The sequence below is a fragment of the Sphingobium psychrophilum genome, assembly GCF_012927105.1.
Classification (GTDB): Bacteria; Pseudomonadota; Alphaproteobacteria; order Sphingomonadales; family Sphingomonadaceae; genus Sphingobium; species Sphingobium psychrophilum.
The window spans coordinates 1-87,471 of record NZ_JABBFV010000018.1; the positions used below are offsets into that span (position 1 = coordinate 1).

The 87,471-nt window shown below is 63.9% G+C and carries 75 protein-coding genes and 1 pseudogene; 23 read left to right on the forward strand and 53 right to left on the reverse strand.

The window, feature by feature from the left end; translation table 11 throughout:
* Positions 1–342: 342 nt before the first annotated feature.
* The 6 genes from HHL08_RS19165 to HHL08_RS19190 form a co-directional block, all read right to left on the reverse strand.
* The gene (locus HHL08_RS19165; protein WP_169574627.1) at positions 343–498 is read right to left on the reverse strand and encodes a hypothetical protein; all 156 of its coding nucleotides are present in this window, start codon (positions 496–498) and stop codon (positions 343–345) included.
* Positions 499–580: 82 nt separating this feature from the next.
* Positions 581–1,465, reverse strand: a complete 885-nt coding sequence (locus HHL08_RS19170; RefSeq protein WP_235955159.1) for a helix-turn-helix domain-containing protein — start codon at positions 1,463–1,465, stop codon at positions 581–583.
* Positions 1,440–2,360, reverse strand: a complete 921-nt coding sequence (locus HHL08_RS19175) for a polysaccharide deacetylase family protein (protein ID WP_169574628.1) — start codon at positions 2,358–2,360, stop codon at positions 1,440–1,442. The genes HHL08_RS19170 and HHL08_RS19175 overlap by 26 nt, the downstream gene beginning before the upstream one ends.
* Positions 2,360–3,286, reverse strand: coding sequence for a polysaccharide deacetylase family protein (locus HHL08_RS19180; protein ID WP_169574629.1), 927 nt, complete (start codon positions 3,284–3,286; stop codon positions 2,360–2,362). Before HHL08_RS19180 ends, HHL08_RS19175 begins: the two co-directional genes overlap by 1 nt.
* Positions 3,286–3,966 carry an isochorismatase family protein gene (locus HHL08_RS19185; RefSeq protein WP_169574630.1) on the reverse strand — a complete coding sequence of 227 codons (681 nt, stop codon included), beginning with the start codon at positions 3,964–3,966 and terminating at the stop codon, positions 3,286–3,288. Before HHL08_RS19185 ends, HHL08_RS19180 begins: the two co-directional genes overlap by 1 nt.
* Positions 3,963–4,913, reverse strand: coding sequence for a hydroxymethylglutaryl-CoA lyase (locus tag HHL08_RS19190; RefSeq protein ID WP_169574631.1), 951 nt, complete (start codon positions 4,911–4,913; stop codon positions 3,963–3,965). The genes HHL08_RS19185 and HHL08_RS19190 overlap by 4 nt, the downstream gene beginning before the upstream one ends.
* Before the next feature lie 93 nt (positions 4,914–5,006).
* Between HHL08_RS19190 and HHL08_RS19195 the strand changes: the two genes are divergently transcribed.
* The gene (locus HHL08_RS19195) at positions 5,007–6,188 is read left to right on the forward strand and encodes a CaiB/BaiF CoA transferase family protein (RefSeq protein ID WP_169574632.1); all 1,182 of its coding nucleotides are present in this window, start codon (positions 5,007–5,009) and stop codon (positions 6,186–6,188) included.
* Here HHL08_RS19195 and HHL08_RS19200 read toward each other — a convergent pair.
* A complete protein-coding gene (locus tag HHL08_RS19200) occupies positions 6,185–6,940 on the reverse strand; it encodes a GntR family transcriptional regulator (RefSeq protein WP_169574633.1) in 756 nt (251 codons plus the stop codon). The genes HHL08_RS19195 and HHL08_RS19200 overlap by 4 nt on opposite strands.
* A gap of 132 nt (positions 6,941–7,072) precedes the next feature.
* On the opposite strand from HHL08_RS19200, the gene HHL08_RS19205 reads away from it, so the two are divergent.
* The 4 genes from HHL08_RS19205 (at position 7,073) to HHL08_RS19220 (ending at position 11,925) form a co-directional block, all read left to right on the forward strand.
* A complete protein-coding gene (locus tag HHL08_RS19205; protein ID WP_169574634.1) occupies positions 7,073–8,482 on the forward strand; it encodes a 3-isopropylmalate dehydratase large subunit in 1,410 nt (469 codons plus the stop codon).
* Positions 8,479–9,084: a 3-isopropylmalate dehydratase small subunit gene (gene leuD, locus HHL08_RS19210; RefSeq protein WP_169574635.1), complete on the forward strand. Its 606-nt coding sequence runs from the start codon at positions 8,479–8,481 to the stop codon at positions 9,082–9,084. Before HHL08_RS19205 ends, leuD begins: the two co-directional genes overlap by 4 nt.
* A 100-nt stretch (positions 9,085–9,184) precedes the next feature.
* Positions 9,185–10,573 carry an MFS transporter gene (locus tag HHL08_RS19215; RefSeq protein WP_169574636.1) on the forward strand — a complete coding sequence of 463 codons (1,389 nt, stop codon included), beginning with the start codon at positions 9,185–9,187 and terminating at the stop codon, positions 10,571–10,573.
* Positions 10,570–11,925 carry an MFS transporter gene (locus tag HHL08_RS19220; RefSeq protein WP_169574637.1) on the forward strand — a complete coding sequence of 452 codons (1,356 nt, stop codon included), beginning with the start codon at positions 10,570–10,572 and terminating at the stop codon, positions 11,923–11,925. The genes HHL08_RS19215 and HHL08_RS19220 overlap by 4 nt, the downstream gene beginning before the upstream one ends.
* Positions 11,926–12,194: 269 nt before the next feature.
* Here HHL08_RS19220 and HHL08_RS19225 read toward each other — a convergent pair whose 3' ends face one another.
* Together HHL08_RS19225 and HHL08_RS19230 are read right to left on the reverse strand one after the other, a co-directional pair.
* Entirely contained in the window at positions 12,195–13,601 is a 1,407-nt protein-coding gene (locus HHL08_RS19225) for an MFS transporter (RefSeq protein WP_169574638.1), read from the reverse strand.
* Positions 13,602–13,638: 37 nt separating this feature from the next.
* Positions 13,639–15,381, reverse strand: a complete 1,743-nt coding sequence (locus tag HHL08_RS19230) for an N-acyl-D-amino-acid deacylase family protein (RefSeq protein WP_169574639.1) — start codon at positions 15,379–15,381, stop codon at positions 13,639–13,641.
* A gap of 201 nt (positions 15,382–15,582) precedes the next feature.
* Between HHL08_RS19230 and HHL08_RS19235 the strand changes: the two genes are divergently transcribed.
* A complete protein-coding gene (locus HHL08_RS19235; protein WP_169574640.1) occupies positions 15,583–16,980 on the forward strand; it encodes an FAD-dependent oxidoreductase in 1,398 nt (465 codons plus the stop codon).
* Here HHL08_RS19235 and HHL08_RS19240 read toward each other — a convergent pair.
* From HHL08_RS19240 to HHL08_RS19255, 4 genes are read right to left on the reverse strand one after another with little or no spacing between them, the layout of a single operon-like run.
* The gene (locus HHL08_RS19240) at positions 16,977–17,834 is read right to left on the reverse strand and encodes an alpha/beta fold hydrolase (protein ID WP_169574641.1); all 858 of its coding nucleotides are present in this window, start codon (positions 17,832–17,834) and stop codon (positions 16,977–16,979) included. The genes HHL08_RS19235 and HHL08_RS19240 overlap by 4 nt on opposite strands.
* Positions 17,831–19,282 (reverse strand): MFS transporter, encoded by a 1,452-nt coding sequence (locus tag HHL08_RS19245; RefSeq protein ID WP_169574642.1) that lies wholly within the window; start codon positions 19,280–19,282, stop codon positions 17,831–17,833. Before HHL08_RS19245 ends, HHL08_RS19240 begins: the two co-directional genes overlap by 4 nt.
* 9 nt (positions 19,283–19,291) lie before the next feature.
* Positions 19,292–20,407, reverse strand: a complete 1,116-nt coding sequence (locus HHL08_RS19250; RefSeq protein ID WP_169574643.1) for a class I SAM-dependent methyltransferase — start codon at positions 20,405–20,407, stop codon at positions 19,292–19,294.
* Positions 20,404–20,718, reverse strand: coding sequence for a hypothetical protein (locus HHL08_RS19255; protein ID WP_169574644.1), 315 nt, complete (start codon positions 20,716–20,718; stop codon positions 20,404–20,406). Before HHL08_RS19255 ends, HHL08_RS19250 begins: the two co-directional genes overlap by 4 nt.
* Positions 20,719–20,790: 72 nt before the next feature.
* Here HHL08_RS19255 and HHL08_RS19260 point away from each other — a divergent pair, with 72 nt between their 5' ends.
* Positions 20,791–21,717 carry a LysR family transcriptional regulator gene (locus tag HHL08_RS19260; RefSeq protein ID WP_169574645.1) on the forward strand — a complete coding sequence of 309 codons (927 nt, stop codon included), beginning with the start codon at positions 20,791–20,793 and terminating at the stop codon, positions 21,715–21,717.
* On the opposite strand, the gene HHL08_RS19265 is transcribed toward HHL08_RS19260, so the two are convergent.
* Positions 21,709–22,743, reverse strand: coding sequence for an LLM class flavin-dependent oxidoreductase (locus HHL08_RS19265; RefSeq protein ID WP_169574646.1), 1,035 nt, complete (start codon positions 22,741–22,743; stop codon positions 21,709–21,711). The two genes, HHL08_RS19260 and HHL08_RS19265, sit on opposite strands and share 9 nt — an antisense overlap.
* Positions 22,740–24,122 (reverse strand): LLM class flavin-dependent oxidoreductase, encoded by a 1,383-nt coding sequence (locus tag HHL08_RS19270; protein WP_169574647.1) that lies wholly within the window; start codon positions 24,120–24,122, stop codon positions 22,740–22,742. The genes HHL08_RS19265 and HHL08_RS19270 overlap by 4 nt, the downstream gene beginning before the upstream one ends.
* A gap of 267 nt (positions 24,123–24,389) precedes the next feature.
* Here HHL08_RS19270 and HHL08_RS19275 point away from each other — a divergent pair, with 267 nt between their 5' ends.
* From HHL08_RS19275 to HHL08_RS19285, 3 genes are all read left to right on the forward strand, one after another.
* The gene (locus tag HHL08_RS19275) at positions 24,390–26,789 is read left to right on the forward strand and encodes a TonB-dependent receptor (RefSeq protein WP_169574648.1); all 2,400 of its coding nucleotides are present in this window, start codon (positions 24,390–24,392) and stop codon (positions 26,787–26,789) included.
* Positions 26,790–26,859: 70 nt separating this feature from the next.
* Positions 26,860–28,128: a M24 family metallopeptidase gene (locus HHL08_RS19280; RefSeq protein WP_169574649.1), complete on the forward strand. Its 1,269-nt coding sequence runs from the start codon at positions 26,860–26,862 to the stop codon at positions 28,126–28,128.
* A 4-nt stretch (positions 28,129–28,132) separates the two neighbouring features.
* The gene (locus tag HHL08_RS19285) at positions 28,133–28,936 is read left to right on the forward strand and encodes an alpha/beta fold hydrolase (RefSeq protein ID WP_169574650.1); all 804 of its coding nucleotides are present in this window, start codon (positions 28,133–28,135) and stop codon (positions 28,934–28,936) included.
* A gap of 4 nt (positions 28,937–28,940) precedes the next feature.
* On the opposite strand, the gene HHL08_RS19290 is transcribed toward HHL08_RS19285, so the two are convergent.
* A complete protein-coding gene (locus HHL08_RS19290; protein ID WP_169574651.1) occupies positions 28,941–29,240 on the reverse strand; it encodes a hypothetical protein in 300 nt (99 codons plus the stop codon).
* Entirely contained in the window at positions 29,237–30,286 is a 1,050-nt protein-coding gene (locus tag HHL08_RS19295; protein WP_169574652.1) for a class I SAM-dependent methyltransferase, read from the reverse strand. The genes HHL08_RS19290 and HHL08_RS19295 overlap by 4 nt, the downstream gene beginning before the upstream one ends.
* A gap of 165 nt (positions 30,287–30,451) precedes the next feature.
* Between HHL08_RS19295 and HHL08_RS19300 the strand changes: the two genes are divergently transcribed.
* On the forward strand, positions 30,452–31,753 hold the full coding sequence (locus HHL08_RS19300) for a M24 family metallopeptidase (RefSeq protein ID WP_169574653.1): 1,302 nt from the start codon (positions 30,452–30,454) through the stop codon (positions 31,751–31,753).
* Positions 31,754–31,756: 3 nt separating this feature from the next.
* On the opposite strand, the gene HHL08_RS19305 is transcribed toward HHL08_RS19300, so the two are convergent.
* The 5 genes from HHL08_RS19305 to HHL08_RS19325 form a co-directional block, all read right to left on the reverse strand.
* Positions 31,757–32,572: an alpha/beta hydrolase gene (locus HHL08_RS19305; protein ID WP_169574654.1), complete on the reverse strand. Its 816-nt coding sequence runs from the start codon at positions 32,570–32,572 to the stop codon at positions 31,757–31,759.
* Positions 32,569–33,201 carry an isochorismatase family protein gene (locus tag HHL08_RS19310; protein WP_169574655.1) on the reverse strand — a complete coding sequence of 211 codons (633 nt, stop codon included), beginning with the start codon at positions 33,199–33,201 and terminating at the stop codon, positions 32,569–32,571. Before HHL08_RS19310 ends, HHL08_RS19305 begins: the two co-directional genes overlap by 4 nt.
* Positions 33,191–34,075 (reverse strand): isocitrate lyase/PEP mutase family protein, encoded by an 885-nt coding sequence (locus HHL08_RS19315; RefSeq protein WP_169574656.1) that lies wholly within the window; start codon positions 34,073–34,075, stop codon positions 33,191–33,193. The genes HHL08_RS19310 and HHL08_RS19315 overlap by 11 nt, the downstream gene beginning before the upstream one ends.
* The gene (locus tag HHL08_RS19320; protein ID WP_169574657.1) at positions 34,072–34,986 is read right to left on the reverse strand and encodes a polysaccharide deacetylase family protein; all 915 of its coding nucleotides are present in this window, start codon (positions 34,984–34,986) and stop codon (positions 34,072–34,074) included. Before HHL08_RS19320 ends, HHL08_RS19315 begins: the two co-directional genes overlap by 4 nt.
* Before the next feature lie 121 nt (positions 34,987–35,107).
* Positions 35,108–35,866 carry a maleate cis-trans isomerase family protein gene (locus HHL08_RS19325; protein ID WP_169574658.1) on the reverse strand — a complete coding sequence of 253 codons (759 nt, stop codon included), beginning with the start codon at positions 35,864–35,866 and terminating at the stop codon, positions 35,108–35,110.
* Between the two features lie 173 nt (positions 35,867–36,039).
* Between HHL08_RS19325 and HHL08_RS19330 the strand changes: the two genes are divergently transcribed.
* Positions 36,040–36,333 carry a DUF1330 domain-containing protein gene (locus tag HHL08_RS19330; protein WP_169574659.1) on the forward strand — a complete coding sequence of 98 codons (294 nt, stop codon included), beginning with the start codon at positions 36,040–36,042 and terminating at the stop codon, positions 36,331–36,333.
* A 49-nt stretch (positions 36,334–36,382) separates the two neighbouring features.
* Positions 36,383–37,585: an FAD-dependent oxidoreductase gene (locus HHL08_RS19335; RefSeq protein WP_169574660.1), complete on the forward strand. Its 1,203-nt coding sequence runs from the start codon at positions 36,383–36,385 to the stop codon at positions 37,583–37,585.
* Positions 37,586–37,606: 21 nt separating this feature from the next.
* On the opposite strand, the gene HHL08_RS19340 is transcribed toward HHL08_RS19335, so the two are convergent.
* The 7 genes and pseudogenes from HHL08_RS19340 to HHL08_RS19365 all read right to left on the reverse strand — a co-directional run bounded on the left by HHL08_RS19340 (position 37,607) and on the right by HHL08_RS19365 (position 46,938).
* Positions 37,607–38,362, reverse strand: a complete 756-nt coding sequence (locus tag HHL08_RS19340; protein WP_169574661.1) for a ThuA domain-containing protein — start codon at positions 38,360–38,362, stop codon at positions 37,607–37,609.
* Positions 38,363–38,375: 13 nt separating this feature from the next.
* Positions 38,376–39,103 (reverse strand): annotated as a pseudogene (locus tag HHL08_RS19345) (SDR family NAD(P)-dependent oxidoreductase).
* Positions 39,104–39,437: 334 nt separating this feature from the next.
* Positions 39,438–41,351, reverse strand: a complete 1,914-nt coding sequence (locus HHL08_RS19350; RefSeq protein ID WP_169574662.1) for an NPCBM/NEW2 domain-containing protein — start codon at positions 41,349–41,351, stop codon at positions 39,438–39,440.
* Positions 41,348–41,605, reverse strand: coding sequence for a glycoside hydrolase family 95-like protein (locus HHL08_RS26170; protein WP_328804701.1), 258 nt, complete (start codon positions 41,603–41,605; stop codon positions 41,348–41,350). The genes HHL08_RS19350 and HHL08_RS26170 overlap by 4 nt, the downstream gene beginning before the upstream one ends.
* Complete coding sequence (locus tag HHL08_RS19355) at positions 41,502–43,688, reverse strand: glycoside hydrolase family 95 protein (protein ID WP_235955160.1); 2,187 nt, start codon at positions 43,686–43,688, stop codon at positions 41,502–41,504. Before HHL08_RS19355 ends, HHL08_RS26170 begins: the two co-directional genes overlap by 104 nt.
* Positions 43,685–45,253, reverse strand: a complete 1,569-nt coding sequence (locus tag HHL08_RS19360; protein ID WP_169574663.1) for a glycoside hydrolase family 43 protein — start codon at positions 45,251–45,253, stop codon at positions 43,685–43,687. Before HHL08_RS19360 ends, HHL08_RS19355 begins: the two co-directional genes overlap by 4 nt.
* Before the next feature lie 11 nt (positions 45,254–45,264).
* Entirely contained in the window at positions 45,265–46,938 is a 1,674-nt protein-coding gene (locus HHL08_RS19365; RefSeq protein WP_235955161.1) for a glycoside hydrolase family 43 protein, read from the reverse strand.
* Between the two features lie 250 nt (positions 46,939–47,188).
* Here HHL08_RS19365 and HHL08_RS19370 point away from each other — a divergent pair, with 250 nt between their 5' ends.
* A complete protein-coding gene (locus HHL08_RS19370) occupies positions 47,189–48,235 on the forward strand; it encodes a LacI family DNA-binding transcriptional regulator (RefSeq protein ID WP_169574664.1) in 1,047 nt (348 codons plus the stop codon).
* Here the strand turns inward: HHL08_RS19370 and HHL08_RS19375 are convergent.
* The 6 genes from HHL08_RS19375 to HHL08_RS19400 all read right to left on the reverse strand — a co-directional run bounded on the left by HHL08_RS19375 (position 48,196) and on the right by HHL08_RS19400 (position 55,584).
* Positions 48,196–49,830: a glycoside hydrolase family 43 protein gene (locus HHL08_RS19375; protein WP_169574665.1), complete on the reverse strand. Its 1,635-nt coding sequence runs from the start codon at positions 49,828–49,830 to the stop codon at positions 48,196–48,198. The genes HHL08_RS19370 and HHL08_RS19375 overlap by 40 nt on opposite strands.
* Positions 49,827–51,059, reverse strand: coding sequence for an MFS transporter (locus tag HHL08_RS19380; RefSeq protein ID WP_235955162.1), 1,233 nt, complete (start codon positions 51,057–51,059; stop codon positions 49,827–49,829). The genes HHL08_RS19375 and HHL08_RS19380 overlap by 4 nt, the downstream gene beginning before the upstream one ends.
* A 589-nt stretch (positions 51,060–51,648) precedes the next feature.
* Entirely contained in the window at positions 51,649–52,560 is a 912-nt protein-coding gene (locus HHL08_RS19385) for a CmcJ/NvfI family oxidoreductase (RefSeq protein WP_169574667.1), read from the reverse strand.
* The gene (locus HHL08_RS19390; RefSeq protein WP_169574668.1) at positions 52,560–53,996 is read right to left on the reverse strand and encodes an aldehyde dehydrogenase family protein; all 1,437 of its coding nucleotides are present in this window, start codon (positions 53,994–53,996) and stop codon (positions 52,560–52,562) included. Before HHL08_RS19390 ends, HHL08_RS19385 begins: the two co-directional genes overlap by 1 nt.
* Before the next feature lie 10 nt (positions 53,997–54,006).
* Positions 54,007–54,828 (reverse strand): glutathione S-transferase family protein, encoded by an 822-nt coding sequence (locus HHL08_RS19395; protein ID WP_235955163.1) that lies wholly within the window; start codon positions 54,826–54,828, stop codon positions 54,007–54,009.
* A gap of 3 nt (positions 54,829–54,831) precedes the next feature.
* Complete coding sequence (locus tag HHL08_RS19400; RefSeq protein ID WP_169574669.1) at positions 54,832–55,584, reverse strand: glutathione S-transferase family protein; 753 nt, start codon at positions 55,582–55,584, stop codon at positions 54,832–54,834.
* 215 nt (positions 55,585–55,799) lie between these two features.
* Between HHL08_RS19400 and HHL08_RS19405 the strand changes: the two genes are divergently transcribed.
* The 4 genes from HHL08_RS19405 (at position 55,800) to HHL08_RS19420 (ending at position 58,022) form a co-directional block, all read left to right on the forward strand.
* The gene (locus tag HHL08_RS19405; RefSeq protein ID WP_235955164.1) at positions 55,800–56,471 is read left to right on the forward strand and encodes a glutathione S-transferase family protein; all 672 of its coding nucleotides are present in this window, start codon (positions 55,800–55,802) and stop codon (positions 56,469–56,471) included.
* A complete protein-coding gene (locus HHL08_RS19410) occupies positions 56,468–56,887 on the forward strand; it encodes an acyl-CoA thioesterase (RefSeq protein ID WP_169574670.1) in 420 nt (139 codons plus the stop codon). Before HHL08_RS19405 ends, HHL08_RS19410 begins: the two co-directional genes overlap by 4 nt.
* 149 nt (positions 56,888–57,036) lie before the next feature.
* The gene (locus tag HHL08_RS19415) at positions 57,037–57,708 is read left to right on the forward strand and encodes a DUF4197 domain-containing protein (protein WP_169574671.1); all 672 of its coding nucleotides are present in this window, start codon (positions 57,037–57,039) and stop codon (positions 57,706–57,708) included.
* Between the two features lie 32 nt (positions 57,709–57,740).
* A complete protein-coding gene (locus HHL08_RS19420; RefSeq protein ID WP_235955165.1) occupies positions 57,741–58,022 on the forward strand; it encodes a hypothetical protein in 282 nt (93 codons plus the stop codon).
* Between the two features lie 10 nt (positions 58,023–58,032).
* On the opposite strand, the gene HHL08_RS19425 is transcribed toward HHL08_RS19420, so the two are convergent.
* Positions 58,033–58,866 carry a helix-turn-helix transcriptional regulator gene (locus HHL08_RS19425; protein WP_169574672.1) on the reverse strand — a complete coding sequence of 278 codons (834 nt, stop codon included), beginning with the start codon at positions 58,864–58,866 and terminating at the stop codon, positions 58,033–58,035.
* A 119-nt stretch (positions 58,867–58,985) separates the two neighbouring features.
* On the opposite strand from HHL08_RS19425, the gene HHL08_RS19430 reads away from it, so the two are divergent.
* From HHL08_RS19430 to HHL08_RS19440, 3 genes are read left to right on the forward strand one after another with little or no spacing between them, the layout of a single operon-like run.
* Positions 58,986–59,861 carry a BKACE family enzyme gene (locus HHL08_RS19430; protein ID WP_169574673.1) on the forward strand — a complete coding sequence of 292 codons (876 nt, stop codon included), beginning with the start codon at positions 58,986–58,988 and terminating at the stop codon, positions 59,859–59,861.
* Positions 59,862–59,874: 13 nt separating this feature from the next.
* The gene (locus HHL08_RS19435) at positions 59,875–60,810 is read left to right on the forward strand and encodes an SDR family NAD(P)-dependent oxidoreductase (protein WP_169574674.1); all 936 of its coding nucleotides are present in this window, start codon (positions 59,875–59,877) and stop codon (positions 60,808–60,810) included.
* Positions 60,807–61,700, forward strand: a complete 894-nt coding sequence (locus HHL08_RS19440; RefSeq protein ID WP_169574675.1) for an SDR family NAD(P)-dependent oxidoreductase — start codon at positions 60,807–60,809, stop codon at positions 61,698–61,700. Before HHL08_RS19435 ends, HHL08_RS19440 begins: the two co-directional genes overlap by 4 nt.
* Positions 61,701–61,766: 66 nt before the next feature.
* On the opposite strand, the gene HHL08_RS19445 is transcribed toward HHL08_RS19440, so the two are convergent.
* The 7 genes from HHL08_RS19445 to HHL08_RS19475 form a co-directional block, all read right to left on the reverse strand.
* Positions 61,767–62,639, reverse strand: a complete 873-nt coding sequence (locus HHL08_RS19445; RefSeq protein WP_169574676.1) for an amidohydrolase family protein — start codon at positions 62,637–62,639, stop codon at positions 61,767–61,769.
* The gene (locus HHL08_RS19450; protein ID WP_235955167.1) at positions 62,629–64,758 is read right to left on the reverse strand and encodes a PQQ-dependent dehydrogenase, methanol/ethanol family; all 2,130 of its coding nucleotides are present in this window, start codon (positions 64,756–64,758) and stop codon (positions 62,629–62,631) included. Before HHL08_RS19450 ends, HHL08_RS19445 begins: the two co-directional genes overlap by 11 nt.
* Before the next feature lie 43 nt (positions 64,759–64,801).
* A complete protein-coding gene (locus HHL08_RS19455) occupies positions 64,802–66,364 on the reverse strand; it encodes an AMP-binding protein (protein ID WP_169574677.1) in 1,563 nt (520 codons plus the stop codon).
* A 4-nt stretch (positions 66,365–66,368) separates the two neighbouring features.
* On the reverse strand, positions 66,369–67,118 hold the full coding sequence (locus HHL08_RS19460) for a glutathione S-transferase family protein (protein ID WP_169574678.1): 750 nt from the start codon (positions 67,116–67,118) through the stop codon (positions 66,369–66,371).
* Positions 67,115–67,882, reverse strand: a complete 768-nt coding sequence (locus HHL08_RS19465; RefSeq protein ID WP_169574679.1) for a glutathione S-transferase family protein — start codon at positions 67,880–67,882, stop codon at positions 67,115–67,117. The genes HHL08_RS19460 and HHL08_RS19465 overlap by 4 nt, the downstream gene beginning before the upstream one ends.
* Before the next feature lie 64 nt (positions 67,883–67,946).
* A complete protein-coding gene (locus HHL08_RS19470; RefSeq protein ID WP_235955168.1) occupies positions 67,947–70,469 on the reverse strand; it encodes a TonB-dependent receptor in 2,523 nt (840 codons plus the stop codon).
* Positions 70,470–70,741: 272 nt separating this feature from the next.
* Entirely contained in the window at positions 70,742–71,206 is a 465-nt protein-coding gene (locus tag HHL08_RS19475) for a MarR family winged helix-turn-helix transcriptional regulator (RefSeq protein ID WP_169574680.1), read from the reverse strand.
* 103 nt (positions 71,207–71,309) lie between these two features.
* Here HHL08_RS19475 and HHL08_RS19480 point away from each other — a divergent pair, with 103 nt between their 5' ends.
* Entirely contained in the window at positions 71,310–72,779 is a 1,470-nt protein-coding gene (locus HHL08_RS19480) for a carotenoid oxygenase family protein (protein WP_169574681.1), read from the forward strand.
* Positions 72,780–72,782: 3 nt separating this feature from the next.
* Here HHL08_RS19480 and HHL08_RS19485 read toward each other — a convergent pair whose 3' ends face one another.
* From HHL08_RS19485 to HHL08_RS19505, 5 genes are read right to left on the reverse strand one after another with little or no spacing between them, the layout of a single operon-like run.
* Positions 72,783–74,387, reverse strand: coding sequence for an MFS transporter (locus HHL08_RS19485; RefSeq protein ID WP_169574682.1), 1,605 nt, complete (start codon positions 74,385–74,387; stop codon positions 72,783–72,785).
* On the reverse strand, positions 74,384–75,439 hold the full coding sequence (locus tag HHL08_RS19490) for an amidohydrolase family protein (RefSeq protein WP_169574683.1): 1,056 nt from the start codon (positions 75,437–75,439) through the stop codon (positions 74,384–74,386). Before HHL08_RS19490 ends, HHL08_RS19485 begins: the two co-directional genes overlap by 4 nt.
* A gap of 3 nt (positions 75,440–75,442) precedes the next feature.
* A complete protein-coding gene (locus HHL08_RS19495; protein ID WP_169574684.1) occupies positions 75,443–76,870 on the reverse strand; it encodes an NAD-dependent succinate-semialdehyde dehydrogenase in 1,428 nt (475 codons plus the stop codon).
* A gap of 4 nt (positions 76,871–76,874) precedes the next feature.
* Positions 76,875–77,633: a nuclear transport factor 2 family protein gene (locus HHL08_RS19500; protein ID WP_169574685.1), complete on the reverse strand. Its 759-nt coding sequence runs from the start codon at positions 77,631–77,633 to the stop codon at positions 76,875–76,877.
* A gap of 37 nt (positions 77,634–77,670) precedes the next feature.
* Entirely contained in the window at positions 77,671–79,095 is a 1,425-nt protein-coding gene (locus HHL08_RS19505) for an MFS transporter (RefSeq protein ID WP_169574686.1), read from the reverse strand.
* Between the two features lie 133 nt (positions 79,096–79,228).
* Here HHL08_RS19505 and HHL08_RS19510 point away from each other — a divergent pair, with 133 nt between their 5' ends.
* Complete coding sequence (locus HHL08_RS19510) at positions 79,229–80,131, forward strand: SDR family NAD(P)-dependent oxidoreductase (RefSeq protein WP_169574687.1); 903 nt, start codon at positions 79,229–79,231, stop codon at positions 80,129–80,131.
* On the opposite strand, the gene HHL08_RS19515 is transcribed toward HHL08_RS19510, so the two are convergent.
* The 5 genes from HHL08_RS19515 to HHL08_RS19535 form a co-directional block, all read right to left on the reverse strand.
* Entirely contained in the window at positions 80,128–80,703 is a 576-nt protein-coding gene (locus tag HHL08_RS19515; protein ID WP_169574688.1) for a hypothetical protein, read from the reverse strand. The two genes, HHL08_RS19510 and HHL08_RS19515, sit on opposite strands and share 4 nt — an antisense overlap.
* 160 nt (positions 80,704–80,863) lie before the next feature.
* The gene (locus HHL08_RS19520) at positions 80,864–82,231 is read right to left on the reverse strand and encodes a sensor histidine kinase (RefSeq protein ID WP_235955169.1); all 1,368 of its coding nucleotides are present in this window, start codon (positions 82,229–82,231) and stop codon (positions 80,864–80,866) included.
* Positions 82,232–82,233: 2 nt separating this feature from the next.
* On the reverse strand, positions 82,234–82,917 hold the full coding sequence (locus HHL08_RS19525; RefSeq protein WP_169574689.1) for a winged helix-turn-helix domain-containing protein: 684 nt from the start codon (positions 82,915–82,917) through the stop codon (positions 82,234–82,236).
* 8 nt (positions 82,918–82,925) lie between these two features.
* Positions 82,926–83,714: a virulence factor gene (locus tag HHL08_RS19530; RefSeq protein WP_235955170.1), complete on the reverse strand. Its 789-nt coding sequence runs from the start codon at positions 83,712–83,714 to the stop codon at positions 82,926–82,928.
* The gene (locus HHL08_RS19535; protein ID WP_169574691.1) at positions 83,711–87,091 is read right to left on the reverse strand and encodes a glycosyltransferase; all 3,381 of its coding nucleotides are present in this window, start codon (positions 87,089–87,091) and stop codon (positions 83,711–83,713) included. The genes HHL08_RS19530 and HHL08_RS19535 overlap by 4 nt, the downstream gene beginning before the upstream one ends.
* Between the last annotated feature and the right edge of the window lie 380 nt (positions 87,092–87,471).

The window sequence follows — 87,471 nt, forward strand, 5'->3', positions numbered from 1 at the left end:
ACCTACGACATGCTGTTCCCCGGCGAAGGCCGGGGTCCAGTCCGCAGCGTGGAACTGGACCCCGGCCTTCGCCGGGGAACGCTATGACCGTTCCCATGAGTCGCGATCATCGCAATCTGGTATCAGCAACCTACACCACCGGATTCAAACAGGGAATCCCTGGGCAACATTATGCAGCAAAGCCCCTAACAACTGTCCTAGGTTTGGGACGACGGATGCGGCCCTGCTCAGGAACGGCCTTTGTCGATCAGCCTCACATATGCCGCCTGAGCGAAGTGGCCATCTCGCTCAGGCATCCCGTGAATACACCATTTCAAACAGACAAGCCTGTCGAGACGCGCTTCATCCGCTGGGGCCGACCCGGCGAGTTTCAACAGTTTTTGCATGCGCCCCCGTATATGCAGGCGAGCGATCCGAAAGCACGGCTTTCTGATCTACTGTCAGCCAGAACCAAAGCTCTGCTTGGAAAGCGATGGCCAGAATATCTGTTGTCTCCATGCCGCTTTGGCAAACAAAAGATCATTGACACCTTTTTCGCCAGAACTGATCCGTCAGTGTTCTGCCTGCAGCGCCATTGCCATCAGGTCGGTGTCGGATTGCCCCTATGTAAGTCGTTAGCAATCACTTCTGCTGTTGTCTGCATCGGCTGCAGGAACTGATGTACCGCATCGTGCATTTTAATTGCGTTGACGAAAAAGGCCAGCGTTAGCGTGCCAATGACAAGATTATTTTGGTCAATCACAGGAACTGCGAGCGAGGATGTCTTACCCGGATTGCGAGTGAATGTATTGAAAGCCCGTGTCGTATGGCCCTTTGCGCGAACTTCCTGCGCCAGATTGTTATTCTCGAACAAATCAATAATGTGGTTCGTGGTTGCTCCCGGCATTAGCTTAAGCGCGGCGATCAGGTCGTGTCGTTCGTCTTCGGGCAGATAGGACAGATAGGCGATGCCCGCCGCGCACTCCAATATCGGCAGGGCGTAGCCGGGATAATAATTGCTGAAGGTCAGCGTGGTCAGCGAATGGGTGGAATCGCGGATGATCATCGAATGGCCGACATGGCTGGCCAGCGATATCGGCCAGCCGACCTTGCGCGTCAGTTCCACGATATGCGGCCGCGCCGCCTGCACCAAGCGGGCATGGCCTTGAAAGCCATGCGCAAGCGTCTGCACCAGCGCGGTGGGGCGATAATGTTTGCGCGACGGTTCCCGCTCGATCAGCCCTTCGTGCATCAATGTCTGCACGATCCGGCATGCGGTGGGATAGGGCACGTTGGACGTGCGCGCTATTTCCATCATGGAGATGGTGCCGCCGCGGTTGACCGCCTGCAAGACGGCAATGCCCCGGCTCAGGGATCGGATCGGAACGCCTTTTTCCATGACAGGATCATGACATAAGGCTGGCGGCACGCAACTATTTTTTATCCGCCTGACGGATAAATCAGGGAATGGCTGCGGCGTCGACAATCTGGTCGCCGCGCGCGAACCAGTTGCCACTGCGCCCCGCCAGATCGGCCAGCAATCCCTCAAAAGCGTCGATGCGGTAGGGCAGGCCCATGATATAGGGCGTCAGGTGCAGGGGCAGCACCCGTCCGCCGAACCGCGCCGCCTCCGCCGTCAGCCAGTCATGGGCGTCGCCGATCTGCTGCGCATAGCTGTCGACCGAATGCTGCTGCGCCACCAATATCTGGCGATCGGCCAGTTCGTGGTTGAGCGGCAGGTTGATGAGGCTCCCGGCATCCGTATCGAACCGATAGGGGAGTTCGTCATTCACCCAGTCGCACATATAATCGACCCCTGCCTCCACCAGCAGGCGCGGCGTGTTGAACGATTGCGACCGTGCGATCGAATGCCAGCCGCGCGGGCGGACGCCAGCAATCCGTTCCAGCGTATCGAGCGAGCGCAGGATCAGGTCGCGTTCGACGCCTTCGTCCAGGCCGCTGGCGATGGTGCCGTTCATGTCTGTGCTGTGGGCGATGATCTCATGCCCCTCCGCCACAATGTCGGCGACGATGGACGGATAGCGTTCGGCGATGGCGGCGTTGACCGCGACCGACACCTTGACGCCGACCTTGGCAAAGGCGTCGAGCAGACGATAGAAGCCGACGCGCGTACCGTAATCGCGCGCGGTGTAGTGGCGAAAGTCGGGATAGGCGGTCTGCATATGACCTGGTGCGCGGAACGGCGTGTCGCTGGGCGTGATCGGGAACCATTCCAGGCTGACCATCATCCATGTGGCGACGCTCTTGCCGTCCGGCCAGGCGACGGGTGGCCGGTCGAACAGGCTGCTCCACGAATACAAAGCGTGGTCCATGCCCTTGGTGCGCTTCGGGTAGGTCAGATAAGCAGGATCGAGCGCCATCAGCGTGCCTCCCCAATGTAGCGCGCAGCGTCCTGCACGGCGGCGTCATAATCATGGGCCAGGAAATGATCGGCGATATCGCCGCTCCGCGTAATCCACGCGCGGCCGTCTGCCGCGATGTGGCGCAACACCTCTTCGAACGGGCCGATGCGGTGCGGCTGGCCGATCAGATAAGCGTGGAGCGGAATGCACATCACCGTTCCAGACGCCGCGCCCTCGGCCGCCAGCCGATCATATTGACGGATCAGCGTATCGGCATAGTCGCGCGGGCTCATATTATAGACGGAGAAGCCATAATGGTCGTTCACTTCCAGGCTGTAGGGCATGGAGATGAGCTTGCCGTTCGCGACATGCACCGGGCCGGGCTGATCGTCATGATAGAGATCGCAGGTATAGGTCAGCCCATATTCCGCAATCAGGTCCAGCGTGCGCGGCGTGTGGGTTAGGGCAGGGGCCAGCCAGCCCTTGATCGTCTGGCCCGTCGCGTCCCGCACGGTCTTGATCGCATCCTCGATCAGCGCGCGTTCCTGCGCTTCGTCCATGCCGTAGCTGTAGCGGGTATTGTACACGCCATGGCTGAAAAATTCCCAGCCTAGGGCGTTCACCTGGTCGATGATCTCCGGGCAATGCTGGCACATGGCAACCGACAGCGACACCGATCCCCTGAAGCCATAGCGTTCCATGACTTCGGCCAGCCGATAATGGCCGACGCGGTTGCCATAATCGCGATGGGCGTAGCCGACGACGTCGGGATGCGGCTTTGCCCAGCTCTTGCGATGGGGATTGGCGGGCGGGTCCAGTTCATAAAATTCGATATTGGGCGACACCCAGACCGCGACGGATTTGCCGCCCGGCCACTGGATTTTCGCCCGGTCGCGATAGGGCCGGAAGTCGTACAGCCCCGGATCGGCTTGCCCCTCGCGCATCAGCGGGCCTCCAGCCAGTCGATCACCGCCTGCACCGGCTCGACATCGGCATATTTGATCAGCAGGTCGGTCAGGTTGGCGAAATGATAGCTTTCATGCTTGTCGGCGCAGGTTTCGATCGGGACGATCGCACGAAAGCCATAGGACAGCGCATCTACGGCGGTCGCGCGCACGCAGCCCGACGTGCTGCCGCCGGTGACGACGACCGTGTCGACCTTGTGCCAGCGCAGATAGCTGTTGAGCTGCGTCTCAAAGAAGGCCGATGGCATCCGCTTGGTATATTGCAGGTCGTCGGGATCGATCTGACAGCGCGGGTCGAAGGCATGCCGGTCGCTGCCGTAACGGATATTCTGCAGGGAATCCGGCGTGTCGGTGCGCGTGCCCCACACGCCTGCGTCACCCGCATCATCCTTATACCCCACGCGCGACCAAATGACCGGCATCCCGCGGGTCCGGGCCAGGCGAGAGATGGTGTTGGTGTATTCTATCTGGCGCGGATCGGTTTCATAGGCCGTCTTGAACATGTCGATCCGGGTATAGGCCTGCTGAAAATCGACGTTCACGATGGCCAGTTTCTCGCCGAAGCCGAACTTCTTGCGCGCGGGGTTGGCCAGCACATCCTCGAACAACTGGCGTGCGCTCTTGTCCTCGCACAGCATTTTCGTGCCGATGATCGTCATGCAACCTCCTTGTGACGCGCCGCGGGGCTGAACCCCAGCGGCAGACCTGCGTCGGGAATGAAACCGTAAAGCGGCTCGCCGACCAGCGTCTCCGCCAATATTGACCGCACAGCGATCAGCGCGTCGATGTTGATGCCTGTACGCAAACCCATCGCCTCAAGCATGAATACCAGGTCTTCGGTCACGATATTGCCCGAAGCACCGGGCGCGAACGGACAGCCGCCCAGGCCGCCCAGCGAACTGTCGAGCGTCGTCAATCCGCAGTCGAGCGCCGCGAGCGCGTTGGCAAGGCCAAGGCCGCGGGTGTTGTGCAGGTGGATGCCGGTCAGCGCAGCGTCACCCACGGTGCCCCGTATCAATGCGATCATCCGCTTAACCGCCGCCGGATCGGCATAGCCGGTCGTGTCGGACAGCCCGACTTCGTTACAGCCCGCTGCCATCAATCCTTCGGCCAGGCGCGCGATCTGCGAGTCGGGGATGGCCCCTTCCAGCGTGCAGCCGAAGGCGGTCGACAGGCTGCCCTCGAAATGGGGGCGTTCGGCCACCGGCAGCGCGGCGATCATCGCGCCGATTGCGGCGGCTTCCTCCAGCACCTGTACATGGGTGCGGCGCAGGTTGCGCAGCGAATGGGTTTCGGACACGGACAGGGGCAGGGTGATCTTGTGTGCGCCCGCCGCGATCGCCGCCGCCGCGCCGCGCGCATTGGGCACCAGCACCGCTACGGTCAGGCCGGGGATGGTGCGGGCGTGGGCAACGACCTCGGCGGTGTCCGCCAGTTGCGGCAGCAGCTTTGCCGGGACGAAGCTGCCCACCTCGATCTCGCGCACGCCGGCCGCCGCCTCGGCAGTGATCCACGCCTTTTTGGCGTCCAGCGGCATGATCGCGTCGATGCTCTGCAACCCGTCGCGCGGCCCCACTTCGCTGACCAGTATATCGATGTCCGCCATGCTGCCGCCTTCCGACTCTCTTGCACTATTTGTCATATATCTATATCAAATGGAAAGCGCGATCCGGCGCAAGCAAAATATGCAGGATGATCGATGGACGCGAACGCATTGCCCCTTGCCGGACTCAAGGTCGTGGAGTTTACCCACATGGTGATGGGGCCATCGATCGGCGTCATCCTGGGCGATCTGGGCTCCGAAGTGGTCAAGGTGGAGCCGATCGGCGGCGACCAGACCCGCCGATTGCTGGGATCGGGCGCGGGCTATTTCCCGATGTTCAACCGCAACAAGCGCAGCCTCTGCCTCGACCTGAAAAGCGGTGAAGGCGTCAAGATCGCCCGCCAACTGGCCGATGAGGCTGACATATTGATCGAGAATTTCCGCCCCGGCACGCTCGCCAAACTGGGGTTGGCGCCGGACAGTTTCGCCGATAGCAATCCGGGCCTCATCTATTGTTCGGCCAAGGGGTTCTTGGCCGGCCCCTACGAACATCGCACCGCGCTGGACGAAGTCACGCAGATGATGGGCGGCCTTGCCTATATGACAGGCCCGCCCGGACGCCCCCTGCGCGCCGGATCGTCGGTGATCGACATTGCCGGCGGCATGTTCGGCGTGATCGGCATTCTTGCCGCACTCGAACGCCGCCATCGGACCGGCAAAGGCGGCGAGGTGCGCTGTTCGCTTTACGAAACCACCGCCTTCCTGGTCGGCCAGCATATGGCGCAGCAGGCGGTGACCGGCAAGGCGCCGGGGCCGATGCCGGTCCGCATTTCCGCCTGGGCGATTTACGATGTGTTCGATACCGCGACCCCGGACGAGCAATTGTTCGTGGGCGTGGTCAGCGATTCGCAGTGGGTGACGTTCTGCGAGGCGTTCGACCTCGGCGCTTTGGGCGCTGATCCGGCCTATCGCGCCAATAACCAGCGGGTCATGGCCCGCGACGTCATCCTGCCACAGGTCCGGGCGCTGTTCGCGGCGATGGACCGCGCCGTGCTGGTGGAAAAGCTGGAGAGGATCGGGCTTCCCTTCGCCCCGATCATGCGGCCGGACGAATTGTTCGACGATCCGCACCTGAATGCTGGCGGATTGCTCGACGTGACCCTGCCGGACGGCACGGCCACGCGCCTGCCCGGATTGCCGATGGAACTGGACGGCAAACGCTTCGGCCTGCAACGCGACATCCCCGGCATCGGCGCCGATGCGCAGGATGTTCTGGCGGAACTGGGCTATACGCCCGAAGCCATTGCCGCGATGCGGGAAGCCGGGCGGATCGCCTAACCCGCGCCAATCTCGATCCGGTTGGTTTCGTGCAGGTCCAGGCTGATCCTGTAACGGTCGGCCCGATAATGGGCTATCGTCAGCAGCACGGGTTGGTCGCTCGTATCCGTCACTAGCCGCTCGACTCGCAGCAGCGGCGCGCGCGCCTCGATTGCCAGCGCTTGCGCCAGAACCGGGGTCGCGAGCACCGCTTCGATCGTCTGTCGCGCGGCACCGATCGTGACACCTGCATCGCGCAGCAGGCTCAACATCGGCTGGGCGGTCAGATTGTCGCGCGTCGCCAGCCGCCCCAGCGTTTCGGGAATATAGCTGACGATCTCCCCCAGCGGCATGTCGTCCAGCCAGCGGATGCGCACCGCACGGACCAGCGCTGCCCCAGAGGGCAGGCGCATCCGCCCGGCCAGCGCAATATCCGCCGTTTCCGAAGTGATTTCGACCACTTCGACCCGCGTATTGCGCCCGAACGCGACCAGCGATTCGACCGCCTGATCGATATTTGCCTCGATCGGCTTGGCGGACGTCTGAAAGCAGACCCGCGTACCGGTGCGCCTGCGCCGTTCGACAAAGCCTTCCAAGGCGAGTTCATCCAATGCACGCCGTGCGGTGATCCGCGACACGGCGAACCGTTCACCCAGTTCATGCTCGGTCGGCAGGATAGCGCCGAACGGCTGTTGCCCGGACAATATCTCGTCGCGCAATGCCAGATAGATCTGGTGATAGAGGGGAACGGCATTGTGCCGGTCGATCGCCATGCCGTCCTGTCTCCGCTTGCTGTCCGCGTTCCGCTATAGCGCCTCCCACCTTCAGGGGAAGCGTTCCAATTGTTATAATGCTATACCAAATAAAATTTCTGGTTTATGCCCTTTGGCAGGAGGTGCCGCACGATGGGCAAAACATTGTTCGAGAAATTGTGGGACAGCCATGTCATCGCCGATCTGGGCGGCGGCGTCGGCCTGCTGCTGATCGACCGGATATTGCTGCACGAGCGCACCGGCGGGGTTGCGCTCGAAAGCCTGCGCGATGCGGGGCGGGACGTGCTGGCCTCGCGCCAGACCTTCGTGACGATGGACCATATCGTCGATACGCTGCCCGGTCGCACCGACCGCACCATCATGCCGACAGGCACCCAGTTCATCACCGCCACGCGCCGCGCTGCGAACGAAGCGGGACTGACGCTGTTCGACATCGGCGATCCGGGGCAGGGCATCGTCCATGTCATTTCGCCCGAACAGGCGATCGTCCTGCCCGGCGCCACGCTGGTCTGCCCGGACAGCCACACCTGTACCCAGGGCGCGATGGGGGCGCTGGCATGGGGGATCGGATCGACCGAGGCTGAACATGCGCTGGCGACCGCGACCCTGCGCGTGCGCAAGCCGAAGACGATGCGGATTACGGTCAATGGTCGGCTGGGTATCGGCGTGACGCCCAAGGACCTGGCGCTGCATATATTGGCGCGTTTCGGGTCGGCCGGGGCGAATGGGCATATCGTCGAATATGCAGGCGAAGCGGTGCGCGCGCTCGATATCGAGGGACGGTTGACGCTTTGCAATATGGCGACCGAATTGTCCGCCTTTTCCGGCATCATCGCCGCCGACGAAACGACCTTCGATTATCTTCAAGGGCGCGCCTATGCCCCGACGGGTGCGGACTGGGACCGGGCGCTGGCGGCCTGGCGGGATTTGCACTCCGATGACGATGCGACCTTCGATGTCGATCATGTCGTCGACGCCGCCGCCGTCGCGCCGATGGTGACGTGGGGCACCAGCCCCCAGCATAGCGTAGCGCTGGACCAACCCGTCCCGGCGTTCGACGCTGCATCGGGCCGCGACACCCGCGAGGCGCATGATCGCGCGCTCGCTTATATGGACCTGAAGCCGGGCCAGTCGCTCACCGGTCTGCCGATCGACGCGGCCTTCATCGGATCGTGCACCAACGCCCGCCTGTCAGACCTGCGCCGCGCCGCCGCCATCCTTCGCGGGCATCGGGTCGCCCCGCATGTGAAGGCGATCTGCGTTCCCGGCTCTACTTCCGTAAAGGCGCAGGCCGAAGCGGAGGGGCTGGACCGCATCTTCATCGACGCCGGTTTCGAATGGCGGGAAGCGGGCTGTTCCATGTGCTTCTTTGCAGGGGGCGAAAGTTTCGGGCAGCGCCAGCGGGTCGTCACCTCCACCAATCGCAATTTCGAAAGTCGGCAGGGGCCGGAGACGCGCTCCCATCTCGCCTCCCCCGAAACCGTCGCCGCGTCGGCCATCGCCGGCATCCTCACTGACCCGCGCAACAGGGATGCCGCATGACCGTCCAGCCCTTCGACCGCCTGACCGCGACTGCCATGCCGCTGATCCGCGACAATATCGACACCGATGCTATCATCCCGTCGCGTGAAATGACGTCCGTGTCCAAGAAGGGACTGGCGGGCGGCCTGTTTGCTGGATGGCGCTATACCGCCATTGGCGGGCGCGATCCCGATCCGGCCTTTGTGATGAACGACCCCCATTATGCCCACGCGCGCATCTTGCTGGCGGGGCGTAATTTCGGCTGTGGGTCAAGCCGCGAACATGCCGCCTGGGCGCTGGCCGAATATGGCTTCCGCGCGATTCTGGCCCCCAGCTTCAACCCGATCTTTCGCGGCAACTGCATCCGCAATGGCATCGTGCCGGTGGAACTGGATGCCCAAATCATAACGCAGATCGCCGCCGCGAACCCTGTCACGGTCGACCTGATCGCGGGCACCGTGTCGTTGCCCGACGGCAGCGCCTGGCCTTTCGCGCTGGAAGCGGAAGCGCGCGAAATGCTGGTCGAGGGGCTGGACGCCATCGAATTGACGGCCAAGCGGTCGGCAGATATCGCCGCCTTCCGCGCGGCCGATGCCCGGCAACGACCGTGGATTTATCTGTGACGTCCGTTCCGACAGGTGGATAGACGGATTTGACCATAGTGTCGCGGCGCGCAGCCGTGCTTTTCTGCCCGTTGGTTCGACAGGAGTTTTGCCGGTGAGCATGGCCGATACACAGACCGCCTATCCGGCGCGGGCGGAAACGGGCGAGCCATTGTCGCTCAAACTCTATATCGGCTGGAGCATCGGCACGCTCGGCATCACCGCCTTCATGGTCGGCAGCTATTTGCTGCTGCGCTTCATGACCGATTATATGGCGGTGCCGCCTGCCGTGGCCGGACTGATCTTCGCGCTCGCCAAAATCTATGACGGGATTGCCGACCCGATCTTCGGTTCGCTCAGCGACCGCACCCAGTCGCGCTGGGGCCGCCGTCGCCCCTTTCTGCTGGCGGGCGCTTTCGCTTGCGGCCTGACATTCATGCTGGCCTTCAATGCGCCGATCGCCTCCAGCCGGGAAGGCGCGGTGGCCATGCTGGCGGTGCTGCTGATCATGCACGCCACATCCTATGGGATCTTCGCGGTGCCCTATATGGCGATGCCGGCGGAGATGACCGACCGGCCGCATGAACGATCGAAACTCATGTCCTTCCGGGTGGTCAACGGGTCGCTGGGCAATCTGGTCGGCGGCTGGGCCACCGCCTCGCTGATCGCCTTTTTCGGCGGCGGGCTGGCCGGGCATCGGGCCATGGGGATCGTCGTCGGCCTCATCATCTTTGCGGTCCTCATCAGTTGTTTCCTGCTGACCAAGGACGCGCGTCTGCGCGTCGTCGATCCGCGCGGGCACATCCCCTATCGCCAGCAAATGCGCAGCGCGCTGCGCAACCGGCCCTTCGTCATCCTGCAATCGGCCAAGCTGATGCTGCTGAGCGCCGCAGCGCTGCACACCGCGTCCGCCGCCTTCTTCGTCCAGCGCCGGCTGGAAATGTCCGACGCCTGGCTCGGCACCATCTATGCGACGCTGACCGTGGGCACCATCGTTGCCCAGCCCTTCTGGCTGGCGATGGCCAAGCGGTTCGGCAAGCGCAAAACCTACATGTTCGGCGGCCTGTTCACCGCCGCGACCTGGCTGTGCTGGCTGCCGTTCGGGGCGGGAACGCCCGGCTGGATCATCATCGCCATCGGCTTTACCGCAGGGCTGGGCAATGGCGGCATCGTCATGATCAGCCAGTCGATGCTGCCCGACACGATCGAATATCAGTACCGCACGACGGGCCAGCAGATCGAGGGCAGCTTTGCGGGCTTGTACATCATGGTCGAGAAACTGGGCCAGGCGATCGGCGCGTCGATGGTCGGGCTGTTTCTCGGGCTGTTCGGTTATATCGAGGGGAAGGCGGGCGCCCAGATCGTCCAGCCGCCCAGCGCCATCCTGGGCATAACGCTTTGCTATTGCGTCATTTCCACCGGATTTTTGCTGACCAGCATCGCCATCATGCGCTTTTATCCGCTGGATGAACGCACCATGCGCCTGCGCACGAAGGGACACGCCGCATGAATGTAGCCCAGCCATTAACAACGCGCCTGTGCATCGGCTATGGCATCGGCACGATCGGCATATCGATCCTGCTGAACACCATCACCACCTTTTTCCCCACGCTGATGGCAACCGTGCTGGGCCAGTCGACCGCGCTGGCCGGGCTGTTGCTTACGGGATCGAAACTGTACGATATGGCCGCCGACATGGTCATCGGGACGATGAGCGACCGCACCAAAAGCCGTTGGGGACGGCGCAAGCCCTATATGTTTGCGGGTCTGCTGATCTCCGTCATTTCCCTTCTGATGATCTTCATGCCGCCCGCCGTCGTCGGCGCCACGCTGGTCCTCTATATGGCGATGGCGCTGGTCATTTATTCGACCGGCTATTCGCTGTTCGCCATCCCCTATATCGCGATGGCGGGCGAGATGACCGACGATTATCATGAGCGCACCCGGCTCTTTTCCTTTCGCGTGTTCTGCATGAGCATCGGCCAGATCCTGTCGGTCGCCGGTGTCGCCGCACTGATCGACATGGGCGGCGGTGGCCGGTCGGGCTATGCGCTGATGGGGTCGGCGATGGCGGCGCTGGTCGGCCTGTCGATGGCGCTGTGCCTGATCGGCGTGCGCACTGCCCGCGCGGTCGAGCGGGTCAAGCCGCCGATCGACATGCCGCTGCGCCGCCGGGTCGCGCTGCTCACCTCGAACCGTCCCTTGCTGGACCTGATGGGCGCCAAATTCCTGCAATATATCTCGATCGCGGTGTTCAGCGGCGTGAAGGTATTGTTCCTGCTCAACGTGCTGGGCGTGGGCTATGCCGGGGTCATCCACCTGGCGCTGGCGCAGAATATCGCGGGCGCGCTGTCCACCCCGCTTTGGGCGATGGTCGGCAAGCGGATTGGCAAGCGGCCCACATATCTGATTGGCGTCACCATATTGACGCTGACCTATTTGAGCTGGGGCCTGGCCGAAACCGGCATTTCCAATCCCGAAATCTGGCTGCGCGGTGCGCTGGCGGGGATCGGCGGCAATTGCATGGTGCTCATGAGCATATCGATGCTGCCCGACGTCATGGAATATGACCGCATCCGGTCGGGCGGATTGCGGCGCGAGGGCATATTTTCCGGCTTCTACGCCATCGTCGAAAAATTCGGCTATGCGATCGGCCCGGCCATTTCGGGGATCGTGCTGGCGGTGGCGGGCTATGTGCCCACCACCAACGGCGCGCTGATCCAGCAATCCGCGGAGGTGCTGCGCGGCCTGTATATTGCGGCGGCGGGTATTCCGGCCGCTTTGCTGGTGTTCAGCGCCATTCTGATCTGGCGCTATCAGTTGACCGAAGAGACGCTGCGGGCGACGCGGGCGGTTGAGTGATGTTGATCTGCACTGGCCGAAGTTCACACCGTCGTCGGGTGATTTCAGGCCAATCGTATCGTTAAAGTAACGGCAAAGCCACGTATGAGTAACGCTGACGTCACCCCCCCCTGCGCGACAGGGGCGCAGCGGAAGCAGTCGGTAAAACAGGGGCGACGGGGTCTTCCATCCGGCAGGATAGATCAGAAGAAATCCTACATTGGAAGGGTTTTGCGCGGACGTAAGCCCCTCACCCAGCCTTCAAAAGCCGGGGGAAGGCTATCAAGATATCAGTCCACCCGGACGGTTTCGCCCAACATCTTATCATCCAGCCGGTAGAAAAGCATGATGACGAAGCTGACCAACGCCAGGATCGCGGGGATACCGCTGGCCCCGGCATAAAGGGCGGCGATGGTTGCGGGCGACTGGGCGACCAGCGCGCCCTTGGTCGTGGCGACATAACCCGCCAGCGACAGCATCAGGCCCACCAGCCCCGGCCCGATGGCGAAGCTGAGCTTTTCCAGCATGGCGTAGATGCTGGAGAAAACGCCCTCCCGCGCATTGCCGGTGAGGCGCCGGTCATATTCCATGACGTCGGGCAGCATCGATATGCTGATGAGCGTGGTGCCCGCCGCCGCGATCCCCTGAAGCGCGCCACGAATCCAGATTTCGACCATCGACACGCCCGGCGTGGCAAAGATCCAGCTGCCATAGGCTGCACCCAGCATCAGGATAGCGATGAGATACGCCGGTTTCTTGCCGATCCGCCGGGATATGATCGCCCAGACAGGCACGGATGCCGCCTGCACCACATATTGCGCGAAGGTCGCGTTGATCAGGCCGACATAGCCGATGTTGAGGACGTTGAGGAAGAACAGCAATTTGGTCGTCGCGACGGTCGAGATGGCGACATATTGCGTGATCTTCGCCCCCATCAATATGGTGAAGGGGCGGTTGGACAGGAGCGAGCGGATCTGCCCCGCCTTTGGCAGATGGGTGCGCGGAGGGACGTCGCGGCGGCGGGCACCGCCGGTTCCTGCAAAGGTCAGGACCATGGTCGTGAAGATGATCGCCGCCGCCGCCGCGCCCATGGCCGCATAGCCATGCGATCCGCCACCCATATATTCGATGAGGCCCGCCGTGCCCGCCGCGCCGATCAACTGGCCGATCGCCGCGAAGAAGGAGCGGAAGGAGAGCAGCCGGGTGCGTTCATGATAGCCGTCGGTCATTTCGCCGGCCATCGCAATATAGGGCACCGCGAACAGCGAATAGCCGGTCGAGTAGATGACCAGCGCCACGCCCATATAGACGGTCAGCCAGCCGTCGGTCAGCGGCGGCGGCATGAAGATCATCAGGAAGGAGAAGGAGGCGATCACAGCGCCCGCCAGCAGATAGGGCCGCCGCCGTCCCCAGCGCGACTGTGTACGGTCGCTGGCCATCCCGATCAGCAGGTCGGCCAGCACATCGTATAATTTGGAGACGGTGAGCAGCAGGCCCGCGAGCGCCGCCGATTGCCCCAGCACGGTCGTCATCAGCACCGGGAAGAAGGTGGTGATTGTGTTGAGCAGGATGGCCACTCCGATCGACCCCACGCCAAAGCCCAGGCAGACCTTGAGCGGCAGGCGGTCTTCCCCGCCTGGCGCGGGCGCGCCGCCGGCGATGGAAGGGCTGGTTGCAGTCGAAATACTGGCCATCATGCAGTCTCTTGGGTTCGAGGAGGCGGTAGTCTTGCGGTTATGCCGCTGAGGCAAGTGCAGGGCTGGTTTGCGCGCCACGGATCAGGCGACCAGGCAGTTGCCCGGTGCTTTCGCCGTCGCGGAAAGTGACGATGCCCGACAGGATCGTTGCCTTGTAGCCCGCCGCGCGCTGCGCCAGGCGACGGCCGCCCGCAGGTAGATCGAAGGTGGCATGGGGTGCGAACAGGGTCAGATTGTCATAGTCGATGACGTTGAGGTCCGCCTTATACCCCGGCTGGATGACGCCGCGATCGTTCAGCCCCGCGACGGTCGCGGTATCATGGGTCATCGCCTTGATCATCCAGGCCAGGTCGATGCGGCCATGGGTGCGGTCGCGCGTCCAGTAAGTGAGCATGAAGGTGGGCATCGACGCATCGCAGATGCGGCCCAGATGCGCGCCGCCATCGGCCAGGCCCATGATCGTTTCGGGCCGCAGCACCATATCGCGCACGGTGTCCAGGTTGGTGCGGGCGAAGTTGCGGGCGGGATGATAGATGATGCCGTGGCCGTCATCCTCCAGCATCATGTCATAGGCGACCTCTTCGGGCGTGACGCCCAGCCGCTGCGCTATCTGGTCCACCCGGTCTTCCATGGCCGGGGAATAGTTGGGTACGCTGCCCATCTTGAACATCTCGTCGAAGCTGCGCGCTAGTTTGAGCACGCGGGCATCGTCCATCTGCGGGACTTCGCTGAGGATGCGGGCGCGCACATCAGGATCGCGCAGCACGGCGACCTGATCGGCCAGCGGCAGGTCGCGGATCGGCTGGTAGCTGGCGCAACCGGAGAAGGGATGCGACGAACATTCCAGGCCATAGAGCAGCCCGACCGGACGGCCCACGACCTGGCCCAGCATGTCCAACCCGTCCGCGCGGGCGGCGGCGGTGGCGTCGGTGATCTTCATCCAACGATCGGGTTCTTCATTATGCTGGAGCAGCGGGAACATGACCGGGCGGCGCGCGGTGTCGGCGATGCGGCGCAGCAGTTCGAATTCCTCCGACACGCCGTCCACCAGTTCGAAATCGGTGGCGACGCAGAAAACGCCCTGGTCGAGATCGTTCAGCACTTTGGCGATCGCCTGCAATTCATCCTCGCCCGCATGGGTGGACGGGGCGACTTCGCCCGACGCGGTGCGATGCCCGGCGGCGCGCGAACTGGTGAAGCCCAGCGCGCCGGCCTCCATCCCTTCGCGCACGATCGCGGCCATCTGGTCGATATCGTCCGGGGTCGCCATCTCCAGGTTCACGGCCCGGTCGCCCATCACATAGACGCGCACCGGGATGTGGGGCACCTGCACAGCGAAATCGACGTCGATCGTGCGGGTGTCGAGGAAGTCCATGAATTGCGGGAAGGTTTCCCAGCCCCAAGGGATGCCTTCGGCCATGACGATGCCGGGGATATCCTCTATCCCCTCCATCACATCGATCATCACATCATGCTGGTCCGGGCGGCAGGGGGCAAAGCCCACGCCGCAATTGCCCATCAATACCGTCGTCACGCCATGCCCGGACGAGGGCGTCAGATGATTGTCCCAGGTGACCTGGCCGTCGAAATGCGAATGGATATCGACGAAACCCGGCGTGACGAGCAGGCCCGCTGCATCCATCTCTTCCGTGCCGCTGCCCTCCACCGTGCCGACGGCGGCGATCACGCCGTCCTTGATGGCGATGTCGCCAGTGAAGAGGGGTGCGCCGGTGCCGTCGGCAATGGTGCCGCCGCGCAGGACGATGTCATAATGGGCCATGGAAACCTCCAACGATGGATATGCCACCGACCCTAGGACGAATACCGGGCGGTCCGAGTCCTCAGCGCGATTCCTCCATCAGGCGAATAGATTATCGGTTGCGATGCGCGTCATCCGACAGGCGAACATTGCGGGGATGGCGGCTCTGCCCCGGCTGCGTCGATGCTAAGGCTGCGCCCTCTTTTCAGAACGGGATCGTCCATGGCCATCGACACGCGCGCATCGTCCGACTTTGCATTCACCGTCCCCCTGATCGTCATCGGGGCGGGCGGGTGCGGGCTGACGGCGGCGCTGGCGGCGCGGGACGGGGGCGCGGACGTGCTGGTGCTGGAGCGCGACCCCAAGCCGTGGGGGACGACATCCATGTCCACCGGCCTGATCCCGGCCGCCGGCACGCCCGAGCAGCAGGCCGGGGGGATAGACGACAGCGCTGCCCTGTTTGCCACCGACATCCAGAAGAAGGCGGAGGATGGGGCGGAGCCGGGCGTCGTTGCGATGCTGACGCGCGAGTCGGCAGACACGATCGCCTGGCTGAAGGACGCGCATGGCCTGCCGCTGACGTTGGTGGACGGCTTCGTCTATCCCGGCCACAGCGTGCGGCGCATGTACGGGATGCCCAACCGGTCGGGCGCGGAATTGATGGCGGCGCTGGAGGGCGCGGCGGTGACGGCGGGGGTCGACATATTGACCGATGCGACCGTCACCAGCCTGTATGTCGATGGCGATCGGATCACCGGGGTACGGATCGAGCGGCCCGACGGCGCGGTCGAGGATATCGGCTGCGAGGCGCTGATTCTGGCCTGTTGCGGCTTTGCCGGGAATATGGACATGGTGCTGCATTACATCCCCGAACTGGAAGGCGCGGTGTTCAACGGCCATCCGGGCAACAAAGGCGATGCGATCCGCTGGGGCGTGGCGCTGGGCGCGGCGATCGGCGACATTGCGGCCTATCAGGGGCATGGCGGGCTGGCGGTCGGCCATAATGTCACGATCAACTGGCCCGCGATCATCGAGGGCGGGTTTCAGGTGAACGTCAATGGCGATCGCTTTTCCGACGAATCGCTGGGCTATTCGGACCAGGCGGTCAAGATCATCGCCCAGCCCGATCGGGTCGCCTGGACGGTGTTCGATGCGCGATGCCATGGCGTTATGATGCAGTTCGACGATTTCCAGCAGGCGATCGCGGCGGGCGCGGTGTTGCGCGCCGATACGGTGGCGCAGCTGGCGGGGCTGTGCCGTTTGCCGGTCGACGCGCTGGCGGCGAGCTTTGCGGAGGCCGAGGCGTCGCGCGCCAGCGGTGAGGCCGATCGCTTCGGCCGGTCGTTCCTGGCCGATCGTCCTGCGCTTGCCGCGCCCTTTTATGCGGTGAAGGTGGGCGGCGCGCTCTATCATACGCAAGGCGGGCTGGAGATCGACAAGCAGGCGCGGGTGCTGAAGGCCGACGGCACGCCGTTCCCCAACCTGTTTGCAGGCGGCGGGGCGGCGCGGGGCGTGTCCGGCGCGGGCGCTTCGGGCTATATTGCGGGCAATGGGCTGCTGACGGCGACGACGTTGGGCAAGGTCGCCGGGCGGACCGCTGCGGCGCAGGTAGCGGGCTAAGCCGTCCAGCGCAGGAAGGTGGCGAGCGCCCCCGCCTTGCCGGGCATATCGCGACCCACAATGTCGACCCGGCCGTCCTTCAGCGCTGCGGCGAATGCGGTATTGGCGGCGCGCAGGGTCGGCAGTTCATTCTCTGCGCTCAGCAGCATGGCGGGGGCGTGGATCGCGCGCATCCGGTCGGCGGCGCGATAGGCGAAGGCGGCGCGGTAGGCCTTGTGATAGGAGGTCAGGCCCTTGAGCACCTCCACCACCGAGGCATGGAGTTCGGGCGCGGTGGGCACTGCGCGCGACAGCAGCCGATGGTCGGGATCGCGCAGGAAGTGCGGGAAGTGCAGCGCCTGATCGCGCACGAAATGGAAGGCCCAGACGAACTGCGTGCCATAATCGTCGGGGGCCATTTCCGGCGCATAGTCGCGTAGCAGCAGATCGCGCGTCTCGTCAGGATAATCGGCGATGCCGTCGAAGATGAGGCGGCCGATGCGATCGGGATGGGCGGCGGCAACTTCGCACGCGATGCGCGCGCCGGTGTGGGTGCCATAGAGGTCGATCCGGTCGAGGCCCATCGCGTCGAGCAGGCGGATGAGCGCATCGGCATACCAGCCTATGTCCGGCGAGTCGGGGGCGAAGGCGTCGGAATCGCCATTGCCGGGCATGTCCGGTGCGATCAGCGGCGGCGCGCCGGGGGTGGCGGCGAGCGCGGTCATCAGTCCTTCCAGTCCGCGCGACGATCCGGGGGAGGCGTGGAGCAGGACGAGGGGGAGAGCGTTAGCGTTACCCTCCGTTCGGCGAAGATGGACTAGCCCATGCTCGACCCGGATAAAGGCGCGGTCGATTCGGCATTGTCCATCGCTCATGCGTCGCCCTCGCTGGCCGTCGATAGCTGCGCCTGAACGCGGCTTTCGCTTAGTTCGCGCCCGACATCCCGCGGCAGTCGCCAGTACCAGATAAGCGACAGGAGCGACACGACCGCCACCAGCAGGAAGGCAGGCGCGATGATGGCGGGGGACAGGGTGGTGGCGCCGCGCCAGTGCTGCATCAGTTGCAATGCGGCCACCGATAGCGCGATGCCCGGCGCGATGGCGAATTGCTGGCTGATGCTGGCCAGGGTGCTGGCCGATCCCATATCCTTGTGGGGCAGGCCGGCATAGCTGAGCGTCAGGAGGCCCATCAGTTGCACGGCGCGGATCAACCCTTGCAGGAACAGGATGATGACGATGACCGCATAGGGCGTGTCGGCGTCGATCAGGGCGCACACCGCCATCGATAGCGCCATGACCAGGCTGTTGCCGATGAGGAAGGTGCGGAAGCCGAAACGGGCAATCAGCGGCGGCAGGAACCAGCGGCCCAGGATTGCGCCGAATGCGCTGGCGAAGATGAGCGCGCCGCTGGTCGCGGCATTCAGCCCAAGGCCCGGCTGGAACAGCATGGTCAGCAGGAAGGGTGCCGCGCCGACCAGCATCCGCTGGAACAATCCGCCCAGATTGGCAGCCGCCATCACCGGCACGCGCAGGATGCGCAGGTCCAGCAGGGGTTGGGGATGGCGACGGCCGTGCCAGCCATAGCCCAGGGCACAGACGATGCCGCCCACCAGCAGCAGCGCGGGCAGGGCGCTGGCGGGGCCATTGGGGTTGAAGGCGGTGATGCCAGAACTGATTCCGACCAGCGCAGCGGCGATCAGAGCGAGGCCGATCAGGTCGAGCGGACGGGGATCATCACCCGGCGCGTCCTCGACAAAATGGCGCACGGCCAACAGGCCGACGATCGACACCATGATGTTGATGGCGAACAGCCAGCGCCACGACCCGGCCGTCACCACTAGGCCGCCCAGCGTCGGGCCGAGCAAAGGGCCGAGCATGATCGGCAGGCTGAGCATCGCCAGCGCGCTGACATAATCCTGACGCGGGACCGAGCGCAGCACGATGATCCGCCCGACCGGCAGCAACAGCGCGCCCATGCACCCCTGAACGATGCGCGCGGCGATCAGCCAGCCAAAGCCGGGCGCAAGCATGGCGGCGAGCGAGGTGAGGCCAAAGCCGGTGACCGCGATCAGGAAGATGCGCCGGGCGCCGAACCGGTCCGCTGCCCATCCGCACGCCGGTAGCGCAGCGGTGGCGGCGACCAGATAGGCGACCACGACCAGGTTGAGGGACAGGACCGGCACGCCGAAATCGCGCGCCATGGCGGGCAGGGCGACGATGATCGCGCTGCTGTCGAACGCCTGCATGAAGGTCGCCGCGCCGACCACCAATGGCGCGACCATCCGTCCCCGGCCCTGCGCCGGGCTATCGCTGCATTCCGCCATGCCGCGCCCTTATTTGCGCGCCGACGCGACGAACCAGGACCGGAAGGTGCCCATGGATGTGTCGGAAAAGCCGCCTGCGCCACGGAGGGGCGTGGAGGTCGCCGCCTGATAACCGACCGCTATGTCGCTGAACCCCGCTTGCGCCAGCAAGGCACGATAATCGGCGCTGATCGCGGCTTTCCAGTTCGGTTCGTTGTTGTAGTCGGCCTCTATCTCGCCGCGGATTTTGCCCCACAGGTCCAGTTCGTCATAGCGATTGGGCACTTCGAGATGGACGACCACCCCGCCGGGTTTGAGCAAGCGGTAGCATTGCGCCATGATGTTGGCGATCGCCGCTGGCGAGGTTTCGTGCAGCAGGACGCTGGAGAAGACAAGATCGAAGCTGGCGTCGGGGAAGGGCGGGTTTTCGGCGTCACCCTGATGCAGGTGGACGGTTGCGCCCAGATGGCGGGCGCGGGCCAGCGCATAGCGCAGCATCGCCGCGCCGACGTCGATCCCGTGAACCTGTGCATCGGGGAAGGCGGAGGCGACGGGGATCAGGCTGGTGCCGACGCCGCAGCCCAGTTCCAATATCTCGCGCGGATCAAGGTCGGGATATTGGGCGAAGATATGCGCGACGATGGTATGGCCGCGCACATCGTTCATCAGACCGCCATTGCGCCCCAGCATATAGACCGCGCCGCCGCGATCCATCACCGCGCCCTGCAACAGCGCGCCATCGTCATGGGCATAGCCGCCGGGCATCAGATGCACGTCGCCGCTGTCGAGATAGGCGGGCTGGACGAAATTGGGATCGAGGGTCAGCGAGCCATGTTCGGGCGCGGCGGCGGCCAGCGCTTCGAGGCTATCGGCCTGTCGCGCGACGCTTTCGCTCACACCGGCCCAGAGCATTTCCTGCGATGTGCGGCGCAGGCTGGCCCAAGCGCGGAAGCCTTCATCCGCATGCAGCCGGTCATAGACGGTTTCGACCCGCGCATTGCTGCTGGCGCCCGGATCGAGCCGTTCGGCGCGGGCGCGGTGGCCGGGTTCGACGCTTTCGGTCAGGAACATTTTGAAATCGCGGACGAACAACTGGGCGGCCGCTTCGTCGTGGGTGGTCGCAGGCAACATAGGATGGCTCATCATGCGTCTCCCTGCGCATCGGCGTCGCTGCGCAGCGGGCCGAAGATATGGGCGATCAGGCGGCGGCGAATCGCGTCGCGATCGCTGCTCTGCGCGGCGTCGGGCGTGAATGTCTCGATCGCGGCGCGATCCACGATGTTCGCGCGCTCCAGCAGGCGTTCCACGCTGTCGAGCCGTTCGCGCGTCACCGCCAGTTCCGATGCGAGCGCGGCGATCATCGCCAGCATCCGGTCTTCAGCAGGGGACTGGCCTGGCACGGGGATGCGGCGCTTGGCGCGCGTGGGCATGGTGGGGCGAGGGGCGGGCTGGGTCATGGTCGCTGGATTGCCATGCCAGCGACCCTTGCGACAATCCGCATGTCGTGCATAAAGTCATACGCATAATGTATGAGTGAGGGTATGGACACCAGGAAGCTGGAGCAATTCGTCGCGGTGGCGCAGGAGGGGGGCTTTGGCCGCGCTGCGCGGCGGCTGGGCGTCAGCCAGCCTGCGCTGACGCGCGGTATCGCGTTGCTGGAAGCGGAATTGGGGACGCGGCTGTTCGACCGGGGACCGCGCGGCGCGGTGATCAGCGCGGCGGGGGACAAATTGCTGCCCCATGCGCTGTCGATCATCAACGAAGCCAGCCGGGCGATGGCGGAACTGGACCCCGGCCATCTGGCGACGCAGGGGCAGATGCGGATTGGCGTGTCGCCCAATTTTCTGGATGCCGCAATGCCGCGCGCTTTGGCGCTGATCGCGGCGCGCGCGCCGAATATCAATGTACAGGTGAGCACGGGGACGCGCGAAGTGCTGACCGCCGGATTGATGGCGCGGGAACTGGACGCAGCGCTGTGCCTGATCCCCGACTTTCTGCGCGCGGGGCAGCGGGAGACGGCGGAGTTGAGTTTCGATCCGCTGGGGACGATCCTGCTGGAACCCTATGTGCGGGCGCGCCATGCGCTGGCCGGGCGGCCCGTCACGGTGCAGGATGTCGCGGGCGAGCGGTGGGCGATCCCGTTCGAACTGTCGCTCTCCTACCGTTTTGCCAGCCTGTTCTTTCGGCTGGGGCTGACCGCTCCGCAACAGGCGCTCAACAGCGCGCATCTGCCGCTGATCCGGCAGGCGACGATGCAGGGGGATATGATTGCGATATTGCCGAGGACGCAGGCCATGGGGGATGTCGCGGCAGGGCGGCTGGTGGCGCTGGACCTGCCGGACATGCGGTTCGACTATCTGGCGGGGCTGATGCTGCGCCGGGCCGTCGTGGTGGAGACACCGCTGTTGCGGATCGTCACTGATGCCCTGCGCAGCGTGGCGGTGGATTCAGCCTAAGCGCGGGATGAGCAGTTCCCCGACCGCCTGCGCATCGGCCAGATTGTCGAAGCCGCGCAGCAGCACATCGTCCACGCCGATCGATTCATAGGCGGCCAATGTTTCGACCAACTGGTCGGGGCCGCCGACCAGCGCCATGGCGTGTGACGTGCCGCCGGTCGCTTCGATGACGCCGCCCCACAGGCAGGGATCGGCGGTCGAGCGGGCGGCCATGGCTTCGGCGACGCGGCGGGCGGCGCTTTCGTCCGAACCGCTGCCCAGCCCCTTTTTGGACGGACCGCCTTGCGCCTTGATCGTGGCGACGATGGACCCCGCGCGTGCCCATGCGGCCGCATCGTCGGGCGCGATGACGACGCGGATCGACATCAGGAAGCGGGGTGACCGGCCAAAGGGGGCAGCGGCGGCGCGGACCTGTGCGATCAGGGCGGCGCTGCGTTCGATCGTTGTCCCGGCAAAGGCGTACACATCGGCACATTCCCCGCCATATTGCACGCCAAGGCCCGACGATCCGCCCCAGAAGATCGGGATCGTGCCATTGACCGGGCGGATCATCGTGCGCGCGCCTTCGACCCGATAGGCGTCGCCTGCATGGTCGAATGGCTCTGTCGCGGTCCAGCTTTGGCGGAGCAGCGCCACATATTCGCGGCTGCGGGCGTAGCGTTCGTCCTTGGTTAGGAAATCGCCGTCGCCGCGTGTTTCGGCGTCGTTGGTCGCGGTTATGATATGCACGCCGCAGCGGCCGCCGCTCAACTGGTCGATGGTCGCCAGCATTCGCGCGGCCATGGTCGGCGCGACGAAGCCGGGGCGATGGGCGATCATCAGTTTCAGCCGATCGGTCCATTGCATGACCGATGCCGCTACGGTCATGCTGTCGGGCGAACTGGCGCTTTGCGCGATCAGGACTCGCTCATAGCCGAGCGCGTCATAGCATTCGGCCAGCGTCCTGATGAAGGCCGGGTCGAAGCTGCCGGTCGCGCGCGTGATTTCGCTTTCGTCGACATAGGGTAGGAGGCCGAAGACCTTCATCGGCTGATCTCCGCCCAGATTTCAGGTTCGACATGCCGTTCGGGGTGGCCCGCATGGCGGCTGGCTGGACGGGTCAGGCCCAGATGGTCGCGCAGGGTGGTGCCTTCATACTCGGTGCGGAACAGGCCGCGCGCCTGAAGGATCGGAACGACTCCGTCGACGAAGCGCGCCAGCATGTCGGGCAGTACCGGCGCGGCGATGACGAAGCCGTCGGCAGCGGAGGCGGCGAACCAGTCGGTCAGCATGTCGGCGACCTGCTGCGGCGTGCCGCTCGCGGTCTTGCTGGTCCGACCGGCGGCGATGTGGCGGGCGATCTGGAGGATGGAGAGATTTTCGCGCGCGGCATGATCGATAATCCGCTTCTGCGACCCTTGCGAGGCATTGTTGGCCGGGACAGGGGGCAGCGGACCGTCCGGGTCGAAGCCGGACAGGTCCATGCCGCCCAGCTGCATCTGCAACAGCGCGATCGCCAGATCGGCGGGGATCAGGGCTTCCAGTTCGCGGGTGATCGCTTCGGCTTCCTCCGCAGTGTCGGCGATGACCGGCTGGATAGCGGTCAGGATTTTCAGGCTGCTGCGCGCGCGGCCGGTGGCGGCGACCCGTTCCTTGAGGTCGGTGTAGAAGGCCTGCGCGCTTTCCAGCGCCGGGTGGGAAGTGAAGACCGCCTCGGCCGTCTGCGCGGCCAGATCCAGTCCGGCGTCGGACGAGCCGGCCTGCACGATGACCGGGTGTCCCTGCGGCGGGCGGCCCATGGTGAGCGGGCCGGCGACGCTGAAATGGGTGCCCTGATGCGCGATGCCATGGACCTTGGCGGGATCGAAATAGCGGCCACCGTCCTGGTCGGCCAAGATGGCGTCATCGTCCCAGCTGTCCCATAGCTGCTTGGCGACGTCGACGAATTCGGCGGCGCGGGCATAGCGTTCGCCATGGCCATAATGACCCTCACGCCCGAAATTATGCGCTTCATTCTCGGTCGTGGAGGTGACGACGTTCCAGCCCGCGCGCCCTTCGCTGATATGATCCAATGTGGCGAGCCGCCGCGCGGCCGAATAGGGTTCGTTATAGCTGGTGGACAGGGTGGCGATCAGGCCCAGGTGCGAGGTTGCCATGGCGACCGCGCTCAGCACCGTCACCGGGTCCATGCGGATGGCGTCGACGCAGGCATAGGCGTCGCGCCCGGCGATTGGCCGGAACCCTTGCGCATCGGCCAGGAACATCGCATCGAACTTTCCGCGTTCGGCGATCTGGGCGATGGCGCGATAATGGCCTATGGAATGAAGGCGGCTGTCACCGGCCAGGGGATGGCGCCATCCGGCGCAATGGGCGCCGCTGCCCATGGGCATGGCGAAAAGGCTCATCCGGTCGGTTTTGGTTCGCATGATAGGGCACGCTCCATCTGGCCCGACATCTGCGCCGGTGCCGTTTGATCGGCAGGACGCGGGCATCAGGCCAGCATCGCCTTGCTCATGATCGCCTGTCGGACAAACCAGCCGTATCTGACCGGCAGGTGGATAGTCGAACGGTGGTACTGGACGCAAAGGCCCCTCGCTGCGGATGATCGCATCAACAACTCGGAGCCGCAAAAAAGACGTGCCTGAGTGTTCGCAGGAGACTTTACGTCTTTTCAGCGCAGGGAGCAGAAAAACATGTTTACGACCCATAAGGTTCCGTCTTCACATTCACGCAAGGCCATGTTGTGCCTGACCACCGCAAGCGCCGTGCTCGCTTTGTCCAGCGTTCCGGCGCTGGCGCAGGACACCGCCGCCGCCGCCGACAGCGCGGCCCCCAGCGGGATGGGCGAAATCGTCGTCACCGCCCGTAAGCGCGGCGAAAACCTGATCGACGTGCCCGTTTCCATCACCGCGCTGAGCGGCGATGCGCTGAACCAGCGCGGCGTGACCGGCCTGAACGAACTCAACGACTTCGTGCCGGGCCTGCGCTATCAGAACAGCTCGGCCAACCGCAACGATCGCGGTTTCCAGACGATTTCGATGCGCGGCATGTATCCCGGCTACTCGCCCAACCGCCAGGCCGTGACGATCTTCGTCGATGGCGTTGCGGTGCCGGGCGGCGCGACGTCGGGCATGGGCGACATCGAGCGGGTCGAAGTGGTGAAGGGACCGCAGAGCGCCTATTTCGGCCGTTCGACCTTTGCCGGCGCGATCAACTTCATCACGCGCGCACCCTCGCTCGAAGAGTTCAAGGGCAGCGCCGATGTATCCTATTCCTCCTATAACAGCATCGACGCCAAGGTCAGCGTCGAAGGGCCGATCGTCGAGGACAAGCTGGCAGTGCGCCTGGCGGGTCGCTATTATCACACCGACGGCCAGTATAAGAATGCTGGCTATAGCGGCCGCCTGGGCGAGCGCGACACGCAGTCGATCGATTTCAGCTTCATCGCCAAGCCGACCGAAACGACCACTGTGCGTGGCTATGCCACCTATTGGGAAGATAGCGATGGCCCGTCGGCCCAGTCGCTGCTGACCGAGGCGGACTATAATTGCAATGTCGGCGGCAATGGCCGCGTGCCCGCAGGCAGCACCACAGGTTTCAACTATATTTGTGGCAATGTCGGCAATATCGTGCCGTCCAAAATGTCGCAGAATATCAATCCGGGTGGCAGCACCAATTTCGGCGGCGTCACCAACCCGGCGCAGAAGCCGACGGTATCGGCCGGCTTCATCGATCATCTGGGTCTGGAACGTAAAGCCTATCAGTTGCGCCTGATGGTCGACCAGGAAGTGGGCGACCATACGTTGTCGGCCGCCGTGTCGCACAATCGCAACCGCTGGGCCGCGCTGACCGACACCTACAACCGGGCGCCCGACGGCACGAACTATTATTCGACCGTCTACCTGCCCTACGACATCCAGAATAATTCGGCCGAACTGCGGCTGGCTTCGCCCGACAGCGGCAAGTTCACCTATATGGTCGGCGGCAACTATTATTGGGAAAGCATCGATTTCTTCACCCGCGCATCGCGCGGACCGACGCCGACCAACCTGGGTTCACCCACCGACTACCGCGCCCGGACATTCGGCGTGTTCGGGTCTGCCAGCTATGAATTGCTGGACGGCCTGAAGCTGAGCGGCGAGGCGCGTTACCAGTGGGATCGCATCAACCATATCGGCTATTCGATCACCACCGGCGCCGAAGCGACCAACCTGGCCAAGACGTTCAAGTCCTTCACCCCGCGCGTCATCCTGAATTACGAGATCACGCCGACGGTATCGACCTATGCGTCCTGGTCGCGCGGTACGCGCCCCGGCACGTTCAACACCAACTACACCCTGTTTTCGCCCGCGATCCAGGCGCAGTTGACCACCAATGCCGGGCGTGAAATCCCGACCGCGGTGGCCGAAGAAAAGCTTACCATGTACGAAGCAGGTCTGAAGGGCGAATTTTTCGGTCGTCGCCTGCGCGTCCTGAGCGCTGTCTATTATGGGCAATGGCGTGATCGCCAGATCAACCAGAACATCGCTTATACCGTGGGCACCACCACGTCGACCGCGACGCTGACCTTCCCCGACGGTTCGACGAACCTGTGGGGCGTGGAACTGGAAGGCGCTTTCCAGGCGACCCGCGACCTGACGTTGGAGGGCACGTTCAACTGGGCGGCCACCGACATCCGCAGCGTCGCCTGTTCGGAATGCGTCGCCATCAACGGCGTCATCAATCCGGTCGGCAACACGATGGAACGCTATCCCCAGTATAGCGGCACGGCGGCCATCAACTACCAGCCGCGCATCAACGACGACTGGACCGGCATCTTCCGCGTCGATTATATCTATACCGGCAAGCAATATGCCACCGCTGCCAATGTGGCGTGGATCAATTCGGCAAGCCGCGTGAACATCCGCGTGGGCGCCAGCACGGACAAATATACGATCGAGCTGTTCGGCCGGAACATCTTCGACGACAAGACGCCGACCAACGTGCTGCGGAATACCAATCCGAACAGCAATGTGAGCCAGGGCCTCAACACCATCGTCCTGGCGGCGCCGGAACGGGCCACCATCGGTGTCAGGGGCGCGGTTCGCTTCTGATGCTGACACAACCCCGGCAATCGCAAGATTGCCGGGGTTTCTTTTTGCCCTTCGCCGATCGGACATATCGATGCTGCTGAACAAGGACCGCGCCTATGCCATCATGGATCGGGAGGGGCTGGACGGCCTGATCGCGACGTCGCCGATCAACGTCTATTATCTGTCCGATTATTGGGGCGCGCTGATGCGGATGCGGCGCACCTTCTACAACTACGCCTTCCTGCCGCGTGACGAAACCGCGCCGCCCGCGCTGATCGTCACCGGGGTCGAGCATGTCCGCTTCTTCCACAAGCCTGAACTGACATGGATGCCCAGCATCCAGAGCTATGTGCATCCCATCTATCTGGACCGGCGCGATTTCGACCCCGATGTCGAAGATCCCGAACATGTCGAATATGGCATGAAATGGCCGATCAATCATGAGACCTTGTCTCCGCGCGACGAGCAATATCTGCTGTTTCAGGAAAGCCATCGCGGTAATGCGTCGGTAAACGCGCTTTATGCGCTGAAGAAGGCCATCGCCGAAGCGGGCTTGTCGGCCGGTAATCTGGGGTCGGACGATCCGCGCGTGGGGCCATGGTTGCAGGAGATCGGCCTGCCGGACGTCCAGGTGTCCGACGCGACGACGACGTTCCGTGACATCCGCATGGTCAAGTCGCCCGACGAGATCGCGCTGATGCGCAAGGTCGCGCTGATGAACCAGGAAGCGCTCGACGTGGTGCTCGATTCGATCGAGGTCGGGATGCCGCGCGACGAACTGGACCTGATCTACAATGTCGAAGTCGCCAAGCGCGGCGGCAAGGCGATCTATCTCAATACCGGCCAGAACGGCACCCATCATGCCATGGGTACGGTGCTGGAGGGGGAGAGCATCACCTTCGACGGATTGTGCGAATATAAAAATTATCTTGGCGACCTGGGGCGGGTGGCTGTGTGCGGCGAACCCAAGCCTGAACTGGTCCGGCGCATGAAGGCGCTGGAGGTCGGTTGCCAGACCGTGCTGGAAGTCGTGAAGCCCGGCGTCACCGGGCAGGAAGTGACCAGCGCGGTGATCGACGCGGTGCGCGCCGCGGGCTTCCCCGGCTTCTTCTTCGCCACGCCCCATTCGATTGGCCTGGAACATTCCGACCACAAGATCCCGATCGGCCCGACCCTGCCCGGCGGCAATGGCCCGTTCGTGTTCGAGGAGAATATGATCTTCTCGCTCGACATGCCCTATTATGAAATCGGCTGGGGCAATCTGCATGTCGAGGACCAGATATTGGTGACAGCCAACGGGGTCGAGCCGCTGACCAATTGCGACACGTCGCTGCGCGTGCGTCCGGGCGCGTCGCGCTGAGGCGATGACCACGAAAACCTATGTCGAGGGCCGTTGGGGCCAAGTGCATGTGCGACTGGCGGGCAAGCCGACCGCGCCGCCGCTGTTGATGCTGCACCCCACGCCCAAGTCGGGCTGGATCTACGAACGGCTGATGGCGCAACTGGCGCCGGGCCGCGCCGTATTCGCGCCCGATACGCCCGGCTATGGTGCCAGTGATGCGCCGCCTGCGCCGCCGTCGATCGAGGATCATGCCGAGGCGATGTTCGGCGTGGTGGAGCGGCTGGCCGCCGACGGGATGATCGCGGATACGATGGTCGACCTTTTGGGCTATCATACCGGATCGTCCATTGCCGTCGCGATGGCCAATATGCGGCCGCGGCAGGTGCGCCGCCTGATCCTGGTGTCCGTCGCCGCCTATGATGCCGACGTGCGTGCCGAGAAGCGGGCGGCGCTGGCCCACTGGCCAAGGCCGGCAGAGGATGGGTCGCATCTGGGGCGGATGTGGGCGCTGATGCGATCGCTGTCCGACGCGCGGGTGGATACCGCCTGGCTGCATGAATCGCTGACTGAAAATTTGCGCTGCGGCGCGCGCGCGCCCTGGGGTTATGATGCGGTCTATCGCCATGACCTGCAATCCGCGCTCGACGCGCTGGCGCATGATACGCTGATCCTCAATCCGCAGGACGATCTGTGGGATCTGACCCGCGCGCATGCGTCACGGGTGCGGGGCGCGCAATATGTCGAGATGCCGGGCGTGGCGCATGGCCTGTTCGACCTGGAGGTCGAGCGGATCGCCGCGCTGATCGAGGAATTTTTGCGGCGGTAAGGCTTTAGGCGTCGCCTTGCCCCGTCAGTGCGGTGACGACGGCGTCCACCAGCCGCACCCGCGCGGCGGCCAGTTCCGCCTCCAGTTCCGCCGACGGGACATAGGTGGCGATGGCGTCGCGCACGTCGATCCCCTTATCCTCCAGCACCGCTTCCAATATCCGTACCCGGTCGGTCAGCACCCACAGTTCGCGCGTCAGCGTCAGCATCGCTTCGCCCAGATGATCGAGCTGGTTGTCGCGCAGCATCTGGCGCGGCTCGGGGTCGGATGCGCGCTTGGGGCTGGTCTTGGCGTCGGTCATCATGCGGCCTCCGGCTTGCGGGCGACCAGGATATAGGGCTGCCCGCCAGGCAGGACGCCGCCGTCCACATCGACGAAACCGGCTTCCTGCGCGACTGCGACCAGGTCGGTGGTCGATGCCGCGCGCCAATAGGGTTCCCCGCCCCAACGGGCCGCCCAGTCGAAGCGCCAGGATGCCATGCGGTCGAGGTCGGCATAGCGGGGCACGTCTGACATGATGACCGTGCCGCCCGGTTCCAGCAGGCGATAGGCCTCGGCAAAAACGGCGCGGATGATGCGCGGCGGGATTTCGTGGATCAGATTATAGCTGCTGACCAGGTCGAAGCTGCCATCGGCAAAGCCGGTGGCTTCGCAGGGGCGCTGATAGAGTTTCCAGGCCCAGCCACGGGCATTCGCGACCCGCCGGGCCTGCTCCAGCATCCGGGCGGAAAAGTCGACGCCGCTGATCTGCGCATCCGGGAAGGCCTCCGCCAGCGCGACCATATTATGGCCCGACGAAGCCCCCATGTCTAGGATGCGGCGATAGGCGCGAGGCGGTGCCTTGGCCGCGGCGGTGCGGCGATGGCCGAAGATATTACCGCCGAACACGCGCGTCAGGATGCGCTTGTGGATCAGTTCGCCATGGACGAAGCCGTTATGCGGGCTGGCGTCCCAGCCGCCGGTGGTGCGGTGGAACCATACCCGCTCGAAATAGGCGGGGAGTTCCAGCGCCTCGTCCAGCTCCAGCGTCGCCGGGCCATCCTCCAGCGCCTTGAGCATCGGTTCTACCGTGTCGCGGATTTCGGCAAAGGCGTCCTGGCAAATCGGTCCATGATCCTTGGCGGTCCATTCGCCCAGCAGCGCGCGGGCACCATAGACCGGCGAATGGGCAAGCGTTTCGTCGACCAGGCGGTGCCGGTCGTCCATCTTTTCCGGCATGGTCTGGGCATTGATGCCCGCGTCGCTCAGTTCCGCCTCGACCGCGCGTTGCAGTTTCGCGACCGCGCCGCGCACGGCGCAATGGAAATCGATCGTCGCCCGCCCGCGCTGGCCCAGCACCACTTCGTCCATCGCCTGTCTCCGCCTTGACTGCCTGCGTTGCACCATAGCGCCATGGGCGCGCGACGTCGCGCCCGCGCCATGATTTTATCATCTGGTGGACAGCGGGACAGTTGGCTGGCCGGGATGGGCGGGGACGCGCTAGACTGGGGGCGTCGAACAGGAAGGACAAGAGATATGCTGCTGAACAGGGAACGCGCCAACGCCGTCATGGACCGGCACGGGCTGGATGGCCTGGTCGCGGCGTTCAAGGAGAATATCTACTATCTGAGCGATTATTGGGGATCGATGTTCCTGATGTCGCGCAATTACACGCTCTACGCCTTCCTGCCGCGCGACGAGAGCAAGCCGGCCGCGCTGATCATGCCGGGCACGGGCGTCTATCATCTGGAACATGTGCCGACATGGATGCCCAACGTGTCGACCTACATCACCCGGATCAAGCCGGGCCAGCCGATGCCGCCGCGCGATTTCGAGTTCACGACCGAAGAGATTGACGAGAGCGGCGGCGACCAGGTGGTCACCGAAGCGTCCGCCAAAGGGCAGGCACTGACGCCCTATCCCACGCGCGAAGGCGCGGAGATGGCGCCGCGCGACCGGCAGTTGCTGGCCCGCTATGCTATGCACAGCGACAATCCGGCGATTTCCTCGACCCGCGCGCTCAAGGCTGCGATCGAGACGGCGGGGCTGTCGCGCGGCAAGATCGGCTTTGACGATCCGCGCGTGCTGGGGTGGCTGAACGAGGTCGGCTTGCCTGACCTTACCGGCTGCGACGCATTGAACATCTTCAAGGAAATCCGCATGGTCAAAAGCCCGGCGGAAATCGAACTGCTGCGGATCGCCGCGCGGATGAGCGAGACGGCGATCAACGCGGTGATCGACCAGATCCATGTTGGGATGCCGCTGGACGACATCGGCCGCATCCATGCGCAATCGATGCTGGACCAGGGCGGACAGTCGGAATGGATCATTGCCAATATCCGGGGGCTGGCGACCGGCGTGGTCGAAGCGAACGAGATCATGAAGCTGGATTCGGTGGGCAGTTACAAACAATATCGTGGCGATGTGGGGCGCACGGTCATCTGTGGCGAACCGACCAGGGAAATGCTGGACCGCAATGTCGCGGTGACGCGCGCGCTGCACATCGCTTACGAGAATATCCGGCCGGGCAAGACGTTCAAGGAGATTGTCGACCTGACCCTGAAGGCCGTCCATGATGAGGGTTTTCCCGGCTTCGTCATCGCCGGGCCGCATTCGGTGGGGCTGGAACATACCGACCATCCGGTGTCGGTTGGCGCGCAGATGCCGGGGCATCACCCCCTCGTCTTCGAGGAGAATATGGTCTTCACGCTGGACATGCCCTATCATGAATTCGGCTGGGGCACGTCGCATGTCGAGGATATGATGCTGGTCACGAAACATGGCTGCGAGGCGCTGTCGTCGATGGACACGTCGCTGCGAGTGCGGCCTATCGCCTGATGCCTACCGGCTGAGGAAGGCGGTGATGGCCGATGCCTGATCGTCGGTATCGACGACGCGGGCATCCGCCATCATCGCTGCCAGTTCGGGCGCGGCCGCCGCGATATGGGGTGGCAGGCCGGGCAGGCGGAGGAACAGGGTCGGGGCCGTGACCCGCGCGATCCGGTCCGCCGTGGGATAGGCGAAGGCCGCGCGATAGGGCTTGTGATAGCAGGTCAGGTTTTTGAGCACGTCAAGCGCGGCGGCATGAAGCGCATCGGCGTCCGGCACCGCGCGGTTCATCAGGCGGTGTTCTGGATCGCGCAGGAAATAGGGCGCGTGGAGCGACTGGTCGCGCACGAAGTTGAACGCCCAGATGAAGTGGCGGCCATAATCGTCGGCCTCCATCGCAGGGGCATAGGCGTCCAGCCGTTTGGCGCGGGTGGCGGGATCGAAATCGCTGATCCCCTGGAAGATCAGCCGGCCGACCAGATCGGGACAGGTGGCCGCCAGTTCGCAGGCGATGCGCGCGCCGGTGTGCGCGCCGTACAGATCGACCTGCGCCAGGCCCATGGCCGCGACGATCCGCCGCACGGCATCGGCGAAATAGGCGATGTCCGGCACGTCGGGCACGGGCGGCGGGGAATCGCCATTGCCCAGCGTATCGATGGCGATGAGGTCGGCGTCACTGCCCGCCGCGCGCAACGCCTGCATCACTGGCACCATGCCGCGCGAGCTGTTGGGTGAAGGGTGGAGCAGCAACAGCGGACGACCCGGACCACGCAGGCGGCGCATATGCACCGGCCCTTCGGCAATGGTCACGAAGTCCCGGTCGATCATACCGGGCGATCGCCCATCAGGGCGATGGCTTCGGCCTCGCCCACCACCTCGGCCATCTTGGCGGCCATGTCGAAGAGATTCTGTTCTTGAGGGCGCGCGTCGCGATCGCCACAGGCTTCGCGCACGACGAAGGGGGCAAAGCCATGGCAGAGCGCATCGAGCGCCGACGCACGGACGCAGCCAGATGTCGAAAAGCCGGTGATGAGCAGCGTGTCGAACCTGGCGGCGTGAAGGGTGGAGGCCAGCGACGTGCCAAAGAAAGCCGAAGGATATTTTTTTGACACGACCAGTTCGCCCGGCAATGGCTGAAGTTCGGGCGGGAAGGTGCCGGCGGGCGATCCCTGTTCGAACGCCTTGAGCGCGGGCACCTTGCGGAAGAACATGCCGCCATCGATGCCGCCTGGTTCATAGCTGATATTGGTGAAGATCACCGGCACGCCGACCGCGCGCGCCGCCGCCGCCAACCGGACGTTGGACGCCAGCGCATCCTCCACCCCGGCATAAAGCGGCGAGGCGGGATCGAGATAGGCCATGACCACGTCGACGATCAGCAGCGCGGGACGTTGGCCAAAGGTCAGCTTGCCGCCGAAACCGGCGCTTGCATAATCGGCGTTCAGATCAACTGTCATAGCGTTTCCCAAGGGCAATGAGGTCCGGCGCGCCGAGCAGGGCGTTCATGTCGGAGAGTTGGACGATCTGGTCAGCGAGGCTGGTGGTGGTGCGTTCGCGCGCCAATGTTCCCAGCCAGTCGGGCGCCTGCGCGACCAGTCCGTGCATCATCAGCAGGGGATGGAGGGCAATGGCGAAGCCGAGCGTTTCGAGCGTCGCGCCATCGGCGGTCGGGGTCACCCCGCCCTCGACCAGATTATGCACCAGCGGCACGCGCCCGGCGAAACGGGCGGCGATCCGCTCCAGTTCGTCCATCGTCCGTGGCCCTTCTATGAAGATCAGGTCCGCGCCCGCCGCCAGATAGGCCTCCGCCCGGTCGATGGCGGCGTCCAGCCCCTCGACCGCCAGCGCATCGGTGCGGGCGATGACCAGCATGTTCTGGCGCACGTCCAGCGCCGCCCTGATCCGCCCGACGGACTCCGCCAGCGGAACCACCGTCTTGCCGGCCATATGGCCGCAGCGTTTGGGGAAGCCCTGATCCTCGATCTGCACCGCGCTGGCGCCCGCCCGCTCGAAAGAGCGCAGGGCGCGTTGCAGGGTGAGCGCATTGCCAAAGCCTGTGTCGGCATCGACGATCAGGGGAATGGCGATACGATCCCGGATCACCGCCACCGCTTCGGCCACTTCGCTGGCGGTGACCAGCCCCATGTCGGGACGGCCATAGCGGCCCATCGACAATGCGCCGCCCGACAGGAAGGCGATGGGGAAGCCCGCGCGCTCGATCAGCAGCGCGGTGAGGCCGTCCCAGCAGCCCGGCACGCTGTATAGCCGCCGCCCGTCCGGGCCTGCCGAAAGCAGGCCCTTCAGTGCGGCGACATGCGCCGGTTCGCTCATCCTAGCTGGCCGGGGATGTGGCTTTCATGGTTCTGGAGATACCATTGCGCAATCTCTTCCCGCGTCGCCCACCACACGCCCGGCAGCGACTTTGCATGTTCGATGAATTCGCGCAGCGCCCGGATGCGGTGGGCGCGGCCCGACACATGGGGGTGGAGGCCCAAGTTCATGATCCGCCCGGTCTTGGCCCCTTCGGCATAGAGGACGTCCAGTTCCTCGATCAGCACGTCGCGATATTCGTCGGTCGTGTAATTTTTGCGGGTGATGAAGGTGAAATCGTTGATTTCGTTGGAATAGGGCACCGACACGATCGGCCCGTGCGGCGTGCGCAGCAGATAGGGCTGATCATCGTTCATGATGTCGCAGTAGAAGGTGCAGCCATATTCGGCGAGGATGTCCGCCGTCTGGAGCGTGCCGCGCAGCGAGGAGGAGAGCCATCCCTTCGACTTGCGCCCGGTGAATTTTTCGAACTGGTCGAGCGTGCGCAGCACGATCTCCCGCTCCTTGGCCGGATCGCCCGCGAAGTTGGTGAGCAGTTCGCCCTGTTCCCAATTATGGGTCAGCAATTCCCAGCCGCGTTCCAGCACCGCGTCGGTCATCGCCTTGCGGCGGTCGAACGTCACGGCATTGGTCGTACAGCTGGCCTTCACGCCCAATTCGTCGAACAGGTCGATGAGGCGCCACAGGCCGACCCGCTGACCATATTCGCGCCAGCTATAATTGGGAAAGTCGGGCGTGTTGCCGGGCAGGATGTCGGGCAGGATCGACGGGCCACCGGCATAATAGGGTTTGTCGGTGTCCTTGGTCAGATCCCAGGTTTCCAGGTTGAACGTCAGGATGAGGGCAACGCGCGCGCCATTGGGCCACACAAGCGGCTGGCGCTGAGGCAGCGGGATATAATCATAGTCCATGTGAGCGACCTTTCCTTTTAGAGTGGTTTGTAACCCGACTGCGTCGGATCACGAACCGCTCTAGTCTCTGTTTTAACGCGATTTCCGAGTCGTCAAACGTTCCGTTTGACTAGAAATCGCTCTAAAAGCGGCTAAGCAGCGCGCCGAAACCGTCCATCTGATCGTTCAGTCCCATGCTGCGCAGGGCGTGCCAATAGGTTGCGGTATTGATCGCGATCACCGGTTTTTCCAGCCAGAATTCGGCCATGGCGGCGACTTCCGCAAAGGCCAGGTTAGTGCCGGCCTGGATGATGGCATCCACGCCTTCGCTCACGGCTATGGCAGTGCGCTTGAGCTTCTGCTTGTCCTCATGCGCGATCATCATGGGGGAAGGGGATTTGAGGCCCTCTATATGGACCACCTCATAGCCCTGATCCTCGAAGAATTTCTTGACGTTCGCGTCGCCGACGGGGGCGTATGGGGTGAGAATGCCGATCTTGCGGATGGGGCCGGTTTCGCTCTCATAGGCCTTGATCGCGGCGTCCACGGCGGTCGACCCCATGATGACGGGGACGCCGCCGGTCCGCTCCAGCATCTTTTTGTGCAGGCGATCCGCACCCTCCGCGCCGTCCCAGAAGGTTTCGGCGGACATGCCCATGATGACGCAGCCAGGGTCCATCGACATCGACACGTCGACCGCATCAAAGGTCGCGGCGCGGATATTTTCCAGCATCACCATGAAACTGTCGTCATCCGTCACCTTGGTATCGGGAATGGCGATGCGCGAGAAATGATTGGTGACGCCGCGCGGGCGCATGGCGGCATATTCCGGCTCCACGCTGGTGTTGGTCGACGGCGCGACGACCGCGAACTTCATGCGATAACCCAGGGAATCGACCATCTTGTGTCCTTGCAAGGATGTTCTGGAACGTGGGCTTGCTTGTGCGGGCGGCAGCGCCCTGCCGTCATCCGCCAAAGCGGATTTTATCGACTGGCGAATAAAATGATCAGACCCTGACGCCCGATCCGCCGGTTGGTGCCACTATGTCGGCAAGCGTTAACAGGGAGGCCGCGATGGCAGCATATATAGTGGCGACGGTGACGATCACCGACGCCGAGGCGTTCGCCGCCTATGGCAAGGGCATCGCCGGCCTGGCCGAACAATTTGGCGGGGAATCGGTGGTCAAGGGGCCGGTGGCAGAGATGCTGGAGGGGCAGGCGGTGCCCGGCGAGCGGATCGTCGTCAGCCGTTATCCGGATGCCGATGCGGCCCGCGCCTATATCGCGTCGCCGCAATATCAGGCGGCGCTCAAGCTGCGCGAAGGTGCGGCCACCGTCTCCATGCGGTTGCTGGTCGATCCGGCCTGAAGCCCGGATCGCATATCTGCGCGCCTATCTGAATTGCAGGAACTGAAATATGACCGAAAGAACACGTGTCCTCGTCGCGGGGGCCGGGCCGGTTGGCGCGGTTATCGCCTATCGACTGGCGGAAATGGGCATCGATGTCGTACTGGTGGAACCGGCCACCCATTGCGCGGAGGATATGCGCGCATCCACCTTCCATCCGCCGACGCTGGCGATGATGGAGGAGCTGGGGGTGCTGGGCGAATTGCTGGCCGACGGGCTGAAGGCGCCGGTCTATCAATATCGCAACCGGCGCAGCGGCAATGTCATCAGCCTGGACATGGCCGACATTGCCGACATGACGCCCCATCCCTACCGGTTGCAATGCGAGCAATATAAGCTGGCGCGGATGTTGACCGGACGGCTGGCCAATCATCCCCATGGCCAGGTGCTGTTTCAGCATCAATTGCTGTCCTACGCGCAGGATGGCGATGGCGTGACCGTGCATGTCGAAGGGCCGCTGGCGATCAAAACCTATCGCTGCGACTATCTGGTCGGGGCGGACGGGGCGAGTTCGACCGTGCGCAAATGGATGGGCGTGGAGTTTGACGGTTTCACCTATCCCGAACGGTTCCTGACGCTGTCGACGGCCTATCCGGTCGAGCAGCATTATGACAATCTGGCCAATGTCAGCTATATGTCCGATGCCGCCGAATGGTGCGTGTTGCTGCGCGTGCCGACGCTGTGGCGCGTGCTGGTGCCATCGCACGAGCAGGAAAGCGACGCGATGCTGCTGTCCGATGCCAAGAAGTCGGCGGTGTTCGCAGGGCTGGTCCCTGATGGCGAGGCGGTGCAGACCTATCACCGCACCTTGTACCGGGTGCATCAGCGGGTGGCCCGCAATTTCCACCAGGGCCGTGTGGTGCTGGCCGGCGATGCCGCGCATCTCAATAATCCGCTGGGCGGCTTTGGCATGAATTCGGGCATTCACGATGCCTGGAACCTGACCGACAAGCTGCGCGACATCCTGCTGGATGGGGGACAGTCAGACGAACGCCTTGGCCTATATGATCGCCAGCGGCGCACGATCGCGTCGGAATTTGTGCAGGCGCAGACGATCAAGAACAAGAAGGCAATGGAAGCGTCCGATACAGACGGACCCAGCGCGCAAGAATTGTATATGGAAAAATTGGCCTGTGATCGCGAATTGCGCCGCGAATATATGATGAACCAGGCGATGATCCGATCACTGGAGCGCGAACAGCATATTCAGTAAGATTTTACCTCTTCCCGAAATCTAGGCGCGGCTTTCCTTCGCCCAGTCGATGCCGCGCCTGAGAAGATCGTAGAAGACCGGCAGATCCCAGGCGCAGCGATCCACGGTCGGCCAGTAGTCGAGATGGGGTTGCATGTCATAATGGCCTTGGCAATGGCCCAGCGTGTTGTAGAGGACCGCGCCCTTATTCTGCCGTTTGATGTAGAGGACCGGATGCTTGTCCAGCGCCCAATCGGCCTCGTCGAAGCCGGTCGCTTCGCCTGCAAATTCGGTTTCGAGCAGGACGTGCAGGTCGCCATGGCACTCCATCAGATAGAGTTCGTCGGTGGTTTCGAACGCCCCGATTCCGGGCGTGATCACATGGTCGGGATCGGCGATGGTCACGCTATAGGGCACGATGGGCGGGTGGGCGATGAACTGGCTGCCCAGCGTTTCCATGAACAGCGGTGCCCAGCGCGGGCTGCCGTAAAGCCCATTGTCGAACAGGCGCAGGACCGAATTGGTCCCATGCAGCGCATACCAGCGTCCGCCACCCTTCACCCAGTCGCGCAATGCCTCCTGCGCTTCGAGAGAAGGGATGACGTCGCAAGTGTAGGTGATGAGAAAGTCGGCCTGGACGATGGCGTCGATATTGTCGTAATTTTCGAACACGCGCGTTCGGATATGCTCGTCCTCGCCCAACAGCTTGAGCAGTTCCAGCCGGGCGAAGTCGATGTCGTGATAGAGGCCGCCCGCGATCGGGACGCAGTCGATCCATTTGGGATGGTCGTCGGTCATGTCGGCTATCCGCTCAATATTGGACACGCTTGGTAAAGCCGCCGTCGATCACCAGATTGGCACCGGTCAGATAACCGCAGACGGGGGAGGCGACGAAAGCGATCGCCTTGGCAATCTCTTCGCCATTGCCCATGCGGCCGAGCGGGATTTGCTTGAGCATTGCTCATAGAAATCGGGCATGCCCTGCTTGATCTGGTCCCAGGCGTGCCCCTCCATCTCAACCGGTCCCGGCGTGATGCAATTCACGCGGATGCCGTCCGGCGCGAATTTCTGGGCCAGCGCGGCGGTATAATTGATCGTCGCGGCCTTGAGCGCATTATACGCGCCCGGCCCCATAAATTCCTCCACTGCGGCAGTTCAAGAGATTGTGACGATGGAACCGCTGTCCGATTTTTGCAGGAAGGGCAGGGCGACCTGAACACCGCGCATCAACGGGAGCGTGTCGGCATCGAAGACGGCGCGCCACCCATCCTCGTCATCGACACCGCTATTGGCGGAGGTGAAGGGGATGAAGATGTCGCAACCGCCCAGCTGATCGGCAGCCGACGCGATCCACGCGCTGTGCGCCTGCGCATCGGTCACATCGACCGCGCCACCCACCAATGCGACGCCATGGGTGCCCAGCGCCGCCAGTGCAGCATCGACGCTACCCTGCGATCGGGAGCAAAGCGCGATGTCAACGCCCTCGGCCGCCAGCGCATGGGCGGTGGCGAGGCCAATGCCGTGGCTGGCCCGACCAATATGGCCTTCTTGCCCTTCAGACCCAGATCCATTGCATCATTCCTTTCCATGCCGGCATGGCAGCTTGAAAATGGGCTTCATACTGTCGCCTTCGCTGTCCATCTTAGAGGCGTCGGCCGCTATCTGCACTGGTGTTTCCGACAGTGTAGATGCGTGGCGCGGACCCCATGGAATTGACAGGGGCGGATGAGCAATCCCTGCCCTATAAATGGTGGCAGCCATCGTGACAACCATGATGGCTGGCCCTTTGTTCGAGCTGTTTTACGGTCGGCGCGCGCGGGCGCTTGGACGACTGGCTCCCCATAGTTAATCGGCACTCCCGCCATAATCCTTGTCAGTGGCGCAGGGCCGCGTCGCCCCATGTCACGGGGACGGCGTTGCCCGTCACACCATCCGCAAGGGCGACCAGTTCGAGGATGGCGACCCCCTTGACGTCCGCTGCCAACGGTCGGGCCGGCGCGCCGCGGCGCAGCGGTGGCGTGCTGGCGAGCGCCTTGCCGTCGCCATAGAGGAAAAAGCGCACCGGCTGATCGCCATCGCGGGCGCTGTCGTCCACGCCGACCGATGCCGTGAAGCGGGCAAAGCCCTTGTTGCGCACCTCCAGCCGCGAGTTGGCCAGGATGCCCACGCCCGAAGCGAAGGTGTGACCGGCAACGACAAGCGCCTGATTATAGGGGGTCGCATCGGCCATCGCGCCACCCCATCCGGCGTACATGGGGCGCTCGCCAATCCCGCGCGTGCCGCGCCAGCCGGTTATCGACCGATAGATGGTGGGATCGGGTTCGGGCTGCGTCACCCCATCGACCGCCGGGTTCACGGTGCCGGGCTGTTCCGACAGATACAGGCCGTCGGCCAGGATGCGGTCGCCCTTCGCGCGGAAGACCAGGGTCTGGCGCGCTTCGACCCGCAGCGTCGTTTCCTGGATGAAGTCGCTTTTTGCGCCCGTCCACAGATTGGACAGGGCGATGGGGCGGTCGGCGCGGAACTTCAGATGATCGGCGGTCAGCACCGCGTCCACGGCGGACAGTCCCCGGTTGAACAGGGCGACGGCCTTGTCGCCATTGGCCAGCGTCTTGACCAGAATCTGGAAACCATCGCTGTCGAAGGCGACGGTCGCCTGATTGCCGGCGGTATCCTGGTTGAGCGCGATCAGTTCCGCATTGCCGAAAATATCGAGCAGCGGCTGAGGCGTGGTCCGCAGGTCCGAGCCAATCAGCAGCGGCGCGTTCATCATCGCCCAGAGGGCGAAATGCGACCGGGCTTCGGTCAGATGATCGGCATCGAAATCGCCCTTGCCGATGAAGAGCATATCGGGATCGTTCCAACTGCCCGGATGCGCGTAGAGCGCGCGGCGCACAGCGCTGTCATAGTTGGTGAGCATTCGGCCCCAGTCTGGTGATATGTCGTCGCTGGTGCGCGATATGCTGCCGACATCCTTGCCCCAGGATCGGACATTGGCGCTGCCCCAGATGCAGAGCGAGAGCATATAGTCGCCGTCGGGATTATATTTGGCGAGCGATTGGTTGATGTCGGCAAAGAGCGATTTGACGGCCGGGATGTCCGATCGGGTGATGCTGTGCTGGTCGATGAGCGGCGGGAGGGCGCGGAACTGGCCGCTGCGGACACGCTCCGCATCGGCGGCGAATGCGCGGATGCCGCATCCGTCGACCTTGATCGCGTCGAAGCCCCAGTCGGCGAAAAAGAGGCGGATGTCCTGGTCGCTATGCCCATATAGCCCGACTTCCCGCTCGGCGACCGTGCCTTCGGGCAGTTGGGCGGGGCCGTCCGAATAGGCCTGCGAGCAGCTATTGCGGCCGAGGTCGGAATAGATGCCAGCCTTGAAACCCATGGCATGGAGTGTGTCGGTCAGGGGACGGAAGGAGGGATCGCCCTTCCCCGTGCGGGCCGAGGGAAATTTGTCGGCGCGGATGATAAGCTTGTTGTCGCTGGTGCGGCGTTTCAGCCACCATCCATCGTCGATATTGATGAAGCGATAGCCTTTCTTCGCCAGGCCTGTTTCGACGATGCGCTGGGCGGAACCGAGCAGTTTCTCCTCGTCGATTTCGGTGAAGAAGGCGTTCCAGCTGTTCCAGCCCATCGGCGGCAACTGGGCGCTGCCGACTTGATAGGCGCTCCAGCGGCCGGTGGGGGCCAGTGGATCGACAGCGTTGGAGGCAGGGGTTTGCGCCCATAGGCTGGTGCTGGCGCACAGAGCGATCACAGGCAGGAGATGATGGCGGAGGGTCATGCGAAGTCCTTGAGAGTCAGGGAGGCTGGCGTACCGGCCTTGAGTATCAAGATGTGGCGTTTGTCGGCAAGGCGGACGGTGCGTGGGCCGGGCAGTTCGGGGTGCAGGATGGCGCGATCGAGGCCGCCGTCCCGCCAGTAGAGGTCGATGCTACAGCGACCGCGCGCGCGCAGGCCGGTGATCCTGCCGGTTGGCCAGGCTTTCGGCAGCGCCGGCAGCAGATCGATGACGTCGCCATGGCTGTCCATCAGCATGGCGACGATGCCCGCCGCGCCACCGAAATTGCCGTCGATCTGAAAGGGGCGGGTGGGCGTCGCACATATTGGGATAGGTGCGGTCCGGGCCGAGCAGGAAGCGCAGGATGTCATGCGCATGGTCGCCTTCGCGCAGGCGCGCCCACAGGTTGATGCGCCAGGCGGTCGCCCAGCCGGTCGCACGGTCGCCGCGTATTTCCAGTGTGCGGCGTGCGGCGGCGGCAAGATCGGGCGTGCCGTCGGGCGTGATCTGGTGCGACGGGTACAGCCCATAAAGGTGGGAGACGTGGCGGTGGTTCTGTTCGGGCGCGTCGGCGTCCCAATCCCGCTGCCATTCCTGCAACTGGCCCTGATGACCGATTTTATAAGGCGCGAGATTGTCGTGCGCGGCGCGCGCTTCGGCGACCAGGGAGGCGTCGATATTCAAGAGGGTGGCGGCTTTGATCGTCTGTGTGAAGAGATCGCGCAAAATGCCCATGTCCATCGTTGGCCCGGCGCAGAGCGTGCCGCCATGGCCATGCGGATTTTCAGGGCTCATCGACGGGTTGGTGACGAGGAAGCCAGTGGTCGGATCGCACTGGAGCGTGTCAAGGAAGAAGCGCGCGGCTCCGGCCATTAAGGGGTAGATGGACGCCAGATAGTCGCGATCGCGGCCATAGTCATAATGGTCCCATAAATGGGTGCAAAGCCAAGCGCCGCCGGTGGGCCAAAGGCCGAATTCCGCGCCGTCGATCGGTGCGGTGGCGCGCCACAGGTCGGTGTTATGATGCGTGACCCAGCCGCGTGCGCCATACATGGTCCTGGCGGTGCGTTCGCCCGTAATGGCGAGGTCGTGGGCCATCTCCACAAGCGGGGCGACACATTCGCCCAGCGCCGTCGGCTCGGCCGGCCAATAATTCATCTGGGTGTTGATGTTGATCGTATATTTGGACCCCCAAGGGGGCGACGGGCTGTCGTTCCAGAGGCCCTGCAAATTGGCGGGCTGGCCACCCGGACGGGACGAGCAGATCAGCAGATAGCGGGCATAGTCGAAATAGAGTGCGGCAAGCGCTGGATCGTCGCTGGTCTGGGAGGCGGCGATGCGCTGATCTGTGGGCATCTGCGCGGCGGGCGTGGCACCCAGGTCGAGGGCGACGCGGCGGAACAGCCTCTGGTGCGCGGCGGCGGTATCGGCGGCGATGCGGGCGAAGGGGTGGCGCTTGACCCTGGCCAAAGTGGCGGCGGTGGTGGCGAGCGGATCGCCGCTGACGTCATCGAAGCGCTTGTGGCTGGTCGCCATGGCGATGAGCAGGGTGACGGACGTTGCGCCGCGGATGCTAAGGCGGCCGTCGGCGCTGTGCGTTGCGCCTCCGCCGTTGATCTGCGTCGCCAGGCGCGCGGCGAAGCGGAGATTGCCTTCGATCCCCTTGGATGCGCCGTTGCGGCCAGTGAGGAGCAGTCCGGCGGGGCCGTCCGCCATCACCTGAACATCTCGCTGGGGTGAGCGCAAGGCGATATCGACATCGATTTTGCCAGCCCTGCTGGCGGTCAGGCTGACCGCGATGAGCTGGTCGGCTGGGGACGCGACGACCTGACGGACATGGGTGACGCCGTTCGCGTCGAACCGGGTGGTCGCGATCGCTTTGTCGAGATCAAGCTCGCGGCGATAGGCGCTGGCTTCGCCCAGGTTGGGGAAATCGAGGATCAGGTCGCCCAGCGTCTGATAGGGCATCTGCGTCAGCGGCTTGGCCATCAAAGTCTGGTTGGCCAGCGCCTCGGCCTCCGCGATTTTTCCTGCGAAGATCAGGTCGCGCACTTTGGGCAGCATCGCCTCTGCCTGTGGATTTACCGGATCATAGGGCTGACCCGCCCAGAGCGTGCTTTCGTTGAGTTGCAGCCGTTCCTGGCCGATGCCGCCGAATATCATCGCGCCCAGCCGTCCGTTGCCGATGGGTAGCGCCTTGGTCCATTCCGTGGAGGGTTGGCCATACCATAGCGCTGCCGGGGCCGGCGTGTCGGGCGCCGCACCCGTCGGTCGTGCTGCCGCGAGTGCGGCGGTGCCGACCGCCATGGCGGCCATGGTTTCGCGACGGCTGAAGGTCATGGCTGCACGCCGACTGACAGCGGCGCAAGGGTGAAGTTGTCGACATCGAGATAGCCGCCGGTGGGGGCTGGGTTATAGCAGGAGATCGCGATTTGCTGGCCCTGGAACGTGCCGGTGCGCCAGTCGAACGCGAGCGGAAAGGCGTCGCCGACGTCTTGCCATGTCCGGTTGTCAAGGCTGTAGCCGACGCGGCCCTGTTGCGTCTGGAAATCCATGTCCGCGCGCAGCCAGAGGGTGCGGCCGGTAACGGGAATGGCGGGGACACGGATGTCGGTGCGGGGGCCGTTCTGCGTGCTTTCGGTCAGCTGCATCCGCAGCGATCGCGCGCCCTTCACGCTGCCGACGACCGACAGTTGCGCGTTATACTTCCCGAAACTGCCAAGACCGCAAACGTCGCCCGCCTCGATGCCGGCCATGTCGAGCTTCACGATGGCGCGCATCATCGGCCCCTGCGCCTTTTGCGTCAGCGTGTTGCGGGCGGTCCAGATGCCGTCCGCCTGGGTCGCATGCAGGCGCAGGAAGCCGGGGCGCTGCGTCAGAGACCATTTACTGTCGTCGGGATTATGATTCCACTGCCATTGCAAGCCGAGTGTCGGAGCGGAGAAATCATCCGACGAGGGTGGTTCGGCGAAAGCATGACCGGCAATCGGCTTGGGCGACCGGTCGGGCACGAAATCGGGCTTGTCCGGCGTGCCCCACCAGGGCCAACCGTCTTTCCAGAAAATCGGGCTGATGTTGGTCATGCGGCCGATCGCGCCCGCGTCTACCATGACGAAGCCATACCAGCTGCCGTCCGGCATATCGACTATAGCGCCCTGATGGCCGCCGGTCTTGTCGTCGATCGACGGCTTGGTTTCCCACGGTCCCCACAAGCTGCGCGAGCGCGATATAGTCATCGCCAGCTTGCCCGGGATGGCGTTGAAGAGATAGTAGAAGCCGTTGTGGCGGATGATCTTCGATCCTTCCGCGCCCTTGTTATAATAGGTGACTTTCGCGGCGGTGACGGCGGATAGATCCTCGTTGAGGGTCAGCAGCGTGACCGTGCCGTCCATGCCGATCGAGGTGCCGAGATAGGCGGTGCCATCCGCGTCGATGAACAAGGCGGGATCGAAGGCTTCGCGGCCCAGTTCCTTATAGGTCCATGGTCCGTCGATCCTGGCGGACCGGTAGATGCGCGTCTTGTGCCCGACCGGGGTGACGGCGAGGTAGAATAGCCCCTTGTGACGGCGCAGGCTGGCGGCGTAAAAACCGCGACGATAGTCGCCGCCGTCCTTGAGGTCATAGCGCGGGTCGCCATCGAGCCAATCGACCACATGGGTCGCGATACGCCAGTTCACCAGATCCTTCGAATGGAGGATGGTGACGCCGGGCGCATTGGCGAAGATGGTAGAAACGAAATAGAAATCCTCGCCCACGCGAATGATGTCGGGATCGGGATAATCGGCGAACAGCACCGGGTTGCGATAGGTGCCGTCGCCCTGATCAGAGCGCCAGACCTGTGCGGGCAGGGCCGCGGCGATCAGGCCGGTGGCGAGGGCGAAGCCAAGGGTCGCGGGGCGGATCATGGCGGCGCTCCTTAGTTGGCCGGGCTATAGTGATAGGGGCCAACGACCGTGCCGACGAAGCCGCCTGCCTTCTTCGTACTGAGCAGGGTGGCGTCGACGCCGTCCTTCAACGTCTTCATGCCGCCGCCGACGCCATAATCGAATGCGATCGTCCTGCCGGTCGCGCGAATGGTGAGGGTTATAGGGCCGCTGGTGGTGAGGGGCGCGGAGGCGACCAGCGTGTCGGTATCGGCCGCGTCGCGTGTGTACAGGGCGACCACCGGCTTGCCCGCGATCCGGGTGAGGCCGAAGAAGAGGTTGCTGCGGTCGCTCTGCACGGCGGCAAGGCCGGCGCGGTCGCCATCCTTGGCCGGCGTGTAGCGCAGCGTGGTGGAGAAGGTGGCATTGCTATGCTGTTGCCGCCGTCCGATGAAGGCGGGAACGCCGTTCAGATCGCCGATCGGTGCGCCGCTTTCCAGCGCCAGCGCGCCGCCCGCGAGATGATAGAAGGGCTTTTGCGGGATGCGGATGCCGATCCATTCCACCGGTAGCGCTGCGCCGTCAAACTCCTCAACATAGGTAAAGTCGCCGCTGGTGGGCAGCGCAGGCTTGGGCTGCGCCGGCAGATTGGGGGCCTTGAGGGTATGGGGGATCGCCTGCCCGCGCGGCAGGATGATCGGCCAGCCGTCCTTCCACTCCACCGGCAACAAAAAGGTTTCACGGCCGATATTATAATGATCGTCGGCATCATAGGGGCGGACAGCCAGGAAGGTCGCCCACCAGTCGCCATTTTGCGTCTGGACCAGTTCGGCATGGCCCGCCGACCCGATCATCTCGGGCCGCGCAGGATCAAGATCGCGCTGGGTAAGGATCGGGTCGCCCTCAAACGGGATATAGGGGCCGCGCATGCCGTTCGAGCGGAAGACGACCTGCGAATGATTGACGCTGGTGCCGCCTTCGGCCGCGGTCAGATAATAATAGCCGTCCTTGCGGAAGATATGCGGTCCTTCGATCCAGACCGGCCTCTTGGTAATATCGACGCCGCCGTTGATGAGCTGGGTGCTCTCCCCCACCATCTTGCCCGCGCGCCAGTCATATTCCTGCATCCAGATCGCGCGGTGTCCATCATAGCGGGGCTTTTCATCGGGCGCGCGGTTGTTGACGATATAGGCCTTGTCGCCCTCCCAATAGATGGACGGGTCGATCCCTTCGAACGGCAACCAGATCGGGTCGGACCAGGGACCGGCGGGGTCTTTGGCGGTAATGACGAAATTGCCCTTACATTCGACGCAGGTGTTGACGATGTAGAAGGTGCCGTCGTGATAGCTGATGTCTGGCGCAAACACCGCTTGCGAGATGCGCCGGCCATTGAAGTTCAACTGTTCCGGCCGGTTAATCGCGTTGGCGATCTGGGTCCAGTTGACCAGATCCTTCGATTTGAAGATCGGCAGGCCAGGATAATGGGCGAAGGAGGAATTGACGAGATAATAATCGTCGCCCACGCGCGTAACCGACGGGTCGGGATAATAGCCGGTCAGGATCGGATTGCGATATTCGCCCGGTTTGACCACGACCTTTTCCGCCGACTGCCCTTCATAGGCGAAGCGTTCGAAGAGCGCCGGGGCGGCCTGCGCCGGGGCGGCGAACAGCGAGAGAGACAGTATCGAAGGCATGAGCGCAGAGAGGGGCAAGGTCCAGCGGGTCATGATCAATCTCTCCTTCAACTGCCGCGCTTCGTCGCGCTGCATCTTTAGTTAGCGCTAACATAATCTGCTATGAATGTTCGTTGCAAGCGGCGTTTATTTTTATGGATTTCGGGTCGTGATGCAGACTCTCCCTGACAATGGATCAAGGACTGACGCGAGGCATGCGGAGCGGCGGGCCTATTTCCCGCTTTGCCTATGCCTGTCCATGTTTTAGGTCGGCTGATCGCATAGCGGGCGTACAAGGAAAAGCATGGCAAGATCGCAGCAGGTCGGGCGTGGTGCGACGATCGTGGATGTTGCCAAGCGTGCCGGCGTATCATCGATGACGGTATCGCGCGTCATCAATGGGCGTTCCGGCGTCAGCGCGGAAACGCGCGCGGCCGTCGAGGAGGCGATCAAGGTGCTTTCCTATACGCCCAATGTCGCGGCGCGCAATCTGGTGAACTCGACGGAATTGCGGATCGGCATTATCTATTCCAATGCGAGCGCCGCGTTCATGAGCGAGTTTTTGACCGGCGTTTTCGAGGAGGCGTCGTCGCGTGGCGTCAGGCTGATGTTGCTGAAAGGAGAGGGCGGGCGACCTCCGCCCGTGGAAGCCATTGAAGATCTGGTCGCATCCGGGCTGAGTGGCGCGTTGCTGGCGCCCCCGCTGGGCGAGGCGCCCGACGTGCTGCGGGTGCTGCGCGATGCGGGATGCGCCATGGCGGCCGTGGGTGCCTATCAGTCGCCCGGCACGATCTGCGTGCGGATCGACGATCGCGCGGCATCCTATCAGATGACCCGGTTGCTGCTGGATCTGGGGCACCGCCAACTGGGCTTCATCTTGGGCAATCCCGACCAAGCGGCGAGTGCCGAACGGATGGCTGGATTCTACGCCGCGGTTCGCGAAACCGGCGGGGTGGAAGTTCAGGTTGTCCAGGGCGACTTCACTTATGGTTCGGGACTGGCCGCGGCCGAGTATCTGCTGGCCTTGCCAAAGCGGCCCACCGCCATCTTCGCAAGCAATGACGACATGGCCGCCGCGGTCGTTTCGGTCGCGCATCGGCGGCATCTGGACGTGCCGAGCGAACTCACCGTGGCTGGCTTCGACGATACGACCCTGGCGAGCACGCTCTGGCCACCCTTGACCACGGTGCATCAGCCCGTGCGCGCACTGGCGGCCGAAGCGCTGAGCCTGCTGATCGCCGAAATCGCTGCGAAAAAGGGCAAGTCGCGCGTGCCGCGCGAAATCATCCTCGATCACAGGATCGTGGAGCGTCAATCGACCGGCGCGCATCTGTCGTCGCCGCCTTCATAGAGGAACCAGGCGAAATCGGCCGGGGTCGCCATGCCGGACGCATCCTGACAGGCCATGCCGACGAAAGTGCCCGTGAAATTGGGAAGGCCGGGAAAGGTAACCTCATCCGAAAGGATGGTCCCGTCCAGCCTGTGCGGGAGAATCTGCCAGACGGATGACTCTTCGCTCCGCCAGCTGAAGATCAGGGCGTCGCCATCGCCTTGCGCTCTCAGTTCGATCGGTCCTTCGGGCAGCGGTCCGACGCCCTCTATCGTGACGCTTTCGGCCAGTTCGGGCGACGCGATCATCAATTGCAGTTCGCGTGCGCCTTCTTCCACGCTGATGCTCAGATAATAATATTTGGTGCTGTTATAGTAGAGGATCAGGCCCGCAGCCTGCTGGAAGCAGCGCGGCGCAAAGTCCAGGCATGTCGTCGCGGTGAAGCGCCGATGCTCCAGCCGCCGCGCGACGAGCGCCTGCTCGAAATGACTGCCGACGGTTTCCCGGCCGTACAGTCGCAGGAAACCGGGCCGGTCGAATAGGCTGAAGAGGCGTTCCGGCATGGGCGTGCGCAACCACTGAAATTCAGGGGGCAGGCTATCGCGATCGAAACGCCCGTTCCACCTGTTCTGAGGCCAGGGCATTGGCGGCAGGTCGGGTGCGCGGGGTGCCTCCATCGGCTTAGCGTCTCCGTCCAGCGTGCGCAGCCATCCATCATCATGCCATCGCATCGGCTGTATCGCGGTCTCGCGGCCCAGGATGCAGCGCGCCTTTTCTGGAACGGGGCGGCCGCACAGATAGGTGAGCCAGGGCGTGCCGTCCTGTAGTTCGACCAAGTCGCCATGGCCTGTGCGGGTCAGCGGCCCGTGACGATTGCCGGAAGCCGTCAGCACCACGCCATCGGGATGCACTTCATAGGGGCCGAGCAGGTCGCAGGAACGAGCCATGACGACCGCATGATCCCACCCTGTGCCGCCTTCGGCCACCAGCAGATGATACCATTCGTCGCGCTTGTAGATGTGGGGGCCTTCGGTAAAGCCCAGATCGGTTCCCTTGAAAATCAGATGGGGTTCGCCGACGAGTTTCAAGGCGGCGCGATCAAATAGCTGTATCTGGATGCCCGCGAAACGGCCGCGACCGGGGCGGTGGTCCCACAGCATGTTCAACATCCAGCTGCGGCCGTCCTCGTCATGGAACAAGGCGGGGTCAAAGCCGCTGCTGTTGAGGTGGGTGGCGTCCGACCAGTCGCCGTCGACATGGTCGCAATGGACGACATAGTTGGGGAAGTCGCGCAGGGACGCCCCCCTGGCCCCGTTGACCGTCGTCACGCCATAGCGTTTGACGTCGGTGAAGATCAGCCAGAAGCGGCCGTCGGCATAGCTGAGATCGGGCGCCCACACCCCGCAGGAATCCGGCGCGCCGCGCATGTCCAGTTGCGACGCCCGCGCCAGCGGTCGGGCCACCAGCCGCCAATGTTTGAGATCGCGACTATGGTGGATCTGCACGCCCGGATACCATTCGAAGGTCGATGTCGCGATGTAGAAATCATCGCCCACCCGCAGGATCGAGGGGTCAGGATTAAAACCCGGAAGGATCGGATTGGAGATGACGGTCATGCGGGTTTGCGCACCAATGTCCACAGGAGAAGAGCGCCCAGAAGGTCGAGGACGCCAAGGATGACGAAAAATGGCCCATAGCCGACCTGATCGACCATCTGGCCCAGCAGCAGGGTGAAGATAAGGACGCCCAGATTGCCCGCCAGACCGGCGAGGCCAGCGGCGGTGGCCACGACATTGCGCGGGAAGAGGTCCGACGCCATCGTGATGACGGTGACCGACAGCGTCTGATGCGCAAACCCGCCCAGGCACAGCAAAGCGATGGCCGCATAGGGGTTCGTCGCCATGCCGACAAAGGCCATGCCGGTCATCATCACCGCGCCCAAGGTGAAGGTCCAACGTCGGGCATCGATCAGGTCGACCTTGCGCCGTTGCAGAAAGCTGACGACGGCCGGGCCGAACAGACATCCCAGATCCGCGGCAAGAAAGGGCAGCCATGCAAAGAGGGCAATCTGCGCGAGGTCGAAGCCGCGGACCCGCGCCAGATAGAGCGGCATCCAGAAGGACAACATACCCCATACCGGGTCGGCCAGCATCCGGGGCAGGGCGATCCCCCAAAGGTCGCGCCGACGTAGCAGCGACAGCATGGAGGCGCGTGTCGCCTGCGGCGCGAGCCGGGCTTCCTGTCCATTGGCGATATAGTCGCGTTCCTGCGTGGTCAGGCGCGGGTGGCGCGCGGGGCTGTCATAATAAAATAGCCAGAGTAAGGCCCAGACCAGCCCGATGGCCCCGGCGATCACGAACGCCAGTCGCCAACTGTGCATCATGACGGCCCATGCCACCAGGGGCGGGGCAAACACCGCGCCGAACGAGGCGCCGATATTGTACACGCCGCCTGCCAGGCCGCGTTCCTTGGACGGAAACCACTCCGCGACGAGTTTTTGACCGGCGGGCTGGGCGGAGCCTTCCGCCAGGCCCAGCAGGCCGCGCAACGCTGCAAAGCCGAACCAGCCGTTTACGAAGCCATGCGCCATGGTGATGATCGACCAGGCGGCGACGCAAACACCAAAACCGATGCGCAGCCCCACGCTGTCGAGGAAATAGCCGGCGGCTGGCTGGAACATCACGCCAAGCTGGAAGGCGCTGGTGATCCAGCCATATTCAACGCTGGTTATGGACTGTTCCGACAAAATGACCGGCGCAGCAACGCCCAGGACGGAGCGCGACAGATAGTTGATGACCATGGCCCCGACGAACAGGCCGATGATGGTCCATCTGACTTTACCCATAGGGCCAGTCATGACGCTAAAGCGTAGATAGCGTTAACATCCCTCACGGCATGCGGCGAGGCCAGTCGGGCTGTCACCCGTCGCCGGGCATCCGGGCGCGCCCAGGCACGAAATGACGCTAGGTTTTGCACCATATGACATCCTCATCTTATCGCTTTTGTTAAACTATTGACAATAAACAGCGGCAAGATCAATAGATGTTGTTAGCGCTAACTGAATTTTTGCCATGTCTTTAACATGATCGACGAGAGAGGCGCTTTTGTGGACCCTGATCCGCAAAGATAGGGTCGTGTTCCCCACTCCATAGATTTGCAAACTGCACGACCGCCAAAAATCGCGGCGTGAGAGGATGAAGTGGTTTACGATAGGCGCGGTCCTCGCCTGCTGGTCCGCGCGCAGCAGGCGGTGTGGACGCGCAATTGCGATCATGATGTCACCGTGTCGCTGGCACAAGGCGCATATCGGCTGACCACGCCGCTCCGTTTCAAACGCTAGTGGCCGCCCGAGGCCAAGAAGTCATCGATGCAAGTGGCGTTCGGTCCAAATTGCCCACAAAACCATTGCTACGCGCTGGTAGCAATGATGCAGGCTATTGGAAAAACGCCACAGCTCGCACTTCTATGCTGGAGCGCGTCTTAGTGTCCGGCAAACTGCTGTCATGAAAGGCCGTATGCGGACAGCGCCAGGTCACATCATGGTCGCTGTCCTGAAATTTGAACAGCAGTACGTCGTCCGCCGCCATGTTCGAAAAATACCACCAGCGATGCCGGTCCCGATGGCGGAAAATGGACGCGGCGATCATCTGGTCCTCGCCTGCGACCGGGGCCGTCAGCGCGTCGCCGGCGGGAAATTCGTCCACGACGAACAAGGTGTTCGACGTCGCTTCCTCGTCCGACACGGTGCGGCCGTCGCACACCGCCAGCGGCCAGTCCTGCGGGCCGGGCGTGAAGGTGCGCCAGAAGCTGACGCAGACATAGCGTGTATAGCCCGGCCCATCGGGGAAAGCGGCGGCATAGGCGCGCTCTGCCGCGCGGCGGCCGGTGATTTCATTATAATCGACATGGGCCTCGCCCGCAGGCGGCTGGATGCCGCCTTCGTGTCGGTAATTCTCCACCTTCTCCTGCGCGCGGGCGGTCAGATCGGCCGATGTCCGGATCATCCAGCCGCCCGCCGCCACGCAGGTTGCGCCTGTGAGCGCGCGGATCGCCTCTTCACATTCGCGCAGGTACAGGCGATCGACCTCTTCCTTGTCAAAAAAATCAGCGATCGCGCTGCGATGCTTGCCCAACATGAAGCCATGGGTGTCGAAGTCGAAATGATCGCGGATCGGCATCCCGTCGCGCACCATCATGCGATGGTCGTTATAGGTGCCGGTGTTGATCTCGACCCCGCGCGACACATAGCGCCGCGTGACGAAATCGCCTTCGTCCAGATAGCGGATCAGCGCGGGCACCTGCCGCGCGCTGTCCTCGACATCGGCTGCGATCGGCAGGCTGGCCATCAGTCGACTTCCTCTGGAAGCGCGCCAATGACCGATTTCACCTCCAGAAACTCCTCCAGCCCGAACCTGCCAAATTCGCGGCCATTCCCCGACTGCTTGTAGCCGCCAAACGGCATGTCCATGGCCAGCCCGCCAGCATTGACGAACACCGCGCCCGCGCGGATGCGGCTGACGAACTTGCGCGCATGGGCGGGGTCGCCCGCAATATAGGCACCCAGCCCATAGGGCGTGTCATTGGCGATGCGGATCGCGTCCTCATCATCTTCATAGGGCATGAGGACCAGGACGGGGCCGAAAATCTCCTCCTTGGCGATCGTCATGTCGGGCGTGACGTTGGCGAAGACGGTGGGGCGGACATAGCTGCCCGCGTCCATCCCTTCGGGACGGCCGGTGCCGCCGGTGACGAGGGTGGCGCCTTCGTCGATGCCGGTCTGGATCAGGCCCTGGATGCGGTCCCACTGGCGTTGGCTGACGACCGGGCCGATATGATCGCCCTCGCTCAGCGGATCGCCGACCTTCTTGGCGGCGAACATCGCGCCGACCTTTTCCGCCGCTTCGTCATGCTGGGACTTGTGGACCAGCATCCGGGTGGGCGCGACGCAGCTCTGGCCGCTGTTGAGCAGCACGCCGCCCACTCCGCCAGGCAGCGCCTTGTCGAGCGGCGTGCCTTCCAAAATGATGTTGGGTGACTTGCCGCCCAGTTCCTGCGCGACGCGCTTGACGGTGTCGGCGGCATTCTTGGCGACCATGATGCCCGCGCGGGTGGAGCCGGTGAAGCTCACCATGTCGATGTCGGGATGTTGGGCGAGCGCGGTGCCCACGCCTTCGCCATCACCCTGCACCAGGTTGAAGACGCCGGGCGGCACGCCGGCCGCGTCCAATATCTCGGCAAAGATGGCGGCGCAGCTCGGCGCTTCCTCGGAGGGCTTGAGGATCATCGTGCAGCCGGCCGCGAGAGCCGGGCCGACCTTGGCGACGATCTGGTTCATCGGCCAGTTCCAGGGCGTGATGAGCGCGACTACGCCGATCGGCTCGCGCACCACCCTATTATCGCCGATCTTCTCGGAAAATTCGTAATTTTTGAGCGCATTGAGCGCTTGACCCAGATGGCCCAGGCCCGATCCGGCTTGCGCCGTCTGGGCGATGGAAATGGGGCAGCCCATTTCGGTGGCGATGGCGCGGGCGATGTCGGGGACGCGCTTTTGATATTCGGCGACGATCCGTTCGAGCAGCGCGACGCGCTCCTCGCGGCTGGTCAGCGAAAATGTTTCGAATGCGCGCCGAGCCGCGACGACGGCGGCGTCGACATCGGCGGCGGTGCCCAGGATCAGGTCGGCGGCGCTCTGGTCGGTGGCCGGATTGATGACGGGGACGGTCCGGCCGCCCTGGCTGTCGATCCAATGGCCGTCGATATAATGTTGCATCGTATTGGGCATGGGAAAATCCTTATGCGGGAAGAAGGCCGAGATCGGCGTCGGTGGCGGGGACGCCCCATTTGTCGCGGGGCGGCAGCGGGCGGCTGTCCCAGGGCGGGTCGAGGGCGAAGCTGGAGATGGCGCGCCCATCGGGCAGGCGACCATTGCCGCCGCCCTGGCTATAATCATAATAGAGCGTCATCAGTTCGCGATGGCCATGGTGGCGCTGCGCTACGGGGTGCGACAGGCACGCCTCGCGCCAGCGCAGCAGCCGGGTCAGGTGCTGCGGGATCTGATAGGCCTCATAATAGTCGAGGAACCAGAGCCGCTTGAACATCGGGGTGAAGGCGACTTCGGCCCAGCCGAAGCGGTCGAACAGATAGTCGCCGTCGGGCGCATAATGGCGCAGATAATCGTCCAGCCGCGCATATTGGGCGTCCACCTCCGCCTTATGCTCGTCGCGCCTGGCCGGGTCGCGGTTCAGGATCATGCGATAGCCCGCGCCGGTAAATTGGCCGTCGGTCGCGCACAGCATCGCTTCGACCGCATGTTCGTAAGGGTCTTGGCGCGCCACCAGCGGATCGGGGTATCGATCCTCGACATAGCGCATGATGACCATGCTTTCCTTCAACGTCGCGCCATTTTCCAGCTCCAGCGCGGGCAAAGCCGTGGTCCCGCGCGTCTTGGCAAGCAGCCAGTCGGGGCGCGGCTGCGATATGTCGATCTCATGATCGGCCATGATGCCGTGCAACCCCTTCAGGTCGAGCAGCAACTCGATCCGTTCGGAAAAGGGGCAGCCGGGAATATGATACATGCGCAATTGCCCGGCGGCGGGTTCGTCCTGCCAGCCCATGGATCAGGCCGCCGTCGCGGTGGTACGGGCCGGCATCTCGCTCTTGGATTTGGCGAACATGGCCTGGGCCGCGGGACGGGCGGCGATGCGCTCGATCCAGGCGACCAGATGCGGCGTCGCCTCCTTGTTGACGATGTCGGCATAACCGAACTGCATCCCGTTCGCGATCGCGAAATTGCAGATATCGGCCAGCGTATAATCCTCCCCTGCCAGCCAGAGGCTTTGCGACAGGCGCCGTTCCAGCCGATCCACCGACACGCGGATCTTGCGCATTTCCTCATCCAGCACCTCTTTGGGGAAGCCCGCGCGGGCGCTGCGCCACTTGGCCTGCTGTTCGGGGATCGGGATATGTTTCAGCTTCTCCTCGAACTCTTCGTCCGACAATTTGCGCGCCATCGGGCCGATCATCCGTTCCCAGCCGATGGTCGACACGCACCAGCAGAAATATTCGTCCACCCACTTGGTCCAGACGCGCATCTCCGCAATCCGCACCGGATCGGCCGGGCGCAAGCGGACAGCATCGGGAAAGGCATCCTCCAGATACTCGCAGATCACCGTCGATTCAGTGATGATATGGCCGTCATGGTCCAGCGCGGGCACCTGGCCGCGCGGATTGATCGCCTTGAACCAGTCCTCATGATGTTCGAAGCGGGTCGGATCGACGAAGCGGGGCGTAAACTCCAGCCCCTTTTCATACAGGGCCAGCAGCGGTTTCATGGAGTTGGCGGCCGGACCGAAGCTGTAGAGCGTCAACATGCGCTATCCTCACCTTATCGTTGTGGCGTCTGGTGCGCCTTCGGTGATGAAATTGGCCGCCGATCGAGCAGGCCGCAAGTCGTCTGTCGATACTATCAGCGGCACTACCCGGTAATCCGGGCCGCTCAACCTGTCAGTGGCAATGATAGCGCCGCCACTCGTCTTGCGGTGATAGAAAGGCTTTGCTTTGAGTGACGCAAGAAAAGCCGGAGAGAATGATGCTGGAACTGCTGACGTCTGAGACGCCCAACGGCTGGAAAGTCTCGATCCTGCTGGAGGAGCTAGGCGAGCCTTATAAGGTGACGCCGATTGCGCTGACCGACCGGGTGCAGAAGCAGGACTGGTATGTCGCGCTCAACCCCAATGGCCGCATCCCGACGCTGGTCGATCATGACGCGGGGGACTTCGCCATCTTCGAATCCGGTGCGATCCTGCTCTATCTGGCGGAAAAGTTCGGCCGTTTCATTCCCACGGACGCGCAGGACCGCAGCCGCGTGATCCAGTGGGTGATGTGGCAGATGTCGGGACTTGGCCCGATGATGGGACAGGCGACCGTCTTCAACCGCTATTTCGACGAGAAATTGCCGTCGGTGATCGACCGCTATGTGCGGGAGAGCCAGCGCCTGTTCGGCGTGATGGACGCGCACCTGTCGATACGCGACTATCTGGTCGGCGACTATTCGATCGCCGATATCGCCTGCTTCCCCTGGGTGCGCGGCCATGAGTGGGCCGGCGTCGACATGGGCGGCTTCCCCCATCTTCAGCGCTGGTTCGACAGGATTTCAGTGCGGCCCGCGGTGCAGCGCGGGCTTCTTATCCCCACACCGCCGACTGACGCGGAAATGGCGGAAAAAACGACCAAACAGGGAAAGACCATTCTCGCGTGAACGCTTTCTTCCAGCGGATCGTCCGCATCGAATGGGGTCATTGCGACCCGGCCGGTATCGTCCACGCGCCGCGCTATTTCGACATTTTCGGCGAAAGCACGATGTTGCTGTTCGAACAGGCTGGCCTGCCCAAGAAGCGGGAGATGCTGGCGACCATGCCCTTCGCCGGATTCCCGATGGTCGATGTATCGGCGCGTTTCTTCGTGCCGACTGCTTATGGCGACGATGTGCTGGTGGAGGCGGACGCCCCCCTGTTCGGCAACAGCAGTTTCACCGTGACGCACCGATTGTCGCTGGACGGGCGCCTGTGCGTGGAATGTGTCGAAAAGCGGGTATGGACCGCGCCCGATGCCAGCCGACCGGGCGGATTGCGGGCGGAGCGGGTGCCGGATTCGGTGCGGGCACTCTTTATATAGTGGTTTGTTTTCCCGCGCAGGCGGGAACCCAGTCCTGCCGTCTGAACTAGGCTCCCGCCTACGCGGGAGCACGACATCGCTTTATCTACGTTCAGCACCCGGCAAGCCTGACCACGCCATAGCATCCGCCGAGAAAAGGGAGATGCGGCATGGAGCAATCATTCGGACTTTCCGACAGGCGCAGCCTGATCGCGGCCTTGGCGCTGCTGCCGCTGGCGGCCTGCGCGACCCCGATGGGCCGCTATTCGGTCGAGGATGCGGTGCGACGGCTGCTACAACTGTCGAGCGAGCGGGCCTTTGCCCGGCTGACCGAACCGGGGGGATTTTATGACGACCAACTGACGCGGATCGTCCCGCCGGACCTGAGCGGGGGCAGGGGCGGCGCGGTGCTCTCCGCCTTGTTGCGCACCAACGCGGTGCGTAATCAGGTCGCGCGATCGCTCAACGATGTGGCGGTGGATCTGGCCGACAATGCCACGCCGATCGTGATGGATGCGGTGCAGCGCATGACGCTGGCCGATGCGGTGTCGGTGCTGCGTGGCGGCCCGACGGCGGCGACCGACCTGCTGGCGCGCGAAGCGCGCGGATCGGTGGTCGAGGCGCTGCTGCCCGGCGCGTCGCGCGCGCTGCGGTCCGACATGTTCGAAATGCTGTCCGCCGCGCTCTCGGCCAGCGGGGGCCGGGACTATGCGGCGCTGGCCGATAATGTGTCCGGCCAGATCGGCGACGCCATCTTCCGCGCAATCGGGCGGGAAGAGGCGGAGATTCGCCGCGATCCGGGTGCGACGCGCGACCCGATCCTGATGGCCTTGCTGCGATAGGCTTCGATAGGTCTTGATTTCGACGCCGAGAAATGGTGTCGCTTCGTCCCATGGAACAGAAATATCCCGGTGTCGCCGCCATCCCCTGGGATCAGCCCGCGACCATGATCGACCTGGACGGCAAGCCGCCGCTGATCGGCACGATTCGCGACTGCGCCGTTCATTTTGGCCTCTACAAGGCCGAAGCCAAGGTGCACGCGCGTGTGCTGCTGACCCAGCCTGTCCATCGCGAAGGGCGCAAGACGCGCACCTGGCTGCTGGAGCCGGACGAGATCGCGGCCCTGGCCGAACGGCTGAAGCGCGAAACCAACTGAGCCTCGCTGGTCAGGCGGCCTCGACCTCCGTCTCTTCAACCAGCTTGGCCAGCCGCGCGGCGCTGACATCGTCCAGCGGCGCGAAGAGAAGCAGGCGCTGGCCCGGTGCTTCCTCGATCGCATAGCTGGTGTGGCGGAACATGATTTCGCCAACGCCGGGCATATCGGCGATGTTCGTGTCCTCGAAATGGGCCATGATTTCCGATTCCTGCCAATAGCGGCGGAAAAATTCGGACTGGTCCATCATGTCGGCGATGATGCCCTCGAACACCTCCGGCTGGGCGGTGCGGCTATAGTCCCATTTGAAGCGGGCGATCAGCCGCCGGCACATGTCCTGAAACTTGTCCGGGTCGGCGCGATAGCGCGGGTTCAGCATCAGAATGCGGAACAAGTTGCGCTCTTCGCGCGGCATTTGACTGTAATCGCGAAAGGCCCGGCCGACCAGCCGGTTCCAGCCGATCACGGTCCAATCCTCCACGATCACCAGCGCGGGAATCGACAGCGCGTCCATCAGATGCTGGGTGCCGGCATGGATCGTTTCGTCGGGGCGGCGCGCCAGCGGCGGCGGCCGATGCTGCGCCAGGGCGAAGAGAAATTCGCGCTCATTGGCGCTGAGGCGCAGCGTGCGGCTCAATCGCTCCAGCATCGGCGCGGATAACTGGACCTCCCGCCCCTGCTCGAACCATGTGTACCAGGTGACGCTCATTCCCGCCAGCGTCGCCACCTCTTCCCGCCGAAGCCCGCGCGTGCGGCGGCGTTCGCCCGGCGGCAGGCCGACTTCGATCGGCGCCAGCTTCGCCCGCGCAGCTTTCAGGAACCGCGACAATTCTTCCCGTTGTGCCATGCCTTATCCAGTTACTCGCAATGATGGGACATCCTACGGCCTTCTTGCGGGCCGTCTCCTCTGCAAGACCCTGTGGTCTGCGATCGGCAGCATAGCCGAGACTGGACAGGAGAGTAAGATTGGCTGGCAAGCTATTTATAACCTGCGCGGTGACGGGAAGCTCGCCGATGCCCACGCATCCCAACTTCCCCTTCCGCCCCGATCATGTCGCGGCCGAAGCGTTGGCCGCGGCGGAGGCGGGCGCGGCAATCATCCATCTGCATGTGCGTGACCGCGAAACCGGCAACCCGTCGCAGGCGCTGGACGATTATCGGGAGGTCGTTGGCCTGATCCGCGCCAAGAATAACGAAGTGATCCTGAACGTCACCACGGGGCCGGGCTGCACCTGGATGCAGGGGGATGAAGACCCGGCAGTCTGCGGCCCCGGCACGTTGATGTTCACGGCTGAACGGCGGCTGGAGCATATTCTCGACCTCAAGCCCGATATGTGTACGCTCGACATCTGTACGATGCAGCTGTGGGGCGGGGTGGCGATCAACCTCGACCCCATGATCACCAAAATGGGACATATGATTCAGGATGCCGGCGTGCTGCCGGAGATCGAATGTTTCGAGGCGGGCGATTTCGTGTTCGCCGACGACCTGATGGCCAAGGGCGCAATTCCGAAACATGTGCCCTTCACCTTCGTCCTGGGCACCAAATATGGCTTGCCCGCGACGACAGAAGCCATGCTCTATGCCAAGAATCAGCTTCCGCGTGGGGCGCAGTTCACCGGCTTTGGCGTCAGCCGCCACAGCTTCCCCATGGCGGCGCAGTCCGCGTTGCTGGGCGGCAATATCCGGGTCGGATTCGAAGATACGATCTACCTGCGGCGCGGTAAACTGGCGCAGGACAATGCCGACCTGGTCCGTTGGGGCGTCGACATCATCGAACGGATTGGCGGCGACGTCGCCAGCGCGGGTGAAGCGCGGGCTATGCTGGGCCTGAAACAATAAAGAAAGGATCGATATGACACAGACAGCAGCAGCGCCCATGGGCGACGTCAGCGGCCGCACGGCCTTCATTACCGGCGGCGCGAACGGCATTGGCCTTGGCATCGCCCGTGCGCTGGTGCGCGCCGGCGCCAATGTGGTGATCGCGGACATTCGCGAGGACGCCCTGGCGCAGGCGAAGGCCGACCTGGCCGCCGATGCGCAGGTGGAGACGGTGCAGTTGGACGTCACCGACCGCGCCGGCTTCGCCTGCGCCGCCGACGCGGCGGAGGCGCGCTTCGGCAAGATCCATATCCTGGTCGGCAATGCCGGGGTGGGCGTGATGGGGCCGGTGCTGGATGCGCGTTTCGACGATTGGGACTGGGGCATGGGCGTCAATCTGGGCGGGGTCATCAACGGCCTGGTCACGATCCTGCCGCGGATCAAGGCGCATGGCGAGGGTGGTCAGATCGTCACCACCTCCTCCCAATCTGCGCTGATCCCGATCGGCTATTCGGCCATTTATACCGCGGCGAAGGCCGCGGTGCTGGGCATTTCCGAAGCGATAAGGGGCGAACTGGCGGCGGAGAATATCGGCGTGTCCGCCTTCATGCCAGGCCCGGTGCAGAGCAATATCGCCCATAGCGGCGAACTGCGCCCGGCCGAATATCGGGAAGATAGCGGCTATCGCCAGCGCGAGGAAGAACTGGAGCAGCGCCCCGTATCGCCGCTCTGGATGAGCGCGGACGAAGTGGGCGATCGGGTGCTGGCCGGCATCCGCGCCAATGACCTCTATATCCTGACCCACCCCGAATTTGCGGCCGGGATGCGGACGCGCTTCGACGCGATCCTGGCCTCCTTCCCTGATGAGACGATCAACCAGGATCGGGCGAAGGCGATCGGTTTCCTGCTATCCAATCCGGTGTTCGACGATCAACTGGCGCGGCGCAAGGCGAAGGAACTGGCGGCATGACGCAGGTTGCGGGCCGCACCGCCTTCATCACCGGGGGCGGATCGGGCGTGGCGCTGGGTCAGGCGAAGGTCTTCGCGCAGGCGGGGTGCAAGGTCGCGATCGCCGATATCCGGCAGGACCATCTGGACGAGGCGATGGCCTGGTTCGACGGGCGCGGGCATGATGTAATGGCGGTGAAGCTGGATATCACCGACCGCGATGCTTATGCGCGCGCCGCCGACGCGGTGGAAGCAAAGCTGGGACCGGTGGAACTGCTGTTCAACACGGCGGGCGTGTCGATATTCGGGCCGCTCCAGAACGCCACCTATGACGATTGGGACTGGCAGCTGGACGTCAATCTGAAGGGCGTCATCAACGGTATCCAGACCTTCGTCCCGCGCATGATCGAGCGGGATAAGGGCGGGCATATCATCAATACCGCGTCCATGTCCGCCTTCGTCGCGCTCAAGGGAACGGGCATTTACTGCACGTCGAAAATGGCGATCCGGGGCTTGTCAGAATGTCTGGCGCTGGATTTGGCCGATCACGGCATCGGCGTGTCGATGCTCTGCCCCGGCGCGGTCAACAGCAACATCCATGAGGCGGTGCTGACCCGCCCGGCGCATTTGCAGAAAACCGGCTATTATGGCGCAGACCCCGATGTCATGGCGCATTTGAAGCAGGTGATCTCGGTCGGCATGGAGCCCGAAGTGCTGGCGCAATATGTGCTTAAGGGGGTGGAGGCGGACCAGCTTTATATCCTGCCCTATCCCGAATTTCGCGGCACGCTGGAGGACATTCATGAACGGGTGATGGCGGCGGTTGCCCGGCCCGAAGACGATCCCGATTATGCAAAGCGCGTGGCCCATGGCGTGCCGGGCGGCGAGAAGCGTGAAAAGGTCGAGAGTTAAACATGCCTCTGGCCGGGCGGATAAAGGGGTCCGCCCGGCCAGCTTTTTATATCGACAAACCTTGGTTCAGCCCAGCCCCAGCAGCTTCACCGCATTATCCTTCATGATAAGCGGCAACACTTCCTCGCGGAAGCCCGCTTCCCGTGCGGCGTCGATCCATTTTTCCGGGCGTATGAGCGGCCAGTCGGAGCCGAACAGCATCTTATGCTTGAGCTGCGTATTGGCGTATTGGATGACCTGTTTGGGGAAATATTTGGGCGACCAGCCGGACAGGTCCATGAAGACATTATCCTTGTGCAGCGCCATCGACAGGCTCTCGTCAGTCCAGGGCCAGCTGGGATGCGCAAGGATGATCTTCATGTCGGGGAAATCGACCGCGACATCGTCCACCAGGATCGGCTGGCCATATTTCAGCCGCACCCCGCCGCCGCCGCGCATCCCGGTGCCCATGCCCGAATGGCCGGTGTGGAAGATGGCGGGCAGCTTATATTCGGCGATCACTTCATAGATGGGATAGGCGACGCGGTCGGCCGGGTGGCAATCCTGCATGATGCCGTGGAATTTGAAGCCCTTGACCCCGTAATTCTCCACCAGGTCGCGGGCTTCGCGTGCGCCGAACTTGCCCTTGCGCGGGTCGATCGAGGCGAAGGGGATGACGATGTCGCTGTCGTTCGCGGCCAGTTCCGCCACTTCGTAATTGCTGATCCGCTTGGCCCCGATCCCGCTCTCGCAATCGACGGTGAACAGGCAGAAGGCGATGTTCTGCGCGCGATAATAGGCGATGGTTTCGGGGATGGTCGGCCGCTTGCGATCCGCCTTGAAATAGGCGGACGCTGCGTCGAAATATTTGGCCATCACCGGGTCTTCGGGGTCGTGGCATGACACTTCGGCATGGACATGGACGTCGATGGCGATGACTTTGGTCGGATCAACGGGCATTGGGTTTGCTTTCCAGTGTCTTGTCCTCATTGGCGCGGTGGATGACGTAAGCGCGGATATCCTCGATCTCTTTTGCCGAGAAAATCGAGGCGAAGCTGACCATGCCATTGTCCTTGAGCGCGCCGTCATGGACGATCATCTGCCAGGTCGCCTTGTCATTAAGGGTGGCGCTGTGGCGCAGGTCGGGGACGATGCTGCCGCCCACCGCCGCGTCGCCATGGCAGGTGCTGCAATAGCGGCCGAAACGCGCCGCGCCCGCTGCGATCTGCGCCGCGCTGGCGGTGGAGGGGGGCGGGTCGAGCGGCATGGCGGCAAGCGGCGGGGCGGGGGGCAGGGCGGCCTTGCCGTCCAGCTTGAACACCAACAATCGGCTGATATTGCGGCTGGGTCCGCTCTTGTCGGACAGGATGCCGGGGGCCAGCGCCCACACGCCGCCCCAGCCGGCCATCACCGCCACATATTGCGCGCCGTCCAGTTCATAGCTGATCGGCGCGGCGACGATGCCGGTTTGGGCCGGGAAGGACCAGAGCTTGCGGCCATCCTTGGTCGCATAAGCGTTGAAGTCGCCAGTCGCCGTCCCCTGAAACACCAGGTCGCCGCCGGTCGCCAGCAGCCCGCCATTCCATGGTCCTTTGTAGGATACGCGCCATTTTTCCTTCTGCGCGACCGGATCCCAGGCGATGAGCGCGCCGGTGGTCGCCTTCATCGCGGCGTCGCGGACGCCCAAGTCGGCCGGCATGGCGGCCGCGGCGATATCGACGCCGACATTGAAGCCCAGCTTATTGGCCTTCCACCCTTTTTCGGGGATATAGGGGAAGGCGGCGAGGTTGGCGGGGATGAAGACGGTCTGGCTCTTGGGATCGAAGGCCATCGGGTGCCAGCTATGCGCGCCGGTCGCGCCGGGTGAGCCGATGAAGGGCTTGCCGGTCTTGTAATAGCGCGCTTCGGGATTTTCGATCGGTCGCCCGGTCTTCATGTCGATGCCGCTGGCCCAGTTGACCGGAACGAAATTCTTCGCCGACAGCAGCTTTCCGTTGGTGCGGTCCAGCACGTAGAAGAAGCCGTTCTTGGGCGCCTGCATCAGCACTTTCTTCTTCTGCCCGTCGATCTCCATGACGGCTAGCATGATATGCTGGGTGGCGGTGAAGTCCCAGCTGTCGCCCGGCGTGGTCTGGTAATGCCAGGCATAGGTGCCCGTCTTGGCATGGACCGCGACGATCGAGGAGAGGTAGAGATTGTCGCCCTTGCCCTCCGACCGATAGGCCTGGTTCCAGGGCGAACCATTGCCCACGCCGATATAGAGCAGGTCGAGGTCCGGGTCATAGGCCATCGCGTCCCAAACCGTGCCGCCGCCGCCCTGTTTCCACCATTGCCCATACCAGGTGGCAGCCGCTTTCTTCAGATAGTCGGCTTCCTTCTCCGTGCCGGGCTGGGCAGGGACGGTGTAGAATTTCCAGCGCTCCTTGCCCGTATCGGCATCATAGGCGGCGACATAACCGCGCGCGCCAAACTCCGCCCCGCCATTGCCGATGACGACCAGCCCGTGCACGACGCGCGGCGCGCCGGTAATGGTGTAATTTTTGGTCTGGTCGAGCGTCACGACGCTCCAGACCGGCTTGCCGCTCTTGCGGTCGATCGCGATTAGGCGACCGTCCAATGTGCCGACGAACAATTTGTCGCCCCAGGCGGCAACGCCGCGATTGACCGCGTCGCAACAGGCCTTGACCAGCGTCTCGCGCGGCACTTGCGGGTCGTAGGACCAGAGCAGCTTGCCGCTGCGCGCATCATAGGCCTTCACCATGCTCCACGCGGTGGAGGTGTAGAGGACGCCGTCGATGAAGAGTGGCGTACCCTCCTGCCCGCGGTTGGTGTCCATGTCGGCGAACCAGGCGAGGCCGAGTTTGCCGACCGTGTCCTGATTGATCGCGGACAACGGGCTGAAACGCTGCTCGTCATAGGTGCGGCCGGTGGACAGCCATTCGGCCGGTTTCGCGGCGATGATGCGTGCGGTATCCACGCCGCCGGTCGAGGCAGGAACAGTCGCTTCCTGGCTCGTGCCCTTGCCACAGCCTGACAATGCCAGACCCGCTCCCATCAGCAGCGCAATCGCGACCCGCATTCTCTTCCTCTCCTTATGCGGTGCAGGTTTCTGCATCCGTCACCTAATTCACCATCCGCGCGCCGGACCAATAGGCGGCGCGCAGAGCTTTCTTGTCCATCTTGCCCGCCGCGGTCCGGGGAATGGCGGGGACGAAGGCGACGCTTTTGGGCGCCTTCACCCCGCCCAGCCGGGCCTTGGCATGGGCGATGATCTCAGTCTCTCCGATATCGTCGGCGACCACAATGGCGTGGACCGCCTCGCCCCATTTTGCATGGGGGATGCCGATGACCGCACATTCGCGCACCGCCGCCAGTTCGGTAACGGCGGCCTCCACTTCGGCGGAAAAGACGTTGAAGCCGCCCGACACGACCATGTCCTTCTTGCGATCAACGATGTAGAGATAGCCGTCCTTGTCGCGCCGGGCGACGTCGCCCGTATGGTGCCAGCCATGGGTGCGCATTTCGGCGGTGGCGTCGGGCATGGCATAATATTCGCGCGAGACGAGAACGCCGCGCACCACCAGTTCGCCGGCTTCACCATCGGGCAGGAGGTTGCCGTCATCGTCCATGATGCCGACCCGGACGGACCGGGTAGGCTGGCCGCAACTGGCGAGCCGTTCGGGCCGGTCGCCGGCGGCCGCCGCGGCGACCGCTTCGGGCGACAGCCAGGTGACAATCATCGGCGATTCCACCTGGCCATAGGCCTGGCAAAGGCAGGGGCCGAATATCTCGACCGCCTGCCGCAATTTCTCCGGGGATACCGGCGATCCAACCAGCAGGAAGATTTTGAGCGAGGACGTATCGCTGCCCGTCAACTCAGCCGCGTCGAGCAAGCTGTAGAGCGCGGTCGGCGGCATATAGACATGGGTGACGCAATGCTGCGCGATCGCGTCGAGCACGGCGGGCGCATCGAAGCCGGACAGGATCACTTGGCTAGCGCCCAGTGACAGGGTCGCCAACGCCACCGGGCCGGCCGCATGGGTGATCGGTGCGACGACGAGTGAGACAGGTGTATCGGTTCTGCCATCGACCGCCTGCGCCAGCGTCTCGATCATCGTGCCCCAACCAAGATTGGTGACGACCACCCCCTTGGACGGACCCGTCGTGCCCCCGGTGGGGAAGAGGCCGACAATGTCGTCAGGCTTGCCGAACGGATCGGAAAAGTCTGGCAAACTGTCCAACTCGCTGTTCGCGATGAACTGGTCGAGCGAGGGATCGCCATCATAAACGCGGTCGAGGCAGACGAAACGGGTCAGGCTCGGCACGCGCGCCTTGAGCGCTGCAACGTCCTCTGCTTGGCTGCTATGATAGAATAGCCAGCCGCAGCGGACATAGTCGAGATAGGCGGCGTTGGCGTCGATCGCGTTGCGGGTGTTGACCGGCACCCATTGGCCGTTGGCGCGCCAGATGGCGAGTAGGGCGACCATCATCGCCGCGCTGTTGGGACCGTACAGCGCGATCGGCTGCTGATCGCGGAATCCCGCGCCGTGAAGCGCGACGGCGATCCGCGTCGTCAGCGCCTTGACCGCCCCGAAGCTCAGCGTCTCGCGGCTTGTCCCGTCGATCAGGCAGGGGCGTTCGGGACCAAGGTCGTGGCCCCGGTCGAAATAGTCAATCGCGCGCATTCTATCAGCCCCAGCGGTTGATCTCCGGGCCGGGCGCCCAGATGGTTTCGGGGTGGGCTATGGTGGCCAGGCCCAACGCTCGCGCCACGGCGGGGCGGGCGCGCAGCCGCGCTCCCCAGGCGTCGGTCAGCGGCGCAGACGCGAAGGCTTCGGGGACGATCCCGCGCATTCCGGCCAGCCAGGCATGACTTTCAAGGTCGGCAATGGTGAAATCGCCCATCAGCCAGTCGCGTCCGTCGGCCAGCTGCGCCTCCACCTTCTCGACCGCCTGGACGATCTTGGTGCGGCTGTCGGCCAATTGGCTGTCGTCTGCCTTGCCCTCCACCGCGTTCTTCCACCGACCTTCGAGATCCGCGCTGGCGATACCGGCGGGGACGCCAAGCGGCGGCGCGGCGGCATTGCCCAGCGCGGCGGCGGCTGGCGCGACCCGTTCGATTACATAGCGGCACCAGGCCATCATCTGCCAGCGGGCATAGGGGTCGGCGGGGCGGATCGCCGGGCCGCTGCCCAACTCGTCCAAATAGCAGGCGAGGAAGACGCTGTCGGTCATCGCGACGCCGTCCACCACCAGCACAGGGCCTTCGCCCTCAATCGACTGGTCGACTTCGAGCGGGTGGGGCAGGGCGGTCGAGTGGCGTTCACCCGCGACCAGGTCGATCGCGCGCAGGTCCAGATCGACGCCTTTCTCGAAGGCGGCGGCCAGGACGGTGAAGGAGGGGCCGTTAGGCTGGCCATGATAGAGGATGCCGGTCATGCGGGTTCGCTTTCGAGCAGGGAGATGCGGCGGGCGAGGTCGGTGCGGCCGAGCGCCCAGCAGGCGCGGGTCGCCGGGCGCGCATAAATGGCGCGCAGCCAGCGCATGATGTTGGGGGTCAATTCGTCATTGCACAGATGCGGCTGCGACAGCGGAATGGCATAGGCGAGGTTGAAGCCGTTGATGTCGGCCAGGCCATAACTGTCCGATGCCAGCCATAACCGCTGGCCCAGCGCTTCTTCCAGATAGCCGATGCCCAGGCCGACGCGGCGCTGCGATTCCGCCATTTCTTCAGGCGAGAAGGCACCGTTGATCGCCTTGCGCCAGGCGACGCGCCGTTCGGGCATGGGAATGCGGTCGATCGCCGCTTCCAGTTCGGCCGGGTCTTTCTGGCGCACCGATGGGCCGACGAAGACGCTCCAGCCGATCATCGAGAAACTGGGGGCGAGCCACTGGTCCATGAACTTCATCCACCAGCGCGTGCGCCACTGATCGACCGGATCGGCGGGCATCAGGCGCGGACCGTCGAACGCTTCATCCACATATTCCATGATCGCGGTGGATTCGGTCAGCACCAAGTCGCCGTGCTTCATCGCCGGAATGGTGCCGAGCGGGTTGACCGCCAGATAATCGGGCTTGTGCTGATCGAAGTTCAGCAGGTCGAGATAATGGCTGTCGAACGCCACGCCCTTTTCGAACAGCGCCAGCATGGGCTTGCCCGAATTGGCGTTGGGTTCCCAATGGTAGAGGGTTACGTCGGTCATGCCGGATGGGTCTCCGAAAAGAAGCCGGCCGGGCATGTGCTGCCCGACCGACCGAGGGGGAGGCTTAGAACTTCTTCTTCACGGTCACCGCCCATTCACGCGGATTGCCGGGGCGGCCTTTGCGGACACCGCCGCCTGCGCCGCGCAGGTCGAGAACGGAGAGGAGATAATATTTGTCGAAAAGATTGGTGACTTCGAACGACACGTCGAGATCCTCATCCGCATTCTGCCAGGTGACCCGCGCATTGGCGAGCGTGTAGGCGGGCACGAAATTGAGGATGCGTTCGCCGTTCACGACCGACGGACCGCCATATTTCTTGTCTTCGTAGGTGACGTCGAAGCGCGGCGTCAGGCTGCCAGCCTTGTCGAGGTCGATCTTATACTGGGCGCCGACGCTGAACTTCCAGGGTGGCGAGGCGGGCGGGTCGGAGGGCGACACGCCGCCGGGGTTGGTGCCGCCCGGCACGGTCGGGGATGTCGCCGCCGGATCAAGGCTGCTGGCGATATATTTGAAGTCCAGATAGCTGATCGACGCATCGATCGCGAGGCCGTCTATGGGATAGGCGGACAGTTCCGCCTCGAACCCCTTCACGCGCGCATCGCCCGCGTTGAGCCGCGCGGCGCAGGGCGCGCCAGGACAGGTCAGCACCGGGATCTGGATATCGACGTAGTCGTTGATGAAGGCGGACGCATTGAGGCGGACCCGGCGATTGAAGAAATCGCTCTTGAACCCGATTTCATAGGCGGTCAGCTTTTCGGGACGGAAGGCGATGACCTGCTGCGTATTGAAGGGACGCGGATTGGAACCGCCGCCCTTGAAGCCGGTCGACACCGATCCATAGACCATCAGGCTGTCGGTCAGTCGATAATCGGCGGCCACCCGATAGTCCCAGCGCTTGGCGCTATAATGGGCGGTAAGGCCGGACAGGGCGGTGACCGTTTCGGTGGTGTTGCCGTTGCCATTATAATCGAGCGTATCGGCGCCCGAATAGCCGATCCCATAGGCGACGCCGACGGGATCGAGGAAGCGGTTGACCGACCCGTCATAATTCAGGCGAAAATAGGTCTGGTCCTTGGTTTCGGCCGTGTAGCGGAGGCCACCACTCAGGGTCAGGCGATCGATCGGCTTCCAAGACAAATGTGCGAACGCGGCCTTGGCTTCCGCCTTGGTCGGGTCGGGCTGGCGGAATTGCAGCGGATAGACCGCGACATAGCGAATGTCCTGGAACGAGTCATAGGTGGATTTCTGCTTGAAATAATAGCCGCCGACCGTGCCGTTCAGGCTGTCGCTCAGGTCGATGTTCAACCGGACTTCCTGGCTGAAGCTCCAATTCTCCAGCGAGTTGCGGCCGAAATTGGTGTTGGCGGGCGACAGGTCGTCGTCTGAATCGAACTGAGTGTCGAAGCTGCGATAGCCGGTGATCGATGTCAGCTTGAAGGCGTCGGACAGGGCATAGTTGACCTGGCCGGACACGCCCCAGCCCTTGTAGAGGCTGCGATCGGTGCCTTGGGTCGCTGCAAGCGGGGTGCCCGCTGCGCCGAACGGATCGACCGGGATCGGCGGCGTCCAGACGCCCGCCGGCTGACCGGTGCCGATATAGTTGCAATAGCGGCCGCAGATGAAGCGATTGTCATAGGGGATGCCTGGGGCGGGATTGGTGTTGGGCGAATTGATGGCGGCCGTGTCGAGCAGCACTTCGCCCGCGATCGTATGTTCGTCGCGGGTATAATCGCCGATCAGGGTCACATCCAGCTTGTCGCTGGGTTCCCAGGCCAGGATGGCGCGGATCGCCTGGTATCCCACACCGCCCAGCTTGCTGATGGTGCAATCGCCGGCAGACCGTGTGGACGGGATGCCGCTCCCCGGATTGGCGCAGCCATAATCGATGCGATCGACAAAGCCGTCCTGCTGCTTGGCGACGCCCGATATGCGGACGGCCAACGTATCGGTGATGCCGAAATCAGCGGCGGCGCGGATGCCGATGCGGTTGCGGATGCCGTAATTCACCTCGACAAAGCCGCCGCCATCGCCCGAGGGGCGCTTGGAATAGAGTTTGATCGCGCCGCCCTCGGCATTGCGGCCGGCAAGCGTGCCTTGCGGCCCGCGCAGGATTTCGACGCGGTCGAGATCGAGCAGTTCGAACACCGCGCCGGTCAGCTGCGGATAATAGACATCGTCGATATAGATGCCGACGCCCGGTTCGTAGGCCGGGTTGAAGTCGTTCTGGCCGATGCCGCGGATCGACGCGGTGATGGACGGACCGAAAGATGCGCCCTGCGGCTTCAACGACACGTTGGGCGCGGCGTCGGCCATCTGCGCCAGGTTGGTCTGGCTCTTGGCCTCCAGCTCGGCCGCGCCGACGGCGGTGATGGAGATGGGCGTGTCCTGCAACCGCTGTGCGCGGAACTGGGCGGTGACGACGATGTCGGCCACCGAACTTTGCGCCTCCGTACCCTGCTCGGCGGCTTGTGGCGCAGCGGCGGGTGGCGGGGCCGATGTCTGCGCCGAGGCCGGCGTTGTGATTGCGAGGATGGAGGCTGACGCCAAAAAGGCGCGCGACATCATTGCACGAAGATCGTGTTGCATGGGTAATCCCCTCTCCTAATTTCGGCTTGAGATCCGTCCTGCCCGGACGTGACCCGCCTCATGACGTTGCTGTGCGTCGATTGTTAGTAAGACATACAATTTTATGCGATGCAAGAGCCTGATCGGCTTCACAACGAACATTGTTGCACTATTTGCCTTTATTGCGAGAGGGCAAATAATACTGTTGTCTCTATTGGTAGTAGTGGCAGTAACAGGATGATTGGGGTGAAGAGGGGAAGCCCCGCAAATCCTTTACTTCGCCATGTCTGCGTTCAGACGTAGACGCGACGCAGCAGCTCCACCAGCATCGCGGTTTCGGCCGGGCTGAACCGGGCTTTCAGCCAATTTTCATGCTCGGCGATGCAGGCGCGCGCTTGGCGCAGCGAGTCGCGGCCACCCTCGGTCAGGCTCAACGTCTGGCGGCGGCGATCCTGCGCGGAGGCGCCGCGGGTCAGAAAACCGCGGTCCTGCATGCGATTGACGATCGCCATCACGCTCGCCCGGTCCATTTTCAGTCGGCGGCCGATATCCGCCTGCGCGATGCCGGGCTGATCCTCGATCAGCCAGAGGACGGCGACCTGCTTCTGGGTCAGGCCCAGGTCGCTGAAGGTTTCGGTGAAGTGCTGATAGACCGCCGCGCTGGCAAGCCGGATGTGAAATCCCACCAGCCCGTCGATGCCGCTGAGGCGAGGATCGGGGAAGAGGTCGAGCGGCTCGATATCGTTCATGGTATTCATAGTAACAGTGTGCGGAGTAAGTGCCGATACGTCAATGCGGCCACTTGAAAAAATGTGATTGTCACATACAATATCTTCAACCATAAAAGGGAGAGGATCAGCCATGGCGCATTTTCCGGACACGCCGTCTTTCACGGGTTTCAACACGCCCACGCGGATCGAGGCGGACATCGCCGACCTGGACATAAAGGGGGCGGTGCCGCCCGAACTGGACGGCGCCTTCTACCGGGTGCAACCCGACCCCCAATTTCCGCCGCGGCTGGGCGACGATATCGCCTTCAACGGCGACGGCATGATCACCATGTTCCGCTTTCATGACGGTCAGGTCGATTTCCGCCAGCGCTGGGCGAAGACCGACAAGTGGAAGCTGGAGCATGAGGCGGGTAAGGCTTTGTTCGGTGCCTATCGCAATCCGCTGACCGACGACCCTGCGGTCGCGGGACTGGTGCGCGGCACCGCCAATACGACCGCCTTCATCCATGGCGGGAAACTCTATGCGCTGAAAGAAGACAGCCCGGCGCTGGTGATGGACCCGGCGACGCTGGAGACGGACGGCTATACATGGTTCGACGGCGCGATGACCGGTCAGACCTTCACCGCCCATCCCAAGATTGATCCGGCGACTGGCGACATGATCGCCTTTGGCTATGCGGCCAAGGGGGTGCTGACGCGCGACATGACCTATTATGTCGTGTCGCCGGACGGGCAGCTCAAACAGGAAATATGGTTTGAAACGCCCTATTATGCCATGATGCACGACTTCGCGATCACGCCTGACTATGCGCTGTTCCATGTCGTGCCCAGCACATCCAACTGGGAGCGACTGGAGCAGGGGTTGCCGCATTTCGGTTTCGATACCACTCTGCCGGTCTATCTGGGCGTCCTGCCGCGCCGGGCCGATGCGACCGCCGCGGACATACGCTGGTTCAAGCGCGACAATTGTTTCGCCAGCCATGTCATGAACGCCTTTCAGGACGGCACGAAAATCCATTTCGACACGCCCGAAGCGAAGAACAATATGTTCCCCTTCTTCCCCGACATTCACGGCGCGCCGTTCAACGGGCCGGAATCGGCAAGTTTCCTGACGCGCTGGACCGTCGACATGGCGTCCAATGGCGAGGATTTCGCCAGCGTGCAGCGGCTGACCAATATGATGGGGGAGTTTCCCCGGATCGACGATCGCCAGACCGGCCTGCCCTATCGCTATGGCTGGTTGCTGGTGATCGACCCGACCAAGCCGGTGGAACTGAAAGGGGGCAGTCCGTCGGGCATGTTGATGAACACGCTGGGCCTGATCGATCACCAGACCGGCGCGGAGCAAAAATGGTGGTGCGGGCCGCTGTCGTCGTTGCAAGAACCCTGCTTCATTCCACGCAGCCCCGACGCGGCCGAAGGCGATGGCTGGATCGTGCAGGTGTGCAACCGGCTGGAGGAGCATCGCAGCGACCTGCTGCTGTTCGATGCGCTCGACATCGCCAAGGGGCCGATCGCGGAAATCCGTATTCCCATCCGCCTGCGTTTCGGGCTGCACGGCAACTGGGCAACGGCCGACCAGATCGGGCTGGCGGCTTAGCGGTTAGACCTTCTCCCCCGCCGCCCGCGCGCGGGGGAGCAAACTGGCATGGTCGCGTTCGACGCGCCACACCAGCAACAGCAATATCAGCACCAGCGGCGGCGCGACCCAGTTGATCGACAGGATCGCCCCGCCCAGGTCGCCGCCGCGCGCGTCGCTTATCATGCCCACGGCATAGGGACCGATGCCGAGGCCAAAGATGGTCGACACGACGATATAGAGGCTGACGGTCAGCCCGCGCATCCGCGGCAGAACCTGTTCGAACAACACGGCATAGAGCGGCGGCATCCACATCGTCAGGATCAGGCTGTACAGCGTGAATCGCAGGTAGAAGTCGCCTGCGTCCGGCGCATGATAGACCCAGAAAGCCAGGCACGGCGAAACGCTCATCGCGAACAGCGCGACCCAAACCCGGCGCGACAGGCGGTTCGCCCCGATCCGGTCGGACAGCGGCCCGGCGATCAGCGGCCCGACCACGCCGAGGCCAGCCGATAACAGGCCGAATTGCAATCCGGTGTCGGCGGGCGACAGGCCATAGCCTTTCATCAGGAATGACGGCGTAAAGCCCATGACGCCATAGTTGATGACGCTTTGGAGCGCGCCTGCCGCGATGCAGAGCAGCAGCGAAGGATTGCGGGTGATGAGCGCGAAGGCGACCGGATCGCGCCCTTTGAGATTTTGCAGCAGATTGGCGATGACGAAGGCGCCGAAGCCGATCACGCTCCATTGCACGACATGCGGGCTGATCGCCACGCCGCCGAGCAACAGGGGGGGGCGGGGCGAAAAGGATTCCGACCAGTGGATCGCCAGCAGCACGGCCAGCAGGATCAGCGCCAGCAGCCCGATATTCAGCGCCCAGTCCCGCGGCGTCGCCCGTGTGCGCGCCAGACTCACCCAATGAAAGCCCGGCGTCACCGCGCCCAGCACGTTCAGGCTGGCGCGGAAGGGATGGGGATCATGGGCGGTCGGGATGCCGTCCATGACGCCGCGCTGCGGTTCGGGCAGGCGGCTCATCAGGAAGGCGATGAGGAAGCCGGGCGTCGCCGCCACGGCAAAGGCGAATTGCCAGCCCTTCAGGCCCAGCGGTGCCGTGCCTGTGGTGTAGCGCGCGTCCCACCATTGCGCGGCCATGCCGCCGATGATGAGCGATCCGCCCAGGCCGATGGCGATCGCGGCGGCCATCACCGCCATCACCATGCCGCGCTTTTCCCGCGGAAAATAATCATAGGTCAGGCTGGTGCCGGCTGGCTGCGATGCCGCTTCGCCGATGCCCACGCACAGGCGCGAGAGCATCAGCGTGAAGAAGCCGGTCGCCAAAGCCGCGCCGCCAGTGGCGAGCGACCAGAAGCCGATCGTGATGGCCAGCAGTTTCGTCCTGATCCACCCGTCCGCCAGCCGCCCCAGCGGCAACGAAAACAGCGCGTAGAAAAGCGCGAACACGGTGCCGTAGAGCAGCCCCATTTCCGCGTCGCCGATCTTCAGGTCCGCCTTGATTGCGGGGGCCAGGATGGCGAGGATATTGCGATCGAGCAGGCTGACGAGATTGGTCCCCGCCACCAGCGCCAGCGCATAATAAGCGGTCGAGCGCGAAGGGGTTGCTATCGTCACAGGGCGAACACGCGCTCGGCATTGGTCTGCATCAGCTTGCGTTTGGCCTCATCCGAAATATCGAGAGTGTCATGCGCTCGCACTTCGTCTGCTACATATTCATAGGGATAATCCATCGCATACATGACCCGATCTTCCCCCAGCACCTTTTGCGCGAATGTTATCGCCGGCTCCCAGGCCATGCCGCTGGTGGTAACGCAGACATTCGACCGCATATAGTCGTGGATCGATTTGTTGAGCGGCTTCATCCGTTCATAGCGCTGCGATCGCACGCCCGCCTGGTGCATATAGTCCAGCCGGTAGAGCCAATAGGGCAAAGCCTCTCCCATATGGCCGACGACGATCTGCAAATCGGGATAGCGGTCGAAAATGCCGATGGTGATGAGGCGCAGCAGGTGCATGCCCGTTTCCACGCCAAAGCCGAAGATCGCGCCGTCCAGTCCCGCGTCCAGCATCGGCCCGATCATCGCGTCGGGCGGGGTTGAGGGGTGAATGTAAAGCGGCTGGCCAGTATCGGCGAGCGCGCGGAAGATCGGGTCGAATTTGGCGTCGTCCAGATATTCGCCCTGGGTATGGCTGTTGACCATCACCCCCTTTAAGCCCAGATCGCCAGCGCCGCGCAGGATTTCGGCGGCGGACCAGTCCGGGTCTTGTGGGGCGATCGACGTCATGCCGACGAAGCGCGTGGGGTGCGCCGCGCAGCGGTCGGCGAGATGATCGTTGGCGCGGGCTACCATCGCCTTGGCCTCTTCCATGTCGAGCAGCGGCTGCACGCCCGGCGAGGTCAGTGACAGGATCGCCACGTCGATGCCGGTCGCGTCCATGTCCGCCAGCCGCCGGTCGCCAAGGTCGAGCAGCCGGTCGATGATCTGGGTCGCCCGCTCCGACGGCGATTGGCCGTAAAAGCCCCAGAGCGACACCATGCCCCGGTCCGCCGTCCCGTCGCGCACCATGCGCAGATAGGCGTCAATCTGTTCGCGCGTGGCGAAGGCTTCTTCGGTGGCGATGCGCCGATAGCCGCGGTCGCCGCCGGTCCTCAGTTCATGGCTCATCGCTTATCCTTCGTGAATGGCTTTGGTGACGAGGCAGGCGTCGATCCCTTCGGGACCGTCTTCCGCGCCATGGCCCGACCATTTGACCCCGCCGAATGGCGAATCCGACCCGCCGATCATCGCCGTGTTGATGCCGACCATGCCGGCCTCGACCGTGCGTGCGACCCGGCGCTGCCGTGCGACATCGCTGGTCCAGGCATAGGCGGCCAGGCCATAGGGCAGGCGATTGGCCTCCGCGATCATGGCTCCCTCATCGGCATAGGCGTTGATGAGGGCGACGGGGCCGAACGGCTCCTCATTCATGATGGCGGCGTCCAAGGGTGTGGCTGACAGCACAGTCGGGGTGAAGAAATAGCCCGCATTGCCGATCCGTTCGCCCCCGGTCTCAAGACGGGCGCCCTTGGCCACCGCGTCGCCGATCAGGCGGTCCATTGCATCCAACCGCCGCGCATTGGCCATCGGTCCCATGACGCTGGCGGGGTCCGATCCATCGCCGACCGTCACCTGCTTGGCCCGATCGACAAAGCCGGCAAGGAAGCGATCATGCACGCCCGCCTCCACGATGAAGCGGGTGGGCGACACGCATACCTGCCCGGCATTGCGATATTTGCCCGCCACCACTGTATCGAGCGCCTTGTCGATATCGGCGTCGGCAAAGACCAGCACGGGGCCATGGCCACCCAGTTCCATCGTCGTGCGCTTGCAATCCTCTGCGGCCAGTTTCGCCAGATGCTTGCCGACGGCGGTGGAGCCGGTGAAGCTCATCTTGCGGATGATGGGAGACGATAGCAGGTGCCGCGACACTTCGTCCGGCACGCCGAACACCGCCTGCGCGACATCGCCGGGTAGGCCGGCGTCGAGCAGGCATTGCAGCACCCCCAGCGCGGATGCGGGCGTTTCCTCCGCCGCCTTCAAGATCACCGAGCATCCCGCCGCGATCGGCGCGCCCAGCTTGCGGCCAGGATTGCCGAGCGGGAAGTTCCAGGGGGCGAAGGCCGCGACCGGGCCGACCGGCTCCTTCGTCACCGTGGATCGCTGCCCGGCCGGCCGCACCAATGCCCGGCCGTAGAGGCGAAAGACCTCGCCGGCGTAGAAATTGAACAGGCCGACATTCATCATCACTTCGATGCGCGCTTCGGCCAGCGTCTTGCCCTGTTCCAGCGTGGCGATGCGGGCGAGGTCCTCCTGCCGCTCGACCATCAGCCGCGCTGCACCCTGCAACACAGCCGCCCGCTCCTGCGGCGTGGAATCGCGCCAACGGTGGAAGCCACGCTGCGCCGCCGCCAGTGCGGCGTCCAAATCCGCCGCATCGGCCAGCGGCAGCTCCGCGATCGCTTCGCCGGTGGCCGGGTTGACGACCTTGTGGGTGCGTCGCCCGCCGCCCGACAGCCGCTGGCCGTCGATCATCATGTACAGGTCGGGGTAGGCCATGGGCTCAGGCGCTCACGGCTTCGCGCGCGGCGCGATCGCGGTCGATATCGCCCTGCCAGCGTTCGGCGACGATTTCCTTGCCCGTCACCGGATGGACCATGTGGAATGGGACCATCTTGTGGGTCGGCCACAACCAGTGATCCTCGATCAGGGCGTCCGGGCCGGTCGGGTCTTCGGGATAGGTGATCTTGGGGAAGGGCACATATTCGGCCGGCGTATTGGCCCAGCCCTGGTCGAAATCGGCATGCCATTGCGGCATGTAATTCAGGATCTGGATGCGCCAGATGCCGTCCACCTTCTTGTAGGTATTTTCGTAGATGCCCCCTTCCCACCATTGGCGCGCGCCGAGCATCGGGTTGGACGGGTCGGTATAATCCTTGTGCCGGCCCGCCTGCATCATGGAGCGGGCGCGGGCATAGGCGGTGACGCCGTCGGCATCGATATCGACGATATCCTGCAATTGCGGATGGTCGAGCAGGAAGCCGTCGATCGGCCCGTTGGTGCCATGGGTGAAGCGCTTCTGGAAGCGTTCGACATAGAGGCGGCGAATGCCCGCCTGGCCGCGCCAGACGCCGCCGAAGAATCGCACTTCGCCATCTTGCGTGAACAGGTCGGCGGTTTCGTTGTAGAGGCATTTATCGATCAGATAGCCGTAGAGATGCTGCAATTTGCGCACGTCCAGCTCATCTTCGCGCCGTTGCAGGCGGGTGCCAAGGTCGGCGACGTTCTGTTCCAGGCGGGCGATACGGTCGGTCTCGGACATGATTGGCTCTCCTATCATTGTATGTAACACTTACAGATTAGACGGCTTTCGCGGCCAGTCGCTCCACTTCCTCGCGATAGGGGCGGATGGCGCGGACCATGCAGAGCGTGGCGATCGGCAGCAGCACGCCCGCGGTCATCACCAGCGACTTCCAGAGCTGGCTGGGATCGCCGACGATATAGTCCTGCACCAGGCCGACGAGGAAACTGCCCATTGCGCCGAAGAAGGTGAACATGAACAGGTAGATCGCCGTCACTTGGCCCCGCATCGCATTGGGCGCGACGCGCTGGATCGCGGCGTTTTGCGGTACGGCACCGGCGATGCCGAACATCGCGCCGATGCTGGCGACGCCCAGCGAGGCGTAGCCATTGGGCATCAGCGGGGCGAGGATGGCGCACACCGTCACACAGCCGAAGAAGATCGCGGCGGCGCGGACATTGGCGTCGGCATGGCGCTTGGCCAGCCATTCGACGAAGATGCCACCCAGCAGCAGGCCAGTGAGCGAGGCGACCAGCGTCATCGACCCCATCACCGCGCCGATCTGCGCCTCGTTCCAGCCATAGGTGCGGATCATGAAGGGCACGCGCCAGAATTGCAGGCCGAACACCTCGATCGCGCTCAGCGCCAGCCCGGCGAACAGCGGGTAATAGACGCGGCGCTTGGCATGGATCGCCTTGGCGGCGTCGAGGCCGGTGAAGGTCAGGATGCGGCGGCCGAGCGATACGTCGATGGGGGGCGTGATCGTGCCGGCGGGGGGCGCCTGGCGAGGCGGTTCCTTGACCGTTAGGAACAGCAGGCCGACGAACAAAGCGGGCAGGCCCAGCCAGATCATCAGCCATTGCCAGCCCAATATGGTCAGGCCCCCATGCTGGGTCGGCGCCCATCCCGCCGCGGTCGCGATCAGCATCCCGCCGATCGCCGGCCCCAGCGTGGTGCCGCCGATAAAGCCGAATTGCAGCAGGGCAAAGGCGCGGGTCAATATGCGCGGCGGGAAGGCGTCGGCCAGCAGTGAGTAGGAAGACGGCGCATGAGCCGATCCCCCTGCAGCCAGGAAAACGCGACTGCCGACGAACTGGCCGAACGTCTGGGCTATGCCGCCCAGCGAGGTGATGACGCCCAGCGCCGCGCACCCGCCCGCCAGCACGAACTTGCGCGGGAAGATGTCGGCCAGGCGCGCCAGCGGGATGCCGACGAACAGATAGCAGATGATGCTGGCGGGACCGGCCAGGAAGCCGAGTTGGGAATCGGACAGGCCGAAATCCGCCTTGATCCGTTCCGCCAGCATCGCGAACACAACCTGTTCGAAGAAGGTGGCGAAGGTCGCCAGGATGATGACGAACAGCGCCCAATAGGCGGCGCCTGTCGAGTAAGGCGGGCGCGCGGAGGCAGCGGCATCAAGCGATGCGGTCGCTTCTGCATCCCATAAACTATCGCTCGCAATCGGCGCGGGTGCCAGGGCCATGAGCCTTCTCCTCTCCACTTCTCCCTTTGTTCACAGGGATGAAATTTCGGCTTGGCGAATTTGTAAGTGAACTATACGAATATGGCGAGAGAAAAATGCACGTTCGTTATAATGATCGTCATAGGAGAATAGGATGCTCGATTTTGCGGGACGCACCGCCTTCGTGACCGGTGGCGCCAATGGCATCGGCCTGGGTCTGGTCCGCGCCTTGCTGGCGCAGGGGTGCAAGGTGGCGATCGCCGATATTCGCGAAGATGCGCTGGCCGCGGCCGTCAAGACGCTCGACAATCAAAGCGTTATGGCTGTCCAACTCGATGTCGCATCGCGTGAAGGTTTTGCGCAAGCGGCGGACGAGGCGGAGGCAGCCTTGGGTCCGGTCAGTCTGGTTTTCAACAATGCGGGCATCAATCTGTTCCAGACGATAGACGAGTCCAGCTACGACGACTGGGATTGGGTGATGGGGGTCAATCTGCATGGCGTCATCAACGGCGTGATGACGTTCGCGCCGCGGATGAAGGCGCTGGGGCAGGGCGGTCATATCGTTAACACCGCATCGATGGCGAGTTTCCTGTGCGGCGGCGCGCCCGGCATCTACAACACCACTAAATTCGCGGTGCGCGGCATGAGCGAGTCCCTGCGCTACAGCCTGTCGCCCCATGGCATCGGTGTGTCCGTGCTCTGCCCTGGCCTGGTGAAGAGCCATATCTACGCCAGCGACGAAGTGCGGCCATCCGTGCTCAGCGGCGGCGCGAAGCCGGTGGACAGCGCGGCGGTAGGGCGGCTGGAGCAATTGCACCAGTTTGGCATGGATCCGGACGTCATCGCCGCCCGCACATTGGAAGCGGTGCAGGAGAACCGCTTCCACATCTTCCCCCATCCCGAATTTCGCGACGAATTGGCGACGGTGTTCGATGAAATACTCGCCGATTTTCGCGACTATCCGCAGGATGCCGGCTTCGAGCAGCGCACCGGCTTTGAAAAGATGCGCCGCGACAATTATGCCAAGGCCCGGCGCGCGGCGCGCGAACGCGCTTAATGCGCGAACAGGTCGCCTTGCCGGGGCGGGGCGGCCGGTCGCCTTGGCGCAGCCGGCGTGCCGATCAGCACGCGGGCGCGGCCCGTGAGCGTATACACCGCCTGCCGCTGCGCCCCGCGATTGAGATGGTCGACGCGATACCCCTGATAATGGCGCTTGAGCAGGCCGGCCTTGACCAGTTCAGACGCGGCCCGGCTGAGATTGGTCTTGCCCGACGCGCGCACGCGATTGCGCACCTCCTCCTGCACCAGCACATCGTCGGCGGTTGCGTCGCCGGTCAGCCTGGCGTCCTTGCGCAGTTCGTCGCGCACCCGCTCCACCAGCGCCATGCGGCGCGGATCGCGATGCCCCATCGGCGTCAGCGCATCGCATAACCAGTCGCGCAGCGCGACCAGCCCTTCGCCCACCCGCACTTCCGGCCCCGCGCTGCCATCCGGTCGCGCCACGTCCGCGATCAGCGTCAGCAGCATGAAGGCGTATCGCGGCCGCGAGCAGCAATGCGACAATTGGTCCAGCAGCAGCGAAAGATCGCTGCCGCCTGGAATGCGGGACAAGGCGGGCGCATGAAACATATCGTGAATCAAGCACAGAGCGAGTCGCTTGGGAATCCGCTTTTTTTCGCGAGTCGCATTTTGTCGCTCGTGACACTTTGCCCTCCGGTAAAGTGTCACGGCGGAAATTTTACCGGAGGACGGGGGCGTCCCGCGCTGGCGTTAGCCGGATTGAGCGCCTTCAGGATGGATCATGTTCGGCGGGCAGGGTCAGGGTCACGCGCAGCCCCGGTCCCGCATCGCTCAAGGTCAGCGTGCCGCCATGGAGATGGGCGACCGCCGCCGCCAGCGACAGGCCAAGGCCAGCGCCGGTGATATGGCGCGACGCATCCAGGCGGGCGAAACGGCGCAGCGCCTCGATCCGCCGTTCCTGCGCGATGCCGGGGCCGTTATCGGTCACGGCGACGCAGATCGATGCGCCGTCCCGCCGGGCCGACAGAAGGATGCGATCGCCGCCATATTTGAGCGCATTGTCGATCAGGTTCGACAAGACCTGGCCGAATATCTCACGATGCGAACGGATATGCAGGCCGGGTGGCGCATCGACGCGGATGACCACGCCCTTGTCCTCGGCCAGCGCGTCATACATATCCTGAAAATCGTCCAGCAACGCGGCGACGTCGACAGCCGAAAAATTGTCGCGGCCGATCCCCGCTTCGGCCCGGCTGATCAGCAGCGCGGCATCCAGCATCCGCAGCAGCGTATCGCCTTCCTCCAGCGCCTTTTCCAGCGCCGCGATCGATTGCTCGTCCCGGCTGTGACGCAGGGCGCTGTCCAGCACGGCACGCAACCGGGTGAGGGGGGATCGCAAGTCATGGGCCAGACCGTCGGTCACCAGCCGCATCTCATCCACCAGCCCGGTGATGCGGTCCAACATCGCGTTGATTTCATCGCCCAGCGCGTCGAACATATCGCCGCTGCCGCTCAGCGGGATACGGCGCTGGATGTCGCCGGTGCCAACCGCCGCAGCGGTATCAATGACCGATCGCAGCCGCCCCCGGATGATCGCGGCCGAAAAGAAGGCGGCACCGGCCGCCAGCGGCATGGCAAGCAGGATTGCACCGATCAGCGCCGCTTCTAGATAACCACCGAAGCGGAGATCGTTTTCCACGACATGGCCGGTCAGCAACCGCGTCCCGTCGGGGAATTGCGTGCTGACGACGCCGATGCTCTGGGGTTCCCGGTCCTGCTGGCCGATGCGCCGCAGGTCGAGTTGCCGCCAGCTTTCCGATGGTCCGATATCGGTGGGCCAGCCCGGAATGTTACCGGCGATCCGCCGCCCGTTGGGTGCGATCAGCAGCATGATCGAACTGCCGTCCGGGTCGGCCGTCATGCGGCTATGCACCGTGGCGCCCGCCGCTTGCAGGCCAGCAGCGGCATAGGTGGCGGCGATATCGTCGCGCAGGTTGACCGCGACCGCGCGGCTGGCTTCGTCCACCGACCGGCTGGTGAATTGATGGACGGCCCAAAGCGCGACCAGCACGCAGGCGATCTGCATGAGGAAGACGAGCGCGGCGAACCGCCAGATGACACTCTGGCGCCAGCGCATCGTCACCCCTGTTCGCTCAACCGATAGCCCGCGCCGCGTACGGTGTGGATCAGCGGCGATTCGCCATCCTCGTCGATCTTGCGCCGCAGCCGGCTGATATGCACGTCGATGACATTGGTGCCGGGATCGAAATGATAATCCCACACGCCCTCCAGCAACATGGTGCGGGTGACGACTTCGCCCTGATGGTGCAACAGATAATCGAGCAGGCGGAATTCGCGCGGTTGCAGGTCGATGATGCGCGCGCCGCGCTTTACTTTGCGGGAAAGGAGATCGACGTCCAGGTCGCCGCAGGTCAGGCGCGTTGCGGGCGCTTGGCCGCCGCCGCGTCGCAGGATGATCCGCAGCCGCGCCAGCAGTTCGGCAAAGGCGAAGGGCTTGGCCAGATAATCGTCCGACCCGCCCGTGAGGCCCTTGATCCGTTCATCGGCGGTCGCCAGCGCCGACAGGATGATGACCGGGGTAGCGATGCTGGCAGCGCGCAGGGCGGCGAGCACCGCCATCCCGTCCATGCCCGGCAGCATCCGGTCCAGAATGATGGCGTCATGCGCGGCTTCGGTCGCCAGGAACAGGCCGTCGCGGCCATTATCCGCGCGGTCGACGGTAAAGCCTTCCTCGATCAGCCCCTTGACGATGTAATCGGCGGTGGTGGCGTCGTCTTCGACCAGCAGCACCTTATAGCTCATGACCGTCCTCATTTCACCGCCCGGATCGACGCTAATGTCGCCTTATAAGCGTGCAATCGCTCAAAGCCATAGAAGGCGTCGCGCCGGCCAACCGATTGCGCGATCGCGTGCAGCAGCGCGGCGCTGACCGCATCGGCGTCGTGATTGAGCGCATGGCCGCCGGGCAGTCGCAGCTGGACGACATTGGGTTGGCGCAGCGCTGGACAGAGGCTGGCCGCTTCCTCCGCGCCATGGATGCACAGCAAGGGTGCCCAGCTGAGCCGCCGGGCGGCGGTGGTTGCATCTTCCTCCGGCTCGTTGAAGGAGAAGATATCGGACGGAGAGGCGCGCCATTGGCGGGTGGCACCCGGTACGATCAAGCCGATGAACGCAATCCGCCGACGCAGCGCGGTCGGCACATAGGGGAGCGAGGGCGCGATGATGTCCGCGCCGAAGGACTGGCCCAGCAGCAGTAGGCGCGCACCGGGATCGACGGCAATGGCGCGGCGCAGGCCCTGCGCGATCATGGCACCGGCTTCTTCAGGCGTGCGGCGCGTCCGAAAGAAGCGCAGGCTGTTTTCAGCAACGACCGGGATGCCCCGGCGGGTCAGCCGATCGGCGATCAGCGGCCCCAACCCTGCATGGAACCCCATGTCGTCCGACAAGTAGAGCGCCACCATCCGCGGCTGGCGCGGGTTAGCGACAGCTTTTGCAGGGCGCAGGTCGAACAGCGCGCGGCTGCCGATATAGCCGACATGCCACAGGGCGAGCAGCAGCGCGCAGGTGAGGCAGGCGAGGGTGGCGGTCGATCGGTTCATGCCGCCTGGCTCCATGCGGTGTCGGTATCGGGCAGGGGATGGCCGGCCGACTGCACCCGACCGCTGCGCTCCAATTTGCCCCATCCGACCCATGGACCCAATATGGCGGTGGCGACGGCGCGGATGACGACGCTGTACATGATTTGCCGATAGATGAAGCGCTGGGCGACCAGCAGAAGCGCCGGGTAGCGTTTCTCGCGCGGCTCCAGCCGGTAGGCGACCGCCCCACAGGCGACGTCGATCGCGGTGAAGGCGATCCAGTAAAGCGCCATGCGCAGAACGTCGCTTTGCGTCTGCGCCCAGCCATGCTGATGGATGCGCAGCGCGGTGTCGAGTGCGCTGACCACCAGCGCCAGGTCGATGATCGGCGATACCAGCGCGAAGCCGATCTGGAACAGCCACGCTTGGGGCAGGCCGACCCAGGCCAGGCCTGCCGGCTTGCGTTCGCGCCAGATGCTGCGATGCTTCCACAGGCATTGCAGCGTGCCATAGGCCCAGCGGAACCGCTGCCTGGACAGGGCGCGAAAACTTTCGGGGGCTTCGGTCCAGGCGACGGCTTGCGTATCATAGGCGATATGCCAGCCGGCCCGCTGCACCGCGATGGTCAGATCCTGATCCTCCGCCAGCGTGTCCAACGGATAACCGCCGACGGCGTCCAGCGCCGATCGCCGCCACGCGCCGACCGCGCCCGGTACGACCGTGATCGCGCCGAACCGGGCGAGTGCGCGCCGCTCCAGATTCTGCGCCGTTACATATTCCACCGCCTGCCAGCGGGTGACCAGGTTGACCCGATTGCCGACCATCGCATTGCCGGCCACCGCGCCAACCGCCGGATCGGCGAACCAGCGGGCGAGGCGGGCGATGGTCTGCGGTTCGAACTGGGTGTCGGCGTCCAGCGCGACGATGATCGGCGCGGTGGCGATCTTCAGCGCGCGATTGAGCGCCGCAGCCTTGCCGCCATTGGCCAGCGTCAGCAGGTGCACGCGCGCCTCACCGGCAAAGGCGTCGGCGACGATGCGGCTGGTCGCGTCCGTCGATCCGTCATCGACCACGATGACCTCCAATCCTACCTTCTGGCTGGAAAGGACGCGGCGTACCGATGTTTCGATCACCTTGGCTTCGTTGAAGGCGGGAATGATGACGGACACGAAGATGTCCGGCTGGATGGCCGGCGACGCGATCCGGTTACGCGGCAACCGGCTGCCCAACGCAAGCCCCGCCAGCATGAGCGCGCGGCCGATGCCGAACAGGATGACGGCGAAGAACAGCCATTTGAGCGTCATCGCGATGCCCGCGAGCAGCAGGAATATGGCGACATCGACCCGCACCGCGGCCAGATCGGCTCCACGGATGGGTGGCATCACCTGCGCGGGCGTCAGGCCGGCCAGCGCCGATACCGACACGAAGCGATAGCCGCGCGCCGACAGCGCCTTGATGATGCGCGGCAGCGCGGCAACCGTCTGCGCCCGGTCGCCGCCGCTATCGTGCAGCAGGATGATCTGGGCCGATCGGTCGGCGCCGCCCTCCTCGACCTGGGCGATGGTGCGCGCGACGATGGCGTCGGCGCCCGGCCGCGTCCAGTCGCCCGGATCGACATGCAGGCCCACATTGAGATAGCCCGCCTTCTGCGCCTCCAGCGCCGGGCCGATCTCGTCCGCCGTGGTCGGCTCCGCATCGCCAAAATAGGGCGCGCGGAACAGGCGCATCGCCCGGCCGGTATAGGCTTCGACCAGCCGCTGCGTGCTGTTGAGCTCCAGTGACACGCCCCGATCCCAGACCTGCGCCAGATTGGGGTGGGTGTAGCTGTGATTGCCGATCTCGCTGCCCTGGGCGACGATCTGCCGCAACAAGCCGGGATGCATCATCGCATTTTCGCCGATGACGAAGAAGGTCGCGGGCACATGCGCCTTGCGCAAGATGGTCAGGATCGGCGGGGTCCAGATCGGATCGGGACCATCGTCGAACGTCAACGCGACGTCGTGCGGCTTATAGCCGATGCGGCGGATGACATAGGGGGTGGGCAGGCTGGCGAAATGCTCGTTGGTGATGAGGCCCGCGGTGCGGCCTGATCCCATGACGATCGTGCGGTGGCCGACGGTCGGCACATCGTCGATCCGCAATATCTCGCCATTGCCCTCCACATCGACCGAGTTGAAGCTGGTGAGCCGACCGATCGCGGCGGGCGGCGTGGCATCGCGTTGTTTGAGCGCGGCCCAGAAGCCGGGATCTTCCGATCCCAGCCGCCACAGCGCTATGCCCCCGGTCCCCGCCAGCCGCGCCGCGCGTATCTGGTTCCAGCCGCTTGCCGCGTCCAGCATCCAGACGTGGTGGACCTGCCCGTCCTGCCGATAGTCGAAGCTGGCATTGCCCGAAGCCGGATCGAAGCGGATCGGCGCGCCACTGTCATGCGCGGAGAGCCACGCATCTTCGATCGACAGCGTATCGGCGCTCTTCGCGCCATCGGTCCAGTCATAGGCATAATTGCCAATCGCCACGATCGCCCTGGCAGCCGGCACGACCTTCAGAGCGGCGTGCAGCCGCTGCACGAACCAGGGCTGGGCGGCGATCGGCCCGGCGGTATCGCCGACATAATGCTGGTCATAGTCCATCAGGAACAGCCGGTCGGCCAGCCGGCCATAACGGGCTAGATTCCAGCTGGCGTCATCCACCGGGACGGTCAGCGTCAGCAGCAGGCGGTGATCGTGCAGGATCGGTGCCGCCTGGCGGAGGAACGCCAGATAATCAGCCTGCGCTCGTGTCGGCAGCGCCTCGAAATCGAAAACGACACCGGCCGCATGCATCGCCCGCAATGCGGGGATTAGAGCGTCGAGGAACGCCGCGCGCGCGCGATGGTCATGCAAAAGCGTCGCCGTGCCCGCGCCGTCCCATGCACCGTCAGCGACATTCTGGACGACCGGCGTGATTTTGGGGCGGCGATGCGCCGCCCGTATGATCGCGGTAAAGGCGGGGTCGGTCGTCATCGTCAACCGGTGGGTCGGTCCGGTCACGGATAGCAGGGCCGGGGCGATCCAGTCGATATGGTCGACATGCTGCCGCAGCGAGGCGCGACTGGCATCGTCCCAAGGCACATAGAAGGCTGCCGTCACGGGGTGGGCGGGTAGGATGGAGCGGGCGTGCGGCAACCACTGGGCGAAACCTATGCGCAGCCTAGCGCTCAGATGGCCCAGTTTTTGGCCGATGCCTTCGGCGCGAGGACGCTCCATGCGCAATGGCATGGCAGTCGGGATAGGGACATCGACGATAGTGAGGGCAAAGGCGAATGCGGCAAGCAGGATGGCGACGAGCATGATGAACAGCGCAGGCAGGATGATGCGCCGCCGTCGCCCGCTGGCATCGTAGAAAATCGGCCTTTCCATCGTTCATCCGTGCTTTGGAGAGGCGGCGCAACAGGGGAGGCGCCGCCTCTCGCTTCACGGTCGGGGCAATGACCGCAGCCGTTGATAGGGCGGGCGAATGATCGGGACGATGAGCGCATCATTACAGTTTCTTCATAACCGGTCATACGGCAGTCCTCGCGACCAAAGCGATCCCGTCGGGAGACGCCCATTGCTGGCCCCTGATGTCGCCACATGACATTTTTTTGAAAAAAAGCCGTTGACCGACTCAGAGGGCGGGCCTAGAGGGCTGTTCACCGGACGGGGCGCTTCCAGCAGGTAGCGCTTTGAATGGTCGCCGACATAGACGGGCAGCAGTCCTCCGAGACGCAAGGATCGGGGCGGCATTGTTGTCCGCACTA

Coding starts and splice junctions, on each gene's coding strand:
- HHL08_RS19415 (WP_169574671.1), top strand. CDS start 57,037: ATGGAGCAATCATTCGGACTTTCCGACAGGCGCAGCCTGATCGCGGCC.
- HHL08_RS19285 (WP_169574650.1), top strand. CDS start 28,133: ATGACCACGAAAACCTATGTCGAGGGCCGTTGGGGCCAAGTGCATGTG.
- HHL08_RS19420 (WP_235955165.1), top strand. CDS start 57,741: ATGGTGTCGCTTCGTCCCATGGAACAGAAATATCCCGGTGTCGCCGCC.
- HHL08_RS19370 (WP_169574664.1), top strand. CDS start 47,189: ATGGCAAGATCGCAGCAGGTCGGGCGTGGTGCGACGATCGTGGATGTT.
- HHL08_RS19330 (WP_169574659.1), top strand. CDS start 36,040: ATGGCAGCATATATAGTGGCGACGGTGACGATCACCGACGCCGAGGCG.
- HHL08_RS19450 (WP_235955167.1), bottom strand. CDS start 64,758: ATGCGGGTCGCGATTGCGCTGCTGATGGGAGCGGGTCTGGCATTGTCA.
- HHL08_RS19465 (WP_169574679.1), bottom strand. CDS start 67,882: ATGACCGACGTAACCCTCTACCATTGGGAACCCAACGCCAATTCGGGC.
- HHL08_RS19390 (WP_169574668.1), bottom strand. CDS start 53,996: ATGCCCAATACGATGCAACATTATATCGACGGCCATTGGATCGACAGC.
- HHL08_RS19445 (WP_169574676.1), bottom strand. CDS start 62,639: ATGCCCGTTGATCCGACCAAAGTCATCGCCATCGACGTCCATGTCCAT.
- HHL08_RS19225 (WP_169574638.1), bottom strand. CDS start 13,601: ATGATGGCCAGTATTTCGACTGCAACCAGCCCTTCCATCGCCGGCGGC.
- HHL08_RS19205 (WP_169574634.1), top strand. CDS start 7,073: ATGGGCAAAACATTGTTCGAGAAATTGTGGGACAGCCATGTCATCGCC.
- HHL08_RS19180 (WP_169574629.1), bottom strand. CDS start 3,286: ATGCGCGAGGGGCAAGCCGATCCGGGGCTGTACGACTTCCGGCCCTAT.
- HHL08_RS19175 (WP_169574628.1), bottom strand. CDS start 2,360: ATGGCGCTCGATCCTGCTTATCTGACCTACCCGAAGCGCACCAAGGGC.
- HHL08_RS19350 (WP_169574662.1), bottom strand. CDS start 41,351: ATGACCCTCCGCCATCATCTCCTGCCTGTGATCGCTCTGTGCGCCAGC.
- HHL08_RS19310 (WP_169574655.1), bottom strand. CDS start 33,201: ATGACAGTTGATCTGAACGCCGATTATGCAAGCGCCGGTTTCGGCGGC.
- HHL08_RS19365 (WP_235955161.1), bottom strand. CDS start 46,938: ATGACCCGCTGGACCTTGCCCCTCTCTGCGCTCATGCCTTCGATACTG.
- HHL08_RS19360 (WP_169574663.1), bottom strand. CDS start 45,253: ATGATCCGCCCCGCGACCCTTGGCTTCGCCCTCGCCACCGGCCTGATC.
- HHL08_RS19275 (WP_169574648.1), top strand. CDS start 24,390: ATGTTTACGACCCATAAGGTTCCGTCTTCACATTCACGCAAGGCCATG.
- HHL08_RS19315 (WP_169574656.1), bottom strand. CDS start 34,075: ATGAGCGAACCGGCGCATGTCGCCGCACTGAAGGGCCTGCTTTCGGCA.
- HHL08_RS19230 (WP_169574639.1), bottom strand. CDS start 15,381: ATGGCCCATTATGACATCGTCCTGCGCGGCGGCACCATTGCCGACGGC.
- HHL08_RS19355 (WP_235955160.1), bottom strand. CDS start 43,688: ATGACCTTCAGCCGTCGCGAAACCATGGCCGCCATGGCGGTCGGCACC.
- HHL08_RS19245 (WP_169574642.1), bottom strand. CDS start 19,282: ATGGCGGAATGCAGCGATAGCCCGGCGCAGGGCCGGGGACGGATGGTC.
- HHL08_RS19480 (WP_169574681.1), top strand. CDS start 71,310: ATGGCGCATTTTCCGGACACGCCGTCTTTCACGGGTTTCAACACGCCC.
- HHL08_RS19320 (WP_169574657.1), bottom strand. CDS start 34,986: ATGGACTATGATTATATCCCGCTGCCTCAGCGCCAGCCGCTTGTGTGG.
- HHL08_RS19185 (WP_169574630.1), bottom strand. CDS start 3,966: ATGACGATCATCGGCACGAAAATGCTGTGCGAGGACAAGAGCGCACGC.
- HHL08_RS19295 (WP_169574652.1), bottom strand. CDS start 30,286: ATGGACGAAGTGGTGCTGGGCCAGCGCGGGCGGGCGACGATCGATTTC.
- HHL08_RS19510 (WP_169574687.1), top strand. CDS start 79,229: ATGCTCGATTTTGCGGGACGCACCGCCTTCGTGACCGGTGGCGCCAAT.
- HHL08_RS19535 (WP_169574691.1), bottom strand. CDS start 87,091: ATGGAAAGGCCGATTTTCTACGATGCCAGCGGGCGACGGCGGCGCATC.
- HHL08_RS19470 (WP_235955168.1), bottom strand. CDS start 70,469: ATGCAACACGATCTTCGTGCAATGATGTCGCGCGCCTTTTTGGCGTCA.
- HHL08_RS19385 (WP_169574667.1), bottom strand. CDS start 52,560: ATGGCCAGCCTGCCGATCGCAGCCGATGTCGAGGACAGCGCGCGGCAG.
- HHL08_RS19305 (WP_169574654.1), bottom strand. CDS start 32,572: ATGATCGACCGGGACTTCGTGACCATTGCCGAAGGGCCGGTGCATATG.
- HHL08_RS19490 (WP_169574683.1), bottom strand. CDS start 75,439: ATGAGCCATGAACTGAGGACCGGCGGCGACCGCGGCTATCGGCGCATC.
- HHL08_RS19455 (WP_169574677.1), bottom strand. CDS start 66,364: ATGCGCGCGATTGACTATTTCGACCGGGGCCACGACCTTGGTCCCGAA.
- HHL08_RS19525 (WP_169574689.1), bottom strand. CDS start 82,917: ATGAGCTATAAGGTGCTGCTGGTCGAAGACGACGCCACCACCGCCGAT.
- HHL08_RS19440 (WP_169574675.1), top strand. CDS start 60,807: ATGACGCAGGTTGCGGGCCGCACCGCCTTCATCACCGGGGGCGGATCG.
- HHL08_RS19270 (WP_169574647.1), bottom strand. CDS start 24,122: ATGCGAACCAAAACCGACCGGATGAGCCTTTTCGCCATGCCCATGGGC.
- HHL08_RS19250 (WP_169574643.1), bottom strand. CDS start 20,407: ATGATGAGCCATCCTATGTTGCCTGCGACCACCCACGACGAAGCGGCC.
- HHL08_RS19215 (WP_169574636.1), top strand. CDS start 9,185: ATGGCCGATACACAGACCGCCTATCCGGCGCGGGCGGAAACGGGCGAG.
- HHL08_RS19255 (WP_169574644.1), bottom strand. CDS start 20,718: ATGACCCAGCCCGCCCCTCGCCCCACCATGCCCACGCGCGCCAAGCGC.
- HHL08_RS19325 (WP_169574658.1), bottom strand. CDS start 35,866: ATGGTCGATTCCCTGGGTTATCGCATGAAGTTCGCGGTCGTCGCGCCG.
- HHL08_RS19190 (WP_169574631.1), bottom strand. CDS start 4,913: ATGGCGGACATCGATATACTGGTCAGCGAAGTGGGGCCGCGCGACGGG.
- HHL08_RS19220 (WP_169574637.1), top strand. CDS start 10,570: ATGAATGTAGCCCAGCCATTAACAACGCGCCTGTGCATCGGCTATGGC.
- HHL08_RS26170 (WP_328804701.1), bottom strand. CDS start 41,605: ATGCTGATGGACAGCCATGGCGACGTCATCGATCTGCTGCCGGCGCTG.
- HHL08_RS19380 (WP_235955162.1), bottom strand. CDS start 51,059: ATGGGTAAAGTCAGATGGACCATCATCGGCCTGTTCGTCGGGGCCATG.
- HHL08_RS19425 (WP_169574672.1), bottom strand. CDS start 58,866: ATGGCACAACGGGAAGAATTGTCGCGGTTCCTGAAAGCTGCGCGGGCG.
- HHL08_RS19200 (WP_169574633.1), bottom strand. CDS start 6,940: ATGGCGATCGACCGGCACAATGCCGTTCCCCTCTATCACCAGATCTAT.
- leuD (WP_169574635.1), top strand. CDS start 8,479: ATGACCGTCCAGCCCTTCGACCGCCTGACCGCGACTGCCATGCCGCTG.
- HHL08_RS19265 (WP_169574646.1), bottom strand. CDS start 22,743: ATGAAGGTCTTCGGCCTCCTACCCTATGTCGACGAAAGCGAAATCACG.
- HHL08_RS19290 (WP_169574651.1), bottom strand. CDS start 29,240: ATGATGACCGACGCCAAGACCAGCCCCAAGCGCGCATCCGACCCCGAG.
- HHL08_RS19240 (WP_169574641.1), bottom strand. CDS start 17,834: ATGAGCGATGGACAATGCCGAATCGACCGCGCCTTTATCCGGGTCGAG.
- HHL08_RS19375 (WP_169574665.1), bottom strand. CDS start 49,830: ATGACCGTCATCTCCAATCCGATCCTTCCGGGTTTTAATCCTGACCCC.
- HHL08_RS19195 (WP_169574632.1), top strand. CDS start 5,007: ATGGACGCGAACGCATTGCCCCTTGCCGGACTCAAGGTCGTGGAGTTT.
- HHL08_RS19165 (WP_169574627.1), bottom strand. CDS start 498: ATGGAGACAACAGATATTCTGGCCATCGCTTTCCAAGCAGAGCTTTGG.
- HHL08_RS19400 (WP_169574669.1), bottom strand. CDS start 55,584: ATGTTGACGCTCTACAGCTTCGGTCCGGCCGCCAACTCCATGAAACCG.
- HHL08_RS19235 (WP_169574640.1), top strand. CDS start 15,583: ATGGCCATCGACACGCGCGCATCGTCCGACTTTGCATTCACCGTCCCC.
- HHL08_RS19300 (WP_169574653.1), top strand. CDS start 30,452: ATGCTGCTGAACAGGGAACGCGCCAACGCCGTCATGGACCGGCACGGG.
- HHL08_RS19505 (WP_169574686.1), bottom strand. CDS start 79,095: ATGGCCCTGGCACCCGCGCCGATTGCGAGCGATAGTTTATGGGATGCA.
- HHL08_RS19475 (WP_169574680.1), bottom strand. CDS start 71,206: ATGAATACCATGAACGATATCGAGCCGCTCGACCTCTTCCCCGATCCT.
- HHL08_RS19280 (WP_169574649.1), top strand. CDS start 26,860: ATGCTGCTGAACAAGGACCGCGCCTATGCCATCATGGATCGGGAGGGG.
- HHL08_RS19495 (WP_169574684.1), bottom strand. CDS start 76,870: ATGGCCTACCCCGACCTGTACATGATGATCGACGGCCAGCGGCTGTCG.
- HHL08_RS19395 (WP_235955163.1), bottom strand. CDS start 54,828: ATGGGCTGGCAGGACGAACCCGCCGCCGGGCAATTGCGCATGTATCAT.
- HHL08_RS19515 (WP_169574688.1), bottom strand. CDS start 80,703: ATGTTTCATGCGCCCGCCTTGTCCCGCATTCCAGGCGGCAGCGATCTT.
- HHL08_RS19260 (WP_169574645.1), top strand. CDS start 20,791: ATGAGTGAGGGTATGGACACCAGGAAGCTGGAGCAATTCGTCGCGGTG.
- HHL08_RS19335 (WP_169574660.1), top strand. CDS start 36,383: ATGACCGAAAGAACACGTGTCCTCGTCGCGGGGGCCGGGCCGGTTGGC.
- HHL08_RS19405 (WP_235955164.1), top strand. CDS start 55,800: ATGATGCTGGAACTGCTGACGTCTGAGACGCCCAACGGCTGGAAAGTC.
- HHL08_RS19460 (WP_169574678.1), bottom strand. CDS start 67,118: ATGACCGGCATCCTCTATCATGGCCAGCCTAACGGCCCCTCCTTCACC.
- HHL08_RS19340 (WP_169574661.1), bottom strand. CDS start 38,362: ATGACCGACGACCATCCCAAATGGATCGACTGCGTCCCGATCGCGGGC.
- HHL08_RS19500 (WP_169574685.1), bottom strand. CDS start 77,633: ATGTCCGAGACCGACCGTATCGCCCGCCTGGAACAGAACGTCGCCGAC.
- HHL08_RS19435 (WP_169574674.1), top strand. CDS start 59,875: ATGACACAGACAGCAGCAGCGCCCATGGGCGACGTCAGCGGCCGCACG.
- HHL08_RS19530 (WP_235955170.1), bottom strand. CDS start 83,714: ATGAACCGATCGACCGCCACCCTCGCCTGCCTCACCTGCGCGCTGCTG.
- HHL08_RS19520 (WP_235955169.1), bottom strand. CDS start 82,231: ATGCGCTGGCGCCAGAGTGTCATCTGGCGGTTCGCCGCGCTCGTCTTC.